The 115,343-nt window shown below is 60.4% G+C and carries 97 protein-coding genes and 9 pseudogenes (1 of these 106 running past the window's edge); 33 read left to right on the forward strand and 73 right to left on the reverse strand.

The window, feature by feature from the left end:
- From X760_RS76460 to X760_RS60315, 4 genes and pseudogenes are all read left to right on the forward strand, one after another.
- Nucleotides 1–291: pseudogene (locus tag X760_RS76460) on the forward strand (sensor histidine kinase); the annotation flags it as partial.
- A gap of 1 nt (nucleotide 292) precedes the next feature.
- Nucleotides 293–697 (forward strand): annotated as a pseudogene (locus tag X760_RS76465) (ATP-binding protein); the annotation flags it as partial.
- Nucleotides 698–1,153: 456 nt separating this feature from the next.
- A complete protein-coding gene (locus tag X760_RS60310; protein WP_023720309.1) occupies nucleotides 1,154–2,260 on the forward strand; it encodes an OmpA family protein in 1,107 nt (368 codons plus the stop codon).
- 11 nt (nucleotides 2,261–2,271) lie between these two features.
- Nucleotides 2,272–3,525 carry a caspase domain-containing protein gene (locus tag X760_RS60315; RefSeq protein ID WP_023720310.1) on the forward strand — a complete coding sequence of 418 codons (1,254 nt, stop codon included), beginning with the start codon at nucleotides 2,272–2,274 and terminating at the stop codon, nucleotides 3,523–3,525.
- A 372-nt stretch (nucleotides 3,526–3,897) separates the two neighbouring features.
- Here X760_RS60315 and X760_RS76470 read toward each other — a convergent pair whose 3' ends face one another.
- Nucleotides 3,898–4,173: a hypothetical protein gene (locus X760_RS76470; RefSeq protein ID WP_156948118.1), complete on the reverse strand. Its 276-nt coding sequence runs from the start codon at nucleotides 4,171–4,173 to the stop codon at nucleotides 3,898–3,900.
- 1,477 nt (nucleotides 4,174–5,650) lie between these two features.
- Nucleotides 5,651–6,244 carry a hypothetical protein gene (locus tag X760_RS60340; protein WP_031194381.1) on the reverse strand — a complete coding sequence of 198 codons (594 nt, stop codon included), beginning with the start codon at nucleotides 6,242–6,244 and terminating at the stop codon, nucleotides 5,651–5,653.
- A gap of 221 nt (nucleotides 6,245–6,465) precedes the next feature.
- Here X760_RS60340 and X760_RS60345 point away from each other — a divergent pair, with 221 nt between their 5' ends.
- Nucleotides 6,466–6,966 carry an OmpA family protein gene (locus X760_RS60345; RefSeq protein WP_023720317.1) on the forward strand — a complete coding sequence of 167 codons (501 nt, stop codon included), beginning with the start codon at nucleotides 6,466–6,468 and terminating at the stop codon, nucleotides 6,964–6,966.
- A 224-nt stretch (nucleotides 6,967–7,190) separates the two neighbouring features.
- Here the strand turns inward: X760_RS60345 and X760_RS60350 are convergent, their stop codons facing one another.
- The 7 genes and pseudogenes from X760_RS60350 to tssL all read right to left on the reverse strand — a co-directional run bounded on the left by X760_RS60350 (nucleotide 7,191) and on the right by tssL (nucleotide 19,125).
- Nucleotides 7,191–9,524: a M23 family metallopeptidase gene (locus X760_RS60350; protein WP_023720318.1), complete on the reverse strand. Its 2,334-nt coding sequence runs from the start codon at nucleotides 9,522–9,524 to the stop codon at nucleotides 7,191–7,193.
- On the reverse strand, nucleotides 9,521–9,931 hold the full coding sequence (locus X760_RS60355; protein WP_023720319.1) for a DUF1036 domain-containing protein: 411 nt from the start codon (nucleotides 9,929–9,931) through the stop codon (nucleotides 9,521–9,523). Before X760_RS60355 ends, X760_RS60350 begins: the two co-directional genes overlap by 4 nt.
- Before the next feature lie 108 nt (nucleotides 9,932–10,039).
- Nucleotides 10,040–12,625, reverse strand: coding sequence for a serine/threonine-protein kinase (locus X760_RS60360; protein WP_023720320.1), 2,586 nt, complete (start codon nucleotides 12,623–12,625; stop codon nucleotides 10,040–10,042).
- Between the two features lie 4 nt (nucleotides 12,626–12,629).
- Entirely contained in the window at nucleotides 12,630–13,403 is a 774-nt protein-coding gene (locus X760_RS60365) for a PP2C family serine/threonine-protein phosphatase (protein WP_023720321.1), read from the reverse strand.
- A 256-nt stretch (nucleotides 13,404–13,659) separates the two neighbouring features.
- Nucleotides 13,660–13,824: pseudogene (locus X760_RS76475) on the reverse strand (hypothetical protein); the annotation flags it as partial.
- A gap of 374 nt (nucleotides 13,825–14,198) precedes the next feature.
- Nucleotides 14,199–17,762 (reverse strand): type VI secretion system membrane subunit TssM, encoded by a 3,564-nt coding sequence (tssM, locus tag X760_RS60370; RefSeq protein ID WP_031194385.1) that lies wholly within the window; start codon nucleotides 17,760–17,762, stop codon nucleotides 14,199–14,201.
- Between the two features lie 22 nt (nucleotides 17,763–17,784).
- Nucleotides 17,785–19,125, reverse strand: coding sequence for a type VI secretion system protein TssL, long form (gene tssL, locus X760_RS60375; RefSeq protein WP_348633234.1), 1,341 nt, complete (start codon nucleotides 19,123–19,125; stop codon nucleotides 17,785–17,787).
- 124 nt (nucleotides 19,126–19,249) lie between these two features.
- Between tssL and X760_RS77270 the strand changes: the two genes are divergently transcribed.
- Nucleotides 19,250–19,555: a hypothetical protein gene (locus X760_RS77270; RefSeq protein WP_198030519.1), complete on the forward strand. Its 306-nt coding sequence runs from the start codon at nucleotides 19,250–19,252 to the stop codon at nucleotides 19,553–19,555.
- 24 nt (nucleotides 19,556–19,579) lie between these two features.
- On the opposite strand, the gene tagH (X760_RS60380) is transcribed toward X760_RS77270, so the two are convergent.
- Nucleotides 19,580–20,620: a type VI secretion system-associated FHA domain protein TagH gene (tagH, locus tag X760_RS60380; protein ID WP_023720325.1), complete on the reverse strand. Its 1,041-nt coding sequence runs from the start codon at nucleotides 20,618–20,620 to the stop codon at nucleotides 19,580–19,582.
- A 305-nt stretch (nucleotides 20,621–20,925) separates the two neighbouring features.
- Here tagH (X760_RS60380) and tssI point away from each other — a divergent pair, with 305 nt between their 5' ends.
- Genes tssI through X760_RS60395 form a run of 3 tightly spaced genes read left to right on the forward strand, consistent with a single transcriptional unit; the run spans nucleotide 20,926 to nucleotide 24,030 of the window.
- Complete coding sequence (tssI, locus tag X760_RS60385; RefSeq protein ID WP_023720326.1) at nucleotides 20,926–23,253, forward strand: type VI secretion system tip protein TssI/VgrG; 2,328 nt, start codon at nucleotides 20,926–20,928, stop codon at nucleotides 23,251–23,253.
- 10 nt (nucleotides 23,254–23,263) lie between these two features.
- Entirely contained in the window at nucleotides 23,264–23,689 is a 426-nt protein-coding gene (locus X760_RS60390; RefSeq protein ID WP_023720327.1) for a DUF6484 domain-containing protein, read from the forward strand.
- A complete protein-coding gene (locus X760_RS60395; RefSeq protein WP_023720328.1) occupies nucleotides 23,689–24,030 on the forward strand; it encodes a hypothetical protein in 342 nt (113 codons plus the stop codon). Before X760_RS60390 ends, X760_RS60395 begins: the two co-directional genes overlap by 1 nt.
- A 21-nt stretch (nucleotides 24,031–24,051) precedes the next feature.
- Here the strand turns inward: X760_RS60395 and X760_RS60400 are convergent, their stop codons facing one another.
- The 17 genes from X760_RS60400 to tssA are packed head-to-tail and all read right to left on the reverse strand — an operon-like array spanning nucleotide 24,052 to nucleotide 44,229.
- Nucleotides 24,052–24,948, reverse strand: a complete 897-nt coding sequence (locus X760_RS60400) for a hypothetical protein (RefSeq protein WP_023720329.1) — start codon at nucleotides 24,946–24,948, stop codon at nucleotides 24,052–24,054.
- 18 nt (nucleotides 24,949–24,966) lie between these two features.
- The gene (locus X760_RS78025; protein ID WP_023720330.1) at nucleotides 24,967–26,040 is read right to left on the reverse strand and encodes a PAAR-like domain-containing protein; all 1,074 of its coding nucleotides are present in this window, start codon (nucleotides 26,038–26,040) and stop codon (nucleotides 24,967–24,969) included.
- Nucleotides 26,037–27,062 carry a beta-ketoacyl synthase N-terminal-like domain-containing protein gene (locus X760_RS60405; RefSeq protein ID WP_031194389.1) on the reverse strand — a complete coding sequence of 342 codons (1,026 nt, stop codon included), beginning with the start codon at nucleotides 27,060–27,062 and terminating at the stop codon, nucleotides 26,037–26,039. Before X760_RS60405 ends, X760_RS78025 begins: the two co-directional genes overlap by 4 nt.
- A complete protein-coding gene (locus X760_RS60410; protein ID WP_023720332.1) occupies nucleotides 27,059–28,168 on the reverse strand; it encodes a DUF2169 domain-containing protein in 1,110 nt (369 codons plus the stop codon). Before X760_RS60410 ends, X760_RS60405 begins: the two co-directional genes overlap by 4 nt.
- Nucleotides 28,168–28,710, reverse strand: a complete 543-nt coding sequence (gene tagF / locus X760_RS60415) for a type VI secretion system-associated protein TagF (protein WP_023720333.1) — start codon at nucleotides 28,708–28,710, stop codon at nucleotides 28,168–28,170. The genes X760_RS60410 and tagF overlap by 1 nt, the downstream gene beginning before the upstream one ends.
- Nucleotides 28,692–32,225, reverse strand: a complete 3,534-nt coding sequence (gene tssM, locus X760_RS60420) for a type VI secretion system membrane subunit TssM (protein ID WP_023720334.1) — start codon at nucleotides 32,223–32,225, stop codon at nucleotides 28,692–28,694. The genes tagF and tssM (X760_RS60420) overlap by 19 nt, the downstream gene beginning before the upstream one ends.
- A 1-nt stretch (nucleotide 32,226) precedes the next feature.
- The gene (gene icmH, locus X760_RS60425; protein WP_023720335.1) at nucleotides 32,227–33,549 is read right to left on the reverse strand and encodes a type IVB secretion system protein IcmH/DotU; all 1,323 of its coding nucleotides are present in this window, start codon (nucleotides 33,547–33,549) and stop codon (nucleotides 32,227–32,229) included.
- A gap of 4 nt (nucleotides 33,550–33,553) precedes the next feature.
- On the reverse strand, nucleotides 33,554–34,888 hold the full coding sequence (gene tssK / locus X760_RS60430; protein WP_023720336.1) for a type VI secretion system baseplate subunit TssK: 1,335 nt from the start codon (nucleotides 34,886–34,888) through the stop codon (nucleotides 33,554–33,556).
- Nucleotides 34,889–34,927: 39 nt separating this feature from the next.
- Nucleotides 34,928–35,383: a type VI secretion system lipoprotein TssJ gene (gene tssJ / locus X760_RS60435; protein WP_023720337.1), complete on the reverse strand. Its 456-nt coding sequence runs from the start codon at nucleotides 35,381–35,383 to the stop codon at nucleotides 34,928–34,930.
- 3 nt (nucleotides 35,384–35,386) lie between these two features.
- The gene (tagH, locus tag X760_RS60440) at nucleotides 35,387–36,856 is read right to left on the reverse strand and encodes a type VI secretion system-associated FHA domain protein TagH (protein ID WP_023720338.1); all 1,470 of its coding nucleotides are present in this window, start codon (nucleotides 36,854–36,856) and stop codon (nucleotides 35,387–35,389) included.
- Nucleotides 36,853–37,914 carry a type VI secretion system baseplate subunit TssG gene (tssG, locus tag X760_RS60445; protein WP_023720339.1) on the reverse strand — a complete coding sequence of 354 codons (1,062 nt, stop codon included), beginning with the start codon at nucleotides 37,912–37,914 and terminating at the stop codon, nucleotides 36,853–36,855. Before tssG ends, tagH (X760_RS60440) begins: the two co-directional genes overlap by 4 nt.
- Complete coding sequence (gene tssF / locus X760_RS60450) at nucleotides 37,878–39,752, reverse strand: type VI secretion system baseplate subunit TssF (RefSeq protein ID WP_023720340.1); 1,875 nt, start codon at nucleotides 39,750–39,752, stop codon at nucleotides 37,878–37,880. Before tssF ends, tssG begins: the two co-directional genes overlap by 37 nt.
- Before the next feature lies 1 nt (nucleotide 39,753).
- Complete coding sequence (tssE, locus tag X760_RS60455) at nucleotides 39,754–40,509, reverse strand: type VI secretion system baseplate subunit TssE (protein ID WP_023720341.1); 756 nt, start codon at nucleotides 40,507–40,509, stop codon at nucleotides 39,754–39,756.
- Complete coding sequence (gene tssD, locus X760_RS60460; protein WP_023678576.1) at nucleotides 40,496–40,957, reverse strand: type VI secretion system tube protein TssD; 462 nt, start codon at nucleotides 40,955–40,957, stop codon at nucleotides 40,496–40,498. Before tssD ends, tssE begins: the two co-directional genes overlap by 14 nt.
- A gap of 45 nt (nucleotides 40,958–41,002) precedes the next feature.
- The gene (gene tssC / locus X760_RS60465; RefSeq protein WP_023720342.1) at nucleotides 41,003–42,505 is read right to left on the reverse strand and encodes a type VI secretion system contractile sheath large subunit; all 1,503 of its coding nucleotides are present in this window, start codon (nucleotides 42,503–42,505) and stop codon (nucleotides 41,003–41,005) included.
- Between the two features lie 2 nt (nucleotides 42,506–42,507).
- Entirely contained in the window at nucleotides 42,508–43,044 is a 537-nt protein-coding gene (tssB, locus tag X760_RS60470; protein WP_023720343.1) for a type VI secretion system contractile sheath small subunit, read from the reverse strand.
- Nucleotides 43,045–43,050: 6 nt separating this feature from the next.
- Entirely contained in the window at nucleotides 43,051–44,229 is a 1,179-nt protein-coding gene (tssA, locus tag X760_RS60475; RefSeq protein WP_023720344.1) for a type VI secretion system protein TssA, read from the reverse strand.
- Nucleotides 44,230–44,566: 337 nt separating this feature from the next.
- On the opposite strand from tssA, the gene tssH reads away from it, so the two are divergent.
- Both tssH and X760_RS78030 read left to right on the forward strand, forming a co-directional pair.
- Nucleotides 44,567–47,317, forward strand: coding sequence for a type VI secretion system ATPase TssH (gene tssH, locus X760_RS60480; RefSeq protein WP_023720345.1), 2,751 nt, complete (start codon nucleotides 44,567–44,569; stop codon nucleotides 47,315–47,317).
- 246 nt (nucleotides 47,318–47,563) lie between these two features.
- A complete protein-coding gene (locus tag X760_RS78030; protein ID WP_023720346.1) occupies nucleotides 47,564–47,716 on the forward strand; it encodes a hypothetical protein in 153 nt (50 codons plus the stop codon).
- A gap of 345 nt (nucleotides 47,717–48,061) precedes the next feature.
- Here the strand turns inward: X760_RS78030 and X760_RS60490 are convergent, their stop codons facing one another.
- The 6 genes from X760_RS60490 to X760_RS60515 form a co-directional block, all read right to left on the reverse strand.
- Nucleotides 48,062–48,595, reverse strand: coding sequence for a MucR family transcriptional regulator (locus X760_RS60490; RefSeq protein ID WP_023720348.1), 534 nt, complete (start codon nucleotides 48,593–48,595; stop codon nucleotides 48,062–48,064).
- Nucleotides 48,596–48,852: 257 nt separating this feature from the next.
- The gene (locus X760_RS60495; RefSeq protein ID WP_023720349.1) at nucleotides 48,853–49,791 is read right to left on the reverse strand and encodes an ABC transporter permease; all 939 of its coding nucleotides are present in this window, start codon (nucleotides 49,789–49,791) and stop codon (nucleotides 48,853–48,855) included.
- Nucleotides 49,784–50,866, reverse strand: coding sequence for an ABC transporter permease (locus X760_RS60500; RefSeq protein WP_023720350.1), 1,083 nt, complete (start codon nucleotides 50,864–50,866; stop codon nucleotides 49,784–49,786). Before X760_RS60500 ends, X760_RS60495 begins: the two co-directional genes overlap by 8 nt.
- Nucleotides 50,863–52,380, reverse strand: a complete 1,518-nt coding sequence (locus tag X760_RS60505; protein WP_023720351.1) for an ABC transporter ATP-binding protein — start codon at nucleotides 52,378–52,380, stop codon at nucleotides 50,863–50,865. Before X760_RS60505 ends, X760_RS60500 begins: the two co-directional genes overlap by 4 nt.
- 22 nt (nucleotides 52,381–52,402) lie before the next feature.
- Complete coding sequence (locus X760_RS60510) at nucleotides 52,403–53,416, reverse strand: BMP family ABC transporter substrate-binding protein (protein ID WP_023720352.1); 1,014 nt, start codon at nucleotides 53,414–53,416, stop codon at nucleotides 52,403–52,405.
- 30 nt (nucleotides 53,417–53,446) lie between these two features.
- The gene (locus tag X760_RS60515; RefSeq protein WP_031194392.1) at nucleotides 53,447–55,216 is read right to left on the reverse strand and encodes an adenine deaminase; all 1,770 of its coding nucleotides are present in this window, start codon (nucleotides 55,214–55,216) and stop codon (nucleotides 53,447–53,449) included.
- A 159-nt stretch (nucleotides 55,217–55,375) separates the two neighbouring features.
- On the opposite strand from X760_RS60515, the gene X760_RS60520 reads away from it, so the two are divergent.
- From X760_RS60520 to X760_RS60540, 5 genes are all read left to right on the forward strand, one after another.
- Nucleotides 55,376–56,350 carry a LysR family transcriptional regulator gene (locus X760_RS60520; protein ID WP_023720354.1) on the forward strand — a complete coding sequence of 325 codons (975 nt, stop codon included), beginning with the start codon at nucleotides 55,376–55,378 and terminating at the stop codon, nucleotides 56,348–56,350.
- A 423-nt stretch (nucleotides 56,351–56,773) separates the two neighbouring features.
- Nucleotides 56,774–56,974, forward strand: a complete 201-nt coding sequence (locus X760_RS60525) for a hypothetical protein (protein ID WP_023720356.1) — start codon at nucleotides 56,774–56,776, stop codon at nucleotides 56,972–56,974.
- A gap of 591 nt (nucleotides 56,975–57,565) precedes the next feature.
- The gene (locus tag X760_RS60530; RefSeq protein WP_023720357.1) at nucleotides 57,566–57,751 is read left to right on the forward strand and encodes a hypothetical protein; all 186 of its coding nucleotides are present in this window, start codon (nucleotides 57,566–57,568) and stop codon (nucleotides 57,749–57,751) included.
- Between the two features lie 2 nt (nucleotides 57,752–57,753).
- Nucleotides 57,754–58,626 (forward strand): SDR family oxidoreductase, encoded by an 873-nt coding sequence (locus X760_RS60535; protein WP_031194395.1) that lies wholly within the window; start codon nucleotides 57,754–57,756, stop codon nucleotides 58,624–58,626.
- 232 nt (nucleotides 58,627–58,858) lie between these two features.
- The gene (locus X760_RS60540; RefSeq protein ID WP_023720359.1) at nucleotides 58,859–59,047 is read left to right on the forward strand and encodes a DUF3008 family protein; all 189 of its coding nucleotides are present in this window, start codon (nucleotides 58,859–58,861) and stop codon (nucleotides 59,045–59,047) included.
- Nucleotides 59,048–59,298: 251 nt separating this feature from the next.
- Here X760_RS60540 and X760_RS60545 read toward each other — a convergent pair whose 3' ends face one another.
- The 9 genes and pseudogenes from X760_RS60545 to X760_RS0138515 form a co-directional block, all read right to left on the reverse strand.
- A complete protein-coding gene (locus X760_RS60545; RefSeq protein WP_023720360.1) occupies nucleotides 59,299–59,505 on the reverse strand; it encodes a hypothetical protein in 207 nt (68 codons plus the stop codon).
- A 1,293-nt stretch (nucleotides 59,506–60,798) separates the two neighbouring features.
- Entirely contained in the window at nucleotides 60,799–61,389 is a 591-nt protein-coding gene (locus X760_RS60555) for a DNA ligase (RefSeq protein ID WP_023720362.1), read from the reverse strand.
- Between the two features lie 314 nt (nucleotides 61,390–61,703).
- Nucleotides 61,704–62,042, reverse strand: a complete 339-nt coding sequence (locus tag X760_RS60565) for a hypothetical protein (RefSeq protein WP_023720364.1) — start codon at nucleotides 62,040–62,042, stop codon at nucleotides 61,704–61,706.
- An 18-nt stretch (nucleotides 62,043–62,060) separates the two neighbouring features.
- A complete protein-coding gene (locus X760_RS60570; RefSeq protein ID WP_031194400.1) occupies nucleotides 62,061–62,621 on the reverse strand; it encodes an ATP-binding protein in 561 nt (186 codons plus the stop codon).
- A 2-nt stretch (nucleotides 62,622–62,623) separates the two neighbouring features.
- Nucleotides 62,624–65,084 (reverse strand): annotated as a pseudogene (locus X760_RS60575) (SpoIIE family protein phosphatase).
- The gene (locus tag X760_RS60580; RefSeq protein WP_023720367.1) at nucleotides 65,081–66,259 is read right to left on the reverse strand and encodes a class I SAM-dependent methyltransferase; all 1,179 of its coding nucleotides are present in this window, start codon (nucleotides 66,257–66,259) and stop codon (nucleotides 65,081–65,083) included. Before X760_RS60580 ends, X760_RS60575 begins: the two are co-directional and overlap by 4 nt.
- Nucleotides 66,256–66,777 (reverse strand): hypothetical protein, encoded by a 522-nt coding sequence (locus X760_RS60585; protein WP_031194402.1) that lies wholly within the window; start codon nucleotides 66,775–66,777, stop codon nucleotides 66,256–66,258. Before X760_RS60585 ends, X760_RS60580 begins: the two co-directional genes overlap by 4 nt.
- A gap of 177 nt (nucleotides 66,778–66,954) precedes the next feature.
- On the reverse strand, nucleotides 66,955–68,604 hold the full coding sequence (locus X760_RS60590) for an EAL domain-containing protein (RefSeq protein WP_036245155.1): 1,650 nt from the start codon (nucleotides 68,602–68,604) through the stop codon (nucleotides 66,955–66,957).
- Between the two features lie 409 nt (nucleotides 68,605–69,013).
- Complete coding sequence (locus X760_RS0138515; RefSeq protein WP_031194403.1) at nucleotides 69,014–70,156, reverse strand: helix-turn-helix domain-containing protein; 1,143 nt, start codon at nucleotides 70,154–70,156, stop codon at nucleotides 69,014–69,016.
- A 374-nt stretch (nucleotides 70,157–70,530) separates the two neighbouring features.
- On the opposite strand from X760_RS0138515, the gene X760_RS60595 reads away from it, so the two are divergent.
- Nucleotides 70,531–70,653: a transcriptional regulator gene (locus X760_RS60595; protein ID WP_245278639.1), complete on the forward strand. Its 123-nt coding sequence runs from the start codon at nucleotides 70,531–70,533 to the stop codon at nucleotides 70,651–70,653.
- Nucleotides 70,654–71,283: 630 nt separating this feature from the next.
- On the opposite strand, the gene X760_RS60600 is transcribed toward X760_RS60595, so the two are convergent.
- Nucleotides 71,284–71,808 carry a helix-turn-helix transcriptional regulator gene (locus tag X760_RS60600; RefSeq protein WP_348633235.1) on the reverse strand — a complete coding sequence of 175 codons (525 nt, stop codon included), beginning with the start codon at nucleotides 71,806–71,808 and terminating at the stop codon, nucleotides 71,284–71,286.
- Nucleotides 71,809–72,834: 1,026 nt separating this feature from the next.
- On the opposite strand from X760_RS60600, the gene X760_RS79140 reads away from it, so the two are divergent.
- On the forward strand, nucleotides 72,835–72,936 hold the full coding sequence (locus tag X760_RS79140; RefSeq protein ID WP_348633238.1) for a DUF3072 domain-containing protein: 102 nt from the start codon (nucleotides 72,835–72,837) through the stop codon (nucleotides 72,934–72,936).
- A 99-nt stretch (nucleotides 72,937–73,035) separates the two neighbouring features.
- On the opposite strand, the gene X760_RS60610 is transcribed toward X760_RS79140, so the two are convergent.
- Genes X760_RS60610 through X760_RS60620 form a run of 3 tightly spaced genes read right to left on the reverse strand, consistent with a single transcriptional unit; the run spans nucleotide 73,036 to nucleotide 75,114 of the window.
- Complete coding sequence (locus tag X760_RS60610; RefSeq protein WP_023720377.1) at nucleotides 73,036–73,389, reverse strand: TadE/TadG family type IV pilus assembly protein; 354 nt, start codon at nucleotides 73,387–73,389, stop codon at nucleotides 73,036–73,038.
- A 40-nt stretch (nucleotides 73,390–73,429) separates the two neighbouring features.
- Complete coding sequence (locus tag X760_RS60615) at nucleotides 73,430–73,819, reverse strand: TadE/TadG family type IV pilus assembly protein (protein WP_023720378.1); 390 nt, start codon at nucleotides 73,817–73,819, stop codon at nucleotides 73,430–73,432.
- A gap of 56 nt (nucleotides 73,820–73,875) precedes the next feature.
- Entirely contained in the window at nucleotides 73,876–75,114 is a 1,239-nt protein-coding gene (locus X760_RS60620) for a pilus assembly protein TadG-related protein (RefSeq protein WP_023720379.1), read from the reverse strand.
- A gap of 485 nt (nucleotides 75,115–75,599) precedes the next feature.
- Here X760_RS60620 and X760_RS60625 point away from each other — a divergent pair, with 485 nt between their 5' ends.
- A complete protein-coding gene (locus X760_RS60625; RefSeq protein WP_023720380.1) occupies nucleotides 75,600–75,911 on the forward strand; it encodes a PilZ domain-containing protein in 312 nt (103 codons plus the stop codon).
- A gap of 848 nt (nucleotides 75,912–76,759) precedes the next feature.
- Here X760_RS60625 and X760_RS60630 read toward each other — a convergent pair.
- A pseudogene (locus X760_RS60630) lies at nucleotides 76,760–77,786 on the reverse strand (IS110 family transposase).
- A gap of 382 nt (nucleotides 77,787–78,168) precedes the next feature.
- Between X760_RS60630 and X760_RS78045 the strand changes: the two are divergent.
- Nucleotides 78,169–78,375, forward strand: coding sequence for a hypothetical protein (locus tag X760_RS78045; RefSeq protein ID WP_023720383.1), 207 nt, complete (start codon nucleotides 78,169–78,171; stop codon nucleotides 78,373–78,375).
- Nucleotides 78,376–78,637: 262 nt separating this feature from the next.
- Here the strand turns inward: X760_RS78045 and X760_RS60640 are convergent.
- The 3 genes and pseudogenes from X760_RS60640 to X760_RS60645 all read right to left on the reverse strand — a co-directional run bounded on the left by X760_RS60640 (nucleotide 78,638) and on the right by X760_RS60645 (nucleotide 80,722).
- Nucleotides 78,638–79,269: pseudogene (locus X760_RS60640) on the reverse strand (exopolysaccharide biosynthesis protein).
- A gap of 11 nt (nucleotides 79,270–79,280) precedes the next feature.
- Nucleotides 79,281–79,583, reverse strand: a complete 303-nt coding sequence (locus X760_RS0138535; protein ID WP_031194409.1) for a hypothetical protein — start codon at nucleotides 79,581–79,583, stop codon at nucleotides 79,281–79,283.
- 158 nt (nucleotides 79,584–79,741) lie between these two features.
- A complete protein-coding gene (locus tag X760_RS60645; protein WP_348633236.1) occupies nucleotides 79,742–80,722 on the reverse strand; it encodes a TerC/Alx family metal homeostasis membrane protein in 981 nt (326 codons plus the stop codon).
- A gap of 458 nt (nucleotides 80,723–81,180) precedes the next feature.
- On the opposite strand from X760_RS60645, the gene X760_RS60650 reads away from it, so the two are divergent.
- The 3 genes and pseudogenes from X760_RS60650 (at nucleotide 81,181) to X760_RS60660 (ending at nucleotide 82,413) form a co-directional block, all read left to right on the forward strand.
- On the forward strand, nucleotides 81,181–81,576 hold the full coding sequence (locus X760_RS60650) for a hypothetical protein (protein ID WP_023720388.1): 396 nt from the start codon (nucleotides 81,181–81,183) through the stop codon (nucleotides 81,574–81,576).
- A gap of 56 nt (nucleotides 81,577–81,632) precedes the next feature.
- Nucleotides 81,633–82,137, forward strand: a pseudogene (locus X760_RS60655) (RNA polymerase sigma factor).
- A 15-nt stretch (nucleotides 82,138–82,152) separates the two neighbouring features.
- Nucleotides 82,153–82,413, forward strand: a complete 261-nt coding sequence (locus tag X760_RS60660) for a periplasmic heavy metal sensor (RefSeq protein WP_023720391.1) — start codon at nucleotides 82,153–82,155, stop codon at nucleotides 82,411–82,413.
- A gap of 1,741 nt (nucleotides 82,414–84,154) precedes the next feature.
- Here X760_RS60660 and X760_RS60670 read toward each other — a convergent pair.
- The 4 genes from X760_RS60670 to X760_RS60690 all read right to left on the reverse strand — a co-directional run bounded on the left by X760_RS60670 (nucleotide 84,155) and on the right by X760_RS60690 (nucleotide 87,994).
- Nucleotides 84,155–84,802, reverse strand: a complete 648-nt coding sequence (locus tag X760_RS60670) for a helix-turn-helix domain-containing protein (RefSeq protein ID WP_023720393.1) — start codon at nucleotides 84,800–84,802, stop codon at nucleotides 84,155–84,157.
- A 136-nt stretch (nucleotides 84,803–84,938) separates the two neighbouring features.
- Nucleotides 84,939–85,385: a pyridoxamine 5'-phosphate oxidase family protein gene (locus tag X760_RS60675; RefSeq protein ID WP_023720394.1), complete on the reverse strand. Its 447-nt coding sequence runs from the start codon at nucleotides 85,383–85,385 to the stop codon at nucleotides 84,939–84,941.
- A gap of 517 nt (nucleotides 85,386–85,902) precedes the next feature.
- Nucleotides 85,903–86,517: a response regulator FixJ gene (gene fixJ, locus X760_RS60685; protein ID WP_023720396.1), complete on the reverse strand. Its 615-nt coding sequence runs from the start codon at nucleotides 86,515–86,517 to the stop codon at nucleotides 85,903–85,905.
- Nucleotides 86,507–87,994, reverse strand: a complete 1,488-nt coding sequence (locus tag X760_RS60690) for a PAS domain S-box protein (protein ID WP_245278640.1) — start codon at nucleotides 87,992–87,994, stop codon at nucleotides 86,507–86,509. The genes fixJ and X760_RS60690 overlap by 11 nt, the downstream gene beginning before the upstream one ends.
- Nucleotides 87,995–88,387: 393 nt before the next feature.
- On the opposite strand from X760_RS60690, the gene X760_RS0138550 reads away from it, so the two are divergent.
- From X760_RS0138550 to X760_RS60695, 5 genes are all read left to right on the forward strand, one after another.
- A complete protein-coding gene (locus X760_RS0138550; RefSeq protein ID WP_031194415.1) occupies nucleotides 88,388–88,657 on the forward strand; it encodes a DUF6455 family protein in 270 nt (89 codons plus the stop codon).
- A 571-nt stretch (nucleotides 88,658–89,228) separates the two neighbouring features.
- Nucleotides 89,229–89,354 carry a hypothetical protein gene (locus tag X760_RS79145; protein WP_023720399.1) on the forward strand — a complete coding sequence of 42 codons (126 nt, stop codon included), beginning with the start codon at nucleotides 89,229–89,231 and terminating at the stop codon, nucleotides 89,352–89,354.
- A gap of 38 nt (nucleotides 89,355–89,392) precedes the next feature.
- Nucleotides 89,393–89,518, forward strand: coding sequence for a hypothetical protein (locus tag X760_RS78890; protein ID WP_023720400.1), 126 nt, complete (start codon nucleotides 89,393–89,395; stop codon nucleotides 89,516–89,518).
- A 66-nt stretch (nucleotides 89,519–89,584) separates the two neighbouring features.
- Nucleotides 89,585–89,719: a hypothetical protein gene (locus X760_RS78895; protein WP_280940425.1), complete on the forward strand. Its 135-nt coding sequence runs from the start codon at nucleotides 89,585–89,587 to the stop codon at nucleotides 89,717–89,719.
- Between the two features lie 107 nt (nucleotides 89,720–89,826).
- Entirely contained in the window at nucleotides 89,827–90,042 is a 216-nt protein-coding gene (locus tag X760_RS60695; RefSeq protein ID WP_031194416.1) for a DUF1858 domain-containing protein, read from the forward strand.
- A gap of 3 nt (nucleotides 90,043–90,045) precedes the next feature.
- Here the strand turns inward: X760_RS60695 and X760_RS60700 are convergent, their stop codons facing one another.
- Nucleotides 90,046–90,747 (reverse strand): Crp/Fnr family transcriptional regulator, encoded by a 702-nt coding sequence (locus tag X760_RS60700; RefSeq protein ID WP_031194417.1) that lies wholly within the window; start codon nucleotides 90,745–90,747, stop codon nucleotides 90,046–90,048.
- Nucleotides 90,748–90,898: 151 nt separating this feature from the next.
- On the opposite strand from X760_RS60700, the gene X760_RS60705 reads away from it, so the two are divergent.
- A complete protein-coding gene (locus X760_RS60705; RefSeq protein WP_023720404.1) occupies nucleotides 90,899–91,336 on the forward strand; it encodes a pseudoazurin in 438 nt (145 codons plus the stop codon).
- 102 nt (nucleotides 91,337–91,438) lie between these two features.
- Complete coding sequence (locus X760_RS60710; protein WP_031194418.1) at nucleotides 91,439–92,614, forward strand: NnrS family protein; 1,176 nt, start codon at nucleotides 91,439–91,441, stop codon at nucleotides 92,612–92,614.
- Between the two features lie 66 nt (nucleotides 92,615–92,680).
- Here the strand turns inward: X760_RS60710 and X760_RS60715 are convergent, their stop codons facing one another.
- From X760_RS60715 to ccoN, 10 genes and pseudogenes are all read right to left on the reverse strand, one after another.
- Nucleotides 92,681–93,550, reverse strand: a complete 870-nt coding sequence (locus X760_RS60715; RefSeq protein WP_031194420.1) for an SUMF1/EgtB/PvdO family nonheme iron enzyme — start codon at nucleotides 93,548–93,550, stop codon at nucleotides 92,681–92,683.
- Nucleotides 93,551–93,602: 52 nt separating this feature from the next.
- On the reverse strand, nucleotides 93,603–94,709 hold the full coding sequence (gene nirK, locus X760_RS60720; RefSeq protein ID WP_023720407.1) for a copper-containing nitrite reductase: 1,107 nt from the start codon (nucleotides 94,707–94,709) through the stop codon (nucleotides 93,603–93,605).
- A 185-nt stretch (nucleotides 94,710–94,894) separates the two neighbouring features.
- Complete coding sequence (ccoS, locus tag X760_RS60725; RefSeq protein WP_023720408.1) at nucleotides 94,895–95,050, reverse strand: cbb3-type cytochrome oxidase assembly protein CcoS; 156 nt, start codon at nucleotides 95,048–95,050, stop codon at nucleotides 94,895–94,897.
- A gap of 50 nt (nucleotides 95,051–95,100) precedes the next feature.
- Entirely contained in the window at nucleotides 95,101–97,335 is a 2,235-nt protein-coding gene (locus tag X760_RS60730; RefSeq protein ID WP_031194422.1) for a cation-translocating P-type ATPase, read from the reverse strand.
- On the reverse strand, nucleotides 97,332–97,829 hold the full coding sequence (locus X760_RS60735; RefSeq protein WP_023720410.1) for a FixH family protein: 498 nt from the start codon (nucleotides 97,827–97,829) through the stop codon (nucleotides 97,332–97,334). The genes X760_RS60730 and X760_RS60735 overlap by 4 nt, the downstream gene beginning before the upstream one ends.
- Nucleotides 97,826–99,303 (reverse strand): annotated as a pseudogene (gene ccoG / locus X760_RS60740) (cytochrome c oxidase accessory protein CcoG). The gene X760_RS60735 and the pseudogene ccoG overlap by 4 nt, the downstream one beginning before the upstream one ends.
- A gap of 217 nt (nucleotides 99,304–99,520) precedes the next feature.
- Nucleotides 99,521–100,384 carry a cytochrome-c oxidase, cbb3-type subunit III gene (ccoP, locus tag X760_RS60745; RefSeq protein WP_031194423.1) on the reverse strand — a complete coding sequence of 288 codons (864 nt, stop codon included), beginning with the start codon at nucleotides 100,382–100,384 and terminating at the stop codon, nucleotides 99,521–99,523.
- A 2-nt stretch (nucleotides 100,385–100,386) separates the two neighbouring features.
- The gene (locus tag X760_RS60750) at nucleotides 100,387–100,536 is read right to left on the reverse strand and encodes a CcoQ/FixQ family Cbb3-type cytochrome c oxidase assembly chaperone (protein WP_023720414.1); all 150 of its coding nucleotides are present in this window, start codon (nucleotides 100,534–100,536) and stop codon (nucleotides 100,387–100,389) included.
- A 14-nt stretch (nucleotides 100,537–100,550) separates the two neighbouring features.
- Complete coding sequence (gene ccoO / locus X760_RS60755; protein WP_023720415.1) at nucleotides 100,551–101,282, reverse strand: cytochrome-c oxidase, cbb3-type subunit II; 732 nt, start codon at nucleotides 101,280–101,282, stop codon at nucleotides 100,551–100,553.
- Nucleotides 101,283–101,293: 11 nt separating this feature from the next.
- Complete coding sequence (ccoN, locus tag X760_RS60760) at nucleotides 101,294–102,904, reverse strand: cytochrome-c oxidase, cbb3-type subunit I (protein ID WP_023720416.1); 1,611 nt, start codon at nucleotides 102,902–102,904, stop codon at nucleotides 101,294–101,296.
- A 253-nt stretch (nucleotides 102,905–103,157) separates the two neighbouring features.
- Between ccoN and X760_RS60765 the strand changes: the two genes are divergently transcribed.
- Nucleotides 103,158–103,568, forward strand: coding sequence for a hemerythrin domain-containing protein (locus X760_RS60765; protein WP_023720417.1), 411 nt, complete (start codon nucleotides 103,158–103,160; stop codon nucleotides 103,566–103,568).
- A 2-nt stretch (nucleotides 103,569–103,570) separates the two neighbouring features.
- On the opposite strand, the gene X760_RS60770 is transcribed toward X760_RS60765, so the two are convergent.
- Nucleotides 103,571–104,299, reverse strand: a complete 729-nt coding sequence (locus tag X760_RS60770) for a Crp/Fnr family transcriptional regulator (RefSeq protein WP_031194425.1) — start codon at nucleotides 104,297–104,299, stop codon at nucleotides 103,571–103,573.
- Between the two features lie 156 nt (nucleotides 104,300–104,455).
- On the opposite strand from X760_RS60770, the gene hemN reads away from it, so the two are divergent.
- Entirely contained in the window at nucleotides 104,456–105,805 is a 1,350-nt protein-coding gene (gene hemN / locus X760_RS60775) for an oxygen-independent coproporphyrinogen III oxidase (protein WP_023720419.1), read from the forward strand.
- A gap of 13 nt (nucleotides 105,806–105,818) precedes the next feature.
- Here hemN and X760_RS60780 read toward each other — a convergent pair whose 3' ends face one another.
- The 7 genes and pseudogenes from X760_RS60780 to X760_RS60810 all read right to left on the reverse strand — a co-directional run bounded on the left by X760_RS60780 (nucleotide 105,819) and on the right by X760_RS60810 (nucleotide 114,917).
- Complete coding sequence (locus X760_RS60780; RefSeq protein ID WP_023720420.1) at nucleotides 105,819–106,250, reverse strand: potassium channel family protein; 432 nt, start codon at nucleotides 106,248–106,250, stop codon at nucleotides 105,819–105,821.
- A 63-nt stretch (nucleotides 106,251–106,313) separates the two neighbouring features.
- Complete coding sequence (locus X760_RS60785) at nucleotides 106,314–106,646, reverse strand: DUF779 domain-containing protein (RefSeq protein WP_023720421.1); 333 nt, start codon at nucleotides 106,644–106,646, stop codon at nucleotides 106,314–106,316.
- 68 nt (nucleotides 106,647–106,714) lie between these two features.
- Nucleotides 106,715–108,232 (reverse strand): aldehyde dehydrogenase, encoded by a 1,518-nt coding sequence (gene adh, locus X760_RS60790; RefSeq protein ID WP_023720422.1) that lies wholly within the window; start codon nucleotides 108,230–108,232, stop codon nucleotides 106,715–106,717.
- A gap of 145 nt (nucleotides 108,233–108,377) precedes the next feature.
- A pseudogene (locus X760_RS60795) lies at nucleotides 108,378–109,345 on the reverse strand (helix-turn-helix domain-containing protein).
- Between the two features lie 1,274 nt (nucleotides 109,346–110,619).
- The gene (locus X760_RS60800) at nucleotides 110,620–111,837 is read right to left on the reverse strand and encodes an HlyD family efflux transporter periplasmic adaptor subunit (RefSeq protein WP_023720425.1); all 1,218 of its coding nucleotides are present in this window, start codon (nucleotides 111,835–111,837) and stop codon (nucleotides 110,620–110,622) included.
- Between the two features lie 3 nt (nucleotides 111,838–111,840).
- Entirely contained in the window at nucleotides 111,841–114,204 is a 2,364-nt protein-coding gene (locus X760_RS60805; protein WP_023720426.1) for an ABC transporter permease, read from the reverse strand.
- Between the two features lie 5 nt (nucleotides 114,205–114,209).
- A complete protein-coding gene (locus X760_RS60810) occupies nucleotides 114,210–114,917 on the reverse strand; it encodes an ABC transporter ATP-binding protein (RefSeq protein ID WP_023720427.1) in 708 nt (235 codons plus the stop codon).
- A 276-nt stretch (nucleotides 114,918–115,193) separates the two neighbouring features.
- Between X760_RS60810 and X760_RS60815 the strand changes: the two genes are divergently transcribed.
- Nucleotides 115,194–115,343, forward strand: partial view of a CBS domain-containing protein gene (locus X760_RS60815; RefSeq protein ID WP_031194426.1) — the beginning only. Its footprint extends 486 nt past the window's final position; only the first 150 of its 636 coding nucleotides appear in the window; its start codon is at nucleotides 115,194–115,196; its stop codon lies off the right edge, out of view.

Genomic DNA, 115,343 nt, shown 5'->3' on the forward strand with positions numbered 1-115,343 from the left:
CGGGTCAGCGAGAAAGACACACTGCTTCGCGAACTGCAGCACAGGGTGAAGAACAACCTGCAGATGATCACCGCACTGATCCGGCTGGAAAGCCGCAACGCTACCGAGGCCGACCGGAGACGGTTTGAGCGCCTCGCCGGTCGCGTCGACGCTTTGGCGATCCTCTACCAGACGCTAACGGCCGACGAGCCGAAGGAAGAGGTCGACCTTGGTGTGTATCTCAGCCAGATCGCGTCCGCGGTGATGAGCTCGCATGCAGTCGAGGGAATCCGGCTGGATTTGAAGGTGGATNTATCTCAGCCAGATCGCGTCCGCGGTGATGAGCTCGCATGCAGTCGAGGGAATCCGGCTGGATTTGAAGGTGGATACATATCCGGTGTCAATAAACGTCGCGATGCCGGCGGGACTGGTCGTGAACGAATTGCTGACCAATTCACTAAAACATGCCTTCCGGGGGCGCGACGGCGGCACGATAATGCTGCACAGCATCGTCGATGGCGACGGCTGCCGGGTTATAGTGGCGGACGACGGAATCGGCCTGCCGGAAGGCGAGATGTGGCCCAAGCCAGGCAAGCTTGGAGCGCTGATCGCGCGATCGCTGACCGAGAACGCCAAGGCGCAGCTAGCTGTCGAGTCCAGCGCCAACAAAGGGACGAAGGTGACCATCGTTTTCAAACGGTCGGCGGCAGCAAGCTGAACGATTGCTGTCGAACATAGCAGGCTGGCGGCTGGCTTCATGTCGCGGGTTTGAGCAGGTGCCTGCAAATAGGCTAGGCGCCCTTCACGGCCTGCTTCACATGGTCGAAATTCCGTCGAAGAGCGGGCAGCTGCATTCCGCGGGAGAAGCAGGATGGAGTAAGCGGGGCGTTTCCCTCGCTTGGGCTGGTCCAGCGTGACCGGCTTCAAGACAGCGGCAGGTGGCGCAGCGAATATTCTCCAATCAGCTCCATTGTCCGCCAACAAGACTGCTGCGTAGCCTGTGTTCGCGCAACGCCATTTTGCCGGACTTCAGCAGCCCGGGACCTGAGCGGAATTTACACCCATGCGGTCGATTGGCCGATGCTCGCCAAGCCTCGACAATTGCTCTATGCTCTCCTTGGCACGGCATGGTCGTGATTGCGACACGGAAGGCTGTTGTCCTGTGGGGGGGTTCATGTTCGAAGTCGTCGGAGACTGGAAAACGGGCTCGAGAAGCTGGTTCGCCCTAAACACCCTTGGCTTGATCGTCGCGATATCGGTGCTGTTGTTGCCTGGGCTGGAAAGCGCGAATGCACAGACGAATTGGACACTCGACCCGACGGCCTCCGTGCTCACCTACCAGTCGGTCAAGAAGAACACGATCGTCGAAACCAACAAGATCAGGAACATAGCCGGCACTCTTTCTTCGACGGGTGAGGCCAAGATCACCTTTGACCTCAACTCCGTCGACACGGGTGTCGACCTTCGCAATGTCCGCATGCGGTTCCTTTTCTTTGAGACATTCAAGTATCCGTCCGCCGAACTGACCGCAAAAGTGGACCCTGCCGCATTGGCCGACCTTGGGACCAAGCGGAGGGTGAAGGCAGTGCTGCCGTTCCGCCTCAACCTGCACGGGGTCGACAAGGATCTCGAGGCCAATATCGTCGTGACCATGATCAGCGACAGCATGGTCTCCGTCGCTTCGGAGACACCTGTTGCCGTGCATGTCGAGGACTTCGGACTGCTGCCGAATGTCGACAAACTGCAGCAGGCCGCCAATGTGACCAACATTGTTCCGACCGCTTCGGTATCATTCGATTTCGTGTTCAACGCCGACGGCAGCAAGCCCGCTGCCGTGCAGACAGTCGCGGCAAGTACCGCCGACGTCGGACCCGTCCCCACCGATGCCGCGAAAGCGAACTTCAGCGACGAGGAGTGCCTCAACCGGTTCGCGGTGCTCTCCCGCACCGGGGCCATCTACTTTCGGTCGGCGAGCGCGCGGCTCGACAACCAAAGCCGTCCGCTGCTGGCGGAGGTGGTTGGCGTGGTGGGCAAGTGCCCCGGCCTGAAGGTAGAGGTTTCCGGCCACACCGATTCCGATGGTTCGCCTGCCACCAACAAGCTGCTGTCGGAGCGCAGGGCCCAGGCCGTTGCCGATGCCATCGTTGCCGCGGGTATTGCACGAACGCAGATTACGGCAACCGGTTATGGCGAGGAGCGGCCCGTTGCGGCCAACGATACGCCGAAGAACAAGGCGCTCAACCGGCGGATCGAGTTTTCCGCCACCAAGCTCGTCAACTGAGGAAGGACCTCTTGTTCCGGTGGGGCTTCGATCTGATTGCCTGTTTTGGCAGTGCCCTGCGCGCGATTGGGCTGGTGACACTCTCGCTGCTATTGACATTGACGGCAGCCGATGCCGAACGCCGTGTTGCTCTGGTCCTTGGCAACTCCCAGTACCAGCATGCGCCGGCGCTGACCAACCCAGTCCGCGACGCGCAGGCTGTTGCCGACCGCCTTGCCAAGTTGGACTTTGAAGTCGTCTCCGGTTTCGATCTGACCAAATTGCAGACCCAGACCACGATTGCGCAGTTCGCAAAGCAGGTGCGCGGCGCCGACATTGCCCTTTTCTTTTACGCCGGCCACGGTTTGCAGGTCTCAGGCAGCAACTACCTGCTTCCGGTCGATGCTGCCTTGGAAGACGAGACCTCGCTTGATTTCGAGGCGGTGCCTGTCGAGTTCGTTTTGCGGCAAATGTCGCGCGAGACCAGCATAAGACTGATTTTCCTCGACGCCTGTCGAGACAATCCTCTGGCCGAAGTGCTGGCAAAGGCCGCCGGCGTCAAGGGAGCGAGAAGCGGGCTTGCCGAAATCCCGATCGAGAATGGCGGCGCGGGCACGCTGGTCGCGTTTTCCACGAGTCCCAATCAGGTCGCCTATGACGGATCGAGCGAACATTCGCCGTTCACGTCCGCGTTGCTTGCCCATATTGGGGCTTCGAACGTCTCCATCACCGACGCGATGAACATGGTCACCGCCGATGTCTTCAAAGCAACCGCCGGCAAGCAGCGCCCGTGGATCAATGTTTCGCTGACCACCGAGGTCGTTTTGCACAGGGTCGATCTCAACGCGCCGCTGATCGTCGGCGAAGCGACCGCTCCGCAACAAGCGGAAGACAGCTCGGATGGGCGAAACGCCACCGCAAATTCGTCAGGCGAGGATGAGGCACAGCTTGCACTTAATGTCCTGCGTCAGAAAATCCCGAGACTGGCTTCGGACGATCCGATCTTTTTCGACCGACCTGTCGATTTTGGAGATCCAAAGATCGACGGCAAGAGTATCGCCGAGCTGATCACGGGCAAGCCGCTCTTCACTCCCGTGGAAGGGCTCGACAAAGCGGTTTGGCAGCGCAAGCACTGCAATGGCTGCCATGAGTGGGATGAGGTTCGGCTGTGCGAACAGGCGAAGAATTTCGCCGCCAACGATGTCTCCGTGCTGCGCCTGCAACATCCGCTCGGGACGCGCTTCAAGGTGGCGCTGGCGAAGTGGGCGCAAGGCGGCTGCAAGTAAGATCTGGACCTTCGGTTCGAAAATTCCTGGTCAAATAGGCGAGGACCAATCCCCATCTAGACATTCGTCGTGTGCGGAAATCAGGAAATGGCGCGCTCGAGTGCCACGGATGAGCTCCACAACAGCGTGTCGGCGTGCACCATGATGATGGAGATGAACAAGATTCCTTTCTGCACGAAGCCTTCTAAGGAGGCTTATATGCGGCAGATGTTGAACGGCGCGCTACGCTCGACGGTCGGCAAGTCAAACGCCCTTAACGATGCCGGTTACGGCGCCGCGCCGGCAAGAATTGCCATTCCGTTGTAAGACTTCTGAGCGAGCCAGATGAGAATAGCAGCGAACTCAAAGGCTCCACCAACGCAACGTACCCGACTACGCGCGTTCTAGTGAAAGGGCGCCATAGCCGATCTGGGGGTGGCCTGATGACAAATCGGAGCAACAGGGATGGCAAAGTTTAAAGAAGCCCTTGAGCGCGGGAAGGAAGCTCGCCGCCAGCAGGAGGAGCCTGTCGTCGAGGTTGGAGGTGGCAAAACGAGATGCCCCCATGGCGGACTTCAGCGAGCAAGCAAAGGCTTGGTTAGACCACGTCGTGATTGCAGGGCTGGAGGCGGCCAGGGCTGACGTGGCGGGCGAGGTGACTATTGACATAGACACTGCGCCACCGGGCACGTCAAAGCCTTAACACCGTCCATTCGTTTCCAAATCTACAGGAAAGGAGAATTTGAGAAGGCGCCCCGAAGAACCTTTACGGTCAACGTTAAGGTGAGCGGGGCGGCGTCCGTCTTCGCCAGTGATGGTGAGGGTACAAGCTGGTCACCGCGCGAGCATTTCTGCCACATATTTCCGACCTCCCATTCCACACGAAATCGTTTGTTGACCTCTCCTAAGTTCCCGGCAAGATGACCCTAGGGCACCGAGGGGTCGGGTACCATGGATACAGCGCCGGGAGGCATTACGCCTGAAGCTATTGCCAGAGCCGTTAAGGCCGCGTCGGACGGCAACGTGGTGTCCCTTAGAACGGCCGTAGCGGCCCTCCGGGCCCTGTGCCCACACGCAGACGAGACGGACCTCGAACTGTGTGAAATTCTGATCGATCTGGCGACACATGATGGAAGGGCCGTCCTGCTCGACACCAAAGAATAGCTAAGGAACAAATCGGTTCGCCCGGAGGTTCGGACCTATTCGCATGTAGGGCCGGCCATGGCTCAGGCCGACGAGAGGAAGCAGAAGCTTATCGCCGACCTCATACGACGGTGGATCACGTCAGAAGCCGTCCGCGACTACCTTCGCAAGGCGCTAAATCTTCCGGTAGAACAGGGGCTTCCGGGTGAGCACAAGTCTTTGCTGATGAAATTGATCGAGCCGACAAAGAGTGACCGCATGATTGGGTTTCTTCGGTCCTCGTCGGGGCGGAAGTAAGCCGTCTAGCGTACCACCTCTGCAACGCATAGGCAGCAGCAACAACTGATGAAGTGGACCAAACGTGGGCCGTCAGTGGGACCTCGTGGTGCGCCTTTGCGTCATTAATGGCAGATGGCAAGAAGGAGGGGGCTCTGCGCTCATTCGATCAGGACGGGGGCTGACGTGACCAACTCCGCTCTAGCTGATGCCGCCATCACGAAGAGCACGGACAGCCTTCCGACGATTGATCAGTTCAGAAGGCAATCGTCAGGTGTTGCGCAAGCGGCCAGGTTGGAAGTCGATCAAGAAATGCCGGAGCACTTTGCCGTATTGCTAGCCGCGCTTGACCCAGCGAGAGCAGGAACTGGCTGACGAGCCTTCGGCGAGCCTGCGTACATCGAATTGATTTCAATGTGGCCCGTTGTGGCAACGCCACACCAAGATCGCGGCGACCCAGGGGCAGCAGCATATTGCGAGACCTCATCTTCGAGGGCTGAGGCTGGTGGCCCGCACAATCCACCCGATGCCCGCCCTCTAGACCGAGGAAAGCACCGAGACGAAGGGACGGAAGACGGTAGCCAACCCGCGGATGAGAATCTGATCAACCGTCATCTCTGAGTTCCACTCTCGGCCCTGTGCAGTTCCAGCCTATCCGACCCCTTTGGACATTCGCGCCAAGCAGTTGTTCCCTCTCGCCTACAGCCCAGACAGAAAAGATGCGAGGCTAGTATGCGTCCGCTGATTGGCGCAGCGCCTCGATCTCGGCCATCTGTAAGCCCATTTCGACAAAGGCAGATAGAACGGCAAAACGGTCCGCCAGTGCAACACGCGCGAGCCCTGCCAGAACTCCGGCATTGACGGCATGGGCGGCAGGAAGCGGCTGTAAGGCCGGTGGCAAGGTTGTGCGGCCGACGGATCCGCCAGTACCTAGGCCATTGTCACGCCATCGCGCAGCCAAGGCAATCCAGGCGCCCGGGGTTGTAGGTGGCACTGCCGCTGCCTGGCCCAGCGCCGCACGATGGTGGGCGCTGCTCGGTTCGCTCACCCAGTTGCTGACGAGTGCGAGCAGTTTTTGATCGGTTTCATCCAGCAACTCGCTCAAATGCCCAAGGCATTCATGAGCCCACCAGACCGCAGCCCGATCCGGCAGCAGGTAGGCACAAAAGGTGATTGCCTCTTCGGGAACGCGCCCGGCGAGGAGATCGCGGCAAAAATCGATCGAACGCTGGTCGGTTGGAAGGGTTTGCATGTCTCGGGCAGCGGCGGGACAAGCCATGAAAAGATCTCGTGCCGTTTTGAATCGGAGCCCGTTGCCCATGACGCCACGCTTTCATCGAGAGCCTGTCGGCACTCAAGCCCGCAGCGCGGCGCGGGTCAAGTCTCAACTTGCGGCGGGGTGATGACCGGCGACACAGCCGCGGCACGGTATTTCCCGCAGACAATTGCTTCGGAATTTGGTATGTTCACGGTTGGTAATATCGGATGCTCAACAGGAGTACCGCTATGCGGTGGGCCAGTTCACCTTTGGTGTTGGCGGTCATGGTTTTCTCGACCCATGTTTGCGCCGACCCTGTCCAGAAATCAGAAGACATCGTCAAGTTTTTTGCCGGCGCGGCCGATCTCGGCAAGTCGCGTGGAATTTGTGTCGGCACCGAGGAGCAGTGCAAGAGCAGGACCAAAGCAAAAGACGGACTCGCCGAGAAACCCAGTCTCGACATGCTGATCAATTTCGGGCTCGATTCGGCCGAACTCGACGCAACCGCGCGCGCCGAGCTCGCGGAGTTTGCCAAGGCCCTGAAGGACAATCGGCTGAGCAGTTTCCACTTCGTCGTCGAAGGCTATACCGACGCTTCCGGACCGGCAAACTACAATGAGCGGCTCTCACAGCGACGCGCGCAATCTGTGACGTCCTTCCTGACATCAAGCGGCATTGAGGCTGCCCGCATCAACCCGATCGGCCTGGGCGAAGCGCATCCGCGCAGCCCCAACCCGTACGATGCTGTCAATCGCCGGGTGGAAATGCGCATAAAGACCGAGTAGCGAAACTCTGGCCCATGCTGCCGGAAAACTGTGCGGCAGTTTCGAGCCACAACTGCTTTGCCGCGAGCAGGCAGCCGTTTGAATGCTGCTGTCAGTCCTCCAGCACGCCGCCCATCACCACACTGGCGCCGAATTACAGAGCCTTGGTCGGGAAATCGCTGACCCCGCGGACCAATCGGTCTGCGCCTGCGAAGCGGCTGCGACTTGCGACGCCATGCCCTGGCTCAAAGCGCATTCTGAACGGTGCTCAGCATCGCCGTGATGACCTGTTTGTACTTTGCGAACTCGGGCGATGTCTGCCGGACCTCAGTGGTGGTCGTCGTCTGCTGGCTCGCCGCGGTCGTGGCTGGGCTGAGCTTTCGACCCATCTTCCTTTCGGCCCAGTCCACGACATAGCTGGCGGTCTTGCCGGTGAGAAAGGGATTGGCCTGGATGACGGCTGATCCGAGCACGGCGCTCAGTTGCGCCGAACCCGACGCCGACAGCACCTGATGCGCGCCCTCCATGCCGAGGAAATGGCACAGATAGAGCCGGCCGGCTGTGATCTGGTGGCCGCGCGCCCGAAGATAGGCTTCGCCCTCTCGCGCCAGATTGCGAACCATCTCGCGCGAGATCGTGGCGTCGTAACGCAGGGCAAGCAGGTCGGCGGTCGAGAGCGTGCGTGCAAGTTCAGGGCGGTATGTATTCATCATACGGATCCAGGTCTTGGTGATGAATTGGCCGGCACCGGTCGCTGAAGAATTCGGGTTCTTGGCACGGGCACTGCCGCCACTTTCGACATGGACGATGCGGTCGGTGAGCGTTTCCACGGCGGAAAAGTCCGAAGCGACCGCAGTAACTGTGCCCAGCGGGTCGATCGCCGCGCCATTCTGGTAGAGTTCGAAATGCAGGTGCGGTCCGGTCGACAGTCCGGTGGTGCCGATGTAGCCGATGATGTCACCTGCCTTGACCTTGGTGCCGACGCCGCCCACGATTGCGAATTTCTGCATATGCGCATAGCGCGTCTCGCGCCCGTTTCCGTGCGAAATCTTGACCAGATTGCCATAGCCGCCCCCATCGCCCTGGAAGCTGATTTCGCCATCGAAGGCGGCTGCGATCGGCGTGCCGACCGGCGCCGCCCAATCGACGCCCTTGTGGATGCGAACGGTGCCCAGAATTGGGTGCTTGCGGGGCCCGAAGGTCGAGGTCAACACCCCGTTGACCGGTGTGACCATGCCGTTGGTGACCGTCAGCGAGCGGACCTGATCGTCGCCTGTCACGCATGCAAACTGGCCATCGCTCTGCTGGAAAACGAAACAGTCGAGAGTTTTTGTCGTGCCCTGGACACCCACATACAGCACCCGCCCAACGCCTTCGTCCTTGCCGCGCGGCGTCTGCGAATAGATCAGCACAAGACGCTGGTCCTCGCTTGCGAAGGCGTCCAGATCCTGGCCTCTCGACAGATACATGATGGCTTCGCCGATCACGCCGGTCGGAACGCTGTTGCGTGCCGCTGTCGAGTAGATCGCGTCGAGCAGACGATATTGCCGTTTGTGGGCGCCTTCCGCCGGCGCGCCCGAGTAGTTGAAAAGATCTTCCCGTACCCAAGGATCAACGCCCGAAACGAACACGCCCGCGGCATTGCGCGTCAGCGTACCGACAAAGACGTTCTTGGCGTAGATCGACACCTGCATGAGGGACATCGTTGTCGTCTCGCGGTTGGGTCGGTATCCACGCATGGCCACGACATAGCCCGGTTCCAGGCCGTCCCGGCCGAAGAGCGCCTTCAGCGCCTCGCCTGCCTGCTTGGCGTCGTCGGCGGAGAAATGTGCATCGAGCGCAACGCTATCCAGACTGCGATCGTTGAGGATCTTCACGAACGTGTCTTCCGTAGCCTCGAACCGCTGAAATTCGTTCGTGACAGTTGCGACGCTGGTGTTGTTTTCGATCTGGGTCTTGTGGAACGCGGGAAGAGCTGCATCGCCTGCTTCGATTGTTTCACCCCAGCCGGCCTCCGGGTCATCGGCTTCGGCCAGTTGATCGGCGGCAGGGGCGGGTTCATCCGCGGCAGGAGATGGCTCAAGATCGTTCTGCAGATCGCTGGAGGCTGCGGGGGCCGTCTTTCGTTGCGCCTGGAAGAACGCAAAATCCTCCTGCGTCGACGGTATGGTCGTCATAAATTTCTCGCTGGCGCTAAGCATGACGTCGGACAAGATCTCGATCTGTGGCGAAACCCCGGCCTGGTCGAGTTCGGCCGGACGCGGAACAACGCGGCCTTTCGTTGCGGCGTCGGAATCGGGGGCGAGCGTGATCCACATCGGATCCCCCGCCAGGCCGATAATGGCAGGCACATAAACAGAGGCATCGGCCGGCACATCGTCGGCTCCTTCGACCGCATGCAGATCCTCGTCTTCGTCGCCAAACGACCAATAGTCCGCGGTGAGGTAGAAGCCGGCGGCAATCGAACACAGGAAAACTGTGGCGAAGCCGGCAAGAAGCCTGCGCCAAAAGGTGCGCCGGCGGAGGGCAGCGCGTGCTTGCTTTTTCTCCTTGAAGCTGGTGTCGATAGCGTGCGTCACGGACTGCTTCCGGTCAGGAAAAACGTCCACCGCACCTGTTCAAGCGTATCGACTTCAACGAATCGCGCAGCAATATGGCCAAGCTGCCAGCATTCGTCGATGCCGCGTATCGAGAAACGTCGCCGCTCAATGCACATTTCGGTCGATCCCGTCAGGATGGCGTGGCCGAAAACGTCAGTGGCGTAGAGGTAGATGTAGCGGTTCGTCAGTTCCTCGCGGATGACGTTCACGCACTGATTTGCGCCGATGGTCCACCACCCATCGGTCTGATCGGCATTGTCGACCTCCTGGCCGACGGCGAGGTTGACGACGTCGAGCGTCTGATTGCACACCGTGAATTCGGCGCGCGCTTCGTTGCATGAGAGCACGCCCAGCAACGCGGCGGCCGAAACGACCGCGAGCCTCATCCGGGCCCTCGAGGCAAGCAAGGTTAGAAGCCGACCACGCTGCTTTAAGGGCAGGTCGGAAGACGAGCGGGGCAAACGCGAGCTACGGAGTTCCATCGGACGCCCATGCTACCCGCCGAGCCGGAAATACTTGGCGCTGGCCGAGAACTTGGATCCGTTGGCCTCGATTTCCTCGAGAATTTTGGGCAACAGCTGCGAGGCTGGCATTGGCGTGGAGAACGCAGCCGCCTGGATATCCTGGGGGCCGGTGATCACCATGATGATCTGCGGCACGGCCTTGCCTGCAGCCCTGTCGGCGGCGCCGAGACCGATCGGGATGCTGAAGGTAGCCTTGTCCGATTGTACGACCATGCGGTCATCGAGGTTGAACATCATGCCTTTGTGGTCGATCAGCAGCACGCTGGAAATGAGCCCGCCACGCGTCACCAACGTACCGCTGATCGGTGTGCCGTTCGGCACCGATGTTCGATCGAGAACGAGCTGCGGCTTTTCGCCAGCAGCCTGCCCCAGAAAACGCAGGAAGTTGGTGACTTCGCACTGGCTCGGCTCAATGAGGCGCACGTTGATGTCGGGCTCAACGTGGAACTTTGCCTGGAAATCAGCCAGCATCTGCTCGAATGGCTGGACCGCGGTTCCAAATCCTTCGATGGCAGCGGTCTTATCGGTTATGGAGGTCACGGCGGCGTAGAAACAGTCGCCACCGCTGAAGTCGCGAACCCACGAAACACGCTGCGCTATATCGTCGATCACAGGGGCAACTTCCGGCTTAGGCAGGTTCAGGGCAACCATGGCCTGGTCTGGTTCTCTGGCCGCCGGCAGGTCGGCCTGCTGCTCCTTTGCCCTCGTCGCATCCGCCTGGCGTGCAGCCGGCTCTGGAACGGGCGCTGCTGGTATGGCCTTCGCCGGCCGGCTCGCCTGGTGTTTGGGCGGCGGCAGGTCGGCCTGCTGCTCCTTTGCGCTCGTCGCATCCGCCTGGCCTGCAGCCGGCTTGGGAGCTGGCGCGGCCGGTTTCGCCTCCGCCTGGCTTGCCTGCTGTTCAGGCTTTTGGCTCGCCGCGGCGTCTGGCTGCGCCGCGGGCGGCGTGGGAGCCTTTTCGACCGGCGGGAGGGCTGGAGCAAGCTTGGCAGGCGGCGAGGGCGTATCGGGCTGAATTGACGGCGCTGCGTTTTCGGCCGGCGGTTGCGCCCCACTTGCCGACAGCTTCGACGTTTCCTGTATTTGCGGGAGCATCTTTGGCGACGCTGCCGGCGGCGGCGTTCGAGCCGCGGGGGCCTCCGCCTGACTTTCAGCTGGTGCTAATGTAGCCTCTGTTTGCGGCTTTGGGGCTGGAACCGCCTGTGGCGGCTCAGGGGAGTCCGTATCCTGGTCCGTCGCCAGCGGCTTTGACGCCTCTGCCTCAGGAATTGATGCTTCGGGGACAGGCCTTGTTGCTTGTGGTGCAGGTTGTGGTGGCTCTGGCGCGGAAAGCGAGGGTTTGCCGGCGGTTGGCGCGGTGGGTGTCGTAAAGCCGCTGAAATAAAGGCCGGCAAGTGAGGCGAGAGCCAATGTCGCGAAGGCAGAGATGGCGATGGCTCGGCGCTTTGTAGATTTTCCGCGAACAGCGCCAACGAGCGCACGTGGCGGCGCGGCGACCGGTGAGGCCCGCGGTTCGGACAACAGCGCTGGCCGGACATGCTGGACAAAGCGCTGCCCGCCCGAGCCTGCCAAAGGCGCGTCATGGCCCAAGACATTGGATGGCGGGGACGAGGCCTTCGGATCGGGCGCAAGGGTTTGCCCCGCTCGTGGCAAACCCGGCCTGCCGCGGTTTGGGACGAACGTCGGCGGCGTTGTCCCTTCGTCCTCGTCGCGCGTCATCCTGGCGATTTCCGCCATGCTCACCGGGCGGTCTCGCGGATCCGGCTGCAGCATGGCTTCAACAATGTCACGAAAGCCGTCGTCGATGTCGGACAGGTCGGGCACGGTCCGACGCTTTTCGATGATCTCGAATTGGGACCCGCTCATGTCGATCGGCTTGCCGCGCAGGGCGGCAACCAGCACCAGCCCCAGGCTGTAGATGTCCGACTGCTCGCTGACATCGCCGCTGTATAGCCCAAGCTGTTCGGGGGAAACGTAGTTGTACTTTCCCGCGAATTTTCCGCCGATCAGGGTCTCACCGCCGACGGTCGCCGATCGCGCGATTCCGAAATCGATGATCTTGGCCCGATCGACCCGACCTCCTGGCAAGATGATGTTGTCCGGGGAGAGGTCGCGGTGAATTGCTCCCGCCTGATGCACGGCGCTGAGACCCGACGTGAGCCGATGGCAGAGCCTGCGCACCTCCTCAGTCGGCATTGGGCCACGTCGCATGATGTCGTGTAGCGACTCGCCGTCGACGAATTCCATCGCAAGGTAGGGACGACCGATCCCTGGATCGATCGTGAAGACGTGATATCTCACGACCGCATCATGCGAGAGGTGATTGAGGATCGACGCTTCCTTGCGGAACAAGGACAAGATCGTCGGGTCGCGGGCAAATTCGGGCAGGACGATCTTGATCGCGACATGGTCGCCAGTCTGGATGTTGTGGCCGCGGTAGACCTCGCCCATGCCGCCGAATGCGATCCGCTCGTCAAGTTCGTAGATGCCGCTGAGCTGCGTGCCGACGGCGGTGTTGGCCAGCTGCGGCGATATTCGCGTCTTGTCGTCGGCGCTCATCAGCTCAACCCTCCGCTCTGGACAGATCAGGGTAGGGGGGGTGTCCATTGCTTCTGTTTGCGAATTTTACCAGCACAATCGTAACATTGTCTGTGCCGCCTCGCTCCAGCACCGTTCTCAGCAGAGCCTCACAGGCCGCCTGAGGTGTCGCAGACACGACCGCGGCGCCGATTTCGGCGTCGGTCAAATGCGCGGTCAGCCCATCGGTGCACAACACAAAGATGTCTCCCGGCATGATTTCCCCTTGCTGGAAATCGATGACGATTTCGTCGCTGACGCCTACCGCATGCGTGATGACATTGCGACGCGGCCAGGTGAGCGCCTCGGCTGCGCTGATCATGCCGCGGTCGAGAAGTTCCTGAACTTCGGTGTGGTCCTTCGAGATCTGCGAGATCGAGCCGTTGCGGATCAGATAGACCCGGCTGTCGCCCGCCCACAGGCATGCAAATCGCCCATCCATCGCCAACAAGGCGGCAACGGTGGAGCCGATGGTTATGCCGCGGGATTCGGAGATCCTGCGGATCTCGGCGTTGGCGCGGCTCAGCCTATCCTCGAAGCGCGCACGAAGGTCCGGGGCGGAACTGGCAATGCCGATCGTGGCCAGATGGTCGACGATGCTGGCTGAAGCAACCTCTCCTGCTTCATGCCCACCCATTCCGTCGGCCACCACCCACAGGCCGGTTCGCGGCTCGACCAAATAGTTGTCTTCATTGTGCTCGCGGACACAGCCATTGTGGCTTACGCCGAAGCTCTCAAAGGAAAGGGCGACATCGCTCAACTTGCCACCAGCGCTTCTCGAAGCGTCCTCTGCAGCGCACTCTCAGGCGCTCGCTGGCGCCACTTTGCCACAGGCTCGAATATTAAAATATCGAAATCTAGCGTTGAGCGCGTGACCCTTATGGGGAGGTCCCACTAGAAAGAGCTCAAGTGATGATTTGAGGGCGCGACAGCGCTCCGTTGCCTGGTCAACTGCGCATGCTGCGATCTCCCCGTCTGTCTCACAACATGCCGGTGCCTAAGTGTTCCAGCTCATCTCACAAACATCCAGGCAGCCGGTCAGGTACTCCGGATTGTGCGGAATGATGTCGTGTAATCTCGCCATCATCGGTGCCCCAGAAGGCCACCTGGATGCCACTGCCGAGTACCCCGGCTTCTTTCAGGATCCGAGTGAGCGGCGTGCCCACCCAGCGCGCATTGCCGACGCCGCCGTTGAAACAGGAGGGTCGGTACTAGCCAAATATCGATCGTCACCCGTGACGTCCGGATGTTCGACGAAGTTGCAGCAGTGCTCGAGATTTATGGGAGATCCGTTTCGCTGCCCGCCAAACAGGACATCAGCCAGCGCCGGCAGCGACACGCCCGTTCTCAATACTGTTCCTTGGACGAACGCTGCTCGTCCGGCTCCGGCCGCGGCGGTTGCTTGCCCCGGATCGGTAAGGCATCGTTTGACAAGGCGACGGTTTGGATATGCGAACCAACCAAGCGTTCGCTGATGCCGCTCGTTGATGCAAGACAAACCTCTGATCGACTAGATTTGGCGATCTTACTTGCCCTCGGCGAGGCTCAATCCACCTCAAAACGCCTTCGGACAGCTGAATGCGGAAAGTGCCGGTAGGAAGAAAGGGCTGGGACCGGAACCGGTCTGGATCGTATAGGCCACGTCGCGTCCGCCGACTACGAAGCGCGCCTCAACAGTGCCGTCCTTGCTGGTGATCGTCGCCTTGTCCAACAACCGCTTCAGCGACCACGGCCCTTCGAAGCTGATAACGGATTTGCGGCCCGGCATTTCCGGCATCAGTCTCAGACTGGCGGACGCCGAGGCCGCGCCGCTCGGCCAGGACATCGTGCTTGGCGTGTTACCCGCCTGGTTGCTCTGGACGATCTGGCCGTCGACGTCGAGCACCGCAGCGTCTGCATCGCCATTCAGCGAGAACGGGGTAAAGGTCAGGTTGACCGAGGGCATTGATCCGCCCGAGGGGAAAAAGGCGTTGCGGATTTCCGCAGCCAGCTGAAAGTTTTTCAGCGTCGACTTCGACAGGTCGCGCCCAAAGCGCGCATTCTGTTTCCAGCTCCAGTCCTTGCCGCTCATGTCGATCAAGGAAGCAAGGTTTTGTGCGAAGAACCGGTCCATCAGGCCGCCCGGAGAGAACAACTTGGCGAAGTCCGCCATCGCAATATCCTGGGTACCATCGCGGGCGAAGGGGTAGCGGCCGTTGACCGCCTCCTCGCACGGCTGCGTGACGGCCTGGTCGAGCATCTCGTTCAAATTCGTCAACGAAATTTCAGCCGCGTTGCCCTCAAATTCGTCTGCAGTTGCGTTGGCCATTCTGCCGAGTTGCTTGGGCAGGCGCGATGCATTGGCGCGAAGGGTGGCTACCTGCAGCTGCAGGTTGGCGTTGACACGTTCCGTCTGCGAAGCGACCTCGGTTGCCAGTTGCAGGCTCTGATGGATGTCGCGAAAATTCTGGGTCAGCGCATCGATCGGTCGGTGTCCAAAAGGACCGCTTACCAGAGCTTGGAAGGACCTGAACTGCGCTTCGATACTTGCCCCGGGGTTTTGGCTTTGAAATTTTGCAGACCCCGTACCGGCACGGCTTTGCGATTTTGAGGAGCTAATTTGAATGCCGATGCGAGCCAGGCCCTTGGCCATGTCTGCGGCGTCTTGGGACTGGCGCATAACGGTGCCGGCTTGCATCCGAGTGCCCGAGTCTTCGCCGGAGACAGGGTCGCGCGCTAGGGCTGTTTCGTCGGCAATCGCGGTAAAAAGCTGTTCGATCGGCGAGCTTGGTGAGGCAACGGCGGAAAGCGCGACATAGTGCGGCTTGTCGTTCAGCATGGCTTTGAATTTCAAAGCATCGAGAACGCTGTTCCACGCGGCTGCGAACTCCTTGCCGTAGCGATCGAGAAGTTCGGGGCCGAGCTTGAGCAACTCCTGATCGATGCCGCCTTGCTCGCCGCCACCGCCCAGTACCCACTGGTCCTCGACGAGTGTCTGCGCAATGCGCGAAAGCTGTCCGAGATAAAAGTTGTTGAATCCGGCATGGGTGTAGAGACCGGGAACACGGAGCTTCGACAAATCGCCGCCATCGACGCGCTCGAACACAAGCTGCGCTTCCGGGCCGCCTTTTTGCGAAACAGAAAAATCGTCCAGCGCAGCCGCGTACACCGCCGACTTGATCAATGCGGACGCACGATCGGCAAGGCTCATACGCCCGAGCGAACGCTGGGCGGCTTCCACAAGCGGCTGGTTGAGTTCGAAAACCGGATCATAGGCATCGTCCAGCGCAAGCATGGCGCGTAAGTGCTTTTCGAGCTGCGCGCGTCCTGACCGGTTGCTCTCGCCGGGATACCGGTTTTGTTCCCAATCCTGCTTCATCCAGGAGATGACCAACGCGTCATCGACCTTGGGTGCCTTGCCGCCAAGCATCAGGTAGATCTTGAGCGGTTCGTAAAGCGCGGCGGGTTCAGCCATCGTCGCCTGAACTTTCCGCTCAGCCTGAATAAGCAGACGCGAGCGCAACATTCGTTCCAGTGCTTGCCGGTAGGCCGTTGTCGATGCCGAAAGAAGCCTTTCCCGCTGGCTAAGGCCGACCGTTTCGTCGATCGGTGCGGGTAAGTCACTGGTTTCGAAACCGGCCGGCATGTTGCGCAACTGGTCGAGCGGCCCGATGGCGTTTTCAAGGTCGACATCGGTGACCGTCGTGCTTTTGAGCAGGGCGTCCGCTGTCTCGCGATATTGGCTCATCGCCTGCGTCGTGGAGGCGATCAGCGAGCGGTTGGCCATGAAGCTCATCCCGAGCGCGCCAAGGGCCGCTGCAGTGATCAAGGCTATGATGCCAAAGCCGCCATATCTGAGGGCCGCTGCCCGCCTTTCAGTGGCCCGGTCATAGGAAACCCATCCGGATTCGGCGAAAATGACATCGGTCAGGAGGTCGTGCAAAAAGAAGCTCTTGCCGGTCCCGGACAGATGGGGGCGGGAATTGTTGCCGAAACTGCGACCGATTGCGCCCAACACCTGATCGATCGGCGTTCCCTCTTGGGTCCCCGACGAGAAGTAGAGCCCACGCAAGCTGACGTTCACCTGGCTGCGGACCGGATCGAACAGGCTGGTCACGAAACCGGCAATTCGGCCCTTGAGCGCGTAAAACTGGGCCGGAAAGCCAAACATCGATATGCGCAAGGCCGGATCAGGCTGTTCCTGCAGGCGGTCAGGCATCTCGTCCGCCAAGCGGTTCGCCAGTGCATCGAATTCGGCCGGAGCCTCACCGGCCATGTTCTTGTTGCGGTCTGTGGTCTGGAATGTCGCGCCCCAGACCTTGCGCCTGCGCGGCTCCTCGAAACTGCCGAAATAATCCATGAAGCCGGCAACAAGATCGGCCTTGGTAAAAAGCAGGTACACCGGAAACTGGATTTTCAGCGTCTCGTGGATCTCCCTCAGGCGACCGCGTATTTCAACGACATGGGCGTCGAGCTGCTGGTCATCGAAGCTGATAAGATCGGCAAGGCTGATGGCCAGGATAACCCCGTTGATCGGTTGTCTGGTGCGGTATTTCTTGAGCAGCGCTAAAAACGCAAGCCAGCTCTTGGTGTCTCTTCCTGCATTAGAATCCTGGGTGGTGTAGCGTCCCGCCGTGTCAATCAGCACGGCCTCTTCGGTAAACCACCACTCGCAGGAGCGGGTGCCGCCAACCCCGGCCACCGGCTGGGCGTCTCCTGAACCGGCAAGCGGAAAGTTCAGACCCGAATTGACCAGTGCGGTCGTCTTGCCGGCGCCCGGCGGGCCAATGACGATGTACCAGGGAACCTCGTAGAGGAAATTGCGCTTGCGGCTCGAGCGCTTGAGTGCTGCGATGGCCTCACTCATGCGCGCCTCGAGCACCGGTGAGTCGTCATTGCTCCCGTCGTTGCGGGCAACGACGGTCTCGAGCGCTTTTTGCGCCTTTCTCACCTTCCAGACGCGCACTCCGTAACCGAGGGCCGCGGTCGCTACGATCGTGCCGATGATTGTCGCGCGCAACCAGACCGGTCCCAGCGGCCGGATATCGGCGAAGCGGATCAAAGGTCCAGCAAACCAGATCGCTGCCGCAAAACCGGCCAACGCGGCCGTGCTGAATATCCGCGGCAGCCAACGCATCATTGGCGCTTCCCACCGGCGGTCTTCACAGCGTTTCTTCCTTGGGGATCATCACGTCGACACGGCGGTTCTTGGCGCGGCCCTCGGACGTCGCATTGTCGGCAATTGGCTCATCTGCGCCCTTGCCATCGGCGGTCACTCGTGAGGGATCGCTAAGTTTCGCGGCGATCATTGTTTCAACAGCCTTCGCCCGGGCGACCGAAAGGTCAAAGTTGGATTTGAACGCGCTCGATTTCCGTGGTTTCACATTGTCCGTGTGGCCAACGATCCTGATTGGCCCCGGCTCGTGCTCAAGGGCTGCGGCAATCTGTGCGGCCAGTGACTGAGACTCAGGCTTCATTTCGGTCTTGCCAGGCTGAAACAACAATTGATTGTTGATCTCCACTACGATGAAGTCGCCTTTTGTGCCGATGGTCATCCCGCCTCGCTCGACTTGCGTGGACAGTGCCGAGCGGATGCGGTCGATCTGCTCGGTTGCGGCAGGCGAGGCAACTGTCACCGGTTCGGCAAGTGGGGGTACCACACTGGCGCGCTCGATCGTCACAGGCGTCGAGGGATTGAGCGCCAGCAACTGTTTGGCTGCAGCATCGCCTTCATCGGTCACGAACGCCCGCAACGTGAAGAACGCGGCCGTCAGCAGGGCTGATGCCGCGGCGCCAACACCCCAGAGCGGCAGGCGGGTCGAAGACGGCACCATCGTCGCCGCCATGCTTTGCCAGCGGGGGGAGATGTCCTCTCCGGCGCGGGCCCTGAAGTGGCGAAGCGTCTCGTAGACGTCGCGCCGCACACGTTCCAGACTGGTATCGTCGCGCGCCAGATCCCGATACTGGCCCTCAAATCCCACGGACAGGCAGACGTGCATCAGCTCCAGCAGGTCTAAGTGTGGCTCCGGATTGGCCAGCACCTTGTTCAGCGCTTCGAAAAAGCCGGCGCCCGTGGCTTCAACGTGAAAGAACCGCGACAACATACTGTGCTGTGCCCAGGTGTCCTTGCCGGTCCAGGGCAGGTTGCCAACAAGATCGTCGGCGGTTTCGCAAAGGGCGAACTTCGCGATCCGCGCATCCTCTTCGGCAACGCCCGACTTCTCCAGCGTCCGGTCGAACCTCTCGATCGCTTCGGCGATATGCTGGGCCAATGGCGCCGCCTGTCTTTCAACCGGCGCGAGCCTGAGATGCCCGAACAGGACGAGCAATGGTGCTGACGCAGCGAGGATCGGATTTGCCGTCGAATATTTGACCGTGTCTGCGGCTTCGAGCAGCACCTCCTGCTGAATGATCGGCCTTGACTCGGCTGCCCCGGCTTTGGCCGCTGCACCTGACGATGCTCCCTGATAAAGAATGGTTCCGGATGTCCAGTCCGGCGGCATATGCCGACCTATGTCAGGTTCGAAAACTGTCGACTCCTTGACGTCCGAGGGTCCGGCAGTCTTCGCAATCGGTTCGTTTGCGGCTGGTTTTGCATTCTGCCCGCGCCGTGGGCGGATGACGGTCTTGCCCACCGGGCCGAAAGGATCGTCCTTCGAGCTCATCGCCGATGTGCCGCTGCCATGCGGTGCCCGCGTTCGCGTGCGAGAGGCGCCAGATCTTTCCTGGCCGGATAGCGCAGGCAAGTATCATACCGGCACGGTCGCGGTCCGGAGCTACAAGAAACTATGGCGCCGCAATATGACATCTGCCGCAGACCCCAGGTCAATCAGGCTTACCCGCTTGGCGAACTTGTCGTATGTGATCGTAATCGCAGATGTTCTCGATTGGAACATGATGCGGCGCGCCGATGCGTTTTTCTTTGTCAGCTAAAGCGCCACAGTCTGTTGCGCCGGTCTATTTTTGCTCAGCTTTTGCATACGCCTCGCTAAAATAGGCCAAGAATATATCCAGCATGCCGTTTTCGTGTGCTTCCTCCATGCTCCTCCACGTCCCGACAAAAGCGTCCCATGCTTGGGCCTTCTTCGAGGTAAAAGATGTCGGCGGGAGCTTTTTGCCGATCGCTTCCGGCGAAAGGTCGTCAAGCAGTCGCGACAGCGCAGCTTGCATGGCGGCATAGGTGGCAAATTCGTGCGCCTTGAGATCGCGGAATGCGTCTTCAACGCTGTGCCTGGCATCGAGATAGCCGGCCCTACGCCGTGCGAACATGATTTCGAGGATGTCGTCGATTCCCGGCACGAACTTAAGCGGGTTGTTGTCGGCGGAGCTTATCATTGTCCGGTGCGTGCTCTTGGCCAGCGTTTTGGCGGCCGCACGTGCCTTCAGCAGCATGGCCAGTTGCTCGACCACCACCCGCAGGACCGAGCCAATTTCGGCCGCGACTTCATGCGGGTCCCGCGACTGCAGCAGTTCCGGGGAAATACCCGCTCCAATCGCGATTTCCCGCAGCACCTCGTCTCTCGTCGAAAGGACCGACGCGGGCAGCGACGGTGCTTGTTGCTCGGGCCATGGCTGTGCCGAATTCAAGAAAGGCTCGCCTCCAGAGCCAAGCAGTCGATCGGCCGCGACGGGCATGTGTCGTTGTGTCGAACCTTCGTCGCCTTGCGGATGGGTCGGCGAGGCGCGCTCGTCAATCGATACAAAGATGACGTAGCGGCCGACCAGGAGCCTGTCGCCGTGCGCCAGCCGGTGCGGACCGGTGATGCGTTGGCTCGACCCGTTGATGAAAGTGCCATTGCGCGAGATGTCATGCAGCCAAAACGCGCCTGCCTCGTATCGAATCTGGCAATGCCGGCCGGAAATGAACTTGTCCGGGTCGGGTAAGATCCAGTCGCAATTTTCGCGACCGATTTTGAAGGTGCGATCACGCGATCTGTAGCCGGGGGATACGCCAGCGGGCAGGGCATCGACATTGCTGATCTGCAGACTGATTAACATGCACAATCGCCTGTGTGATCGCTGGCGGCCTTCTCGGCACGATACTCCATGTTTTTAACGTGGCTAATCCAATTTCGCATCACATTGGCGCAAGGCAGCGGGCGAACTCTGGATCTTGCTGATTCGCCCAGCTCTGCTGGCATGCCTCTTTGGCCCGCGCAACAACATGTGGTACGCTCAACACGGACCAGCAAAGAGAATTGTTGTGAGCTTTCAGTTCCTGAACCTGTCGTCGTTAGTATAGCAGGACAGTATAGCAGGACCTTCAAATCCACTGACTACCGGGTCCAGGAGGGGCACGACCAATGCCAAATGAACGTGCCACGGTTGTGGAGACGCCGATTGGCGCCGAGCTGTTGACCTTCACGCACCTTGTCGGGCGCGATGAGATAAGCCGTTGTTTTGGCTACACGGTTGGGTTCGTAAGTACCGACCACGACATCGATCCGCTGAAGATGCTGGGTGGGGCCGTCTCGATCGAAGGTGAATCCGATCCAAAACGTTGGTTCAGCGGCCTGGTGTCCGAGTTTAGACTTACCCGGATCGAGGACCAGCTGGCCTACTACGAAACGGTCGTCAGACCATGGCTCTGGTTTCTCGGCAATACGACCGACTGCCGCATTTTCCAGAACATGAGCGTCATCGAAATCGTCGAGGAGGTTTTCTCGAAATACAGCACGGCAAAATTCGAGAAACGCCTGCAAGGTTCCTATCCGCCGCGCGAATATTGCGTGCAATATGATGAGACCGATCTGGACTTCGTGCAGCGGCTGCTCGAGCACGAGGGCATTTTGTATTTCTTCGAGCATGGCGAGGGCAAGCACACGCTTGTGCTCGCCGACGCGATGAGCAAGCTGAAGCCGGCGCCGGGCTATGAAAAAGTGCCTTACCACTTCGAGGGGCAGGGCTCCCGGCGCGATGTCGAATACATCACCGAATGGATCCCGGGCAGCTCGGTGCGGCCGGGCGCCTATGTCCATACCGACTATGATTTCAAGAAACCGGGTGCCGACCTGATGGCCAAATCGGCCCAGCCGTTCAGTCACAAGCTGGCTGCGGGCGAGAATTACCGTCAGCCCGGCGCCCATCTGGAAGTGGGCCGCGGCGATAGCCTGGCGGCGATCCGGCGCGAGGAAATCCAGGCGGTGCACCAGCGCGTCGCCGCGGTCGGAACCCTGCGCGGCCTCTATTCCGGCTGCACGTTCAAGCTGGATGGCTTTCCGCGCGAGGACCAGAACCAGGAGTATCTGGTGGTCAGCGCTGAATACAGGCTGTTCGACCCGGGCTACAGAGCCCATGCGGATGTCGACAGCGAGAACTTCAAGGTGATCCTTGGTGTGGCACCTACGGCTTTGCCCTATCGTCCGCCGCGGGTCACGACACGACCGATCATGCGCGGGCCGCAGACGGCGACCGTGGTCGGACCTTCCGGCGAGGAAATATTCACCGACAAATATGCACGGGTGAAGGTCCAGTTTCACTGGGACCGTCTGGGCAAGAAGGACCAGAACAGCTCCTGCTTCGTGCGGGTCTCGCAGACATGGGCCGGCAGCGGCTGGGGGTTCATCCAAATACCGCGTATCGGTCAGGAGGTGATCGTCGATTTCATCGAAGGCGACCCGGATCTGCCGATCATCACCGGCCGCGTCTACAATGCCTCCCAAATGCCGCCCTACGGACTGCCGGGCAGCGCTACGCAATCGGGCTGGAAGTCGGACTCCTCGAAAGGCGGCGGTGGCTACAACGAGCTGATGTTCGAGGACAAGGCCGGCTCCGAGCTGGTCAATTTCCAGGCTCAGAAGGACCATAACCTTCTGATCAAGAATGACCGCACCAAGCTGGTGCAGCACGACCAGTCCGACCGCATCGACCACGACGCCAAGCACTCCGTCGGCCACAACCTTGATGAGGACGTCGGCAACAACAAGACGGTCAAGATCGGCGTCGACCAGACGACGAATATCGGCTCCAACGATACGGAAACGGTGGGGTCAAACCGCTCGTTGAAGGTAGGGTCCAACGAGACCATCAGCATCGGCTCAAACTCGACCGAGACCATCGGCGCCAATCACGCGCAGACCGTGGCCATAGCCCAGGCGATCACCGTGGGGGCAGCGCGCGTGGACAGCGTCGGCGCGACCGAGACTCGCACGGTAGGGTCCGCGCAGACCAACACGATCGGGTCAAAACGCTCTGTCACCGTAGGTGCCGCTCAGAGCCATCAGATAGGTGCCGACGACAGCTGGAACATCGCGTCAAATCAGGACGTGACGATCGGCGGCACCCAGAAGTTTAGTATCGCCAAAGATCAGAATAGCCAGATTGGCGCGGGGAGGCGCACGGAAATTGCCAAGGACGACGGCACCAAGGTCGGTGGCGCCTTCCAGTTGGAGATAGCCAAGGCCAGCATGGTACAGATCGGCGAGGACGGCAAAATCACCGTCGCCAAGACATTCCTGATCGAAGCAGGCGACGCTATCGCCCTGAAATGCGGTTCATCGTCCATTACGATGAAGAAGGACGGCACCATCACCATAGAAGGCAAGGACATCATGATAAAGGGGTCCGGCACGATCAATGTGAAGGCGTCTAGCGACATCACCATGAAGGGCAGCAAGATAAATCAGAACTAGGGATTCCGGCATGACCGAGGTTCAAGAACGCATAGAAGGTGTGGTGATCGGCCTGTTTCTCGGCTTCAATTCTGATTCGCCATTGGTCGTGTTTCCCGGCAATCCAGGTGATGCGGCAGTTCCCGCACGCAGCCTGACTGAACTCACCTCGGCGATGATCGGGGCGGAAGTCGCATTGCTCTTCCAAGAGGGTGACCCGGCGCGGCCCTTGATCGTGGGTCGAATCGTCGAACCTGCCCGCAAATCTCCGACGCCGCAGGTCATTCGCGATGGTGAGCTGGTGACCATAGTCGGCGACGAGCGGATCGAGCTTCGCTGTGGCAAGGCAACGATTATCATGGAAAAGGATGGCCACATCACCATCCGCGGCACCTATGTGACGAGCCATGCCAGCGCCACGAACAGGGTCCGTGGCGGGTCAGTGAATCTGAACTGATGCCAAAGATCGTCTTGCGCGAGATCGTTCGCCAGCATGCCGAAATGGCAGCGTTTCTATGGACGGTCTACGACCATTATCTGCTGTATCCGGACGAGAATCCTGACATGGACGAGGAGCGGCTGGCGCGTCTTGTGGAACGGCTTGACTCGCATCTAGACGGTCTGCGTATCGCAGGAGAGGTCGGGCAGGAGATCGCTGAAACGCTCTATGCCGAGTATCCCGAAGCGGGCGAGTTGTTTGTTTTGCGCATGCTAATCAAGGGCGCACCATCGAGGATCGCGGAACTCGACCTGCCCAAGGTGAGGGCGTATCTGTCGAGCAATGGCGGCCAGAAGTAGACGAACACGACGTTCAGGCCGTCACTCCAGTCGGAATCCATTGTCATAGACAAGCGTCAGCTTCTTCCACGTTTTGCCATCGAAGCGCCAGGCAGCGTCGATGCCGGCGACATAGAGATAGTCGCCATCGCTGCGCAGGTCCGAGCCGATGCCGGTATCCTCGAAGGGCTGTAGCGCGTCCCCCGCTTCCACGCTTACGCCCACCTCGTCGCCCCAATAGGCGCGGCCCTTGAAACTACGCACGGCAAAAAAGGCATGTTCGGGCGCCTGAAGCTCCGTCGCTTCCTCGTTGGCCACTCGGAGGCAGGCGCCGCCGTCTCCGGCAAGTCGGATCGTGCCATCGGGAGCGACGTCGATGCCGCGGAACTGGTCGTGGCGATGAAGTTCCACCGCTAGCCAGCCCGAATCCGCCAACCGGTGAAGGCTGCCCTGGTTGCCGCAGGCGAACCGGCCGTGCTGAGGTGAGCCGTGAACGTCGAAATATTGTGTCGGGACAATGGGTGGTATGGGACGCCACGCAGCCCCTTGGAACCTGAGAGCCACCCCTTTGCTTCCGACGGCAATGGGCCCATCCGGGTCCTTCGCCCAGATACGCCGGAGGCTGATCTCCGAGATCTTTTCGCTCGACCAGTTCGCGCCTGCAAAACGCCAAACCCGGGTGGTTGCCTCGAGAGCAAGGAGTTCGTCCGACGGCGTCGCGGAAAGAGACATCAGCCACGCATCCGACAGAAGTATTCGCTTGGCGGTAGCCGGGTTAAAATCATCGACAACGAAGACGACCGACACGGTATTCACAAAGTCGGGATCACTGACCAGGAAGAGGATTGCGGCGCGGCCGTCGCGCATCGGCGCGACCTGTATGCATTGGTATGCCGTGTCGCTATCCTGTGCAAAAATGTCCAGCAGTTCACGGTCCATTCTCATCTTTGAACCCCTTCAAGTGCCGGCGCGTCGCTTGCACCCGACCGTCGGGCGTTGCTTCATCGCCTTCTCAACCTGTCGTGCAGATACGGTTAGTTTTTTGAGCTTTTTCTTTGCTCCAGCCACTCGCTCTTCTTCCGCGTAGGCGCGCGTGCAAGTCGTGTGGCACACCTGCTTGTCCTTTACGTCTTGCTCACTCTTGTTCATGCTCTTCTTCAAATAGTTCATATTTGCGACTTCAAGGCATTCTGTCGCGAGTGCGACCTGCGCTGGCGGGATGTCTAGGTTGTCGACGGTTGCGGCAACGCAAGTGTTCACGAAGTCGCCCAGCTTTCCCTGCGGGTTGTTGGCGATCCAGTTTCTTGCCTCAGCCGATTTGTAATAGTGGGGCGTGTTGGTCGTCCTGCCTAGAACGGAACGTCCCTCAACGCCTGCCGAACGCGCTGTTGCGCCTTCGCCAGCGACCCATTTCGCCTTCATGCAGATGCATGGTGCCTCCCTGTCGTCGTATTTCTCGCAGCATTTCAGCACGAGGTCGCGCACGCCGCCCGCTGTAAAGAACTGAACCTCGACCGTGTGTTCCTTCTGCTCGCCCGGATCGCATTTCAGCTTGTTGTATGGCTTGATGCCGAGGAACGCGCATCTGGGATCGGATTCGTCGAGGATGCCGACCTTGGGCAAGGGAGGGCCACCGGCAATGGGCGACGCGTGGTCGTTCGACGAAATGTCGGAGAAACGGCTGATCGGCTCGCCATCCATGAACACGTTGCCGGACCAGGCGTGGGCGTACTCCTTGCCCGTGTTCACAGACGTAATGACGTTCTTTTTCGGCGCGCAACCCGCTTCGTTGCCGGTGCATTTGGTGTAGTAGGACTTGTTCTTCTGGGTAACCGTCTTGCCGCCGATCTTGACGGTGCTGGTGCCGTTATCGGTGTCGCTATCGGAGCCGAAGGTCGGGTAGGGCACCGGCACGCCCGGTGGTGTCGCTGGTGTCTGTGGCGGCGTGAAACAGACATAGGGGAACGCCGCTATGACCTGGTTTGCCTGTGCTTTGCAGGCAATCTCCAGCCCGTTGGCGAAGACAGTCATGCTGCGTTCCTCGAGCCGAACAGGGCGGCGCCGCAAGCTCCAGCGTCCGAAGAAGCTTCAATGAGGACTGGATTGCCGGCAGCGTAGCCTTTTCGAGCGGCGGTCCAGGCCATACCAACCATCAACGGCACAACGGCAGCTCCAATGTTGCCAAGAGATTCAGCTGGTGACCAAAGATCCTGAAATTCGTGCCGGCCACGCAGTAGGCGTAGCGTCACGAGCGCGGCCTGCTTGAACCAGTATTGCTCGCCGACGAGATCGGAGATGCGATAGCCGAGCCGGCTCATCTCGATGCCCGTTTCACGAAAGGCCGCGTCATAGGCTGATGTCATGCCGTACGCGCGCAGGGGCAGATCCTCCTTGTTGTAGATCGATGCCGCTTCGCGCGCGAGGCCAAGTCCGAAAAGCTGAAAGGCCCCGCCGTTCGAGCGTGTGCACAACACGGCCCCGGCTGCCTCTCCTGGGATAAAACCGTCGGAATTGTCGGCCGTCAGCAGGCGGCCTCCCATGAGATAGTGGGAGATCGTCGGCGCGGTCAGGTAGCTGTCCACGCCGGCGATCATCACATAGGACACCTCACCGGAAGCCAGCAGCCGCCGGGCATGGTCGAAGGCGGCGTGTCCAGACGGACGTCCATGCGCCACGATACGGGAGTGGTCGTGGGGGGCGAGTTGGATGATGTCGCCGATCCGCCGCAACAAGGCCGAATTGTCGCGCACCGGTCGGCCGGGCCGGTCTTCTTCCGGCAGGCAAAGAATGAGCGCGGTTTGGCCACGTGCCTGTGGCACTGCTTCGAAGGCCTCGGAGATCGCACCGGCAGCAAGATGAGCCATACGTTTCTCGCCAATCCAGTTGCGCGGAAGCGGCACCGGCGCGCCGGTCAAACGAGCCTCTGGCGACTGGTGAAAATGCGTCTCCTGAAAACCATTCAACCGCGCCCGCATCGCGGCACAACTTGACGGCCCGTCGAGGCCAACGGCCGTCACCATGCCTATTGAAACGATATCGAGGCTGGCACTCATGCCGCCTCCGCGCCGTCGTCTTCGTGCAACGGAGTATCGAACTTGCGGATGTAGCGTTTGCCGGTCGCTCGAGCCAACAACATGCCGGGCGTAGGCAACCCTATCCAGCATTCGGAAAAATCAAGGATCGTGCGCTGCAGCCGCTGGGACAGACGCCAGACCAGCGAGAACTTCCGGCGCTCCGGATCAAACAGGATTGTGTCGGCCAGAACCAGCGTGTCGACCACCTTAGCTCCGTCCTTGAACAGCGCCATGGGCAGTGCCGTGTTCGGCAAGCGGAAACTCATGCGCCCCTCCGGCGTCAGGTTCACCAGTTGCACCTCTTCGCCGCCGCGCGGGCGGTCTATTTGCTGGTCTGGTGGCGCCATCTGGAAGTAGCGCTCGTCGAAGTCCGGCGGCAGGAACGGAAAGATGTTCTTGGTCCAGTTGTCGTCGTAGGTGCCGCCATACTCGATGCGCCCGGGCCAGCCGCGCCCCATCGGTCCAAAGCTCATGGGCGTGTAGTCGCCGAAAGGCGAACGGATTTCCTCGCCGACTTTTTGTGTGTTGGGTAGCCGCAAACCCGGAATGAAGCGCTGGTTCTTTGTGCGTGACCAGCCGGTGCCGACCGGGTTGGTGGAATAGACCCCCGGCAATTTGTCATCGGGGTCGAGCTTGTCGACGCCGCCCCAGGCATTGTCATAGCTGATCGGCAGTTTCAGGAACGGCTGCGGTGAGGTCGCGGTGAAGACCGGACCAATCGCGCGCCATTCGCGATTGCCCAGCACCTCGAAGAGTTTCGACCAGTTGCCGATCTTGATGCCGACAGGCACACGCTCGGCCGGCCGGCCGCCAGGCGCGTAGGCACAGCCATTGGCAATCACGTCGCAGCGAGGTTTGCGGAACGCAAAATCGGTTTCCCAGAGTGTGGCGGAATAACCCGGTTTGCCAGTTTGGGTGTCGGCGAAAACCAGAGGAACTTGTTCCGCCGATTTGCGCACGTCTCCGCCAGGTGTCTCCGGAAAATCGAAGGTCCCCTTCACCACGACGACGAGCCAATCGTGCCCTCCAACATCCGTTGCTGCCGTGAACTGGTGCGGGTAGCCCATCTGGTTCCAGATCTGCATCACCTGGTCTCCCAATTAGCGGCAAAGATTTGCTCCAGAGTCGCTTGCGGTGACAGTGGATCAATGTCGAAAATGTCCGAACCGGCTGTCCACATCACCATATCGCTGATGAGCTCGTCGCCCGGCTCGACAGGCGGCACCGGCAGTCCGGCCAAAGCGGCGTCCAGTTCGTCGGGCGTCAGTTCGCCGCGTTGGGCAGCGATGGCTGTTCGTTCGATCCCGGAAAACCAGGCTTCGGCGTGAGCCAGCTGAACGGGAGCCTCGGAAAGCTGCGCGACGACGCTCAACGGGAATTGCCTGCCAACTCTGTCGGCGCTCTGCACGATGACGCCTGCCGATGCGCCGAGAAAATCCGGACCGCTCAGGAACCGCAGCGCCGTGCCGCGCGGCCAGGGTTCCCAGCCGATGAGCGGGACGACATGCTGCGCAAGCCAGCGGTCCCAGGGACGAACAAAATCCCCCGGCAGCCGCCGCGTCACAAAATCGCCGGTCGCGGGCATCTTGCCGTAAAAGCCGGGCAGGATCAGATCTGCGGCGGACATGAAAATTTCTTGAACATTTGCAGGTTGTAAGGGTTTTCGACGCTGGCGGCCTTGAGTTGGAAATCGGCGTACATGCCTTTGGTGCCCAGGCGCAGGCTGTAGACGTCCGACAGCGAGGTGCCGGTGAAGCGACCGCTGCGCAACATTCTCAGCCACGCCCAGCTGCCGGTCTCGTTGAGCAAAATTTCGGGCGAGCCATCGATCGGCTGGAAGGCAAGCGAGATGACCCCTGTGCCGTCCTTGCCGGGCCATGTCATCGGCTGCGGCCTCGTTGCATTGTTATAGTAGACGAGGTTCTGGCCATCGAGGTTGAGCGTCACGCGCGCAACATTGGGCGACAGGTCCTTCGGTTCGAGCGTGAAGCTCATCAGCGGGCCTGTACCGCCGGGAAAGAGATCATCGCGGATCCGTCTTGCCTGTTCGAACGCGGCCAGTGCCGAAGGATCGAGGCCGAAATCGGCGCGCCATTTCCATGGCTGCGCCGACGTGTCGACATAGCTGATCAGGTGGTCGTTTATGAAGTTGTCGATCAGCCCTGCCGGTCCGAACAGGCGGGCGAAGTCGCGAATATTGACGTCTACGGCGCTGTCAGGGCTGAAAGGATAGCGGTTGTTGAGTGCTGCCTGGCAGAACGGCAGGATGTCGGCTCGCCAGATCGCGTTGAGCTCCGAGGTGACCGCCTTCTGCGTCAGACCGCTGGTATCGCCGGCAATGCCGCCCAACCAATCGTCGATCGGGTCGGGCAGGATCTGCGCCTGCCTGGCAACCGCTCCAGTCAGTTCTGCGAGGCCGCCCTGCTTCTTGATGGCGTCCTGAGGATCGGGATTGGCCGTTACCGTCTGCAGCACGTTGGACAGTGCGGTGAGCGCGACAATGGCGGCGTCGAGCGCCGGCGGCTGGCCGTCGACCTCGGCGATGGCACCCTTGAGCGGCTTGAAATGCTCGGCCACCAGACTGCCGGTAAGATCCACTTCGTCGGCGGAGCCCGCACGCGGCAAAAGCTTTGCTCCGGTTTTTACGATCTTGCCAAGCTTGCCCAGCTTGCCAAGCAGTTTCGAGCCACCTGCCGCCGCCTTATCGTTTGCCGGCGCTTCATCGGATCGCGTAAGCTCGGTCTCCTGGACCACCGCGGTGACCAGGCGCTTCAGCGCGGAGTCGGCGCTTGAAAGATCCTTGAGGTTTTCACTGGCGACGTTTAGGTCGGTCAGTGGCGCAAGCCTCATGTCGCGCAGGAAGCTGTCCCATTGCGCGATATAGTCGTCGTAATAAAGTTTCAGAATATCCTCTGACAGCGCCGACACCGAGGTTTCGGAATTCTCCGAGCAACCGCCGGCGAACACCGCCCGGTCGAGTGCTGCCTGGGCGGCGACATCCTCGACCCGGTCGAGAATGGCGTCATGGAAGCCGGCATAGGTGAACGCTCCCGAAATGCCGACCCGCAGCGTCTTGTCCGAACGCCGCGCAAAGACCTTGGCGCCGTTTGGGCCGGCGAAGTTTGCAGGGATCCATTCCTTGAGCGCAGCCACCGCCGGGTCGGCCAGCAACTGCTTGTAGGCACGAGCCGGCAAGGAAATCGTGCAGACGGTTTTCAGTGCCTCTGCAACCAGTGCCTGGTCCGGGGTGATATAACTGGCGTCAACCGCCATGCGACGGATCGCGGCAAGCTGGTGCTCTTCCGCGTCAGCTGTCGGGAAGGGGGCCGCTGCCGCGAATTCGGGCAGACTATTTACCCACCAGTTCTGGGCGAAATCCGGATCCATCTGGGAGAGGCCGGTCATCATGCGATAGGTCTTCAGCGCGCCAAGCATGAAGTCCGGATCGCGGATCTGCCGCCACATCGTCGCCTCGAGCAGCGCCACCATGTGCGGCTCGAGAACGTTACGCAAAGCATGGTCGTAAGTGTCGGTCTGTGCCCGCACCAGTTCCGCCGAGGCTGATGGCCCCAGCAAATCCTGTGCTGCGCCAGGAGGCGGGGTGCGGGCATTTGCGACCTCTTCCATTGCACCGAGGGCGATATCGATCGCAGGCTGTTCTACCGATGCCGGGTTTGCCGCGGCCGAGGTCAATGGCGTTTGCAGCGCCTCGAACTGGCTTGCCTGGGCCGTGATCGCGTTGCGGTTGTCGTAATAGGACCAGGTGAACAGCCCGCTGACCAGCAGGGCGGCTGCGGCACATGCGGCAGCCGCGCCACGCCAGACCCAGGCGCGGCGGCGTTGCGCCAGCGGATCGAAGGTGCCGAGGCCGGCTTCCTTGAAGATGACTTCGGTAAGCAGATTCTTTAGGAAGAAGCTGCGTTTTTCGACACGCAGCGCGGCCAACGCCCGGCGCGGCGGAAGGCCGAAGGAGGCAGATAGCGCTGCGGTCAACCGGTCGATCGGCGCCCCTTCCTGGGTCGCCGATGTCAGATAAAGGCCACGCAGCCAGGGGGCCTCCTCATACCGGCTTTCCCCGAACATCGCCTCGACCAGTACCTGGATCGGCTCGGACAGGCTGGCGAGTTGGGCGGGAAACCTGAAGATTTCGGCGCGGGCGGCAAGCTTGTCCTCATCCTCCAGCCGGGGCACCAGCCGCCGCTCGAGCTCGGTTGCTAACGTCGCGATTTCCCGCTCGATGGTCCTTGCATCGACATGCGCGTCGAGTGCAAACGTGGTCCCCCAGACCTGCTCGCGCGCAGCCGTCGACAAACCGCCGAAGAAAGCCTCAAATCCCTTGATCAGGTCGGCTTTGGTCAGCATCAGATAGACCGGAAGGCGGATCTCGAGGCGATCGTTGAGCTCGGCCAGCCGACGGCGGATCTTGCGGCCATGCGCCTTGATGGCGTCGTCGCCCTCCGAAAGCACATCGATCGAAAGCGCGACGATCACACCGTTGAGCGCGCGACGGCCCCGGTGCTTCTTCAAAAGGTCGAGGAAGCCCAGCCACTCCACCGCGTCGACGTCGGGTTGGCTCTCCTGTTGGACATAGCGGCCTGCAGTGTCGATCAGAACCGCGCTCTCCGAAAAGAACCAGTCGCAATTGCGCGTGCCGCCGACCCCTTGCAGGTCGTCGGTCAGGTCGATCGGAAAGTTCAACCCCGACTGCCGCAAGGCTGTGGTCTTGCCGGTGGCCGGCGGCCCGACGATAACGTACCACGGCATCTCGCGCAGGAACTTGCGACCGCCCAGTTTGCGGCGCTTCAACTCGGCCATGACCTCGGCGAACTTGGCACCGACGGCAGCGACATTCTCTTCGCCGGGGCTGAGTGGCTTCTCCACCGCCGGCGCGGCGATTTCGGCGACGAACATCCGGTTGGCACGGATCGCCCGACGCTGGGCAACGATCAACCAGATCAGCCAGAAGATGACCAGCAGCGCGATGATGACGATGCGCACATTGTCCGAGGCGAAAGGGTCGTAGGGTCCGACCCTGACGATCGGCCCGAATACCCAGATCACCAACGAAAGCAGCGTGATGCCAATCAGTGTCCACAGCCAGCGCGATGTCAGGACCGCCCAGAGGAAGCGCAGGATGAACATCTCACAGCCTCTTTTCGACCAGCACCTCAACGCGCCGGTTCAGGGCCCGGCCCTCGCGCGTGCCGTCGTCGGCCACTGGATCCGTGGCTGCCCGGCCCTCGGAATGGACGCGTTCCTGCGGCACTCCGTTTTGTACCAGCATGTCGGCAATGGTCTGGGCGCGAGCCTCAGACAGTCGCTGGTTGGTCGACAGCGGATTGGTTCTTTGCAGAGGAACCCCGTCCGTATGTCCGACCACAGTGATGTTGCCGATCAGGTCACGATTGGCGAGGATCACCTTGGCGATCGAGCCGATCAGCGGCTCGAATCCTTCCGTCAGTGTTGGCCGCGACGACTGGAACAGTTCGGGGTTGGATGCCTGGATGACCAGCTTGGCCAGCGAAACGCTCTCCGTGCCGCTGAGAGCCGATCTGAGATTGCCCGGCGCCTCGGCCTCAAATTCGGGCAGCAGTGCAAAATCCACAGTCTCCGGCGGCGGGGCATCGACTGTTGGCGATATGCGCCTGATGTCGCCACGGGTCGGCGGCGGCAGGGCTCGGACCAGTGCTGAAAGCTCCACCGCCTGGCTGCTTAGGCCCATCGAGAGCCCGACATAGGTCGCGGTAGCGATGACCGCCACGGCCAGGGCCATTACCCAGATCGGAACGATGAAGCGCTGCGGCTCGTCGGATGCGATGACGCCCTTCCAGTTTGGTGACAGCGGGGCATTCTCGGCGTCGGAATCGCGCAGGAAACGTGCCGCGGCCACACGAACGGCATTGAGCGAGCGATCGCCCGACCGGCCGGGCACGCGATACTTGCCGCGAAAACCGAGTGCCAGGCAGTCATACTGGAGTTCGAGCAATTCGCGATCTCGGTTCGGATGACGTTCCAGTTCGTCGAGCCGTGTAAAGAACTGCGTGCCGGCGTCGACATCGCCCCGCAACATGACCACAAGCGGCTGACGCGGCCACGCGCTGGCCCCGCCCCAGGGCGTGTTCAGTGCCAGATCGTCGAGCAAAGCCGCCACAACCCAGGCTGCCTGATCGGCCCGTTCCATCGACGACCCCCCCGCCATTGCCGTGTCGCGTGCCCGAACCAGTTCTTCGAGCAGCCGGGTGCGTAACACTTCCGGATTCTCCGGTGGCAGCGCGCTCTCAAGCTCCGGCGCAAACTCGAGCAGGGGCGCGAAGGCGTTGACAAGGCCGTTCGGGTGGGTGCGCGAGCGTTTTACCGGCCCGCCCGGCAAGGATGCCGCCATCGGCCGCGGCATCGGCGTGCCGGTCAGCCTGATGCGAGTGCGTTCGCGATCCTCCGACAGTCCGAAAGGATCATCCCGGCTCATGGTTTCACCTGTTCACCGAATAGCAGTCCACCTGCGGTTCGCTCGGCAGTACACCCGAAACGCCAATGACGAAGCCTGGGGCACCGAGCAGCGATGCCCAGTGCTCGCTTTTCTGGTCGAGCTCAAGGCACAGCCGATCGCCGTCGTAAGGAATCTCGCGCGGTTGCGAATGAAGCGGTTTCAGCGGGATGCCGGGCAGGCGGGACTTCCACAGGCCCTCGAACTCATCCGCCGAGCCCACGGTCGCCTGGTTGACGAATATCTTGCGTAGCGCGTCCTCCGACAGTTCCGAACCGACCCGGATGACGATCCGGCTGGCTACCAGCAGCTTCGGATTGTCGATGCGGATTTTCCAAACATTGGTCGAATGGCGCATGACGGGCAGCGCGCGCGATTTCGGCTCGATGTAACGCAGGCTCAGGATCAGTGAGCGCAATGCATCCGCCAGCGCCGAAAACGGTGGGCCGGGCGCCATGTGATCGTAAGCCGGCAGCTCGCCCAGTCGCCGCGCGCTCGAGCCGTAGGTCGCCATCGAACCGGCAAGCCCGGCCAGTTCCAGATAGAGTTCGGCCGGATGGAAAACATCCTGCGCCAGCATATGGGCCAGGCGCGGACGCGCCGCGTTGGCGAGGTTGAGCATCAACAGGTCTTCGACGCTGCGCCCTGGCCCGCCCATGACCATCTTGCCATGCGCCTCGGCGATCTGGTCAAGGCCTGTGACGACTTCCAGAAGCAATTGCCGGTACCAGGCCACTGCACCAGTAACCAGGGCCGGTGGCAGGAATGTCTCGTCCAGCGAAACGCCGCCATCGGCGCGAACCCCCTTGATGTCGGCTATCGGCAGGGCGGTATAGCCGCCGACCGATTTGCCGGGTGCAAGCAACAGCGATTGCGGTCGGGCGATTTCGATTTCTTCGGGGTCTGAACCGCCCTGGACGGCATCGCGCACCGAAACGATCCGTCCATGATAGCGCGCGCCGCTGGGTGGCGCATGCGCGGGATCGAAGCCAACGCCGCCGGCCGGCTCGAGCGGCAGGGCGACCAGCACTGGGCCGGCGCCTGTATCCGGGGTGACCGGCAGCGGACGCGGCGCGTCCATCAGATCCGGAATGGAGAAGGGGGTTCCGTCAGGGAAAATGCCTCGTGCAGACAGGATCGAGATCTGGCCGGCATCGAGCAATGCCTTATCCAGGGTCAATTGCTGAAAGCCGAACGTGTGCAGCTGGCCGGCCTGCAACGCGCCGCGCACAGTCGCCTCGAAGAAACGGTCCTGCTGCTGGAAATGCTGGGTCCGCAGAAAAAGGCCCTCGGACCACAGCACCCTGTTTGCATCGCTCATCCGGCTACTCTCTGCATCGAGCTCCCCTTGCCTTGGCCGTCAGGCGGAAATGCCGCCGCTGCCGAGTGTGACATTGATCGTAAAGTTTGATCCGGGCGAAACCGATTTGGTCGTCCGCCAGTTTCGCCCGCCAGGCTCACGGATAAGTGCAACGAAGCCCAGGGCCGTCGCATCCGGTTCAACCGTAATGGTCTTGGTCGCGGTTTTTCCAGGCGCGACGGCAATCTGGTCGGATCCGATGAGATCACCTGCCAGTGCCGAGCCGGCATCCCCCTGCAAGGCAAAGTAGTCGGCGGAATTGAACTTACCGGTGCTGCGCAGCCGCATGACCAGCACCGTCACTGGCCGGTCGCCGCCGCCTGGTCCAGGGTTCATACCGGCCGCCCCTGTCAGCTTGACCGTGATGACCGACGGTTTTGGCGGCCCGGCGCTTTGACAGGCCGTAAGCAGCCCCGTCGCACCCAAGGCAACGATAAATTCGCGTCGATCGATCATGTGTTACTCCTCCTCATATGCATCCCGAAAATCGGCGCCGATTTCGCCGAGAAAGCTCTTTTCCGCGCTCTCGGCGATTTCACGATGGCGTTTCTGATAAAGCTCCCACAGCTTGGCGCCGCGCCCGCCCGACAACAGCGTGCCGATCGCGGAACTCGATTTCAGCTCTTCTTCGATGGCTGCCGGCTCAAAACGGTCGACCATCCGCCGCAAGGCGGCCTGCACGCCGCGCCAGGCGCGTACGTGATGTTGTGCGAGGTCGCGAACCGCATCCGCGATAGCCGCTTCGCCGGCCAGAAATCCGGGGCTGCGTTCGGCGATAAGCGTCACGATAGCGTCGTCGACCGTCGGCAGAAACTTGAGTGGATTGACCTCGGAGGCTCCGACCATTGTCTGCGCAACGCGAGCATTTCCCTTTTCTTCGGCACGCTTGCGTAGCAGCTGCATCAATCCTTCCATCATAAGCCGATATTCGCGGCCGAACTTCTCCATCTCGGCGACGGCATCGCGTCCGGGAAAATCGGCTTCCGCGATGCCCATGCCGCGCAGGAATGCGGTGCGAAGCGCCATTTCGGCGTGCTGCCTCGCAGGCGGCTGGCGGGCGGGGCTGGCGGCTGGGCCTGCTCGCATTGGGGGAGGGGCATCTGCCGCTCGCACGGGCACGTCCCAGGGATTGGCCGCTTGCAGTGGTTGGGCGTCGCGCTCGCGCTGACCGGTCGAGCCCGCATCGCGTCCCGTGCTGGGGGCCACGGCTGGCCCAAAACCGAAGTCGTCATTGAATTCCGGCAGCTTTGCCGTCGGGGGCTCCGTTGAGCCGTTGGGGAACGATCCCGAGTCGAGGCCGGATGGGTCTGTCTGGTTGGGCGCGCGGGCTGGTCCTGCGGTGCCTTTGGATACGGGTGTTGCGATCGGATCGAGGCTGAACGGGTCATCGAAAGCAGGCGAGCTGCGCTGTCTGGAATTGGCCCGTTCGAACGCACCCGGGATCGGCTGCTCGAACGGGTTCGGCAGCCCGGCTGGACGTGGCCGCTGCGGCTCTTCTTCCACGGTGGCTGAAAAGAAATCGTCACGGCCGATGCTGACCGGCGCCCGAGACGCCGGCGGGGAGCGCTCCGGAACTGGCCCTGCGGCTGCTGCTGCTGTGGCTTGGGCACTCGGCGTCTGCAGATCGACATATACGACGTAATCGCCCAGTCTCAGCCGCATGCCATTGCGAAGACGCGTCGACTTGCCGGCACCGAGCGGGCTGTCCGAGTCGTCTATGAACAATCCGCTGCTTGACGTATCAGTGACGAAATATCCGTCGCGCCCACCAGTGATCCTGCAATGGGCGCGCGAAACGAACATGTCGGGATCGTCGATCTGCCAGCCGGCGTCCGCGCTGCGGCCGATCACCAGTTCCCCCTCGTCAAGCCGGGTCTGCCGTACCGCCTGGGTGCGTGGCCCTTGCTCCAGCGTCAGCAGCAGACTCATGCCGCGACCTCCGCCCCTTCCTGCCGCCAGCCGACTAATGTCCGCAGCCGCATGTCGTCAGCATCGCCCCTTTCATCGGGCCGCGCAAGCCACGCGGTCCGGGCGAGTTGGACGGTTCCAATACGCGGCGGCGGAACGGCATCGCGCGCCAGCACGATGCGCAGATCGACGTCGAGCGATTCGCCGACCATGTCGCTAACGGCCTGCTTGAACAATTTGAGGCGCTGACCGCCCGGCAGGAACGCCTTGAACTCCTCGTAGCCCAGTGGGCCGACACGGAGCTCGATCCTGCTTTGACGGTTGAAGACACGCGGACCGATCGTTGCTCCCCGGCCGAGCGCTACGTAGGCTTTGCCTAGGCGTGTCTGGAGCGCGGCTGGTATGGTCATCCAGGCAGCGATGAACTCCCTGATCTGGACCGGCACCTTGAACGCCTCCGCCAGGAACAGCGTCAGCCGCTCGGGGCCGTCGACCTGATTGGCAAGCGAAGCTGCCTGGCGCAGCTTCACGGCGTCCAGTTCGGGATTGTGGGTGCCGGGAAGCCCTATCCCCGCCATGGCTTCGAGCATGGCGCGAACGCGCCCGCCTGCCGCGCGCTCGACCTGAACCGCCGGATGCGCATCCGCCCAAGCCCTGTAATACAGCGCGATCATCCGGTTCTGAAGAATGTTGACGAAGTCCATGAAGGTTGTGTCGCTGGTCTGCTGCGCATCGGCGCCTGTGAACCAGCGTTGCGACAGGCGATCTAGCACCCAGCGCGTCAAATGCAGGGGCATCGGACCTTCAGGTCCCATCAGACCAATGTTTGCGACCGTAACCCGGGCGGGCGCTTTGTCAGTCGCTTCGCGGAATTCTGCCAAGTCCTTGGCGGAAAAGCTGAGACGGACATGCTGCCCGAGCCGCGAGGGTTCGCGCTCCGGCGGGCCGGAATAGCCGAACAGCCCGCCTCTCCGTTCGAGTCGCCGCAACAGCTCGAAGAAGTCGAACGCATCCGACAGCTCTTCGGACCGGCCAGGCTTGTCTAGATCAGGTAGCGATTGCCGGGCGTCATCGGCCATGGCACATCCTCCTGCTTCTGCAGCAGCCATGTGCGGGTTCGCACAAAGCCGTTTATCCCGGCATGACGGGCAAAGAGCCGTGCCAGCAGGGCCGAAAGCAGCAAGGTGCTTTGCCCCGCCAGGACCGATTGATCGACATGCAATGTCACCTCCGTGCCTCGTCCGAAGCACATCGGCCCATCGATCTGCAGCCGCTCGATGACCGACCGGGAGTCGATGCGTACGATCGAGTGCACATTGCGGGCGAGGCTCGGGTCTCCCCTGTCGGCGTAAAGCTCAAGCAGCGCATGCAGCGGCTCGACGCCGCGACCTTCCTTTGCAAGGCTTAGAAAGTTGAGCGCTAGCTGCGCTACAAGCCGCCAGGCGAGATTGTCGGCTCGCGATTCACCCGCCGCGCCCGCCGGCAGCGCTGCGGGGATGGCTGGGCGAGGCGGGCGCAATGCGCCGAGAAGCCGGATCGTTTCGACCGGATCGCCGGCTTCCAGCGTCAAGGTAGGGTTGTCGTCAAGGATCGGCAGATCGCGGTTGGTGCAGAGCGCCACGATGTCGACGCGCTTCAGCGGCCGGTTCGGTGGACTTTCCGCTGGGCGTGAAATCGCCAGGAAAACGTCATCGCCCGTGTATGAGGTGCGGGTGAGGCCATCGCGCCGTTCCTCCTCCGTCGGGCGGCGTGGGCGCCGTTCGGTGGAATAAACCCAGCCGCTGCCGCGGTTCTGTCCCAGGCTGAAGAGCTCCGGGATTGTGGCGTCGCTGCCCTCGCTGTCGGCGTCCTCGACGCGGATAACCCGATAGATTTCGAAGTCCCGCGCTCGCGTGCGGTCGGCATGCAGCACCTGCCGCGTTTTGCGCGGATCGAGCTCGACGACGTTGCACTCGCGTTCGAACAGATTGATGATCGGGGTTGCGAAAAGTTCAAAATCGGCCGCCATCAGATCGGCAAGTTCAGGCGCCGGACGCCTGAAGATGAAGATGATCTCGAGCTCGGCTGTGCATCTGCGCACGATGGGCTGCAACCCCGAAACCCGAGCATAGTGAAAGCGCTCCGGCATCATGAAATGTTCGCGCAGAAGACGATATCCTTCGAAGGTCGGACGTGTACGAGGCATCAGAGCCTCGTCGTCGCTGATGCCGACCATTTCGGGTGCCGGCAACGCCGATATTGGGTTGGTCTTGCCTCCCGGTCGTGCACCAACGGCTGAGCAGGCGCCGAAAATCGCATCGAAAAGCAGCGGTGCCTTGGTGCGCGCGGCAAAGTAGAGATCAAGCCGGTCGAGCGACAGTTCGTCGAGCTTGCCTTTTCCAGTACGGGCCAGCGTGATGCGAAGCGCCGCCTCGCCATCGACACCGCCGATCCGCGTGATGCCGGCTGCCGCCAAGGCGCTGCGATCCTGAAAATACCCGACCGAGGTGATGGCTATCGGCCACAGCGTTATGTCCTGGGCAGTCGTGAACGTGCAACGCGTCGACAGGCCAGGCTGGAGGCTGGAGACCAGCCGCGTATTGCGCTTGACGACATGGCCCGCAATCATCGTCTGGACTTGCTGGCCGGGTTTGAGCACCACCATGGCCGTTGCCGGCGCCGGCGTGACAAGATCGGGATAGAGAACATCAAGGACGGCGCGCGAGAAACGCGAGCGTTCCGCATCAACCTTGAGCCGGGTCCGCGCGGCCAAGAAGGCAACACCGTCAAGCAGCCGCTCGACATAGGGGTCCGGACAGGGGACCGTATCTAGTGAAAGGTTGCGCGCCACCGCCGGATGCAGGTCGGCAAATTCTGCCGCGAGCGCACGGATATGGGTCAGTTCCTCCTCGTAATATTCTACGAAGACCCGATCCATCTCAGGCTTCCCTAAATTCGGTCCGAGCCAAGCCGTTATCGAGGTTGATCGTGGTGCGCAGGCGCATGCGTTCGGGCGTCGGCGTCATGATCAACACCGCATCTATCTCGATCTTCAGGCCCACGGTTTTGTCGCCAAGGGTTACCGTAACCTTTGTTGCACTGTCCTTGAGACGCGGCTCGAAGGTGGCAAGCACCGAGCGGATCTCGCGCGCCAGGGCCTCGCGATCAAAGTCGCGGGAGGAACGGCCCGAGAAGGAAGGCACGCCGTAATTGACGACGCTGCGACGCACCTCCGGAAAATCGGCGAGCGACGGCGGGTTGTCCGCGGCCTGTTCGCTTTCAAGGTCGGAAAGAAGCGGAACGGCCTCGAAGCGCTCGGTGTTAAACAAAGCCTCGACATCGCGCCGAACGGCTTCCTTGAGCACACGAGCCGACACAACCACGCCGCGGCTTTCGATTTCAGCGCGGTGCTGGCTCTGAAAGGCCAAGCGATGCAGACGCCGCTTCTGGTCGGCCGTCAACTCCGCGTCGGCGTCGATGAGCCGCGCACTGGCAGCAACCAGATTGTCCAGCCGCTCCGCGCCAAGCTCGTCCTGCAGTGCCTGGCGCAGTCCGTCTATCTCGGAGGTCACGCCCGGCAGATCGTTTATGAGGCGGTCCCACAGAGAGGGCTGGACCGCTTCGCGCTTTGCTCGCGAACTGCCGCTACCCAGCGACTTGTCCGCGCCGGGCCGCCGGGCCTCACTTGCCGACATAGACATCCATTTCGATTTCGTCGTTGTCGTCGTAGACGAACTTTATCTTCTTGTATGCGAAGCTGACCTCTTCCTCGATCAGGTCTTCCTCATCCTCGGCCTGCGACATGTCGTATTCCATGATCGAGGCGTCGGTGAGTGTGACGACCAGGTAATCCTTGGTCTCACCATCAATGGTCCGCCGTGCCGAAAACACGACTTCGTCCAGCGCCTTGTTCTCGAACAGCGCCTTTTTCAGGTAGGGCGAAGACTTGTCATAGTGCTTGGTGAACTTGATCATACCCAAGGACACACGACCTCGGCGCGAGAGCGAATTTGGATCATAGGGTGCGATCATCTTGTAATCGACGCCATGGATTTCGATTTCGTCTTCATGACCATCTCGAGTGCTTGGACCCTTGATATCCGGAACCTTTAGAAAGCCATCAATCTTCGTATTTGTGGGCATTGTCTTTCTCCACCGCTTTCAAAACCAAGATGTTGTTGCTGCAGATCAAGTCTTTACGGACGGAAGTTCCGAAACCAGTCGGAGCGAGGCATTGATACCCTCCAGCTGATAATGCGGGCGCAGATAGAAGCGGGCATTGTAGTAGCCGGGGCGCCCCTCCACGCTGTCCACCTGAACCTCGGCGGCGGCGAGCGGGCGCTTGGCGCGCGCCTTGTCGTCGGCAAAGGCCGGGTTGGCCAGCACATACCGGTTGATCCATTCGGTCAGCCAGATCTGCATGTCGGAGCGCTCCTTGAACGAACCGACCTTGTCGCGCGCGATCGCCTTGAGGTAGTGGGCAAAGCGCGAGACCGGGAAAAGGTAGGGAAGGTTGGCGCTCAGCCGCTCGTTGGCCTGCGCATCGGGGTCGACCAGTCGTCCCGCCCTTGTCTCGTCGTCCTGCAGCGAATGGGCGCCAATAAAGGCGGCGAGATCGGTGTTCTTTCTATGCAGGATGGGCATCAGGCCGAGCTTGGCCAGCTCCGCCTCGCGCCGGTCGTCGATGGCGACCTCCGTCGGACACTTCATCGCTATCGAGCCATCATCGGTTGGGAAGCTGTGCACTGGCAGGTTGAGGACGGTGCCGCCATTTTCGACGCCGCGGATCTGCGTGCCCCAGCCATAGAGCTTGTGGCTGCGGTTTATGTTCACGCCCATCGGGAAGGCGGCATTCATCCAAACATATTTGTTATGGTCGCCATGTACCTCCTCCTCGAAGGTGAAGCCCTTCACCGGAACGGTATCGGTGCCATACGGCAGCCGTGCCAAAACGCGAGGCATGGTCAGGCCGATGTAGCGTGCATCCTCGCTCTCGCGCAGCGACTGCCAGGAGGCATAGGCTGGGTTGGAGACGATCTGCTGCAGGTCCTGCGGGTTCGGCAATTCCTGCCAGCTGTCCATACGGAACAGGCGCGGAGAGGCGGCTGCGATAAAGGGCGTGTGCGCTGAGGCGCAGATGCCGGAGATGTTGCGCAGCAGACCGACGTCGCGCGGGTGGTTGGAAAATTCGTAGGCACCAATCACACAGCCGATCGGCTCGCCGCCAAGCATCGAATACTCGTCCGTGTAGACTTTCTTGAAGATCGGGCTCTGATCCCACATCTGGCCCTCATAATCCTCAAGCGTATCGGCCAGCTGCTCCTTGGAAATGTTCATCACCCGGATCTTCAGCTTCTGATCGGTCTCGGTATTGTTGACGAGATACCACAGGCCACGCCATGTGCCCTCCATTTCGCGCACTTCCGGCGCGTGCAGGATCTCGTTGACCTGTTCGGAAAGCATCTTGTCGATACCGGCGATCAACGACTTGATCGACTTGATCGCATTCGATGAGATGGTCGTGGTATCGGAACGCGTCTGCGCTGCAAGTGCGAGATTGCGCACCAATTGCTGCAGCTTTTCGCTGTCGTCCTTCTTGACCTTGAAATCCTTCTCGAGGAGCCCGCTGAATTCTCCGAGATCGATGGTTTCCGCCTCGGCGACGGCGGCGGTTTTTTGCTGTTCGGCCATGGTCATTCCCCTGCCTTGTCGTCCGCCAGTGCCTGGCTGGCGATCTTGCCAAGAAGCGGTTCATTGTTCAGCAGTTGCGCAATGCGCTTTTCGGCATCCACACGCCCGTCCATGAAGCCGAGAAGTTCCTCGAGCTGGCGGCGCATCTTGAGAATTTCGGCCAACTGTGGGACCTGCTCGGCAATCTTGTCCGGCGCGAAATCGCCCATCTTGGTGAAGGTAAGGTCGAGCGCCAGCTCCCCGTCCCGCTCGGCGCCTTCGGCCTGGGGCAGCGTATTCTTCACGCGGGCTTTCACGCGTGGTCCAAGTGCCTCCATGAAACGCGGGAAACGGTTAGCATCGGTCTCGACAAAGGAGCGGTCCAGTATCGACTTCGACGCTTCCTTGGTCTGCGAAGCGCCTGAAAGGTCCGCCATGACGGCCATGACAAACGGCAGCTCGATTGTCGTTGGACTGCCATAGGTTTCCACGTCATAGGCGATCTGCACCCGCGGCGCGCGATTTCGTTCGATGACCTTGGCTTTGCTTTCGGCTGGCATTGCTTGCTACCTTTCATCCTTCTGAGCCGTCTTCTTGGTATCGGGAACGCCGGCAAGAAGTCGGAACTCCTTCAATCCCGACGGGGCGAGATCTTCCATCAGTTCAACAAAATCCATATGCACCATCCGGCGCACACGGCGGGCGAGGTGGGGAATCGGGCTCGACGGTTCGGTGCGGTCATAAAACGCGACGACGAGGTCCAGGCATTTTACCACGTCGTCGCGCGAAGAAATCCTGTCAGGGAGTCCGGTGCTCGAGTCCGCGCAGCTAGCCATACTTGCCATTGCATCGGCTCCATGACCGTTTCGGGCAGGCATTACGGGTTCTGCAAGCGAAGGGGACGGCTTTGCCGAGCCATTCGCCATCGCGCCGGCAGCCGAGTTGCGCTCGAGGGTTGTCAGCAAACGCTGCAGGAACCGTTTTAATTCCGGAATGGTGGTCCCGCCGCTGCCTTCAAGGCGAGCGTTGAGGGCTGTCTCGACGGCTTCCAATGCCGCGACCGCCGCGCTCGCATTGGCGATGAGCGACTGCATTTCCTCATTGGCTTGATCCGCCTGTGCCGCGCACCCGGCACGGACCCGATTCAACAGTTGTCCGTGCGCACTGACAAGCGCTGCCTTTTCGGCCGCATTCAATCCTGACGCTGCTTCTTGCAGCATGACGCGGTCGTCGAGCGCAGCGTGTTCCAGGTCGCGTCCGCTGATCGGCCCGATCGAGCGTGGCGCAAAGAAAGTCATTTGCCGTAGGTTGGCCAGCAACCCGTCCTGACCATTTTGAAGATCGAGCAGCGCGTTGATGCGGCGCAAGGCGGCCTCGCGAGGCGACGTGTTGGGGCGCAGCGCCGGGTGCATGGTTTCCCAATGCTGGTCGAATGTCCGCCCAATAAGTGTCAGACCCTGCGCCAAGCCGGCCAGTCCCTGCTCGTTGGCCAGTGCGCGTGTGACAACTACAATCAGGCGCAAGTCGCGGCCACGCGCGCGCAATTCCTCGGCCTTGGTGAGCACTGCTGGCCAGTCGACGGGAATGGTGCTTTGCGAGACCGGCCTGTTGTTGCCGTCATGGACAACCTTGACCTGAGGCTCCGTCAGACGCTCCAGTTCGTGAAACGCCGGATCGTTACGCAAATCCTCTCCCGACGGATTTTCACCATCGAGCGGAGCAAGCCAGAGTGCGACGTCGATCACACCGATCCCCCAGTCACCGGCCCTGAGGCCGACCTGCCCCTACGTTATCACACGGTTGCGCTTTTCCACAATTCAGCGAGTGCGGAAAAAATTAACAAAAGCTAATGCAGCCTTGTCTTGATTGTGGAATCCGAGGGGCGAGATTGCCTAGGCCTGGGCCGGAAATGTCGTGCCTGGGATGTCAGGCTCGTGATTGTTTGCAGCCGGCGATGCAGGATCTTCCACCAATGATGGGAGCCCGCATAATCGGGGATCGAAACCTTTGTTCATCCCGCACTTTGTCAAGCGGCTGCTTATGTGGCAGGTTATCCACTTGCAGAGTGCAGGAGCACGTTCGATGGAACAGCGCCGGTCATCGCAGAGTTTCAAACGCAAGGAACTGGTCGGCAAGCTCAATCCTCTAGGGTTGCGCGCCTTCAAGGCAGCGGCCGACACTGCCAAGCTGCGTGGCAATCCTTACGTCGAACTCGTCCACTTCGTTGAGCAGCTGGTGCTCTCCGACCGCTCGGATGTGCAAATGATGATCGCCGATGCGGGACTGGATGCGAGCCGACTTACGGCCGATATGACGCGCGCGGTGGACAAGCTGCCTTATGGCGCAACCTCGATCGAGGAGTTTTCCGACCATATCTTCCACGCCATCCAGGAGGCATGGAATCTGGCAACACTGGAATTCGGCGTGGAGGAGGTCCGCAGCGCATATGTTCTGCTTGCTTGCCTGAAGACACCGGTGCTGGAAGGCCTGCTGTCGAAGATCAGCGGCGAGTTCGACAAAATTGACGCCGACGCCGTCGTGGCGCGCTTCGCCGATGTCACGGAGGGCTCACTCGAAGCCGGCGCTTCTCCTGCGGTAACCGCGGCAGAGGCGCCGCGGCGGATTCCGGGCGGGGATTCGGCACTGGCCAAATATGCCACCGACCTGACTCAGCGCGCCCGCGACGGAAAGATTGATCCGGTCGTCGGCCGCGATCCGGAGATCAGGCAGATTGTCGACATACTGATGCGGCGCCGCCAGAACAACCCGATCCTGACCGGGGAGGCGGGTGTCGGCAAGACCGCAGTCGTGGAGGGTTTTGCTCTGCGCATCGCCAAAGGCGATGTGCCGCCCCCACTGCAGGGAGTGAGCGTGCGCATGCTCGACGTTGGATTGATGCAGGCAGGCGCTAGCGTAAAGGGTGAATTCGAAAAACGACTGAAGGCCGTAATCGACGAAGTTCAATCCTCTGAAGCGCCGGTCATCCTCTTCATCGACGAAGCCCATACGCTGATCGGTGCCGGTGGTGCTGCCGGAACCGGCGACGCTGCCAATCTGCTCAAGCCGGCGCTGGCGCGCGGCGAACTTCGCACGATAGCGGCAACGACCTGGTCGGAATACAAGCAGCACATCGAGAAAGACCCGGCACTGACCCGCCGCTTCCAGGTGATAAAGATCGACGAGCCTTCGGAATCGGTTGCCATCCTCATGTTGCGCGGCGTAGCCGGCGTTCTCGAACAGCACCACGAAGTGCAGATATTGGACGAGGCGATCGACGCGGCGGTCGCCCTGTCGCATCGCTACATCCCGGCGCGGCAGTTGCCGGACAAGGCGGTCAGCCTTCTCGACACCGCCTGCGCGCGTGTCGCCGTATCGCAGCACGCCACGCCGGCCGAGGTCGAGGACATCATGCGCCGTCGTCAGGCGCTGGAGGTCGAGCGCGGCATTATCGGCCGCGAGGCTGCAATCGGCATCGAAGTGGCCGAGCGGCAGGCACGGGTCGAAGCCGGACTTGCCGAGACAGAACGCACGCTCGCAGCCGCGCAGCAGCGCTGGGAGAGCGAAAAGGCGCTGGTGGCCGAGATACTTGAATTGCGTGCCAGGCTGCGCGGCGACGGCCTGCCGCTCGATGCCGTGGAAGGGCAGGAGGCCGCCACCGAGACAGAGATTGGGGAGGTGCCGGAGACCGAACAGTCCAATGCCGGGACGAAGGCTCCGGCGGCAGGTGGTACTCCGCCTCCCGATCCGGTTGCCGATCTCGCTCGGCTGCGCGAACTGATGAGCGAACTAGCCGAGGCGCAAGGCGAAACACCGCTCATCCTACCATCGGTCGACCGCAACGCCGTGGCGGCCGTGGTTCAGGACTGGACGGGCATACCGACGGGGCGGATGCTGTCGAGTCAGACCGAGAAGGCGCTGCGGCTCGCGTCCACTCTGTCCGAGCGGGTTGTCGGACAGGATCACGCCATGGAGATGATTGCCAAGCGCGTACAGACCAGCCGCGCCGGTCTCGGCGCTCCGGAAAAGCCGGTGGGTGTGTTCCTGCTTTGCGGCCCCTCGGGCGTAGGCAAGACCGAAACCGCCTTGGCACTGGCCGAAACGCTCTACGGCGGAGAGCAGAACCTGATCTCGATCAACATGTCTGAATTCCAGGAGGCGCATACGGTCTCTACCTTGAAGGGCGCGCCGCCCGGCTATGTCGGCTACGGCAAGGGCGGAATTCTCACCGAGGCGGTGCGACGCAAGCCCTATTCGGTGATCCTGCTCGACGAAGTCGAGAAGGCGCATCCGGACGTGCACGAAATCTTCTTCCAGGTCTTTGATAAAGGGATGATGGACGACAGTGAAGGCCGACGGATCGACTTCAAGAACACGCTGATCCTTCTCACGTCGAATGTCGGCTCCGAAGTGATCATGGACCGGACGAGGAATGGCGCGGTCCGGGCAGGGCTCGACGATCTGGACACCGCGTTACGCAGCCCATTGCTGAAAGTCTTCCCTGCGGCCTTTCTCGGCCGGGTGGTGACCATCCCCTACTTTCCGCTTTCGGATTCGATGATCGAAGCGATCACCCGTCATCAATTCGCCAAGATTGCTCGCCGGCTGCGTGCGACCAACGATGCGGAGTTGGTAATCGGCGACGGTGTAATGGATCTGGTCAAGACCCGCTGCACGGAGATCGAATCCGGCGGCAGAATGATTGATGCCATCCTAACCAACACGCTTCTTCCGGAACTGAGCCGCGGCGTGCTGAACCGGTCGCTCACTGGCGAAAAGATGACGAAGGTCACGGTTGGCGCCTCAGGCCAAGGGTTTACCTATTCCTTCGAATAGGCCAGGCGAAATATGGCGGCCCCTTTCGGCCGCCTCCTGCATTGATCAGATATCCGCTAATTGATACCTGCGGCTTGCCCCGCGCAGCTCACTATCCGAGGACAATTACCACTGCATCGCCTACAGTTCTGAAATCTCTCGAGGCGAAACGATCTCACATCGTGCTGACGGAGCGGAAAGACCACCTCGATTCTCTTCAGAAGAGATTCTCGCTATTCGTGAAAACCTTGTAGTCCGCGCGGCGGCATGTCGGCGAAGGATCGCAAGGCCGCCAGCATGGCACTCAATGTCTCAGATGACGATGAGCGTCTAATCCTCGAGACAAGCCGCTACATCGGCGAAGGCTTCGATGATTTCCGACTCGACACGCTGTTCCTGATCGCCTGGAGGGGACACTGAGTATGTCGGCCGGCTGCATCGCGAACATGACGGAAAAAGGGATGTTCTGGTCGTGGACTATGTCGATCAGACGGGTCCGGTTTTCGCCCGGATGGCCGCAAAACGACGCGCTGGCTATCGTGCGCTCGGCTACATGATCGAGTAGCGGCGCCCCACTGTGAGCGGAGCGCCCTTGTTCGGTCACCGCGACCAGATGAGCTTGTGCTCGCCCTTTTCGCCCTCGACGAGCACAAGCTCATCTGGTCCCGCGACGCCGCTGAGTGATCACGGAGCCCCGTCCCAAAAGGCGGGGCTTCTCGATGTCAGGTACGCCACTGCATAGACGCTCTTATCAGGTGCAGCACTCTATGCTTTGACGGGTGCCTTGCGCGCCTTCTTCAGCGGCGCCTTGATTGCGGTTGCGACTGTCGTCGCTGCTGCCGCGCGAGCAGCTCGTTTTGGTTTTTCTGCCGCAGTCGTTGAAGGCGTTGCCGCCTTGCGCCCCAGGCCCATTGATTTCGCCAGGGCCGAGCGGGTGGCCGCGTAGTTCGGCGCCACCATCGGATAATCCGAGGGCAGGTTCCATTTCTGGCGGTATTGGTCAGGGCTCAGATTGTAATGCGTTCCGATATGCCGCTTCAAGGATTTGAATTTCTTCCCGTCCTCCAGGCAGATAATGAAATCTGGCGAGACTGATTTCTTGATCGACACCGCCGGCTCCAGCTTGGCCGTGGCCGGAGCCACAGCTGTGCCGATCCCTTGCAAAGCGACATAGGTATCGCCGATCAGCTTCGACAACTCGCTGACCGGCAGGGGATTATTCGAAACAAAGGCGGAAACGATGTCGGCGGTAATTGATACGAGATCAGCCTGGTCGCGTTGGTCTGGAGAAACGTTCATCGAGTTTTCCTCTTGTCTAATGGGCGCGTGGACGGATGAGCTGTTTATTGCGGAATCACGCAAACAATTCGTTATTTCCGTCAACAAACCTCATTCCTTGCAAATATCAAGCCGGCACGCTTCGCATTCTGAGCTCCAGACAAGGTTGAGAGGCGCTCGATTTCGACTGCCTGCTCGATGAAGCAATGCAACGGCAGCTTATTCGGCTGACGCGAGCGGCCGACAGGCTGGACGCAATCGGCGGTGACAGCGCTGTCCTATTCCCGTGTGTACGGCACGCCCAGCATGGCCGGAGCACTGGCTCGCGAGCGACGGATCATCAGCGCCACGATCGCCGCAACATAGGGCATCATCAACATATATTGGTAAGGAATGGCGATGCCGATGCCTTGGATTTGCAATTGCAGCGCGTCGAGGAAGGAAAACACCAGCGCCGCTACCAAAATCGGGTAGGGCCGCCACAGACCGGCGATAACGATGATGATCGCCAGCCAGCCGCGTCCGTTGGTCATGTCCGGCACGAAACGCGCCGCTTGGCCGACAGACAGGAACGCGCCGGCGAAGCCTGCCATCACGCCACCGAAGACCACAGCAGCATACTGGACCGAGGCCACCTTCACCCCCTTAACATCGAGGGCCTTAGGATTGTCGCCAGCGCAACGTACGATCAGCCCATAGCGCGTTCGGAACAGAAAGAGCCATACCGGCGGCACCATTAGGAAGGCGATGTAGGTCAGCACCCGCTGGTCGAACAGGATTGGGCCGAGCACCGGGATATCGCTCAGGCCCGGTATCGGCACGTCGGCGAAGAAGGGGATGGTCGGCGTATTGTCGTGGCCGGCGAACGCGGAACGCAGCCAATAGGTGGAAAGGCCGGCGCCGAGCAGGTTGACGGCAAGCCCCGTGACGATCTGCTCCACTTTCAACGTGATCACCAGCACGGCGAACACGAGCGCCATCAGCGCGCCGGTGAACCCGGCTGCAAGGACACCCAGCCAGAGAGAGCCGCTTTCGTATGCGGCGAGATAGCCGGTGAACGCGCCCATAAGCATCATGCCTTCGAGACCCATATTGTATACGCCGCTGCGCTCGGCGACGAGCTCGCCAATTGCGGCGAGCAGGAGCGGGGTGGCGATGCGGATGGTCGCCGCCGCCACGCTGATCAGGATTGACGCTTGGAAGAGAGCGTCAAGCACGGCCGACCCTCCGTAGGCGGAAATTGCACGCCGCCCAGCCGGCTAGGTAGAACAAAAGGAGGATCGCCTGGATGGCATAGATCAGCGCTGAGGGTACGCCGGTCTTGATCTGCATGAGCGTGGCGCCGTTGAGCAGCGCGCCGAACAGCACCGCGGCGACGACGACGCCAAGCGGATGCAACTGGCCGAGGATGGCGACGATGATGCCGCTATAGCCGTAGCCTGCTATGACGCCCGCCTTCAGGCGGTAGTGCACGCCATAGACTTCCGTGATGCCTGCGAGCCCGGCAAGCGCGCCGGAAACCATAAGCACCACGAGGATCAGCCGTCGTGTATTGGTACCCTGTACGTCGAGCGCGCGCATGTTGGACCCGGCAGCCTTGATCTCGTAGCCGAGCGGTGTGCGCGTCAACAGCATGTGGACCAGGGCAGCCGCTGCGATCGCCAGCAGGAAACCGGCATGCAGTCGCGAACCGGAAAACAGCACGGGAAGCACCGAGCCCGGATCGACCTTCGGCGTCTGCTCGAAGAAGGCGCCGGCCTCGCTCCACGGGCCGCGCAGCAGCAGCAGCGAAATGACATAGACGATGATGTAGTTGAGCATAACGGTCGAAATCACCTCATCGACCGAAAAGCGGGTCTTCAGCACGCCCGCCAGGCCGGCATAGAGTGCTCCGCCGACAATGCCGCCGACTATGACCACAGGAATTTGGATGAAAGGTGAAAAGCCAATGAGGTTGTGCTGCAACCAGTAGGCAAACATGGCGCCGGCGAAGACCTGGCCTTCGGCGCCGATGTTCCAGATGCGCGCGCGGAAGGCGACGCAAGCGGCAAGTCCGGTAAAGATCAGAGGCGTGGCCTTGACCAGCGTTTCGCCGGCGGCGCGCGACGACCCAAAGCCGCCCTTCAGGAGAGCCTCGAAAGCCGCCCGTGGACTGGCGCCCGCGGCGGCAAAAAGCAGGCTGCACACCAGAACCGCCGCTGCTCCTGCCGCGGCAAGCGCAACGACGAGCGCGGTCGGCCGCCTCTCCAGTCGACGCTCGAGGCGCCATTCCACGAGGTTGAAATCGGTCATGCCGCAGCCTCGCTCTCGTGGCCCGCCATCAAGCTGCCGATTTCGTCATAGGTGGTTTTATCGGTATCGAGCACCGCAAGGATGCGGCCGCGAAACATCACGCATATGCGACGACTTAGAGCGAAAAGATCCTCAAGTTCCTCGCTCGCGAGCAGGATGGCGCAGCCTTCGTCGCGTTTGCGCCGGAGTTCGCGATGGACGAACTCGATGGCGCCGACGTCGAGCCCGCGCGTCGGCTGGTTGCACAGCAAAAGCCGGTTCGCCTTGGCGAACTCGCGGGCGAGGATGACCTTCTGCGCGTTGCCGCCCGACAACTTACGGGAGAGTGCCGACGGACCGGTTGCTGCAATGGAATAGGCGTCGATCGCCGCGCGCGCATTGGCTTCGAGCGCCGCGGCGTCGATGAACGGCCCTTTGCGCCAGCGCGCCTGCCATTGCTGGCCGAGGACGAGGTTCTCGCCGATGTCGAGGTCGGCAACGAGGCCGTCGCGGAAACGGTCGCTCGGCACGTAGCCGACGCCTTTGGCCGCTACCGTCGCCGGGGAGTTCGCTTGCAGCGCTTCGCCATCGAGAGAGATCGTGCCGCCATCGGGCGAGATGAGGCCTGCGAGGCACTCGAACAGCTCGTCCTGGCCGTTGCCGGAAACTCCGGCGATGCCGAAGATCTCGCCGCCGGCGATGTCGAAAGACGCATTGTCCAGCACCGCCCTTTGCTCGCGCAGGTATGTGAGCCCGCGCACCGAAAGCACCGTCTCGCCGGGCGCTTTCGCATCTCGCGCGCGCGCCGGTGAGGCAACGGGGCGGCCGACCATCATGGTGGTGAGCTGGTCGCGGCTGACGTCCGAGGTTGAAACTGTTCCGACCAGTCTCCCCTTGCGCAGCACGCTGACCTGGTCGGACTGCATCACTTCCGCCATTTTGTGGCTGATCAGCACGACCGACAGGCTTTCGGTGGTGAGCCGCCGGACCGTCGCAAACAGCCGGCGCGATTCTTCAGGCGTGAGCACCGCCGTCGGTTCGTCCAGGATGAGCAGCCTGGCGCCGGTGTAGAGTGCCTTGACGATCTCCAGCCATTGCTGCTCGCCGACGGAAAGATCGGCGACAGGCCGGTGCGGATCGAGCGAGATGCCGTAGGTGGAACAGATCGCCTCGATCCTTGAGAGAGCGTCGGCCCGGCCGAGCCGCCAGCCGGAGCCGGTGCCGACCGCCACATTCTCCAGCACAGTGAAGCCGGGAACGAGAACGAAATGCTGGTGCACCATGCCGATGCCGGCGCGGATGGCTTCGCCCGGCGAGCGCAGGTGGACGGTCTTGCCGTCCACCCGAATTTCGCCGGCGTCGGGCTGATAGAGCCCGTAAAGGCAGGACGACAGCGTCGACTTGCCGGCGCCATTCTCGCCCAGCAGGCAATGCAATTCGCCGGGCATCACGTCGAGCGAGACGTCGTCGTTGGCGAGAAGCGTAGCGAAACGCTTCGTCAGGTGCCGGACCGATAGGCGCGGTATTTGGCTCATCTCGGATCGGCGATCTCCCGCTTCAGTCCGATTTCGGCTCGTCCAATTTGAGCCCGATCTTCTTGTCGCCGCTCTGGATAGCTTTGGCCGTTTCAGCAGTAAGCGCCTTGACGTCGTCGGGCATCTTGGCTTCCCATGCCGGATTGAGGGCAAGGTCGCCGGAGCCTTCCTGCCAAGTGAACCACTTCGCTTCCTTCGGGGCGTCGAACTTGGCGCCAGTGGTCTTTGCCTTCCACCACTCGTCGATGATCCAGTTGATGTGCGGATCCCATTTGACGATGGTCGAGGCGATGATCGACTTCGGTGCGACCTTCGACATGTCGACATAATTGCCGAAGCAGCCGATACTGCGCTGCTCGCACACCTCGAAGGCGCCCGACATCTGGTAGATCATGTCCGCACCGGCGGCGATCTGCGCCGAGGTGGCTTCGTTCGATTTGGCCGGATCGAACCAGGACTGGATAAAGCTAATCTTTTGCTTCACCTTCGGGTTCACTTCCTTGGCACCGGCGAAGAAGGCGTTGATCTGGTCATTGGTGTCTTCGGCCGGGAAGGTGGAGACAGCGCTGACGACATTTGACTTGGTCAGTTTGCCGGCCAGCTGTCCCATCACATAGGCAGGCTCGTGCGCATGGATGAATATCCAATAAGCGTTGCCACCGAGGCCGCGATTGCCCGAACCGCTCATGACGAACATCGTGTCGGGGAACTCGTCTTTCAGCTTTTCGATCGCATCGACATAGGCGGTGTCGCCGAACAATATGTCGTATTCGCCCGTCTCCGCATAGGTGCGGAACACCTGCTCGGCATTGTCGTAGACGTTCTCGGTGTAGTTGATCTCGATGTCGAGGCCGTGCGGCTTGGCGGCGATGATCCGGTCCATGGAGCTCACGAAGGAGGATTCCCACGGTGCTTCCTTGCCGGCAGAAAGAATGCCGGCGATCCTGAGCTTTGTCGGCTCCTCGGCCTGCGCGCGGCCGCCCACCAACAATGTCGCGGCGACGAACGAAACCGCTACGAGAAATGTCTTCAGCATGGTTTCCTCCCTTTGTGTCGTGTTCCCAGCTTATGAGGCTTGTTTCAACGGATTGACTACCTTCAGGTTGACGCAATCGATCAAGCCGAGATCGGTTATCGCGAAATCGGGAATCGCGGTGATCTGCAGTACGAACATGTACATGAAGGGCCATGGCAGCGTACAGCCAAGCGCGCGTGCCGCATCGTCGAGTTCCAGTTCCTTCTTCGCCATGTCTGAAGGCTCGAGGTCCGAGACGATGCCGCCGATCGGCAACGGCAGGAACGACACGATGCGACCGCCGTCCGTCACCACCTGGCCGCCATTGTTCTCGACGATGTGGTTGATCGCCAATGCCATGTCGTCGGGGTTGGTACCGAGACAGACAATATTGTTGTCGTCGGGCGCCGCCGAGGTGGCGAGCGCGCCGGAGCGCAGCCCGAAGCCGGAGGCGAAGGCGACCGGCCGGTTGGAGGTGCGGCCATAGCGCTCGACGACGGTGAGATACTGCACGTCCTGCGACGGATCGGCCTCGACATAGCCGTCGCGCACCGGCAGCACGACATCGCGCTGCCTGCGTACGAAAATCTGTTCGGGCGTGACAGCGATCGTCAGCACTGGCGCCTTGTCGACCGCCTCGGGCGCGCGCACCAAAAGGTCCTCGCGTGAAACGGGCGCAAGTTTGAACGTGTCGGTGACAAGAGTGCTGCGCGCCGGCGGCGTGAGATCGTCCACGAGCCTGCCATCGCGCGCGGCAAGCCTTCCCTTGGCGATGACGGCCGAGACGCGGAAATCCCCGATATCCTTGACCAGCAGGATGTCGGCGGCGAGCCCGGGCGAGATCGAACCGACCTTCTGGCCGATACGCAGCGCTTCGGCGCCGTTGATGGTGGCCATCTGGATGGCTGTGAGTGGCGGAACTCCCATCGTGACCGCCATGCGGATCATGTTGTCGAGATGGCCGCGGCCAAGGATGTCCGATGCGACCACGTCGTCGGTGCAGAAGCTGATGCGGTTTGTGGCCCCTATCCCCATCTCGGTGACGATGCGCAGGTTCTCCTCGAGAAAATGCGAGATGGAGGACTCGCGAATGACAACATGCATGCCCTTGCGCAGCTTTTCCAGCATCTCGTCCGCGGTGTAACTCTCGTGGTCGGAGCGCACGCCGGCCTGCAGGTAACTGTTCAATCGATTGCCGCGACACATCGGCGAGCAGCCGAGGATCGGCAGTCGGCTCTTTTCGGCGATCTCCACCGCCTGCAGGACGTGTTCGTCCATCGTGTCGACGAACTCTCGCACCGTCTCCCATATGCCGACGCATTCGGGCCAGGAATGGGTTGCGCGGTGATCGTCCGGTCCGAAATAGTAGCCGACATTGGAGCGCGGCAGCGTATAGGGCGTTTTGCAGGGCGCGCCCCAGAAGATCTTGAGGGGAGTTCCTTTCGCTTCGTCGAGGAATTCGCGCGCGCCTTCGAGGCCGGACACCACGAGGATCTGGTCCAAGCCAGACACGATCGAAGTGGTGCCGAGCGGCACCACCGCCTTGGCGAAGCTGGTGACCGACATTTTGGAGCATTCAACGTGGAGGTGGCCATCGATCAGGCCGGGGCAGAGGAAATGGCCGGTCGCATCGATCATCTCGGTCTCGGGCCCGCGATACTCCGAGACATGTCCGACAGCGACGATACGGTCCTTGTAGACGGCGACGTCGGCGGGATAGATCTCGCCCGACGCGACATTGACCAGCGTGCCGCCGCTGACGATGAGCGTTGCCTTGTACTCCGCGCGACCGGCGCGGATGAATTCGCGTAGATCGGACAACTTCATCTCCCGTTCATGCAATCTCGCGCGGCCGGGATCTAGCCTCGTCCTGCGCCAAAGCCCAGCTTGCGCGCTGTGATCCTGTCGTATTAGGGTCGTCCATGCAAACCTCAGCCTCTAGTCATTTCTGGACATAACGTTCAAATTCTTGGACGACCGATGGATTTTGAAGCAATTGACTATTTCATTAAGGTGGCTGAGGCGCAGTCGCTCTCGCACGCCGCGAAACTGTATGGGCTGCCCAAGTCTAGCCTCAGCCATAAGGTCCGCGCGTTGGAGGATTCGCTTGGTGTCGCGCTGTTTGTGCGCGACGGGCGGGAACTGCATCTGAGCGATGCCGGAGTCGAGTTCCTCGACCATGCCCAGCGTATCAAGGAAACCTGCGAAGGAGCGAAGGCGGCGATCGCCGAGGCGGGTCACGATATCGCCGGCACGCTGACGATAGGCTCGACCGGCGAGTTCGGCACCTCCTTCACCTCGGAGCTGCTGTTCGCCTTCCGCCAGCAGTATCCGCAGGTACATGTCGACGTGATCTTCCTTTCGCTCGGCTATTTCCTTGCGCCGGAGAAGCACCAGCCCTTCGACGGCATATTCCATTGGGGCGAGCCGGCGAATTCCGACTACATTGCGCGCAAGCTCGGCGAGGCGTCGTTCTGCCTGTATGCCAGCCCGCGCTACATTGAAAACTTCGGGGAACCGGCGATGCCCGCGGACCTGGCCGGTCACGGCGCCGTCGCCTTCCGCCAACCAAGGGGCGTTCAATCCTGGCATCTCGAGCGCGGCGGGGAAACGGTCGACTTCATACCCACCGCCCAGTGCATGGCGAACGACTACTGGATGCTGAAATACTTCGCCGTCGCCGGCGAGGGTATCGTTTATCTGCCAGCCTTCTTTACCGAGATCGAGTGCATGAACGGCGACCTGGTGCCAGTACTGCCGGAGTGGCACTCGCCCCTGGTCCCGATAAACCTGCTTTATATGCGACGCCGTTATGTGTCGCGCAAGTTCGCCGCCTTTCTGGATTTCTGCCTGGACTATTATCGGCAGCGCGCCGCTTACAGTTCACCTAGGTATTGCGTCGAGGTCGTGCGCCCCTTTGGGGGCCAGCGCCCCGGAGGAGAAAGTAACAGATGATCAAGGCGTGGGTCCGAAATGCGCGCCGCAGTTGGTTGATGTCGCCATGGGCGCACCGCCCGCTGGTATGGTGATCCGGAACGTGCGCTGGGCGAATGTTCATTCGGGTGAGATCATCCTCGCAAAAACCACGACCAGCCGGTTGGGAGGGCGCGAAATCGCCGCCGCCTAGCGGAGGCAGGGAAGGGCGTATTGTCTTGCTCCAAAAATGCCCTCGCGGGAATTTGCTCCGGTCACCGCAATGACAAAGATCAGCCAATTGACTTTTGCTCGCGGGGCCGCATCAAGACGCAATATTTTTGCGCGAAATATTCCGGACTGACGGCAAAGCAACGATGACCAACCGTACGTTTCTTATATCCAATTGACGCCAACCAAGAATAAATTAATATCCGGCTGGGGCGTGTCTTTGGGGAGGGTTGGATGAGCAATGTGCAAAGGGTAACTCCAGTTCTAGAACAAGCAATCGCTGCACTTCTAAACAGGGCCGAGTATGACGACACCGTTTCGATCAAAGCGGCACTGAAGGATATTAGGCGGGCTGCGCCTTATTTGGCCGCATCCGACGAAGAGCTAACCGAGGCGATTATCGAAGTATCTGCTGTCATGGGCCTGTCTCAATGAGTGGCATTGCGTATCCTGGCGATTTGGCTTTGTTGAAGCAGGTCTTGATCGTGTCTGCGCCGAGGCAGGTATCTCCGTTAGTAGCATGCAGGCGGAGCGCCTGAGCGTGAGCGCAATGGCACTCTTCTAGGCTAGGACGGCGAGTTCGACGAGGCGCCTTCTCGGCGTGCGATTCCGCGACCGGGCCGAGGCTGGCCGTCAGCTCGCCGCCGCGCTCGAACCTTTAGCTGTTGACAATTCTCTGGTGCTGGCGTTCCCGCGCGGCGGGTTCCCGTCGCGTACCATGCCGTCGGGCCCACTATGACGATTTCGATCAGGTCACGGACGGTGAAGTCATTCGTCTTTCTAGCGGCGCAGGAAAATCCCCCTAAAAGGATGTACTGACCAGGATCGGCACGGGCTTCTCCCTGTGTCCGCAGGTGCCGAGGTCTCGAGCCTCATTCGGCCTGGTGACTTCGAGCCCGTCACATGAGTTCTGAAGGCTGAACCACCGGGAGTGGAACACTCCGCTTTCAAACCGGTTAGGGCAAATCACTAACGTGTGGGGATGGCGAAGGTCGCCCATGTGCAACTGCCGGAGGAAATTGGTCGATGGACACGAAGAACGAGAAAGACCTGAACAAAGCCGAAAGTGGTACCGCAAAGCGCAGTTCGCCCGAGCAAAAAGGCGGCGATCAGGCGCGAAAGGCTCAGGAATGGGGCGGCGGTTCGAAGGCCGCCAAGGGACCTATCACGCACTCCAATCATCGAAACCCAAACTCGAGCCAGCGGAGCTGAGCATGCAGAATAATCCCACGCAGAAATATCCTCAGCCGCCCTTGCCTGAACAACAGCAGGATATGCCCGGCTACACCGACGAGATGAATCCCCGCCCTGACCATGGCGAGCAGAGCTATCGCGGTAGCGGCAAACTGATGGACCGCGTTGCGCTGATCACTGGCGCGGACTCGGGCATCGGACGCGCGGTCGCAATCGCCTTCGCGCGCGAGGGCGCGGATGTGATCATCTCCTATCTCGAGGAGGATGAGGACGCGAAGGAAACGGCCCGCTGCGTCGAGGATGCCGGTCGCAAGCCTGTGATCGCGCGCGGGGACATCAGCGACGAAGGTTTTGCACGCTCGCTCATCAAACGAGCCATGGATGAATGCGGCCGGCTGGACATCCTGGTCAACAACGCCGCGCATCAGGCGACATTCGAAAAACTGGAGGATATCACGGCCGAAGAGTGGGATCTCACCTTCAGGACGAACATCTATGCGATGTTCTATCTCTCACAGGAGGCGGTGAAGGTGATGAGACCCGGCTCCGCCATTATCAACACGTCGTCGATCAATGCCACCAGCCCCTCACCTACGTTGCTCGCCTACGCCACCACCAAGGGGGCGATAGCAAATTTTACCGCCGGGCTGGCCGGACTGGTCGCGGAGCGCGGCATTCGGGTCAATGCCGTCGCGCCGGGGCCGATCTGGACGCCGTTGATCCCTTCGACGATGCCGACCGAAAAGGTGAAGGAGTTCGGCAAGAACACACCGCTGAAGCGCCCTGGCCAGCCTGCCGAGCTCGCGGCCACCTACGTGCTTCTGGCCTCGGACGGCGCCAGCTATACGACCGGCGCCCTCTACGAGGTCACTGGCGGAAGGCCGATGCTTTAATGAATTTGTCCCGGGGGAGAGCGGAAGGTCGCTTATCGGGATCGCGCTCTGGTCGCTCGCGCAGCCGTTGCGACGATAGCTTCGCCTACGTTGCTTTCCTGACTTGAAGGGTCATTCCGCCGCTCGGGCGATCAACGCGACAAGCCAAGTTCTTTGCGGCCGTTGCCCAGCAACGGAACGCGGAGCAGGTCAACCGCGTTTCACGACAAGGCGGTGATATTGGAGGTATTAAATGCCAGCCAAATCCAAGGCCCAGCAGATGGCGGCAGGCGCCGCCCTTGCGGCCAAACGCGGTGAAAAGAAGAAGAGCGAGTTGAAGGGCGCGTCCAAGTCGATGGTCAGGTCGATGAGCGAGAAGGAACTTCACAAAATGGCGTCGACCAAGCGCAAGGGCAAAGCCGAACATGCGTCCAAATCGTGAGTAGATGGCCGGATGGGCGGCACGGCAAGCGTCCTCGTCGTCTTCCATCTCCGTTCCGATCAGATCATTTGCCTCCTGCTCGTTCGGCGTAGCGCCGCAGAAGCATCACAAAGCCCATGCTCCGCGAACGGATCCGGAAAATCTGCTTTCGTGCCGAAACTCCTTCCTTTGCGAGACTGGTCGTGCGCTAAGAGAACCCACCAAGACCGCCGATCTCGTATGACCCGACGGGCAGCGGCAATCTCCGGCTTTTACCAACGGATCACGACGACCTTCTCGGTCCCGTTGCCGAGTTCGACAGCTTCGGTGCCCTCTGGCTTGCGGCCTTGGATCTTGGCATCGTCGATGGATTCAACGACGGCAACGTTGACCCCGAAGGCCTCATCGATTTCGGCGACACAGACCAAGGTATCCGGTGGCAGGTCTTTCACTCGGTCCAACAACTCGCGAAGCTTCATGGCGGACCTCCTTGGCGACATCTGGATAACAGGAGCGTTATCCTTTTCGGCCGTGCATTCGGAACCCTCTCGCTTGAGAAAGGTTCCCCGGTCGCACTGCGCACGTCCCTTGTTTGCAACGCTGCCAGCGCAATTTCCTATTGATCATTCATCCACCCGCCGCCGAGCAGATTCTGGGGCAAGCCAGGTCTGTCGACCTAGCCGAACGCCGCAGGACATATGAGGCAGGCGGCTGGACCGGCTTTGATCTGGACGCTGTCGACTATGTCTCCGACGAGATCGAGCGTGATAACGCTCCTAGAGGCAATCGGCCCTGATTAGCTGCCCTATCCCGGGCGGCGGGCACTGCCCGGCAGGGTTTCGGGATCGGGGCTGCAGGAACAGAGTGACTTTGGCCGGTTCTGTCTTCCAGCGACGTTTTCGACCTGCTGAGCGACGACAGGGCAGACGTGGACCGGGCGTTGGAGGCGCCGGAGTGGATCGCCAGCCACAAGCTGTTCCGTTCCTGGCTCGTTTGCATCGCTCGCCGTGGGCATCCGTTGCTGCGTGCAAGGGGCGTACGAACTGGCGAGACCATCCCCACCGACATTTTCTGCGCGATCCCACAGGCGTTGCGTTCGGCTGACGGGAGCAAGACTGGAACCATAGATCCCGCGCTCGACCCATAGATGCCGTAGTCAGTTCCATGGCCGTATTGTTGCAGAAGACAAGACCGTCGACCCTTGGGACAGATTGGACCAGCCTGTCGCTGCCCAGAAGCCGCCATAAAAGCGACTGCAGGCCGGGCCCAATTCGGCGGTCATTTCACCCTGATCGAAATTTGGCTCCCGCGACTCGACGCTCGGCGGGTAGTGAGTGCGCGGGCGGTTGAGGCTGAATGGCTCGACTCTGACCTCAACCAAGGTGACACAGGATTTTGGGAAGCCCGGGCGTCCAGCGAGTTAGGTCGCGCGCCCACTTTGCACGTACCATATGATATGAGCCTATCGCGGTCATTGTCGCGTTGCAGTGGTGTTTACTGGCCAGTTGATCTGGACTGCTTCGGCGGGCGTTTGACCGGCTCTGCAAGGAGGGCCGCCTAGCCAAGAAAGACAGAGAACAGCGGGAATACCTGGCTGCGGAAGTCTTCCAAGTTTTCGACGATCGGACGAGGGACGAAGCGGACCCGTTGCGTGCGACACCAGAGCATCGTCGCTACTCTAAAATTTAGAACTGACCTGGCACCGCTCTATCAAAAGCAGAGTTGCTGGTGCCGAGCTGAGGTCGCGGTTGTGGCAGAAGCGTCGTCGATGCTCAGAAATCGGCTTCCTCGAAGTATTTGGCCTTCAGCCATGTGTTCGACGATCCGCTCCTGTAGCCGCTGTCGGCGCGCTTCGAGATGATGCTCTCGAGCCCCACCTTCTCGATGGCCCGAAAGATCGCTAGCGCACTGCTCTCGAAATGCTCTCTGTACTGGATCTTGCCGAGGCCGTGCTCAACGAGTTGCCACAGCGCCTGCTTGCGCTGCAGCAGGGGCAAGGAGGCTAGATCGCGACCGTCGAGATGGAGGATATCGAACGCGACGAACACCAGCCGGCTCGGTTCGTGCCAGATCGCGGCTTCCAGCGCAGGGCAATGGGGAGCGCCCTGCTCGCCTGGAACAATGACCTCGCCGTCGATAATGGCAGCCCGGCATGGCAGCTCGGCAGCCAGCGCGATGGGCCAGTATTTCGTGGTCCAGTCACGGCCGTTCTTGCTGTACAGGCGCACGCCGCCTTTATCGATGATGATCTGCGTTCGGTAGCCGTCAAGGTTGACCTCGTGAACCCATCCGTCATCTTCGGGCGGCTCCGTGACCCGAGTCGGGATCTGCGGCGGAATGAACTCCAGCTGGCCGCCGTTCACCTTGGCACGCTTACTCAATGACGCCACCTTTGATCGCGCGGCGGCTGATCGGCACAGGCCCGACATCCCCCCAACTTGGACGCCTGCCGCCTGTGCCGAGCCCCCGCCGAGCCATTGCGAGCATCTGCGCACGAGGCCGGATTGTCGTTAGCTTGGCGTCCAAATACTTGTCCTGGTGTACATATTGGCTGTAGGCGCCGCGCTCCTGCACCTTCTCACTATCGGTGCGGGGCTCACGCATCGTCCCCGGCTGACCTATACTATCTCGGGTTGCCGCAAGCCTACGCAGTCCCCTGGCAAATTTCGGGACCTGGTTAGTCCATCAAAAGCACCAGAGCGGGATGCAGCTTCTTCAGATTCGGCAATGATTTCGATTGCCAGGGTATGTCGGGCGTTCCACGCACGACGAGTCGAACATCGGGATGCTTGCGCACCTCGATAGTAAATTTCGCCAGCAGGTTGATGCCGGAAGAGTTGAGAAAGTGAAGGTCCTTCAGATTGAGCGTAATGGAAGCGGGATTCGAGGCAAGCACACTGGTCGCCAACGCCGTGATAGGCGCACCGGCGTCGGAACTGGCAAGCCGCATTGCACCGTCGAAGAAAATTTCGCTTCCTTCAGTCCATACGCGGTAGTCGTCTGTCTTGATTTCCATAGCCTGGCTTCGTTTCCTCTAATTGTGAATTTGCGAGATCGGAATGGAGGCATATGTCTCCACGCAAATCCGATCGCTTTCGTTGGCGGCGCTGAATATCCAAGCCAGACGCGCGCCGTAGTCGCTCATCAACGTCAGTAATCCAAGTCCGGAGCCTCCTACGTCGGGGTTCGCGGCATTGGCTTCAATTCGCTGTATCAGCAGGTCCATGGGGTCGCCAACCGTGATGTCCTCCAGGAGACTTTGGAACTCGGACGCATCTTCACCATCGAGGTCATTCGACACCTTGAGCTTGAAGCATTCCGAATCCATCGACGCCTCGATCAAGATCTCACCCGGTGCGCGAAACTTGACGGCATTTTCGATCAGTTCGTTGACCAGATATCCAATGCTGTGCCGCACTTCCATGTAGTCATTGCGGGACGACCGGAAGCGCAATGCGAAAAGATCGGCGATGAAGTCCGAGGTCGTGGCACAATGACGCCAACTCAAGTCGAGAGGTCCGTCGAACAGCCGCACGCGACTGACGCTCTCCTTCATCCCGATTGCAACGTCAGGGGTCCCGAACAGCGTTGTCATGGCTATGTGTGCCTTATGATCACGAGGGTGATGTCGTCGTGGATCTTCTGGATCCCGATATGGGCCATGAGATCCTCGATGATCCCGGTTTTGATTTCCTCGGCGCTCCCGCCTTGACGTTTTCGTGCGCTCTGGCAGAGGCGCTCGAACCCGAACAGCCTTCTGTCTTGGTCTTCCGCCTCGGTCACACCGTCGGTGTGCAGCACGATCACGTCGCCACTGCCGAACAGGATGTCGCGCGTAGCAATGAACTTCGAGATGTCATTCTCCAGGCCAACCGGCAGACCCAGATCCATCGTGTCGATGCGTTCGACGTCCCCGTCCGCACGCACGACGAGAACGTCCTCATGCTGGCCGGATAGCGTTACCCGCTCATCCTCGAAGTCAAGGAAGGCCAGCGAGAGATGCTTGCCGGTGTTCGTCCGCTCGATGTTCTTGTAGATCGCTCTGTTCAGCCGATCCAGAAACTGGTGCGGATCCGCCTCGTTGGTCTCCTGCAGCGCACGTGCAACGGATTGGACCATCAGCATCAGCACGCCGCTCTCGAGACCATGACCAGTCACGTCGCCGATGCCGATCTTGACCCGTGACCCGTTCTGCAGGACGTCATAATAGTCACCGCCGACCTCGTCGGCCGGCCGCATGTAGGCCGCGATCTCCAGCCCCGGAATCGCTTCGAGTTCGAATTGTTTCGGCAGGACCATCATCTGTATCTGCCTGGCGACCGCGAGTTCGGCGCCAAGGCGGATGTTCTCATCCTGCAACTTTTCGTTGAGTGCGGAAATCTCCTGATTGGCGTCCCCGAGTTCCCTGGTTCGTTCGTCGACGAGTTGCTCGAGGTTTTCCGTGTGAAAGCTGATCTGCTCGGCCATCCGGTTGAAAGCGACCCCCACCGCTCCAACCTCGTCGCGCGTCGGAATGCTTACCCGGACTGAATAGTCTTTCGCCTGCAACCGCTTGGCGGCCCCGGCAAGCGCACTGAGGCCTGCAGTGATCCGCTTTGAAATTCCGAAGACAGCCGCAAAGACGATCAGGAGCGAAACGATAACTGCGATGACCTGGGTGATCAGGATCCGGTTGGTTGCGCTTGAAATGCTCTGCTGCGCTGCAAAGAGGGAAGCATAAATTTCCCGTTCGGGGACGACGAAGCCAAGCATCAGGGTTTCGGCCGTGATGGACCCCGTACTATTCCAGAGATTGACTGGGTTTAGTCGGCGAAGTGCGACGATGTACGGTTGGGCTTTGCCGTTTTCCTCAATCGAAATATGCTTAATGACTGTCTTGTCGTCGGCGGGAAGTTCGAGCGCTGCGACGGTCGCGTGCGTACTCTTTTTGAGCGAGCGATCGAGGCCGGTAACGCCTTGACCTGCCGCACCACTTGCGATCTTGAGCCCGAGCATTTTCTCGCCTTCAGGCTTGATCGCGAGCACATTGCCGTTCGACATGGTGAGAAAACCGAAGCCCGTATCGGCGACCTTCACGCTTTCGACGATGTCAGCGAGTTGATCGAGCGTAACGTCGGCAGCGACCATGCCGGCGACATTACTGCGGTCTTTCGTCCAGAGTGGGTGGAAGAAGCTCACTATGAGCTTGCCGGTAATCGCGTCAATATAAGGAGCAGTCGCAGTGATGTCATCGCCCTTTACGGGGCGCGAATCGGGCTCCCTGATCCAGCCTTCCCAGCCTTCATAGACGCCAGGAAAGAAGAAATCCCAGAAATTCGCTTTGTCGTGGCCTGGATAAAGCTTGTCGAAGGTCTGCGCCTGATCGGAATAAGGAATCGTGCGCATGATCGGCCCTGCCTTCGGCCCTACGTAGTAGACCTGCAGCTTCTTGGCTCCAGTTGCCATCTGGCTTGTGCCAAAAATATCGAAGATCGCACTCTCCTGAATGTCGCGGAGAATTTCGGGCTTCGGCTGGTGATCAGCGGAGAGGAGATATCCCCAGACACTCATGACCGAAGGTGACCCTTGCCGGGTCTGTACCCAGTTTCCCGTGGCGTCATATGCAAGCGGCGCATTAAAATAGGGGTTCTTCGCCAACGCCTTGCCGATCGCATCTTTTGCTTCCGGGTAATCTATTAATCTCTGCATGGAGGCTGCAAGTGCGGTCACCTCGGAGTGCATGCGGCCGAACAGGAGATCGGCGCGCAGCGCCGTCGTCTCGATATAGTTCTGGAGGTATTCCTGGCTTGCCTTGGTGAGGCCGCTCTCGATCTGGTGCGTCGCGTCCCGGGAAAGCCGGTTCACATTCCACAGCGCGACGCCGCCGCCGACGAGGAGGTCGAACAGCACNGTGCGTCGCGTCCCGGGAAAGCCGGTTCACATTCCACAGCGCGACGCCGCCGCCGACGAGGAGGTCGAACAGCACCGCCCCACCCACAACGATCAAGAATTTAGCGCGGAAGCTGTTAAGCCGGAGAACAGGCCAGGGTCTGGGCGGTGTTGCATCCAACTCGGTCATAGCGGCTTGCGTCCCGATGCAACCCAGATCGGCCAGCCGGCATAGCCCTTGGAGTGGAGCGCAGCGAAGATGTGGTCCTGGAAGCCCTGTCGGAACCGCCTGATAAATGCCGGTGTGTCACCTCGCTTGGTAGCCATCTCGCCTGCATAAACATCCTCCCATGCCGCTATGACGTCCGCGAAGTCCTGTGGATCGCCGTCGTGGTTGGTGACCATGAAGGACTCGACCCGAATGTCTTCGAGCCCCGCTTCGGTCAGGTAGCGTTTGCTCTTCGGGCCGAGCTCAATATCCATCTGGAAGTGGGCCCACAGCTTGGCGACCTCGTTATAGGTCCACTGGATGCTGTCGGCGCGTGGTTCGCCCAGGCAGTGCGAATTTTTTTCGTTGGTGATGTAGACACGTCCGCCCGGCTTGCAGATGCGAAACAGTTCCCTGAGGATCAGTTCGGGCTTGTGGAACACCTGCAGCGAATGGCGGCACGTGACGAGGTCGAACTGATTTTCCTCGAGCAGCATTTCTGATGCATCGCCATAAGTGTACTCGATGCCCTTGATATCGAACTCCGCAGCCACGTTTCGCGCATAGGCGAGGCTCGACCTGGAGTGGTCGAGGGCGACGATCCGCGATGGCTGGAACTCCTTCTGCGCGAGCACAGCGAAATCGCCGATCCCGCAACAGATGTCGGCCATGACGATCCCGGGCCTCATACCGTGTCGCGGCAAGATTGCGCGCTCGTGGCGCCATGTCATCTTTGTCTGAGTACGCAGGATCGGTACGAACCCGCCTTCCTCAAGGAAGCCCTGCCCCGGATAGAATTCGGTGTCATACTCCTCGACCGTGATGTTCGGTTCAATTCCGCTCAGGCGACCGAATTTTCGCGAGGTCCATCCGACGACGCTTGACGTGATGACGACGAATTTGAGATCTGGTCGAGCGCGACAGGCGTCAATAATGATCCTCGAAAAGGTGTGAAATGCAGCGTTATTCATCTGCGTCAGGCGTCGGACATTGACGTAGAGAACGCCCCGCACACGGTCGATCGCATCGCGAAGCAATGCTATGCTGGACCCAAGCTCATCGATCGCCTGAGGCCGGACCACCCCCGATATGGAGAACTCCTGATTGTTCGCGTCGTATTGCGCCTTGAAGCGGGGGAGAAGGTCGTAAGGGCTCAATTTTGCAGGCCTTCAAGCGGAAGATCCACGACAAGCTTGATTGCATCACCATCGGCTTCCTCGACCCTGAGTGTCGCGTTGTAGTCGACAGCCAGTTCCAAGAGTACGATTTCCCGGCTGGGCGCGAGATCCCCAGACACAGAATTAAGATATCGCTCCCTGGCCTCGAACCCTGCGACTTGCGACACGGCTTCTTCGTAGAACTGGCGCTCTTCTGGCAGGCAAGGAAACGTCAACTCGATCCTGTCCGTGGCGCCGTGGCGAGACACCCTGCATGCCAGTTCGCCGTCGGCATGGCGCGTACGAAAGGCGACTTCCAGCAATTCGTTGAAGGCAGAGGAAAAGAGATTTGAATGCCGGACCGAGTCTGACCTGTTTTGACTGATCATCCGGGCCATGTATGTCGAGAGATAATCGCAGTGTCTCCAAGCGGAGACGAAAGCTTTGATTTCCATGTCGATCTGGATCATGGGCTCAAAAGTCGGCCCGCCAGCCAGATCATGATGAACAGGTCCCATCGGCATCCTCCCTTGTTCTATCAGTATTGACCCCTGGCGGCGCGATGACCTCCGAGGCGGAAAATTTCACCGCGCTCCGTTATGACTCAGTCTCGCACCGACTCCAAAAATTGCGCGGTGTCTGCCTCGATCGTTTCTACAAATCTCCACTTCGCCGTTGACAAAGGGTGCAAGGCGCTAGACCGCCCGATTTGATTGCTCCATCGCTCGTACCACCCTCAGCGGGGACCGCCTGATGAAATCGCTGGTTGCCTCGGCTCCGAGCGGGCGTCCCAGGAAATTCCCTTGCAGGCAATCGCAGTTCTCCTTGATCAGCCACCGTGCCTGTGCCGACGTCTCGACCCCCTCGGCGGTGACGCTTATTCCCAGGCCGTGCGCCAGACTCATGATCGATCGCACGATGGTCTGGCTTTTGAGATCGGTCTCCAGGTCCGCGATAAAGTACTGATCGATCTTCAAGGTGTCGAAGGGAAAGTTCTTAAGGTAGCTCAACGATGAATAGTATGTTCCAAAATCGTCTAGCGATATTCGTATCCCCAAGACGCTCAGAGTATTTAAGGTGTCGATATTGTCGATCGTCTTCTCAAGAAGAACCTGCTCGGTTATCTCGAGTTCAAGTCGGTCGGCCCGGATTCCAACTGAGTCGATGATTTGAGCAACCGTATCCGTTAGCGAACCGCTAAGGAACTGAGCCGGCGACACGTTCACTGCGACCGTCAGCGAGGAAGGCCACGTCAATGCCTGGCGACAGGCTTCCTCGAGCACCCATCGTCCAATCTCGTCCATCAGACCGTCGGCTTCGGCGATCGGTATGAAAACGTTGGGAGGAATGATTCCGATCTCGGGGTGCCGCCACCGCAGTAGCGCTTCGAAACCGATCACCGACGAGGGAGGCCGATTGAGCGGCTGATACTCCAGATAAAGTTCGCCCCGCTCCAGCGCGGTTCGAAGGCTGCGCCTCAGATTCTCGCGTTGCTCGAGCAAGAGCAGCATCGAACGGTTGAATGTTCGAGCGCAGCCGCGTCCATCTGTCTTGGCCGCGTAAAGAGCAATGTCAGCGGCTTTCATCAGCTGCTCGCCATCCGTCCCGTGCTCCGGGCTGAAGGCAATTCCGATACTCGAGCCGACGAAGATGGGAATGCCGTTGATGACGAACGGCTCCTTAAACGCGTCGACCAGCGATTCGGCGAGGCGCTCAGCCTCTGCTGGCTGCCCCCTTCCCAATTGGATGACAGCGAACTCATCGCCGGCATACCGATACGCAGATTCTCCGTCCTGCAGCGCGTCGCGGATACGACCCGCTGCGAGCTGAAGAAGCGTGTCGCCTGCTCCATGGCCGAGCGTGTCGTTGACCGCTTTGAAACCGTCAAGGTCGATTTGCAACAGGGCGGCTTCCGGCTTTGGTCTGCCGGGGGCCGCCAGTGCTTGCTGCAGCCGCTCGCCGAATCGCCGCCGATTCTGCAGTCCGGTCAGCACGTCGTGTGTCGCCTGATGAAGCAGAATTACATGCTCTTCCTCCTCCGCTGCGCTCCGCCCGCCGTGCTCCCTTGATTCGATGATTCCCACACCATTTGCAGTGGGGAAGACGAAAACGGACCGGGGCGCTTCGCCTGATGACGACGGCAAGTCGATGCTTGCCGGAGAGCCGCCCTGGAACACACGAAGGAAATCGTCGCGATACCTCGCATTGAGAAAGCTCGGGTAGATCTCCCAGACGGCGGCGCCCAGCGCCACCGCGCCTCCGTACACGCCCTTGAGCTTGGTTGCGTAGTGCGTCAGGCGGAAGTCGCGGTCATAGATTGACAAAAGTTCGGTCGTGTTCGCCAAAAGGTCAGCGAGTATCCCATCGCCGGCACGTGGAGCATCGCTCGAGGAAGGCCCCTCACTCTCTGTGCCGACGCCTGATGCCTGTGGGCGCAAGAGCCACCTCCATAGGCGGTGCAAATTCGCGCCCCCAATCTAGGAATAGCATAACTATCAACCTTAGCAAACTTTCAACTCGCAGTCTTAACAAGTGCCGCATGCAGCGCAGTTGCAATGCATGCTCCGCCGTGACTGGTGACAAATTATCGGTAACGTCGAACAGTCACAGTTCGTTAATAAATCGCGAATTGGCGGGAATCAGCTATGTGATTGATGGCGCGGTGGACGCGACACGAAGATATTGTGCGGCGTGGTCTTCCCCGCCCGGCAAGCCTGTTTTGAGCCCGCCCCATCAGCATCGCCGATCCTGTACTCAGCTTCCGAGCGCTTTGAGCCAACCTTCAAAGGAAGAGGCTTTCTCCTGTCCGGCAAGCGAAACAGAGTTGGCGGGGCGCGGCAACACCACCGTGCTGCGGCCTTCGCGAGGGCTGTAACCGAATTCCTTGCTGAATGCCCGGCTGAAATTAGCCGCTGAACTAAACCCGAAGGCTTCAGCAATTTCAACAATGCGCCGGCTGTCCGCCGGATCGCTTAGCGCAACATGGGCTGCCAGAAGGCGGCGACTTTGTACGTAATGGAGAACACCACCGCTTGGTTCGAACAACTGATACAGACGAGAGCGCGAGACGCCGAGCGCCCGGCACATTGAATCCGGTGTCAAATGAGCCGCATCCAGATTGTGGTGGACGTATCGACGCGCTCGCTCCATTAGCGCGACACCCGTCAATTGTTCGACGGCCGCAGCTTGTTCCGCCGGAGGCCCGAGGCAGGCAATAATCATGCTGCGTGTTGCGTGCACGATGCGGGGCAGATCGTCAGCCGTTAGGCTGCGCAGTCTTGCTTCTATGCTGTTGACGTAGTCGACCAAGAGGTTGGCAAAGTTGCCGGACAGAATTGAATTGTTCTTTGCGTCGAGGGTTGACGCCGCATCAGAGAACAAATCACGCGGCATATACAGAAAGAGACTTTCCGAGTCCGTTACCCTCCCGCGAAACGGGTAGCCAAGCGATCTGATCTCCAATTTGCCCGACTGGTTTTCCGCAACGCGGCGATCGACCTCCGTCCACGACCGGCCAGTTCGTGGCAAGACGATGTACCAGTGATCGATCGAACTGGATCGGAGCTTAGCGGCGGAACGCAAGTAGCTATGTGCCGGCGCGCGCTGTTGAACGATCAGCATGCCACCGAGATTCCAAGCCATGTGATCGGCGGGAAAGCCATCGTTCAGCGATTTGCCATCCGGCAACCTGACCTCGACAAGCGGCGCCATATGCTCTTGCCAAGCGGCGAATTGACCTTCTGGCGCCAGTTCAAGCGTTGAAAAGGGCAGAGGTTCGAGCGCCGGCTCGAGTGATGGAGCGTCCCCATTGTGGGGTTGACCTTCGCGCGGCCAACGACGTCGGTCACGGTCTCGCGGCTGCCTTGCAGGGGCCTCGTCTTGCCTCTTAGTGTCCATCGCGTGGTGCCATATCCGAATCGGGTATGCCCGTGCCCCTCTCAATCATGTGGTGTACTTTCAGGCATCTGGCAAGACTGGCGGAACTCGAGCCGACCGAAACGGCGATCACGCTGGATTATGGCAAGAAATGCATTCCGAGATAAGTTTCTGGATGCCAAGATAACGACACGTGCGGCCCGTTGGTCGCCTGCAGGATGGCCGGGCCAGCATCCCGCCGCTCCCATGTGGACGGTGACGAAACCTCCCATCTCTTTCAATCAGCAGTTGAACCGCGTCCGAATCTGTTGGCTGCGAGGAGGAACCAAGAACGATAATTCGCCTGCACTTGAGTCCTTGATGACGCCGCGAAGATGACGGGCATGAGCCGTACGATGGTCAACAGATATCGCGTCGAAAGCCGGTTTCCGGTTGCGGTTTCACTCGGCGACCGCCGCGTCCTTCACTCAGAGGTCTCCGATTGGATTGCAGCGAAGATCGCGGCGAGGGCGGCTTAACCCGTTGCCTTCAAAAACCACCGCGGATCCAACCGCGGCAACTTCAAAAAGGGGACCACCAACCTGCACATATTGTCAATTAGACTGAAGCCGCCTGGCGCGCCAGGAGCGTCATCGCGCGCTTTGATATTTCGCTAACCGATGACTGTCGATTGCACGGCATGAAGCTTGTTGAGAAGCCCGACGACCGACGCATGACGTACGGGCCACAATCAGGCGCCCTGCACGTCGCGACCTTGGCACCAGCATTCGCAGAAGAAATCACGTGCGCCGATGGCGTGGCCCTTGGAGGCTTGAACGCCCATGAGGATCTCAGACACCATACGCTCATCACGACGAGATCCCGATCACTTGGGCGACTTGGCTATCGAATGCCGGCATTGTTGTGGCGTGACGTTCGACTCCGCAACTTTCGCCGTCGAGCCCGCCGTTCGAGGTGAGGGCGTCGTTTTGGGTCGAACCATGCTGGTCCCGGCTGACCTTGCCGCCGGCACACTTGTACGTCCCTTGAACTCGCCCTCGAGGCCTCGTCAAAATACTTCATCGTCTACCCGCCCTGCGCCATTGCCCAGCGGAAAGTCAAAGCGTTTCGGGATTGGCTGTTTGCTGGGATGCATCCAAACGACGGCCTTATGGCAAGACTGAGATGCGTCCAAGAAGAGCCACCAGTTCCGCCTGACGTTTCGTTTCAGTCTTGGCGAACAGCGAGGCAAGGTGAGAGCGGATCGTGGTGCGGCTGAGGCGCCAACTGCGCGCGATCTCCAAAGGCGCATCGCCCTGAGCCAAGCGCAACGCGAGGTGCGTTTCCGCGCCCGTCAAGCCAAACATCTTTTGCAGTGTCTGAGGATTTGGCCCCGACCTGTTCTCGCGGTCCAGTAACGCCACAATGCTCGTTCCGTCAGGAGCGATAAACCCGTTCTCGTTCAATATCACCGGCGTGTCGGCGCTGCTGCGGATCACCACCCATGATAGTGAGCCCGGCAGGAAATGGGCCGGAACATTCGCGATCAGCCGCCTCAAGGCCACTGAAAGGCCGCTGGCCGTATCGGCTACTTGGCCCTGGCGCTCCAGCGTGGTTTGAGCGGCCGCGTTCCATTCGACCACTTTCCTCTCTCGGTTCAGCACGAGATAGCCGCAGCCGATGCGATCAAGCATGCCGGTTATGGATTCCAGGCTACGTGCTCTTGGCTCCCCGACCCCTGCGCCCAGTCGATCAGATGCACGATCTGAATAGGCATAAGAGGGCCGCTTCGTATCGGCCTCACGGTCATACTTGGTCCTCATCGGAATGTATCGGTTGCCCGCCGCAGCTTCAGTGTGTCTATCGATCAGAGTCATTTTCTACCCCTACCCACAATTTCACCAGCATGAAGCAAGTTGTTCTGGATTTACAGAAAGTTCTTCAACGTGATTCGTTCAGATGGTGTTGTAATAAGTTACTCGTTCCTGATGATTGTACCGTTCAGAGTTCAAAAGTGTGCGTGCAATCGCGACAGTTATAATATCCATATATCATTAACTTGTGATTATGTTCCGGATGTGAAATTCACGCCGAAATTTGGCCCGCCTCCTTCGGTTTTTACTGATTCTTAGTCCGATCGTGGTCGCAATATGTTTCGACGGTTCGTTATTAACGTATCCATCAAGAATTATCTTGCGACCGGCTTCGCTTTTGCGCTTTACGTTATTTCTAGAACCTCCTCAACTGCGCGTTCACAATGCACGATTCTATACGCACCAAGTTGAAGATTGTCGTTAGCTTCGCATCCAGAAACTTGTCTCGGGATGCATTTCTTAAGATCTCTTCATACCGCCAAGCCGCCGATAGTATTCCTGCTCACCTGTTTCCGACACCACACAGTCCGGTATGAAGATCGGATTGGAAACCGTTGACAGCGCGCTGAGCGCTATTCGGACGGCCATGGGATATTCTATCAGGATCGTGCTCAGGGAGGGCGCCGGTCACTCCCCTCGCGCAATTTCCTTCGCGAGATCGCCCTTTTCGCGAAGCCAGGAACAAATCGTGATCAGCCTCATTGTGCTAGTCAGCAAGGGAGATGAGCTGTGAGTGGCCCGCAATAAGCCAAAAACCGGGGCATCAGCAAACGTCGAAAAAGACGCAGAAGATTGGGTTAGCGGAGATGATCCAATGACCCCGCACAAGCTTCGTATTGGAAAACTCTGGCCGAACAGGCCGACGACCCTGACGCTTATGCTGACGGCTTCAGCAAGGCGGAAGCTTCTAAACGCATTGATGCACTCCGGGAGAAGCTAGGCCTGTAGCGTCCGCTTGTGGAGCATCTAGTTTAATCGTGAGGAAGAGCTTCGCTGCAGGTATTTCTGGGACAGAGCGTTAGCCGCGGTGTCCGACGTGAACAAGCCTTACGTCCCAATCAAAGGAACTGTGACTGTCGTTGCGTAATTTATCGGATACTGGTCGAAATATGGGAACTCGATGACGAAAGCATAGGTGGCGGTCAGATGCGCCATGCGGAAACCGCCGCTAGGGGGATCGATCCCAATCGTAACCTCGACGTCTTTCAATCCCAAATCCAGTAATTTTTCCGTGGCTATGGCTTGGATCTGAGCCTGCGTCAGCGAGTTCTTCATCTGCAGCGCACGCGAGGACGTTTCCAGCGTATATCGAACGCTCGACATGGCGTTCAGTGCCCAGCCGAACGCGAAAATGCCGAACAAAAGCATCATGAGAAAAGGCGCGAGCAGTGCGAACTCCAATCCGGCTCCGCCTGATGCATCCCCCGTGAAAGCTCTACCTTTAGCGAACACGAATCACCTGTTGATGATTGAGCTCGCGCGAGAAGGAGGAATCGCCAAAAATGAAGGGCGGTGACCAGATGGCTGTCGCCTGTATTACGACGAAGACCGAGGGGGCTTTCAAAGTGTCGCACAGGATCGATGGATCGACCGCGATGTTCCCGCACATATATTTCCGGCTCAGTGTCACCTGCGCGCCAGCGGGGTGGTTTTCCCAGCTTGAAAGAGCGACAGCTTGGATAGTCGCATCCTCGACTGCTCCTTGCATCACGAGGTTCGCCGCCGTTTTTACGCCTGCACGCATCGACAGCGCGCTTGATACGAAAGTCCAGCCGTTAATGACGCCAAGAAGTACCAGACAAAGGATCGGCACAATCAGCGCAAACTCCACCGCAGCAACACCTGAATCGCACCGGAAATTCCGGACGTACCGCCGTTCCACGAAGATTACTCGACAAGCCGAACAGACTGCGTCGCCGGAATGTCTCGCATTCCGAGGCTGGTGCAATCCTGGCTGATGCTCGTGTTGCCGGACCACTGCAAGGTACTGGCGACGACCTGCGTGCAACCACCCTTGCCAGAAAAATTGCCGAGATAATTGACGTCCTGGGTTGGAAAATACAGAGCGCCGGTCAAAAGCGAATCCGCCGTGCCATTGAACGTGTTCGACCCCGTCAGGTTACCTTTGTTGCCATAAAACAGAACGCCGGAATACGTGCCCGACGTCGGTGCGCTAAGCTTGATTGTGGCGTTGCCGTTCATGCTGACGCCCGAGCTGCCTGCGAGATAGATGATGACCCCGTCGCCGGAGATGTTGGCGTTCGAGTTCGCTTTGAAATCACCGCCTTGGATGACGTACACGCCGGGCGAGAGGGCAACGTTGCCGCTCAGGCTCAGCCCGCTGCAGTACGTCCCGGGGCTAAGGGTCGACAGCCTCGAGTTTTGACAGGGGATTGTGGCTGGTGGCGTCGGCAGGTCGGCAAAGGGATCACCGGCGGGTAGGGCCTGGGTTATCGGGCTGGCGCACACCGTCGTCACAGGGTTGTTCAACGAAACACCGCCGGCCGATATCAGGCAGTCGGCCTGAAGGTTTGCTGATCCTTGAAGCTTGATGGCGTCCGCAGCTATCGAATTCGACATGACGGAACAGCCCGTCATTTTTATGATCGAACTGCCCGAAAAAAGCGCCGCTTTCGGGGCGGACGGATTGAGCGACAAAGCGCAGGCTTTTGAGACGTCAGTGATAAGGGCCACCGCTCTTGCTTGTGCGCCGACCGCGTTCTGCGTGAATATCGATGTAAAAAACCGATCGAGGGTCTGATGAAGGATAACCTCGACGGCCTTTTGGGCGACATTCGGGCCGGAGGACGGGGGCGTGAAGACTTCGATCGTGCCTGCCGACGCTGCAAAACCGTTCGAGGCTGCTGACAGCGCCACGGCGGAGACAATCGCGGACTTGTCTGATCCCGAAACCTTTTCTAAAGCGCCAGCATAGGCTGCCGCGTCTGCGACCGCCTGCAATTTCAAGCTGCTGTAGTACCAATAGGACGTTTCGACACCGAAGCCCGCACCGCCGACAATCACTGGCAAGGACAGGGCGAAAACAACGGCTACGTTGCCGTTATTCCCGAGGCGTCGTCGTAGACTGCTGCCGGACCAGCCGAAGATATGGGCGCCCCATTCCATTGAGGTTTGTAGGCGCAAATACATGAAAGAAGGAATAAGAAATTCCCTCCACTTGCACCCTCCTGGGCGGCCGGAACTCAGAGATCCAGTCCATCGCCGAATCTGGGGTGGGCGAACGCGAACGAGAGAGAGCCTCCTGGTCGCAGGCTGCGACGCGCGCGGTGTCGACAATCTCATGTACAAAATGCGTTCGTTGGTCTTGATGGGGAAGAAAGTGACGCGATCGGCGGCGCCTTCAAGATCTTCGGCAGCAGATATTCGGCCATTCAGAGGGCCCGCGCCTGCATAAGTCCACATCACGACGTGCGGAAGTCTCTTCGCGCCGCGAGCTTGCTAGATCACTACGTGTTTCTGCGCGACCCATAGATTCACCGAGTATGCGCTGTGATGTCATGTAACACGCAACATGACGCACCCCTTGCCGTGCTCCTGTCTTAGGTATTTTATACCCAGGGGATGACTTCAGCTGATTTGGCACTGTATCGATGGCAAACACTGCGAACCCGCTTGATGAGAATTCCGGCGAGCATCGGCGCGAGCGCCGCCAACGTGTGCTAAAGGGCGGCACGATCATCACCGGGATCCAGAATTCCGAAATCAGCTGCACCTTGCGTAATCAACATGAGGGGGGTGCCGAGCTGAAGGTCGCGCCCGAAGCCCGGGTTCCCGATCGCTTCTTGCTCTACGTCTCGGTTGATGGACTTGCCTATCGATCGGAGGTTTGCTGGCGCCGCAACGACCGTATCGGCGTTAAATTCACCGGCACCGAGCCCAAACCGAAACTTCACTACGGCTGACCGACGGCAAGATGAAGATCACCGGCGCCGTCATCTGCGCCTTGCACCATCATCAGCTTTATCTCCGGACTCCTATGAGCGCATGACGAGGCACTCCGTCACCGCTCCGTACAGCTATGGCCGCCAGAGGCACACCTAGGGGCAGCGCTCTCGGGTCGCCTATTTTGGCGACGGGTGGCAGCCTGTGGCGAACCGACCGGCCGCGAGGTATTGAAACGAGGGGCAAGCGAGCCAGCCATCCGATCAGTCGCGTCAGAACCTATTCCGCCGCTGCATCAGACGGCGAGGTGCTTTCTCTTAAAGGTACCTTCGCAGCACGTCGCGCCCTCCACCCGTACGTAAGCGAGACCGACGTTGGCTTCGCCGAAGGCTCGCTGACGCGTCCGGGGGGCGCGCGGTCCTGCTCGATCTCCGCGGTAGCTAATGAGGAACAAACCCCCTCGCGAGAGAGTTCGGTCCCTTTTAGACACGTGGGCCCGACGTGGTTGAACTCGACCCAGCAAAGCGGAAGGTTATTGCCCGACGTCGTACGGCGGTGGATCAGCTCGGACCTCATCGGTGATGTGATCGGTACTGCGGACATTGCGAACTCACCTCATCCATCGTCCCGCGAAGGACACTTTTCCACCGGCAAGTGGAAGCTTATGGGGGGCGATCCTTGTCACGCTCGTTTCATACCCGTCTCCCCTTGTTCGAGGTCTGGTGAGCATCTTCTCGTCCCGACCCGGGGTTCCGCTCTGCCGCCCGCGCGCCGTCGCCGGTCAGGGGTGGCCGACAGGCCATCGCCCAGCGACTTGCCCTTGACGGGCCAGCGCACGGCGGCAGGCTGCAATAGTCGGGGCCTGCGATCAGGCGGCCGCCGGCAGGATATCTTGTCGCGTCCAGCGGAACCGCGTGCCGTCACTCCAGATGCGATGCATGATCACCGCCAGCCGGCGCGCCAGCGCGACAATGGCCTTTTGTCGGCCACGCCGCTTGGCGACGTTCATCGCCCAGGCCTTCAGCCACGACCATTTCGTCACGTGCGTCAGCAGCACCTGCGCGGTCTCGTAGAGCAGCGTTCGCAGCATGCCGTCGCCACAGCAGGATATCCGGCCGATGCGCCGGCTTTCGCCCGACTCGTGGAGCACCGGCGTCAGGCCAAAAGCCAGCCCGACCGCCTTCGCGCTCTTGAACCGCTGCGGGATGTCGATCGTCGCGGTTAGGCCAGCGCCACCACCGGACCGACGCTAGGTATCGTCATCAGCCGCCGACAGACCGCATCCTCGCGGACAAGGGTCAGAAGCTTGCGGTGGAGCGTGGCAAAGTTCTGCCGCAGCTTGCTGGGTGCCTCGAGCAGCGGTTCAACGAGTCAGGCATGCCTTCGGTGAGTTCGCGGATGCGCACCTCGAATTTGACGGCACCAACAGGGCCGACCTTGAGCCCGAAGTTGCGCAGCAAGCCGCGGAGGTCGTTCTCAACGGCAATGGCCTTTTCCTGCAAGAGTTTGCGGGCGGTCAGCAGCGCCCGGCGCTTCTGGTTCGTCAGGGTTTTCACATGCACCGGGCGAAACAGGTTAACCCGCATCATCTGCGCAATGCCGCGGGCGTCATTGCGGTCGGTCTTGTTCACCTGCGCCTTAAGGAATGCCTTGGTGTGGCGGGTCTCGATGCAGATCACCGGCAGGCCGGCCCTGGCCAGGCCTTCTAACAACCACTGCGACAGGGGCCCGGCTTCAAGCCCAACGCGCTCAAGCCGCCAGTTGGGATCCTTGAGCACCCGTGCCAGATCCTCCGGATGGCTCGCCACCTTTATCTCGCGGCAAATCTGGCCTGTTTCGTCGATGATGCACACTGCGGTCTCTTTCACCGAATCCAATCCGGCATAATATTTCATGCTGCGCTTCTCCCTCTGATGATGCTTGTGGCTGCTCCATGCAGACCACGTTTATCATCAGCTCGAAGCGCAGCACCTTCAACATATCCACCATCCACGCTCACCCGAAGATGAGGCTCAAGCCGAATACCCCATCTTTTGAAGGTCCTGGGTCCGAAGCTGCCAATCCGCTTCGGCCCAAAGGTTCACTCGATCGTTCGTTTCTCTTCCAGCCAATGCGGCCGACGGAGAAATGCAATGGGACTTTCACGGTATGATCTTGAAAAGCAGGACCGAAGGGCTTGGAATGCAGGCAAGGAGGTTGGCGCGAGCGCTGAAGCCTCGGCCGATATAGGCCGTCCGGTTTTTCCTCGATCGAGAAGGTCGCCTGCGTGATCGAGCGTTGTTCGACCTTGCAATCGACAGCAAATTGCGGTTGCGATTAATCTCGACCGCGCCGATGCAGAGGTCCATCAAGCTGCGCTTGAAGCTCGAGTCGCTTTATCGGGTGACGATTGTCAGCTTTGGTTGCAGCGGCGAACTCGCTATGGAAAAGGTTCTCGCGCGCCCTTTGGCGTCGCTCTCCCTGAGAGAGGGCAACCGGACGTAGACGGCCTGGCCGGCGGCGAACTCAAACCGTCGGGCTTCTTCAACCGAAAGGCCACGGTGCCCTTTGCGTTCTCGTCTCGGGCAACGAAGTTGTCGAGAAAGCCCGCGCAGGTTTGAGAAAACTGGTCCGCCTCCACCGTGTAGCATTCAGGCCATCGCGCATGCTCATAGCCAGCAACACGAGGTTCTTCGCGCCAGCCGCCAGTTCGACTACCTGGACGATATAGAAGACCGACGCGCCCGTAATCTCGCAAATCCGGCGCTTAGGACGTCGAGAGCGCTGAGGCCACAACAACAAGCAGAGCCGCGGTCGCGACAAACGACGCCGAGGCGAGCAGCAGTCCAATCAGGGTGACGAGACCGTCGCGTTCCATCAAGGCGACGGCCAAGACCACAAGTGAGAGCACCGGCAGGATATTGCCGAAGGGAATTGGCAGGGCGATAACGACGGCGAGCAGGAAGATCGGTACGCCGAGCAGGGTCTGCACCGTCGGGCCCGTCAGGATCTCCAGCCGACCGGCGCGCACCATTTTCTCCACCCGGCCGATCATCGGCATCGAATGACGGACGACAAGATCGAGCGCCGCAGGCGAAAACTGGCGCTCGCTGATGATGGCGGGAACCAGACCCTCCGGTTGCCCGCGACGATCTGGAGCGAGACCAGCGCGAGTCCGCTGCCGAAAACCATGCCGAACGGCCCCGGGATCGGCGTCAGCGCCGGAATGGCCAGAAACAGGATTGAGAAGCCGATGCCAGTTTGGCCCATCGCCTCCAGAGCCTCCCCAATCGAGAGGCCGCCTTTCGCGCGAGCGAGTTCCAGCATCTCGTTCAACCGCGCGGAGGCCGCACCCTGCGGCGGTCTTCTGTTCGCATCCTGATCGGACGTCTCGCGCACGCAGCCGGTCCTTACGTATCCTCGCCAGCTCTGTTCAGAGCCCGGACAAGGGCTGCGCATTGCGGGTCCTGGCTATCTAGAAGCTCCACCGGCGCGGTACGGCCAATCGCTATGTTGATGGCGGTGACCGCCGCCCAGCCGTAGTCGCCGGCGGCGCGCTCAATCAGTTGCGGGCCTTGAGACGTCAGGCAGTTCTGGGACTGGCGAACGATTTCCACCGGAAGCCTCGCGCGCTCAGCTTGTTCCTGTATCTGGGTTTGCAGGGGGCCGATGACGAGCATGGCAAAAATCCAGGTGATGAATTCCGCAATCATATCTTCTTCCTTCTGTTCCTTAGCTAACGGTCTTCGTCTTTGCAGAGCCCGGTCACACAGGCTGCCGCTGCTGATCCCGCGTCTTGAGAAGACTCCAGACCACGCCGGCGCCAATGATCGCAAAGGTAATGCCGAGCGAGAGGGCGGCCGGGAACTTTTCAAGGCCCAGGAGATCGGCGACGAAGATCTTCGAGCCGATGAAGATCAGAACGATAGCGAGCGCGGGCTTCAGGTAACGGAAGCGGTGGATCATCGCCGCAAGCGCGAAATAAAGGGCGCGAAGGCCGAGGATCGCAAAGATGTTCGAGGTGTAGACGATGAACGGATCGGTTGTGATCGCGAATCGCAGGGACGGAATCCACGGCGAAGATGACGTCGGCCACCTCGACCATCACCAGCGCCATGAAGAGCGGCGTGATGAACCAGCTCGTCCGGCGCGTGCCGAGATTTCTCTTTTTGACGAAAAACCGCTCGCCGTGGTGCTCGTCGGTGACGTTAAGGCGATTGCGCATGAAGCGGACGAGGACGTTCTTCGATACGTCAGGTTCTGCCTCCTTGATGATCAGCATCTTGATGCCAGTGACAATCAGGAACGCGGCGAAGATATAAAGGACCCAAGCGAACTCGACGACCAGCGTCGCGCCGACACCGATCATGATGGCACGCAGCACGAGGACGCCGAGGATGCCCCAGAAGAGCACCCGGTGTTGGTAAATGCGCGGCACGGCAAAGAATGAGAATATCAGGGCAATGACGAAGACGTTGTCGAGCGCCAGCGTCTTTTCGACGACGAAGCCTGTCAGATAGGCGAGGCCGGCGTCGGAGCCGAGATACCACCATACCCAGCCACCGAAGGCGAGCCCGAGCGCGATATAGAGGGCAGAAAGCATTACGCTTTCACGGACGCCGATTTCCTTGTCCTGCCTGTGAAGAATTCCAAGGTCGAACGACAAAATGGCGATAACGCGGGCAAAAAAGCTCGACCACATCCAGAGCGGCGTTCCCAGCCACTCGACGAACAAAAATGAGAGGTTCAAGGGCAATCCCCTGTCGGCACGGGTTGTCAGAAAATCGGTCCGACATCGCAAGAGTGCCGAGGCTCTCACCAGAGGGGCCCGGACCAGCGGGTTGGTGCCCACTTGGGGATTCATTTTCTGGCGATCAAGGGTCCGGCGGGACTTTTATTGGGCCTGAAAATTTGCCTCTCGGAGTCTCGCTTAGGTCGTACACGTGAAGCACACCCCATCTGGCGCGACATGAGATGATGGGCGAGAGGTGAAGACAATAAGAACAAGGAAAGCGCTATCTGCCTTGATGACGACCTTGCCCTTGGCAGGGGGCGGACCGCCTGCCAGGGATAAGCTGCATTTGGTCACGGCCGTGAATTGACCCGGAGCGAGCGAGCTTCCGCTTGGGGGCGACTCCGGCCGCTGGTGATGTCGTCACGACCATCATGCGGCCACGCCATTCCACGTCCTATTGAATTTCACAGGTGATCAAAGTGCTCCAGCCAAAGAAAGCGGTCCAACCGGCGACGGATATCGTTTTTGCCGGCGTTTAACGATCGAGCCTGAACCTCGACCGAAAGGACCACGCAATGAAGACCTTCCTCAAGCGCAGCATATCCATGCCCGCAATCATCCTGCTTTGCACGGGGGCGGGCGCGGCCGCGCCGCTCGGTGACAAGAATGGCGACGGCAAGCTGGCCTTGGCCGAATTTCAGTCGGCGTTCGAAATACGGATAATGCGTGCCGACACCAACACCGACGGCAGAATCTCACTGGACGAATGGAAAGCGCGTCCGGCCGCGGGCAAGGGCGAGCGTGACCCCTCAAAAGTGTTTGCAACACTGGACAAGAACAATGACGGCTTTCTCGAAAAGGCCGAGATTGATCCGATGGCAAGACGGCGTTTCGATCTTATCGATACAAACGCAGACGGCATGATTTCGGCTGAGGAGCTTTCAGCGCGAAAGGCATTGGCCAAGAAGTGAAGGCAAAGATTTGCGGGCACATTATCCTTGAGTGGCCGGGAGACAGACGAGGACCTCTGGCCCGGATCGCGCGAAGCGATCAGGCGGCGGTTCGCAGCATGATCTCCCGGAAGCTGCCCCGCGTGCTCGGACTTGCGGCACGCATGCTGGGTGATCGTAGCGAGGCAGAGGATGTCGCACAGGAAGTGTTCCTCCGGATATGGCGCCAGTCACCGGACTGGGAGGCGGGGAACGCACGCTTCGACACATGGCTGCATCGCGTGGGCGCTCAATCTTTGCCATGACCGCCTCCGCAGGCGCCGTGAAATATATATCGCAGAGCCGCCCGACCGGGCCGACCCGGGGCCTGGCCCCGACCAGAGATTGCGCGATCGCGGCGAAAGGCAATCGATCGCAACAGCGCTGGCGATACTTCCCGATCGGCAGCGCCAGTACTATCAGGAACTTTCCAATATCGACGCCGCCGATGTCATGGGCATCAGCGTCGAAGCCTTGGAAAGCCTTCTCGCGCGCGCCCGCCGCAATCTGCGCAATCATCTTGAGGCCGAGCGTGACGATTAGCCTGGAGCGGACACAATGAGCCCCGAACGGTTCGAAGCCGCACGCGCCGGCCGCGCCGAACTGGCGCGACTTATCGCGCAGGACCCGCTGGACCGGACGGCCGTCGAAGCGCAGCTGTCGGCAGTCCGGACGGCTGACATTGCCTTGCGCACGCGTCTTGAAAAGGCCGTCATCGATTTCGCCCAAACGCTTACGCAGGCTGAGCGCCAGATCTTAGTCGAGGGCTTGAGAGGCCGCGGCGCCATGCTGCGGCGCCTTAATTCCGGCAACAACTAATTCGCCGCGACGTCAACGACGCGTCCGTCGTTCCGCGCCAGGACAGGATGGCCGCGGGCTGGCACTAGACGCGCACGCGCGACAGAATCCAGCCAGGTGGGGCGGATGCAGACGGGCCGCGGGTCGCGATGATCGCGACCGGTGGATGGGACACGCATAGCGGCCAGATCAGCCGCCTCGCCAACCAGTTGCGGGCGCTTGACACGTTGAACGGCGCATTCGCGCGGGGCTTGGCGAGGTCTGGCGCCAGACCGCAGTACTCGTCGCCACCGAATTCGGGCGCACGGCTGCAGTAAACGGCACAGGCGGCACAGATCACGGCACGGCCTCCGCAGCCAATGGTGCTAGGAGGCGCAGTGCTTGGTGGCCGCGTACTGGCGGATTGGCCCGGATTTAGCCAAAGCGCGCTTTAAGAGGGGAGGGACCTGGCGCCGACGCTGGATCTGGACGCGCTTATCGCGACTGTGGCCGCCGAAGGGCCTAGGCTTGAAACCGAGCTGACGATGCGACGCTTGTTTCCCGACAGAACATTCAAAACGGCGCTCAGCGGCCTGATTGAAACCTGATCGCTGGTACGCAGCAGATTGGCCCAGTGCCGCTGGTCTTGACGCAGACCTGTTGTCCGGGCGCAGTTCGGAATGCCTGTCGAGTTCGCAGCCATTTCAGCGCTCGCCAGAGGCTCTCGCCAATTTTTCAAATGGCCGAAAGAGGCGACCGGAGGATCGCCGATTCAAAAGATCACTGCCAGCGACGGATCGAGATTTCTGCGGCGTTTAACGGGCGTGAGTATCTTTTGAAGGAGATTCCGACGATGGTTGTGAAATGTCTGGTGACAGCGTTTATAGGTGCCGGATCGCTGTTAATGCTCAGTGGTCCATCTCCTGCCGTCCCGTTGAGCGCGACAAACCCGCCTGTCACATCGTCTCCGATCGAAAACGTCCGTTACGGTTGCGGCTGGGGCTGGCATCCAAATCGCTGGGGGCGCTGTGTGCCCAATCGACGTGTTGTTGTCCGTCCCGTGGTGCGGGGCCCCGTGATAATCTATCGTCCGGGTTGGCACCACCGCCATTGGTATTATTGGCACTAACGCCGGAGTTGATCGGAGTTTGGCCTTGATGGTAAGCTCTGAGCGCCGAACCGAACACGCCCGGCATGCTCCGGATAGGATGCCGTATCCAGAGTCGATGCTCCAAGCGAAGGCACGGCGACATGCTATCCGCCGTTGCGGAGGATTATCGGTCCGTGCCGCGCCTGACCACAGTCGCCCAGCCAACCGAGGAGCTCGGCACAACGCGACCAGGCATCTCTTGGCCTGGTCGAAGCAAGATCGAAGTCAAGTTCGGAATGGTATTATCCATGTAGCGCCTTTGCGCAAGACGGCTGCCGAAGTGATCTTGACCGACTTGGCGCACGGCGTCACGCGGCAAGGCGGCAAGGCGGCATGAGTGTCCGCAGCCGGGGCCGTAAGGCTTGCGGCAAAGTTCGGCATTGCAGCACCCGCAAAACGCGCTTCGCGCTTAGCTCCACGAAATCGCCCGGCGAACTGGGGTGCAAGCTCGATCACCTTCAGATAGTTGCCTTCAATATCCTTCTTGGGCCTCGAATTCGGCAAGGGCCATCCGGTGACGACGAAGGTCAGGCCACCATGCGTCCGCGCCGTGGCGAATCCGCGGTTCGGGCGGATACAGGTTTCTAACCGATAGAGGGAGGCCGTATTCCGCTTGGACGTAGCATGTGCCATTCACTCGCTCATATTCTGAAGCGCGTCATGCTTGGCGATTTCGATGCTGCGCAGGCTAATCAAACGAATGACGCCTTTCTTCTTAAGCCTGGTGAAGACCCGCGAGACCGTCTCGATGGTGAGTCCTAGGTAGTCGCCGATATCCATGCGCGACATCGGCAACTCAATCTTACGCAGACCGCCTTGGCGCTCCGCCATGTCGACGAGGAACGCTGCGACGCGTTCAATGGCGTTCTGACGACCTAGGACCAGAAGGTGTTCCTGCGCCCTTGTCAGGCCCTTGAGCGCCAGCGGCAGCAACTGATGCGACATGTCGGCTCCGGCAGCGATGCGGAAGACGCGGATGCCGGTGGCATTGATAGCTTCGGCGAAGAAATGATGCGTTGCACCGCCTTCGAAGCCGAATGTCTCTCCAGCCAGGTGAAAGGCACTTATCTGCCGGCGCCCGTCAGCAAGCAGGCGGTAGATGCGCACGGCGCCAAACTCGACCTGGTAGAAGACCCCGGCCTTTTCGCCCTGGGCATAGATTCCCGCACCGGCGGGAAAGAAGTTGAGCGGCTGCAGCAGCGCGGGATGGAATGTCTCCGGCGGGTTCGGCTGAGGCGACCGCGACTGCGCTTCGATTCGCGAGGTTGTGTAGGCGTGCATGGCTGTTTTCCCGGTTGGTCCGTGTCACAGCAATCGCGCGAATCCTTATGTCGCGAAATTCGGTTATGTCCCTACGGGGAATTACCTATAACCACCGCTTGCGCTGGCCCGAACGTCTTTTTCGGCGATCGTTTAGCTATTCACTTGCTTCGCGGCCCGACACCTGCTCGATGAGGATGCGAAAGAAAACGTGCGGCGTGCTGTCCGAAACGGCGGGCGTAACTGGCTTGAGGGCACCTGGCTCCCACCAGTTGGTGTGCCTGCTCAACACCGACCATGCATGGTCGCGCTGAACCTTGCAGCCGATCTGGTCAGTCAGTTCTTCATAGCGGCCGTCGACAACCACGCTTCTCCATCCCCGCCCTTGGCCGCGTTCGTCGACCTGGAAGGACACCAGCGGATTGGCCCGCATCCAGTCGATCTTCTTACCCAACATGGAAAATGCGTAAAGGTGATTGTCCGCATGGGCATAATGCAGCGGGACGACGTAGGGCTGCCCGTCTTTCGCGCATGCCAAGCGGCCGACACGATTGGTCGTGAGCAATTTCGTACATTCCAAGGCGGAAAGCGTACGGATCAACATCAACGCGATCTCCTGTTTTTCGTCACTGCACGGGTGTCACCGTGCTTTATTGGGTTTTATATCCGGCATCGCGGATCTTGTTTGAATCTCGATTATAGTCCTGCTGCCAGGGCGATGATTGATCACGATCAAGGAGTCGGTCATGCGACATACGACCAAACGACCATGTGTGGCCGGTCTCGTCATTCACATGGAGGCCAGGCCGCGCTGTCACCGGCGATGCGGGAGTGGCCGATCTCGGAAATATGATCGAGATCAATGCGGGGGCCTGCCGCTTCTACGCATCATAGGGAATGATGTGGAAGCCAATCTCAAGCGCTCCGTTCGGTCGTGAGCTCGAACTCGCCGTCTTTGACGAGGACGGCGAACATACCCTTGTCTTCCCTTGCATAAAGGAGCGGGAAGGCTGGAGGAACGCTGCCAGCCGATCGCGCGTTGACATCCACCCGACCCACTGGCGCGACTGGATTCCGGATGGCATCCCGGCAAACAGCGGGAAGTTTCTTGGGGACTCGCCCTAACGTTCGGATTCCACAACCAATGCCATGCGCACGAGATGCGACAGGCTGCTCGCGGCCATTTTGCTCATGACATTGGCGCGATGGATCTCGACCGTGCGCGGGCTGATGCCAAGATCGTAGGCAATCGCCTTGTTTGGCAGGCCGGACACAAGACCGTCCAGCACCTGTCGTTCTCGCTCCGACAGGGCGGCCAGACGCCCGCGGATTTCCACGCTTTGTGGGTGTGTCGCATCCGCCTGGTTACGATTGCCCAACGCGGAGCGGATCGCATCGATCAGCACCTCGTCGTCAAACGGCTTTTCGATGAAATCGGCGGCACCTTCCTTCATCGCCTGAACAGCGAGCGCCACGTCGGCATGACCCGTCATGACAATAACTGGAATGGCATGCCCGCGGGTCCGGAGCTGCCGCAGGAACTCGATGCCGTCAATGCCGGGCATGCGCACATCGGTCACGATGCAGCCGTCAAGACTGCTCGTGGCCGTGGCCAGAAAAGCTGTCGCCGATTCGTGCAGGCGCACAGCGAAGTCAGCCGTCGCCAACAGAAAACCAAGCGATTTGCGAACGTCGACGTCGTCATCGACTACATGCACAAGATGGCTATCGGCCACTGGCGACCTCTTCCTTTTCCACGATGCGCAAGGTGAACCGGAAGGCGGTTCCTCCGGACGGCATTGCCTCGGCCCAGATGTGACCGCCGTGCGACTCAACGATCGTACGGCAAATAGAGAGGCCGACGCCCATGCCCTGCTTTTTAGTGGTGACAAATGGCTGGAAAAGCTGGGCGGAGACTTCCGGCGCAAGACCGGTGCCCGTGTCGATCACGCTTACCTCAGCCATGCCGTCATCACGGGCCACAGTTATGATTTGCAACTCACGGCGTGGTACGCCTTGCATGGCATCTATCGCATTGCGCATCAGGTTCAGCAGGACCTGCTGAATCTGGATGCGGTCCGTCAAGACCAGTTCGGCGGCGGGATCGAGCTTATAGCTGACACGCACGTCTATTTCTCTTGAGCCGACCAGTGCCAGTGACGAGGCTTCCTCGATAATCGCCGGCAGGCGTTCGACTTGACGCTCACTCTCGCCTCTTGCGACGAAGTCCCGCAGGTGGCGAATGACGTCTCCGGCCCTTAATGCCTGTTCCGCTGCCTTTTCGACGGCTTCCCTCAGCATCGGCGCATTCTCTTCCGTGCTTTTTTCGAGAAGCCGGCGACTGCCTTTCAGGTAGTTCGTGATTGCCGTGAGGGGCTGGTTGATTTCATGGGCAAGTGTCGAAGCCATTTCGCCTAGCGCGGTAAACCGCGCCATGTGGAGAAGCTCCTGCTGCTGCTCCTGTATCCTTGCCTCTGCTCTGTGGCGCTCCGTCAAGTCGCGGCAGAAGCCGGTAAAGAAGCGGCCGGTTCCAGGATGCATTTCACCGACAGAAAGTTCCATCGGAAAAGTTGAGCCATCCTTGCGCATTCCAGTGACGGTGCGGCCGAGCCCGATTATCCGGCGCTCACCGGTTGATAGATACCGGTGCAGATAAGCATCATGCTCTTCGCGGTAGGGTGACGGCATCAGCAGATTGACGTTCTGACCGATGACTTCGCTCGACTGGTAACCGAACAGCGTTTCGGCAGCCGCGCTGAAGGATTGAATACTGCCCTGTTCGTCGATGACGACCATTGCGTCGGGCACCGTCGCCAGGATCGAGCGCAAATGATCTTCACGCAAACGAAGTGCGGCGTTCGCAAAGGAGAGCTCGCTGACGTCGGTGCCTTGGACAAAGATGGCCGTGATGCGACCATCGTCGGCTTTGATGGGCTGATAGACGAAATCGAGGATGCGCTCTTCGACCGGCTCCTCATCCTTGTTGCGAAGAGCGACCTTCACGCCCTGACCGCTGTAGGGCTCGCCCGTTTCGTACACCTGGTCCAGCAGCTCGTAGAAACCCTGGCCTGCAAGCTCGGGCAGGGCCTCGCGTACCGACCTTCCTATCACTTGCCTCTGGCCAATCAGGCGTTGATAGGCGGCGTTGGTCAGCTCGAAGACGTGGCCCGGCTCACGCATCAACGCGATGAAACCAGGGGCCTGCTCGAACATCTGGGAGAGCCGGTCGTGTTCGGCCGTGCCCCGCCCTTCGGCGCAAACACCAGTCGACAAGTTACGTGTTTGTTTGTCGTCCAAATCAAGTCCTATGATCGGGGAACCCGCAGCGCAGTCTTGTTACCATCCATTGCTCGTTCTGCACACGGAAAACCCATGAAGCCAAACAGTTGCGGTCGAGCCTGCTGGACCTTTCGGAGCTCACCCCATCGGCCTGCCGGCTGCACCCTCATGTCGTATAGCCGCCGGTCACATAGGAATTTCAAAGTTGTCACCTTGCGGCATTCACGCCAGCCCCAATCGCCACGAGAGGGAGTCGACTGTTGACCGAGATCAATGCAGCGGTCGCCGACATGGCGATGATCTGCCGGGAAACGGGAGTAAAACGACATGAGTTTTCTCGACTACCTGATTTCAGTCGACGCCAGGACCGCCTTGATGGGAAGCATGATGCAGAAGCTCGGCGTCGACAAACAATTGAAGGTCGTTCCGGACCATGTTGGCGTAACCAATCGGGCGGTGGACCGGTGTCGCTCCTGCGGGCACCAGGATGAATGCTCGACTTGGCTTGATGAACACCAGCAAGCTGATGATCCGCCAGACTATTGCCGCAACCGCGACCTGATCGCACAGCTGCGGCACGCAGCCGTTGGCCAATGATAGAGCGTTACGCAGGCATACCGCAGTTCGCGTCACCAAGGCCGCCGCGAATGCCTGCAACTCCACTTTCATGTAAACAGCCGACTGGCCCCACGGGCTGCCCGCTTGTTATCAAGGCCACCATGACAGGAACCTGCAGCGATGCCCCGCAACGGCGCGCCGCTAACTAACGACACTGCGAGGCGCCGGCAGTTGTTGCTCGGGTGATACGTGCGGATTTGCAGACACAGTAAGATTGGATAAAAAACATATTTACGTATTTCTTTCAGGTCCGATCCGATCCATGCCGACGAAGGCCCCATCGTAGACGCGACTTCACTCGGCGCGTCGCAGGCCTGTTTGAGTGCGGGGATCACCTTGAGGTCCCTCGAAAACCAAGGACATGCACATGACTGCGAATGGTCGGAGCAAGAGAACGATCATCATCGATGGTACTCCGTTGCCATACGTGCTTGACGAGGCCATGATCCGTCGGCGAACGCCTGATCGCGATCGAGGAGGTGGCACGGACGTTTAACGTATCCGAAACGCACCTCAACAAGATCGCCAATTCCCTGACGCGCAGCGTTACTTGAAGGCGGTCCGCGGTCGCTCCGGTGGGCTTGCCCTGGGGCGGAGCCGCGAGAAGTTCCGGATCGGCGACGTGGTACGGCTGACGGAGCCAGATTTCGCGCTTGTGGAGTGCTTCGCGACCTGAAATGAGTGCGTGCTTACCGGCTGCTGCAACTTTCAGGCATGTTCGGCGAGGCGATGGCCTCCTTCCAGAACACCCTTGACCGTTACACGCTGGCCGACGTCGCGTTGACGCCCAGGACTTTGTCGGCGGGCTACCTGCATCCGATGCTCCGCCATACCAATTAGCGTGGGTAAACCCACAATCAGCCGCAACGCCGCGCGATGCGTATCTGCCTGCCCGTGGAGACAAGCATGACTGACTCAAACAAAAACGACACACCGATGGCCAAGCAATTCGAGTCCGGCGTCGACCTGAACAACACACTGCTCCCTATGCTGATCGGCGGGCTTGTTCTGATCGTCGTCGGTGCAAGATCGTGGTCATGACGTTGGTCTAGTTTTCCTGGCAGACGCTCATCAAAGTTGCGAAAGCGCAACGAAGGCAGCCCGCGCGCGATTTATGAAGAGACCTCGCATATCGCGGAGACTTCATCGTGAAGCAGCGCAGTTCAATCAACCCCGACATGGTCGTTGACGAGATCATGAGAAAATGGCCGGCAACGGTGGCCGTGATGCTGGCCTACAGGATGCTTTGCGTGGGTTGCCCGATCGGCGCTTTCCATACCGTGGCCGAAGCATGCCGCGAGCATGGGATCGACGAGACCCGCTTCATTTTGGATCTGGAATCGGCTGTTCGAGAAGAACGGTGACGGTCACCCCTTATCGCGGTTCTCGGCCAGAACCACCAAGCGATGTGCATCCTTGACCGTGACTTTCTGGCGACCGCTGACGATTATTCCATTTTCCTCCCACCTGCTGAGCAGCCGGCTCACCGTGTGCAGTGTCGTTCCCGTCATCTCGGCAATGTCCTGCCTCGAAATCGGGAAGTCGATTTCGATGCCGCTGTCTGTCTTTCGGCCGGTCTGGTTCGCCAGGCGCAGCAGCGCATGCGCAACCCGCTGCTCAACCTGCTCCGTGGACATCTCCACCACCCGCGTCTGGGTCTCCTGCAGCCTGGTTCCAATCGTCCTGTAGGTGCTTGCCCCAAACAGGGGAAACCGTCGCGCCAGGTCCGGCCAGAGAGCGTTGGGCCAGGCTAGAACCACGCAGTCCACCGCGGCGACCGCACTGGCAGGGTAGGTCGTTCGCCCTAGTGCTGCAGCGACACCAAAAATTTCGCCTTCGCTGATGTATCTGGCGATGACCTGCTGCCCGTCAGGCGTGGTGCGGACAACGCGTATGTGCCCGGCGACCAGCACGAAAAACGAATGGGCCTCGGCTTCCTGCTCAAAGATCGCCGTGTCCTTGGCATACCGAGACGACCGCGCATTTTGTACGATCTCGCTCTGCTCGTCGGGCGTAAGCCCCTGGAAGAGAGGCAGTCCAGAAATCACCGATCGATCCAACGCAGCCAAGCGGATCCCTCACAGCCCTACGGTTCCGCATCAGTCGTGCGGGAGACCTTTCTTATCCCGAGTTTGCGCCAGCGCAAATTATCCCCGGCCGCATCAAGCTAAATCGCATGGAACGGCGCAATGCCGCGAAGACGAAACAAAGGACAAATCGATGAAACTCTCCATCCTCGCTGCCGCAATCTCCATCCTCGCGCTCGCCAGCGGCGCAAGCGGGGAAGAGCACGTGGTGCAAATGCTCAATAAGGGCGAAAAAGGCGCCATGGTTTTCCAGCCGGCCTTTGTCAAGGCGGCACCCGGCGACACAGTCAAGTTCGTGCCGACCGATAAGGGCCACGATGCGGAGTCGATCAAGGGTATGATCCCGGATGGCGCCGAACCTTTCAAGGGGAAGCCCAACGAGGAGATCACCGTCACACTGACCCAGGAAGGTGTGTACGGCGTCAAATGCGCGCCTCACTACGGCATGGGCATGGTCGCCCTGATCGTTGTCGGCAAGGCGGTCAACCTCGACATAGCCAAGACGGTGAAACATGCGGGGAAGGCAAAGACGGTGTTTGCCGACCTGTTCAGCCAGGTCCCGGCCAACTGACCGGGAATCGATACAGCCATGCCTGCCGCATGAAGGGCAGGCAGGGCCGGACGGACCGAGGGCGGCGGTTCATCCGGCCCTGTTCATTTGGAGACGCAGATCATGGGGATTCCACGCCCGCGGGCTTACACCGGGCCAGCATTTCTTTCCTACGGATTCAGGCCCTTCTTCTTCCTCGGGTCGCTGTATGCCGCGCTCTCCATTCTGCTTTGGCTGCCCATGTATGCCGGCGAGCTCGATGCTCACAGTGCGTTCGTTGCCGTCGACCGGCACATTCACGAGATGCTGTTCGGCTATCTGCCGGCGATCGTTACCGGGTTCTTGCTGACCGCCATCCCAAACTGGACCGGCCGGCTGCCCGTGCAAGGCCTGCCGCTGCTGGCGCTGGTGGTCCTGTGGCTTGCCGGCCGTGCCGCAGTCTTCTTCTCGGCGGATATCGGCTGGGAAGCGGCAGCCGTGATCGATGGTTCATTTCTGCTTACTGTTGCGGCCGCGGCGGCACGCGAAATCATCGCGGGGCGGAACTGGCGCAATCTCAAGGTGCTGCTACCGCTCGCCGTCCTGGCGTGTGCCAACGGCGTGTTCCATATCGAGGCGCATCTTCAAGGCACATCCGACATCAGCCGCAGGCTCGGTATGGCCGCGGCGATCGTGCTCATCTCGCTGATCGGTGGGCGCATCATTCCGAGCTTCACCCGCAACTGGCTCGTTCGGGAAAATCCAGGCAAGCTGCCCGCGCCGTTCGGCCGTTTTGACATCATATCGATAGCCATCTCAGCTATCGCGCTGGGAGCATGGACGTTCGCCCCCGACAACCGCGCCTCGGGAATGCTTATGGCAGTCGCTGCAATCTGCCAGGCGTGGCGTCTGTCGCGCTGGGCTGGCGAACGCACAGTGCGGGATCCGCTCGTGCTCATCCTCCATCTTGCATATGCCTTCGTGCCGGTCGGCCTTGCCTTCGTTTCGGCATCGATCTTCGTTCCTGCCATCGTGCCGGCCGCCGCAGGGCTCCACGCGCTCGGAGCGGGTGCGGTCGGTGCGATGACGCTTGCCGTGATGACCCGCGCAACGCTCGGGCACACAGGGCGGGAGCTCAAGGCCGGGAAAGGGACCTCGTTCATCTTCGTAGCCGTCCTTCTCGCGGGATCATTGCGAATCCTGGCCGCCTTCGTCCCCTCAGACGCGGTGATCGATATGGCCGGCGCCGCATGGATGGCGGCATTCGCCGGCTTCCTCCTGATCCACGGAACCGCGTTGACGACACCCAAGGCACGGTGAGGCGAGGGAAGAGCGGCGGGCGGGCTCGCGACGGGTCGGGAAGACGTGGCCCGCTATTCCTGCTTTTCAGACGATACCAAGCCAGCCAAGGATCCGGCTTGCCCATCCCGAATGGTCCCGGACCAATCTGAATCCCAGATTGTCGGGAGGCGTACCAACGGCACAGCCTCCGCTTTTTCCGTCACTAACGAAGTTCGACATGTAGGCTCTGTGAAGCCCTTCAAGGACGTGGACGCCGCAATTGTCGACCGAACTCGCAACACCGCTTCCATCCGCAGCCAACGTGGTGCGGACATAGCAGGTCGAGGTCCACTCCCAGACATTGCCGGAAAAGTCGGCGAGGCCGAGGGAATTGAATCCAAAAGAGCCACGGCTCTTGGGCAACGGGTCCGGTTTGCGATTAAGGTCCACCTCGGCCTTGTAGCTGGTGAGCCAACGTCTGGCGGGATTGCTGGCGTCGTTTTCGACCCCCTCGAATTCGCCGGCGAACCGCTCCGCGGCGGCAAAGGCCCATTCTTCATCGGATGGCAGCCGCCATTGGTCGCCGGTCACTTGCGAATACCACCGGGCGTAGGCATTGGCATCGAGATAGCTCACCCCTGTCACCGGAGCATTGCTCGGGATCGCGCGCGTCTCCTGTGCCGGCTGACAGCCGCCAGCCGATACGCAGTCCGCGTAGTCGGCCGCGCCGACCTGATAGGCCATGATTTCGAGAGGTCTGTCGAGTTGCCGCTCGAGGCGGGGATTGCCTTGCGGGCGTCCCTCTTTCAGGAACTCGCCCGGAGTCGGATAGGTGATCGAACCAGGGGGCAAGGTGACCGTCATGGCGATGGGATGGCGTTGTGTATCCCCGAAGACCGCCTGTTGCGAGAGCCCTACCGGAACAGCAGCGGCGGCCAGGGCGACCGGGAGAACCTTCAAGGTGAAAGGAGACATGGCTTTCGTCCATGCCCGGACAGCGTCGCTGCCCGGGCAAATTGGAGTGCCGTCAGTTGGTGACGATGGGTTTAGGAGCCTCGACCTGCGTCATCAGGTCGTCATCCCACTCGCCCTCGACCATGAAGTGAGCAGTCGCTCCGAGTTCCACAGCTTCGATCAGATTGTGATTGACGTAAGCGTAGATGCCCGGTTGCAGGAACGTGTAGAGCGCCGAGCCCGCCGAACCGCCGCGGATGAACCAGGTTTCCAGGTCCTTGGACGGCGGGTTGGCGAATTTGCCCTGTTCCCAGACATAATCACCGTGACCACCAATCAGATGCGGCCGGGTATCGCGGTTGGCCTGCGAATGGACGATCAACACGGTCTCGCCGACCTTCGCCTTCATTGCGTTGTCGCCGGTCAGGGATCCGACCTTGCCGTTGAACACGACATGCGTCGGGATCAGCCCGCGCATGACCTTGACGATGTCGTCGTAACCGTCACCGGCCGATTCGTAGCTCTTGAAGTTGCCCTTCTCGTCGCGCGGAATATAGAAGTCGGTCTCGCCGATGTAGAAGATCTTGTCGTATTTGACCGGCTCGCCCTTGTCGTTCCTGAGCCCATCGCGCGGCAGGACCATGATTGCGCCGCTCATGCCGGAAACGACATGCCAAGGGATCATCGCGCCCCCAGGCGCGCAGTGATAGACGAACGTTCCCGTTCGCGTCGCCTTGAAGCGCAAGGTCACCTGTTCGCCGGGATTGATCAAGGTGAGGACGCCGCCGCCCAGAGCGCCGGTCGCGGCGTGGAAGTCGATGTTGTGGGCGAGGGAGTTGGTATCGGGATTGATGAGCGTCAGTTCGACGTAGTCGTCCTGATGCACGACCATCAGTGGGCCGGGAATCGAGCCGTTGTAGGTCATCGCATTCAGTGTCGTGCCGTCGGCATCGATGACAACGGGCTTTTCCTCGATCGTCATGGTGAACTCGACGACTTTCGGTCCGCCTTTGGCGACTTGATCGTGCGGATGCACGAACGGCGGTGCGACGAGCTTGATCTTTCCGCGAGGGAGCCCGCGAATGTCTGCCTTTGTCACCGTTGCCGAAAATGCGGGCAGCGCCGCTGCGCCGGCAGCGCCAATCGCTGCTCCGAAGAGGGCTTCGCGTCGCGTGATCATGTCAGTCTCCTATCTCTCAACCATTGCAGATGAGTAGAAGCTATCTGACGTGACGCGGCGTTTCTTTGCGCTGGCGCAAATTGCTGGAGTTCAGTCTTGGCAGGCAAGAACCTCGGATACAGCGATCTTGCGCGTCATGATCGAGGTGGAGAAGGTCGTGGCCCCGGTTATTGCATCAGCTTTGGCTAGCGGCCGGGTTTGTCTTCCCGTTCGATAAGGATCCGCTCGGCGGCGCCGTCGAGATCTTCGTACTGGCCACTCCTCAAAGCCCACAGGAAGCTCCCCAGTCCAAGCGCACCAAGGAAGAGGGCCACAGGTATCAGGTAGGCAAGGGTTGTCATGAGGATCGGGCCAATGTGTTGATGTCGAAACGTCTGTCGCGCCGAACATTTTACGCCGGCGAATTCGGCGTGGAACTTTGCAGCCGCAGCGCATTTCCTATCACAAGCAGCGACGAAGCGGACATGGCGATCGCTGCGATAAGAGGCGTGACATGTCCCAGGATGGCGATCGGCACGGCAACAGCATTATAGACGATCGCGATCGCGATGTTCTGGCGGATCAGGCTTCCCGCCTTGCGTGAGACGTCCAGCGCGAGAGGCACTGCCAGAAGGCTTTCCCGCAGGAATACGAAGTCCGCTGCGTTGCGGCCAATGTCGGCGGCGGTGGCTGGAGCAATCGAGACGTGCGCCGCACTCAGTGCAGGCGTGTCGTTGAGGCCGTCACCAACCATCAGAACCTTGTGTCCGTCTTTCGCCAGGGTCTCGATACGTTCGACCTTGCCGGACGGCATTAGGCACGGAACGAAGTCGTCGACTCCCAGCATTTTCGCAACACCGGCGCAGGCTGCCGCAGTGTCGCCCGACAGCATTTCCACCGATACCCCCGCATCGTTCAACTGTTGGATGGCCGCTCCAGCGTCGGCACGCAGCGCATCCTCGAAATCGAATGTGGCGCCAATGATCCCGTCTTTCGTCAGGACCGTCCCGCCAAAGCCATGCTTGCCTTCGCCGCCGGTTCGGGCCTTCCATCCAGCCCATCCGCGCCGGCCCAGCCGCCAGATATTTCCGGCGACAGTGGCTTCGATTCCGAACCCCGGATGCTCGGTGACGGCATCGAATTTGTGTTGTCCTCCAGGAGCGGCAAAGCCGGCAATGGCCTTTGAAAACGGATGGCGGGAATGCGCGGCCATGTCTGCGGCGATTGCCAGCATTGCCGGATCGATCGACGACGCATTGATGAGCCGGGGCTGTCCGAGCGTGAGCGTTCCGGTTTTGTCGAACACTGCAGTATCAATTGTTGCCAGGCGCTCCATGGCCGAACCATCCTTGACCATGATGCCGTTTTCGAACAGGCGCCGCGCAGCGACCACCTGGACGATCGGCACCGCGAGGCCGAGCGCGCAGGGGCATGTGATAATCAAAACGGCGATAGCGATGGTTATGGCCCGGTGCCAGTCGCCAGTTGCCGCCATCCAGCCAAGGAATGTCACGAGGGCGGTGAGGTGAACAACTGGAGCATAGAGCGCTGAAACGCGGTCGGCGATGCGGCGGTACTGTGCGCGACCGCCCTCGGCGGCTTCCATCAGCCGAACCATTTCCGCCAGGAACGAATCCTTCGCGGCGGCTGTCGCCTCGATGGTCAGCGGGCCGGTAAGGTTGAGCACGCCGGCCTGGACGGCGTCGTTTGGCGCCACGCTTCTGGGCGTGCTCTCGCCCGAAACCAGCGAGCAATCGACGTCCGATGTCCCACGCGTGATCTTGCCGTCGACGGGAATCCTTTCGCCCGCCGCGATCAGCAACAGCATGCCCGGTTCGATCTCGCCAACCGGCAGATAGTCGCGTGCGCCATCGTCGCGCAGCACCATGGCGCCACGCGCGGCCAGTTGTGACAGGCCTTTCACGGCGGTGCGGGCGCGTTCGCGCATCAGGTGATCCAGCGTGCGGCCGATCAACAGGAAAAACAGCAGAGACACCGACGCGTCGAAATAGGCGTGGTCACCATGGGTGATCGTCTCATAGAGGCTCATCGCGTAGGCCAACGACACGCCGACCGCGATCGGCACGTCCATGTTCGTGCGGCCGTGACGCAAGGCATTCCAGGCCGACTTGAAGAAGATGCCGCCGGCGAAGGCGAGTGCGGGGATGGCGATCAGTGCCGAGACCCAGTGGAACAGGTCGCGGGTCGCGCCCTCGGCACCGGACCAGACCGAAACCGACAGCAGCATGATGTTGCCCGCCGCAAATCCGGCAACAGCGACGGCGCGGATCAACTCCGAAAGCGTCCTGTCCTTTTCGTCGGCCTCGGGGGCGAAGAGATGCGCCTGGTAGCCCAGCCGCCTTAGCGCGACGACGAACGGTGGAACCTCGTCCCCATGCCACCGGACCGAGACCCGTTTCGTTGACAGGTTGACGCGGGCGCTCTCGACGCGATCGAGCTTTCCCAACGCCGTCTCGATCGTCTGGATACAAGTTGCGCAATGAACGCTCGGCACCGAAAGCTCGGTCTGGCGAAGATCATCGTCAAGCGATCGGCTGGCCAATTTGATTTCCTGGCTAGACGGCACGACCGATGTGATGCTGCCCATATCCAGCGCCATTTCAGCGCCCGGTGCACAACAGCTCATTGCAGCGCTCCGTGGGAAATCATGATCCGGCGGACATCGCGGTAGGATTTATCCAGACCGGCATCGGCGTCGACTTCGACAATCCAGACGCCATCGCTCGGCATGTGTTGCGCGGCGAATTCCTGGCCGGAGGCGAGGGCGAGCGTGACGGACTTGTCCTCTTTCTCGTAAGCGGGATGGCGAAACAGCACCTTCACGCCATGCAAGGGAACCGACTTGCCGGCGGCGTCGGTGAGGCCGTAGCGGACCTCGCCCCATGCGATGGTCAGCTTGCCGGTCCAGCCAAGTGCTGCCTGCGCCCGTCCTTCCTCGGCCTTCTTGTTGAATTGCTGACTTGCCACATAGGTGTTTTCGACGACAAGCCCGGTCCAGCTCGTGTTGGCAAGCGTCGCCATCGTCAGATTGACCGCGATGACCACACCGAAGAAGGCAAGGATGGTGAACAGCATGTGCCTGCCGGTGAATTCGCGGGTTTTTTGTGTTCTGGCAGTCATCTGGCAGTCTCCGGCGCGTTGAAGGTGGCGGTGTATTCGTCCGACTCGAAGCTCGCCTTGTCCTCGACACGGAACGTGAAGGTCCGCGCTGTGCCCTGAATTTGATCCGCCGGCTGGCGCACGAAGACCTTCAGCATTTTCAGGCGGTCGGGTTCGACTGGAACGGCGAAAGAACGGCCTGCCGGGATGTCGCCGCCGACCACGCTCATCTCGGCGCCATGCAAGCCCTGCATCGTGACGACGATCGTCCTTGGCTCCGGGATCATGTTGAGCAGCTTGACGGTGTAGCCGTTGCGGATCGAGCCGTCGGACAGCGTGACGAATTGCGGATTGCGGTCATGCAGCACGTTCACTTCGAGCCGGTCGCGCGTCATCAGCGAATAGAGCAGGCCCAGGCCGATCAGCGACCACATAGCCATGTACACGTAGGTGCGCGGACGAAAGATCTTGCGAATGTGGAAATGAGCCACCCTGTCCGAAAACAGGCCGTCATCCGTCCTGACCAGNGTCCTCGCTCCTTGCCGAGTTTATCCATGACGCCGTCGCAGGCATCGATGCAGAGCGCGCAGGTGATGCATTCGAGCTGCTGGCCGTCGCGAATGTCGATGCCCATCGGGCAGACAGCGACACAGGCATTGCAGTCGACGCAGTCGCCGACGGGCTGCCCTGCGGCGAGAACCTTCTTGGCGTGACGCGAGCGCGGTTCGCCGCGCCAGTCATTGTAGGTGACCGTGAGCGAACTTTCATCGAGCATGGCTGCCTGGATGCGCGGCCACGGGCACATGTAGGTACAGACCTGCTCGCGCATCAGCCCGCCGAACGTATAGGTCGTCGCCGTCAGTACGGCGACGGTGATATAGGCGACAGGTGCCGCCGTGCCGGCGAAGAGTTCGCCGAGCAGCGTCGGCGCGTCAGCGAAATAGAAGATCCAGGCGCCGCCCGTCAATGCGCCTATGACCAGCCAGATGGCGTGTTTGGACAGCCGCAGCACGAGTTTGCGGCTGGTCCAGGGACCGGCGTCGAGCTTCATGCGCGCATTGCGGTCACCCTCGATGGTCCGCTCGACAACCAGGAACAGATCTACCCACACGGTCTGCGGGCATGTGTAGCCACACCAGGCACGGCCGACAGTCGACGTGATTAGGAAAAGACCGACGCCGGCCATGACCAGAAGGCCGGCGACATAGTAGAATTCCTGCGGCCATATCTCGATGAAGAAGAAATAGAAACGCCGGTTGGCGACATCGAGCAGCACGGCCTGGTCCGGGGCAAACGGGCCACGGTCCCAGCGCAGCCACGGCGTCAGATAGTAGATGCCGAGCGTCACCGCCATTACCAGCCATTTGAACTGGCGAAAATTCCCGGAGGCCCGCTTCGGGAAGATCTTCTTGCGCGCGGCATACATCGGCTGTCGTACCTTAGCGGAGTTGACCGCCTCGGCTTCGAGCCGTTCTACCTGCGTATTGTCCAGCACTGATCTCTCCCGTCGCGGAGCTTGTGATTTCGCCGGGCACGTGACCTGGCTGGGTGCAGACAGGTGCGCGAAATACAGCGTCGAGCGGATTGTGCCGCCGACTGGATTGCGCCGCGTTGATGCAGGTCAATCGCCGGGTACACGCAAACAAATCGAGGCCCGGCAGAGCCGGGCCTCGTCGCTTGGGCGGTGAGGGCCGGAGAATAGACCCCCGTTCCTATTCTCCACCGCCAAGCGAATGGATGTAGACCGCCAGTTCCTTCACCCTGGTTTCGCCCAGACGCGCGCCCCAGGCCGGCATCACGCCCTGTTTCGGCGCGGTGACCTGGGCGGCGATGGCCGCTTCGCCCGATCCGTAGAGCCAGATGGCATCGGTCAGATCAGGAGCGCCGAGCTCCTTGTTGCCCTTTGCATTGTCGCCGTGACAGGCCACGCAGTTTTCGGCAAAAACCTTGGCACCGGGCGCCACCAAAGATTGGTCGCTGACGGTTTGGGACAGGCTGGCAATATAGGCGCTGACCTGTTTGATTTGATCGGCAGTGATGATGTCGCCAAAGGCCGGCATTTCCGACAGGCGCGTATCCGGATCGGAGGCGAAGCGGATTCCATGCGTAATCGTCTGCTGGATCTGGTCCGCCTTGCCGCCCCACAGCCAGTCATCGTCATTGAGGTTCGGGAAGCCCTTTGTGCCCTGGGCGCCGGAACCATGGCACTGCACGCAATTGACCTTGAACGCGGCGCCGCCGGCAGCGACCGCGAATTCGCGCAAACCATCGTCTGCGGCAATCTCCGAGACGTTTTTCGATTCTATTGCCGTGACGTATTTGCCCTTGGCCACCTCGGCCGCCATCAACTCGTAACCGACCTCGTTGCGGCTCGAATAGCCGAGCACGCCCTTGGTTGCCGAATGCAGCAGAGGCCATGCCGGATAGGCGATGGTGTAGCCGATCGCCCAGACAATGGTGATGTAGAAGGTAATGACCCACCAGCGCGGGAGCGGGTTGTTCAGCTCGCGAATACCATCCCATTCATGACCAGTGGTCGAAACGCCAGAGATCTCATCGATATGCTCGTCGCTCATGATCACTCGTCCTCAAGGGGAATCCGGGCAGCTTCGTCGGCAAGCTTGCGGCTGCCGGGGCGCAGGGCAAAGGCGATCGCGCCGACAAAGAACAGAGCCATGGCGGCCAGACCCCAGCTGTCGGCGAACTCCCGCATCAAATTGTAATCCATGGGTAAAACTCCTCTCAGCGGTAGCCGGCGGCTTCATCGTAGTTCTTGAAATCGACCAGCGTGCCGAGCATCTGCAGATAGGCGACGAGGGCATCCATTTCGGTGACCTGTTGCGGGTTGCCGTCGAAGTCGCCGATCTTGGTTTTGGGGTAGCGGGCCTCGAGTCCGGATGTGTCGGCCTTGGGATCGGCTTGCGTCATCAAATCGGCATTGGCGTGCGCGATCATGTCGTCGGAGTAGGGGACACCGACACGGCTGTTGGCGACCAGATGCGTCGAGAAATCCTTCACGTCGATCGGCGTGTCTTTCAGAAACGCGTAGCTCGGCATGATCGACTCCGGCACCACCGAACGTGGATCCGTGAGGTGATCGACATGCCATGAATTCGAGTAGCGGTCGCCAACCCGGGCGAGGTCCGGTCCGGTGCGCTTCGATCCCCATTGGAAAGGATGATCGTACATCGACTCGGCCGCCAGGCTGTAGTGACCATAGCGCTCGACTTCGTCGCGGAATGGCCGGATCATCTGGCTGTGGCAGAGGTAGCAGCCCTCGCGCACATAGATGTTGCGCCCCACCAGTTCGAGGGGCGAGTAAGGGCGCATGCCTTCCACCTTCTCGATCGTGTTGTCGAGATAGAAGAGCGGTGCGATCTCGACGATGCCGCCGACCGTCACCACAAGAAGGGAGCCAACGAGAAGAAGTGTAGCGTTCTTCTCGATCAGTGCGTGTTTGTCCATCAAGGCCATTTTCTGGCTCCCTATTCGGCAGGCTGAAGGGCGGGAACAGAGCCGGGCATCGGCTCCTCCTGGCGCTGGTGTCCGAGAATGGTCATGCCGATGTTCCAGGCCATGATCAGGGTGCCGGAGAGGTACATGGCTCCGCCGATGGCGCGCATGACATAATAGGGGTGCATGGCGGCCACGGTTTCAGCGAAGGAGTAGACTAGGAAGCCCTGCTCGTCGTATTCGCGCCACATCAGGCCCTGCATGATGCCGGACACCCACATGACAGCGGCGTAGACAACGATGCCAAGCGTCGCCAGCCAGAAGTGCCAGGTAACGAGGCGCAGTGAGTAGAGCCGTTCACGGTTCCACAGCTTCGGCACCATGAAGTAGATCGCGCCGAACGAGATCATGCCGACCCAGCCGAGCGCACCGGAGTGAACGTGGCCAATGGTCCAGTCGGTATAGTGCGACAGCGAATTGACCGTCTTGATCGACATCATCGGACCTTCGAAGGTCGACATGCCGTAGAAGGCGATGGCCATCACCATCATGCGGATGATCGGATCGGTGCGGAGCTTGTCCCAAGCGCCCGACAGCGTCATCAGGCCGTTGATCATGCCGCCCCATGATGGCATCCAAAGCATGATCGAGAACACCATGCCAAGCGTCTGCGCCCAGTCGGGCAGGGCGGTGTAGTGCAGGTGATGGGGCCCAGCCCAGATGTAGAGAAAGATGATTGCCCAGAAATGGACGATCGACAGACGGTAGGAATAGACTGGCCGGTTTGCCTGCTTGGGCACGAAATAATACATCATGCCGAGAAAGCCGGCGGTCAGGAAGAAGCCCACGGCGTTGTGGCCATACCACCATTGCGTCAGGGCGTCCTGGACGCCGGAAAAGGCGGAGTAACTCTTGGAACCGAGGAAGGAGGCCGGCATCGACAGGTTGTTGATCACATGCAGCATCGCGATGGTCACAATGAAGGAAAGGTAGAACCAGTTCGCGACGTAGATGTGCGGTTCCTTGCGCTTCAGGATCGTGCCGAGGAACAGGATGAGATAGGCGACCCAGACGATGGTCAGCCAGATGTCCACATACCATTCGGGTTCCGCATATTCGCGGCTCTCGGTGATGCCGAGCAGATAGCCTGTCGCGGCCATGACGATGAAGAGCTGGTAACCCCAGAACACGAACCAGCCGAGATCGCCGCCAAACAGCCGCGCGCGGCAGGTGCGTTGGACGACATACAAGGACGTGCAAAGCAGCGCATTGCCGCCGAAGGCGAAGACGACGCCCGATGTATGCAGCGGGCGTAAACGGCCGAAATTGAACCAGGGCTGGATGTTGAGATCGGGATAGGCAAGCTGCAGCGCGATGACCACACCCACCAGCATGCCAACCACGCCCCAGAATATTGTGGCAATGGCGCCGTAGCGGATTGGACCATCCATGTAGGCGGACGGATCGATCGGAGCAGCCACTTCGAAATTCGTGTTGCGGATGAGGATGCCGACAAAACCGAGCAGGACAAAAAACAGCACCCACATGTGCTGCCGGAAAGGCTCGTCCACCCCGAAGCCAGCGGCCACAAGGGCTGCAAACGTGAACAGGCCCAAAGCGAAGATTTGCGTGCCGAACTTCATGACTTGTCCCCGACGTCGGATTCCGGTGCGCGGACGCCAATCCGCCGGGACAGCAATTCAGCAGTCGCCTCATCGCCGCATTGATCCATGTCAAAGCCATCTGCTTTTGGATTGGGCAGCGTCGATCCGGCAAACGGTCAGGAGGCAGTCATTGAACGGGGAGAGGGAGCTGGGATCGTCGCTGTTCGACACGCGCCGCGACAGTTCGATACCGACAGTCCGATCTGGCAGAGAAGCGGTCCCGGCGGCGCTGATGAGACGTGCGCATCTGGAAAAGCTGCAGCTCTGCGATGCCTTGGAAAGAATAGCCGACACCCTGCCCAGGGTGGATTGCCTGGCATGCCTTGCTGCAGCAAACGCGATCGTTCCGCTGTTGCGCAACATTCATCAATACGAGGAGACGGTTATCTTTCCGGCCTACGAGGCTGCTTTGACCAGCAGCGATGCCAACCTTGCTTCAACCCGCAGATTGCGCGCCGAGCACGTCGAGGACGAATGCTTTGCCGGGGAGGTGACTGAAATCCTGCTGGCGATCGGCCATGGCGAGAAAGTCGACAATGCCGAGGCTGTCGGTTTCATGCTGCGCGGCTTCTTCGAAAGCTTGCGCCGACATATCGCCTTTGAACGCGAGCACGTCTTGCCGATGATAGGGGTCGTCGACTGATTCTAGACGCCAGAGCGTCGCTGCAGCCGGGTCAAGTTGCCGACTGTGACCTCGCGGTTGTTCTCGATCCGGATCACGCCATCCGATCGCAGCCTGGTCAACTGGCGGCTCACCGTCTCGATCGTCAGGCCCAGGAAATCGGCGATGTCGGCGCGCGTCAGCGGCAGGTCAAAGGTCGTCGACTGGGCCGCCGGGTCCAGCGTGGGATCGATATTCCTGGCGATCATCAGGAGAAAGCTCGCCACCTTTTCCGAAGCACTCTTGCGCCCCAGCGTCACCATCCAGTCTCGTGCTTCGTCGAGTTCATTGAGCGTCTGCTTGAAGAGACGATGCTCAAGCTGTGGCGATTCCTTCATCATGCGCTCGATGGCGGCCTTTGGAAACGAACACAGCGAAACGGTAGTTGCGGCTTCGGCGTTGATCGCGCTTTCCGCCTTGAAAGGCCGCCCCAGAAAATCGGGGGCGAACTGCAGGCCGACAATCTGCTGGCGTCCGTCTGAAAGGCTCTTGGTGAGCTTCACCACGCCGGAAAGCACATTGGAATAACTGTCGACGGTCTCGGCGTCGCCAATCAGTTCCACGCCCGGTTCAACGTTGTGCTTCGATGAGGTCTTGGCGAGGCTTACCAATTGGTCGGGATCGAGCGCACCGCAAACGCCGCGGTGCCGCGCATCGCAAGACTGGCAAAGCACTGGAATGCTGGAACTGTGAACGTCTTGGTGCACCGTCATCTTCATCGTCCGAAGGATTCCATGTGTCCGCAAGGTAGCATTGGCGGACAAAAGAACCTTGCGGCAGTTTGTCCGCGGGCGGCCTTGACCGAAATCAAGGCCGCGGGCGCGCAATGTGACCAGTGTCGCGCAATGCAAAGGGGATCGGATAGCGACATGCGGCCAGAATTAGTTGCCAGGCTTGGCGAGAACGTGCCGCGCTATACGAGCTACCCGACAGCGCCGCATTTTAATGCAAGCGTTGACGCTACCGTTTGTCGTGGCTGGCTACAGGGGCTCGACGAGGGCGACGAAATCTCGCTCTATCTGCACATCCCGTACTGCGACAAACTTTGCTGGTTCTGTGCCTGCCATACCAAGCAGACACGCCACTACGAACCGGTGACCACATATCTGCGCTCACTGCATGCCGAGATCGCCACCGTCGCCGATCTTGTCGCAGGCAAAGGCCGCGTCCGTGCCATCCATTTTGGCGGCGGTTCGCCGACGATGCTCAAACCTGGGGATATGGTGGCGCTGGGAACCGCCCTGCGCAACAGCTTCGGCTTTCTTCCCGGCGCCAAGATCAGCGTTGAAATCGAACCCAACGATATGGACGATGCCCGCCTCGATGCGCTTGCCGAAATCGGCATGACAAGGGCGAGCCTCGGCGTTCAGGATTTCGATCCGAAGGTGCAAAAGGCGATCCACCGCGAGCAGAGCTTCCTGCAGACCAAGACGGTCGTCGACGGCGTTCGTTCGCGCGGCGTCGAATCGGTCAATCTGGACCTGCTCTACGGTCTGCCGCACCAGACCAGGGAAAGCGTCGCTTCTACGGTCACGCAGACACTGACCCTGGAACCGGATCGGATCGCACTGTTTGGCTACGCGCATGTACCGTGGTTCAAGAAACATCAGACGATGATCGACGAGGCCTGGTTGCCGGGTCCCGCGGAGCGCTTTGCCCAGTCACAACTGGCTGCGCAGGCGATTGTAGACAATGGATACGAGGCAATCGGGCTCGACCATTTCGCCAAACCGGGCGATGCGCTGGCGATTGCGGCACGCGCCGGGACTTTGCACCGGAACTTTCAGGGCTACACGGACGATTGCTGCGAAACCTTGATCGGGCTCGGCCCGTCATCCATTAGCCAGTTTCGGCAGGGCTATACGCAGAACATGCCTTCAACCAGCGAATATAGACGCATGGTTGATGACGGCGGGCTGGCCGCTGTTCGGGGTATCGCCCTTTCCGCCGACGACCGCGTTCGCGGCTGGATCATCGAGCGGCTGATGTGTGATTTCGCCTTCTCGGCGATCGAGCTGGTGGAGCGCTTTGGCGAAGCCGGCCAAAGTCTTCTCGTCAAAGCGAGTTCCACGGCCCTTCACGATCCTGCGCGGTTGCTTGAACTTGACGGTGACCGCTTCGTCGTGCCGGCGGAAAGTCGGCCCTTTGTCAGGAGCATCGCGGCAAAGTTCGACAAATATTTCGAAACCGGCAAAGCCAGGCATTCGGTGGCGGTCTGAGCATTGGCTCCCGTCAGAAATGTTCGCCGGCCTTGAACGGGCCGATGCGGGTGCCTGCCGCGATCAGATAGGCGGTCGACCAGCCGATCAGCAAGAACCCGTTTACGCCCTCCAGCGCCGCCAGGACACGCCACGCGTGGGCGGGCACGATGTCGCCGTAGCCGACGGTCGAAAAGGTAATGGTCGAAAAATAGAGCGCGGTTTCGAAATCAGCGAAGATATCAAGCAACCGGTACAGGCCCGCCCAGAGCCAGACCTCCGCGGTCATGACGGCAAAGAGGCCCATCACCACGCTGATCATAGCGACGATACGGCTGCGGCGTCCGTGCATGCGAAACCGGGCGACCAGATGTCCCATCATGTGCGTGACGGCGATCAGACCAAACGTGTGGATCAAAACCGTCAGACTGATGACGACGGTGCCGATGAGCAGATTGAGGATCATCTTCGGACGGTAGAGATTGCCGCAGCGCCTTCCTTGCTCGAAATCAAAACCGGCAGGTTTCGCCTATACGGCACAGATCGTCGACCGCGTCAGGAACCGCTTTTCCCTTCCGTTGTCGAGCGAGAACATGCCGCCGCGACCCGGCACAACGTCGATGATAAGATCGGTATGCTTCCAGGCCTCGAACTGCGACGCTCCGATGTAGAACGGCGCGTCACCGATATGGCCGAGCAGAACGTCGTGGTCGCCGACAAGGAAGCCGGCACGCGGATAGCACATGGGCGAAGAGCCATCGCAGCAGCCGCCGGACTGATGGAACAGCACCGGACCGTGATCGGCGACAATCTCCGTGATCAGTTCAAGGGCTGCCGGTGTCGCCGTGACCTTAGCCTGCATTGTGTTTTCCGATTTCCAGCCTGTGGCGCGGCCCCTCGCGGAGCCGCGCCTGTAAGTCAAAGCCGCGATCAGAAGAAGCCCAGCTTCTTCGGGCTATAGCTGACCAGCATGTTCTTGGTCTGCTGATAGTGGTCGAGCATCATCTTGTGCGTCTCACGGCCGATGCCGGACTGCTTGTAGCCGCCGAAGGCCGCATGCGCGGGGTAGGCGTGGTAACAGTTGGTCCAGACGCGGCCGGCCTGGATCGCGCGGCCGAACCGGTAAGCGCGGTTGCTGTCGCGTGTCCAGACACCGGCGCCGAGGCCGTACAGCGTGTCGTTGGCGATTGCCAGCGCTTCGTCGTCATCCTTGAAGGTCGTGACCGAAACCACCGGCCCGAAGATCTCCTCCTGGAAGATGCGCATCTTGTTGTGGCCCTTGAACACCGTCGGCTTGACGTAGTAGCCGCCGGCCAGATCGCCGGGCAGAACATTGCGCTCGCCGCCGGTCAGCAGCTCGGCGCCTTCCTGGCGGCCGATGTCGATGTAGGACAGGATCTTTTCCAGCTGCTCGGACGAGGCCTGGGCACCGATCATCGTTGCCGGGTCGAGCGGATCGCCCTGCACGATCGCCTCGACACGCTTGAGGGCGCGTTCCATGAACCTGTCGTAGATCGCTTCATGGATGAGCGCACGGCTCGGACAGGTGCAGACTTCGCCCTGGTTCAACGCGAACATGACGAAGCCTTCGATCGCCTTGTCGAAGAAATCGTCGTCTTCGGTGACGACGTCCTTGAAGAAGATGTTGGGTGACTTACCGCCCAGTTCCAAGGTGACGGGGATCAGGTTCTGGCTGGCATACTGCATGATCAGCCGGCCGGTCGTGGTTTCGCCGGTGAAGGCGATCTTGGCAATACGCGGCGACGACGCGAGTGGCTTGCCGGCCTCGAGGCCGAAGCCGTTGACGATGTTGAGCACGCCGGGCGGCAACAGATCGCCGACTAGATCGGCCCACAGCATGATGGCTGCCGGGGTCTGCTCGGCAGGCTTCAGGACGACGCAGTTTCCGGCCGCAAGGGCGGGCGCAAGCTTCCAGCAGGCCATCAGCAGCGGGAAGTTCCACGGGATGATCTGGCCGACCACGCCGAGCGGCTCGTGAAAATGGTAGGCGACGGTATCGTCGTCGATCTGCGAAAGGCTGCCTTCCTGGCCACGCACGGCCCCGGCGAAATAGCGGAAATGGTCGATGGCCAAAGGCAGGTCGGCGGCGGTCGTTTCGCGGATCGGTTTGCCGTTGTCCCAGGTTTCGGCGCATGCGAGCAGATCGAGGTTTTCCTCCATGCGGTCGGCGATGCGGTTGAGGATAAGCGAGCGCTCGGCCACGCTGGTGCGACCCCAGGCGTCCTTGGCGGCGTGCGCAGCATCCAAGGCCGCCTCGATGTCCTGGGCATCCGAGCGCGCCACCTCGCACAGCAGCTGACCGTTCACCGGCGAGTAGTTCTCGAAATAACGGCCCGAACGCGGTTCGGCCCATTTGCCGCCGATGAAATTGCCGTAGCGCTTGTCGAAGGGCGCCTTGACCGGGCGTGAGAACTCTACCTTGTTCATGTGTCTTCCTCCCAAAGCTGACGTCGCGGAATGCGACGCTTCGGAAAGACACTTGCGATCTCCCACCGCTATTTCCAATACGCCGGGGACAGTGGGCGGGCAGGATGTGTCGCAGAATTGCGACAGTCATGCGACGTTTCGAAAGTCAGTGGGACCTGTGGACGTCCAGGCGGTTGAGCTTGCGGTGAAGCGTGGCGCGACTGATGCCGAGCGCATGGGCCGCAGCCGAGACATTTCCGTCTGCCCGCGCCAGCGCCCGATGCAGAACGCCGCGCTCCGCCTCGGCCAGGACTTCGGGGCCGCTCTCGGCCCAACCGAGCAGATCGGCCGCAGGCATCGGCTTGTCGAGACACTGTTGCGTAATTCCTAGCGCCAGGCGAGCCGAATGGGTCGCGCCGACCACGAGGTCGTCCGCATCAACCGCGATCAGCGCCCCGGAGCCCTTGTCGGGCACCGGCGCCAGCAGAATGCGCGCCTTGGGGAATGCCATCTTGAAGTTCTCCGCCTCGATCCGACGCGCCGCGTCGACCACGGCCATGAAATAAGATTGGAGAAGACCTCGGTCAGATCAGCCCGACAGGAAGACACGTCAAGAGCAGCCACGAGATCTCCACAGTGATCATAGATCGGAGCCGTGGTGCAGCTCAGCCCGGTGTTGCGCGTGTGAAAATGCTGATCACGGTGGATCGTCAGGACGCGCTGTTCCACCAGACAGGTGCCGATACCATTGGTGCCCTCGCTCTCCTCGTTCCAGACGGAGCCTGTCCATAACCCCCAGGAACGAAACGTCTCGTCGTCCACAGGCGCGCCGCGCCGTTCGACCGGCACGCCGTCGCGATCGGCGAGCAGGACGCAGCATCCGACGCCGCCCACCGCAAGATAGAGCCGGTCCAGGCTTGATTGAGCAACCCGGACGAGCGGCTCGATGCGTTGCCGGGCCTCTCCCAATTCCGCCTCTGTCAGATAGAGTGGGGGGCTGCAATCGGCCGGATCGAGCCGGTGCAGACTGGAAGACCGTCGCCAGGAAGCGACCAGCGCGGACTTCGCCGCCGCGTCCGAAGCGATCGCGGCCTGAACGCGGTCGGCGTGATGACCGGATAGATCCTCACCCATGCATATCCTCCCAGAACCCCAGCTCTTCCTTTCGGCTACTAGACCACGGCTGCTTCAAGACAAGGCAATGCGGGTGTCGTATCAGATTCCGCTTTCTATCAACGCACTGTCAATTCGACGGAGGAACCAGAAAAGTTCCGCGATGTTTGACTGAACCGTTGGTCGTCTAGGCAGCAATTATTTGAATTATCTCGCTCAGCCGCCTTACTCGGTTGATCCCAAACACCCTACCAACCCGAAACCGGATATTCATTGATCGAGAGCAAAGTTCGCGCGGATTCCCCTGGTTCCCTCGATTGGTTGCGGTGCTCATGCCGCGGGCAAGCTAAGGAGCAGTCGTCGGGGCAATATTGAACGCTGCAGGGTGGAGCAGCCGACCAGAGATGGAGGGCGTCGTTCCAAGCGCAGATCGCGTCCAAGACACCGGATGGTGTCGCCTGGTCGTGCTGCCTGCCCCGCTCGCTAAACGGGTCAGTCGACAATTTGGGTTCAGATACTATGTGGCGTCGCCTACTGCCTCGAAACACTGGGCCCACCGCTTTCGTGTGCACTATGTGTGCAACGAGAAATGCGATATGGCCGAATGGCTTTTATTGTCGGCGGCATAGTCGTAAAATAGGCTAGTTTTTGGTGCATGCATCTTGCCAAATTAGTCAGTCTTTCCAACCGGGCATTGGACGTACTGATACAGAAAAAAGATAATAAAATTAGTATGTTAAGACACAAAGTTACCGTGGCACCTATGATGGATGGGGCAGATATCTAAATATAATCAGCTAGTTACGATATGTTGTGTGCAAAAATCGCACACGAAAGTTCTGCTTCTCTTCTTTTTCGTTCCCACGACGGAGCCGCCGACAGCCCTTTTCGGACGCTCTTCTGCCGACGATATCGACCGCTCCAATGCGGATGTTCGCCGGGATATCCGTGAACCTTATCGTCCGCTGCAGCGTGCAGTTGCCTGGGTGTTTTTGGAAGCTTTTCGAAATGCTTTGCGCCTCCAGCCGAATTGCGCGCGCCTATGAAGGAAGTTGGCGGTCTGGATCCGCAGGGGTGCAAAATTCATCGACGCGCTTATTCGGGGGCTCGAGTCGGAAGAGCGCTACCGCCTTTCCCCCCACCCGCTGAACTGCCAGTTCCGGCTTCGCTGCTACGGCTGAGCGAAGCGAGCCTCTCTAACTACGAATCTGGGGGTCGGGAGTTCGAATCTCTTCGGGCGGCGCGCCACAACTGAATGGGCGCCTCCTGCGTCCGGCTAGCCAACGGCATCCTGCTTATTGTAGAGCGCGCTCCGCAACGGTCACTCCGTCCGCGACTCTGTCGCTCGGGTGCAGAACAACACGATCGCCAGTGGCTAGTCCCGACAGAACCTCCGCCGTGCGATTGTTTCGCTGACCCACCTTTATGATCGTCGCCGCTGCACGACCCTCCCTGACCGCGAACACAGCCCATTCGTCCCCCTGCCGGAACAGGGCCGCTACCGGGACGGTCAACACGTCATCGGCCTTCCAGATCGTCACGTGCACGATCGCCCGATAATCGTGTGCCAGCGCCGACCATTTCGCGGGAGGATCTGTGAAGTCGATGGTCGTGCGGACGCGCTGCTCCTCAATTCCAAGTGCCGAAACCTTGGTGAAACCGGCCGGATCGACGCGGGAGACGCGGCCCTGGAGCGGCGGGCCACCCCAGTTGTCGATCATGACGGGTGCGCCAGGCTTGATCCGAACAGCATCGGTCGACAGCAGATCTGCGACGATTTCGAGATCGAGTGGATCGCCGATTTCGATCAGGGGCGCACCGGCCTGGACGGCTCCTTCGCTCTCCTGGATGATCTTCAGCACGCTGCCTGTCACGGGAGCGCGCAACTGTATGCAGCAGGCCGGATCTGGCTCCGGTGCAGCCCCCGACTGTTCGCCAAACCGTGCTGCAACGCTGTCACGCTCGTTTCGGCGGACCTCCAGCAGAGCTTTTGCACTGGCCAGGGCTGCCTCATTGGTTTCGACGTCGAACTTGGCTCCGTCGAGGGCTTTGACAGAGATCGCCTCGGTGCGCGCAAGCGCTTCGGCCCGCCCCAACTCTGTTCGCGAAAATGCTAGCGCAGCCTCAATCCGGCGCATTTCGGCTGCCGCCAGGTTCACAGCCGCATCGGCCGCAGCCAGCGCCGCTCGCAGCTCCTCATGAGTGCGTGCATCGTGAAAGCTCGGCAGCGTTGGCTCCATCACTGCCATGACGGTTTCGTCCTTTGTGACCTGATCCCCGATATGGCGGGGCGGAGAGATCCGCAGGACCTTGCCGGCGATGGGGGCAGACACCGTGTAAACGTGACGCACGCGCGTCTTTGCCTCGTCGTCGATCGTGACTTCCATCGGGCCTCTCGTCAGTTTGGCTAGATCAACTGCAATCGGCCGCGGCCATGCCAACCACACGGCGCCGGCGCCCAAGATGGTCAAGGCTGCAATGCCCAACGTTCGCTTCATCCAGATCGTGTGCATGGTTCAATCCCGTGTCTTGAGAACGGTGACAAGGTCCAGCTCGTTGAGCCTTCGGCGAACGACGAGGGCGGAAAGCACGGCAGCGGCTATCACGATCGCGCTGGCGAAGACGTAGGTGGACTGCTCAACGATCAGGCGCACCCGCATCAATTCGCCGGCCAGGTTCTTCTGCATGATCCAGGCAAGGCCGTAGCCAATGAGCCATCCGGGCGGCTGCGCGATCAATGTCAGCAGGGTGAGTTCAAGGAGGAGGATGCGCAGCACTTCTCCCCGGGTGAAGCCGAGGACGCGCAGGCTGGCCAGCTCTCGCGCCCGTTCGGAAAGCGAGATCCGGGCGCTGTTGTAGACGACGCCAAATGCAATGACGGCAGCCAGCCCGGTGTAAATGCTGGCCATTGTCGTGATCAGCAAGGCGACCAGCTTGCGGAAATTCGCAAGCGACACGCGCTGCAAAGCCAGGCCACCGACAACAGGCATGTCCTTGATGGCAGCATAGAACGACTCCTGACTGTTCTGGTCGAGGCTGACATTGATGCTGTTCACCGACGGCGCTTCGCGCATCAGGCGCGCGAGCGTCTCTGAATCCATCATTCCGCGGATGCCGAAGTAATCTTCGACCAGCGCTGCCACGGGGACGACAACGGTCCGCCGCGTTCCTTCGAGCAAGTCGACCTCGACGGAATCGCCGACCCTCACTCCGAGGATCATGGCAAGCATGTTCGAAATCGCCAGGCCCGCTTCCGGCAGAACGACCGGACGCAGGTCGACATCTATGATGCGGTTGAGATCGGCGTCTCGCGGCCTTCCGCTGATCATGATCCGGCGCTCGACGTTTCCGTTCCTGATGCGGACAGGCACCTCGCGGTAGGGCTCGGCGGCGAGAACGCCCGGCAGCCGTGCGATCTGCAGGGTGATGTCCCGCGTGCGTTTTTCCACGAAACTCACAGTGGCGTCCTGACGGTCGGCCAGGAAATACGTGACGTCGATGAGCTGTTCCATCGCATCGCCAGTGAAAAGTGAAACGATCAGGATGGCTGTCGCCAGTGCAATTCCAAGCGTCGTGAATAATGACCTGAGTGGATGGCGAGTGATGTTGCGCAACATCATGGTGGTCGGTTGCGACATGAACCTGTCGACGCCGAAGCTCGCCGGCAGCAGTCGCCGATAGCGCGGAGGCGCCGGCGCCTGCATCGCAACGGCAGGCGCCAATCGCACGACCTCGCGAAGCGCGCGCACCGCCCCGATGATTGCAGCAACGAGGCTGAGCGCGGCGGCAATGACGTAGAGGTCCGGGCTCTTGGTGAAGACGAGGAACGGAAAATGGAAAAAGTCGCCGAACAGACTGGTGACGCGCATCCCCAGCCAAGTGCCCGCTGCACCGCCGATCACAATGCCGATCATCGCGATGACGACGACGAATTTGAGGTAGTGCACGACGATGCTGGCGTTGTTGTATCCCAGCGCCTTCATCAGCCCGATCTGCTCGCGCTCCAGAGCAACGAGCCGGCTGAGGGTGAGATTGACCAGAAATGCCGACACCAGAAGGAAAATCGGTGGCAGCGTCCGGCTCATGTTGTTGAGCATATCGAGTTCGTGGTTCAGCCAGGCGTGTGAAGTCTGGTCCTTCCGGCCATAGGCCGCTCGGCCACCATAGCGCTCAAGCATCGCGTCGAGGCGCATCATGACCTCACTCTCGGACGCGCCCCGCCGCAACTTCAACGAAACGGACGAGAACGCATCGTCGAGGTCGTAGGCGCTGGCGAGCGCTCTTTCCGACATCCAGATGAGGCCGAAGCGGCGGTCGTCCGGCATGATATCGCCTGGGCCGACCGCATAGATGAACTCAGGAGACAGCGCGATCCCGACAATCGTCAATTCCCGCTTTCGGCCGTTCAATATTGCCGAGAAGCGGGCCCCGGGCTGAAAGCCGTGGGACAAGGCAAAGCCTTCGTTCACGACGATCTCTTCGGCGCGTCCAGGCTCCGGCATGCGGCCAACGCGCATGTAGAGCTGGTTGAGCGAAGCCTCCCCGATCTCGGGCAGGGAGATGACTTCGCCCGTGGCCGGCTCCAGATAGTCTGGTATGTCAAGCAGCACGAGCTTGGCTATTCGCGCGTCGACCGAAGCAACGCCGGGAATCTCGGCAATCTGGTCGACAAGCGTCCTTGGCGCGCGGCTCACCGTGGCAAAGACGTCAGCAAACCGGTAGCGTTCGTAGTATGCGGTGCGCGTCTCGTCGAGGGAACGGTAGGATCCGACCGCGAGAATGAGCGTCGCCACGCCTCCGGCAATGACGAGTGCAATCGCCAGCGCCTGCGCCCAGAGCCGGGCGAAGTCGCGAAGAAGCTTGATGTCCAGCGCACGCATCCGGATCACCAGACAAGCTCGGCGGCAGTCCGGCGCACCTCGTTCTTGCGAATTCTGGAGATCTGGCCATCGGCGAAAAACAGCACGCGGTCGGCGACTTCCTGGATGCTGGCGTTATGCGTGATGATAAGTGTCGTGGTGCCTAGCTGCGCGTTAATGCCGAGCAGTGCCTCGATCACCCGAATGCCCGTCTTGGAGTCGAGAGCTCCGGTTGGCTCGTCGCAGAGCAAGACATCGGGGCGCTTGGCGATCGCGCGGGCAATGGCCACCCGCTGCTGCTCGCCACCAGAGAGCTGAGCTGGGAAATGGTGCATCCTCGGCTCAAGCCCGACCAGCGCCAGGGCCTCCTCCGGGCGCATCGGATGGTCGGAAATCTCCGTAACCAAGGCGACGTTTTCATAGGCCGTCAGGCTGGGGATCAGGTTGTAGAACTGAAAAACGAACCCAACGTGCTGTCGTCGATAGGCAGTCAGCCCCCGATCGTCGAGGTTGGTCAGCTCCAGGTCCCTGAAGAACAACTGGCCGCTCGTGGCATGGTCAAGCCCGCCCATGATATTGAGCAGGGTCGATTTCCCGCTGCCCGATGGGCCAAGCAGGACGACCATCTCTCCCGCGAAGATTTCAAGGTCCAGCTTGCGCAATGCAAGCACTTGCGTCTCACCTGAGGTGTAGGTTTTGGTCAGCGCTTTTGCAGTGAAGACGGTGTCAGCCATGGCCGTTAGGGATTTTGAGGCATCTGTCGCGTCGCGTGCCACAGTCACCCGTCGAGGTGCGCGCGACATTGATGCAAATCAAAACCGGATCCGAGGCGGTCATGTGTTCCGGCATCCGCAGTCGGCAAGTACTGTAAGTGACCATTTCAAGTCGCCCGCGTCGGTTGGTTCGGAGCCGGTATTGATTTGCCTCAAAGGAGGTCGGTGGCAACTACGCTACGATGCCGCCAATTGGTGCTCGGGCGCCTGTTCACTTGAACCGAGGGGATGAGGCGGATGAAAGCAAAGGATGTAATGACGGCAAAGGTTGTGACCGTGTCGCCTGACCACAGCGTACGACACGCAGCACGGATCATGGATCATCGCATCAGCGGCATGCCGGTCCTCGACGACGACGGTCGCCTGGTTGGGATTGTGAGCGAAGGC

This window comes from Mesorhizobium sp. LSHC420B00, from assembly GCF_000503055.1.
In the GTDB taxonomy this organism is placed as follows: Bacteria; Pseudomonadota; Alphaproteobacteria; order Rhizobiales; family Rhizobiaceae; genus Mesorhizobium.

Bases quoted from the DNA above. Each gene is read 5' to 3' on its own strand.
- X760_RS60310 (WP_023720309.1), top strand. From the start codon at position 1,154: ATGTTCGAAGTCGTCGGAGACTGGAAAACGGGCTCGAGAAGCTGGTTC.
- X760_RS76470 (WP_156948118.1), bottom strand. From the start codon at position 4,173: ATGTCAATAGTCACCTCGCCCGCCACGTCAGCCCTGGCCGCCTCCAGC.
- X760_RS60340 (WP_031194381.1), bottom strand. From the start codon at position 6,244: ATGGGCAACGGGCTCCGATTCAAAACGGCACGAGATCTTTTCATGGCT.
- X760_RS60345 (WP_023720317.1), top strand. From the start codon at position 6,466: ATGGTTTTCTCGACCCATGTTTGCGCCGACCCTGTCCAGAAATCAGAA.
- X760_RS60355 (WP_023720319.1), bottom strand. From the start codon at position 9,931: ATGAGGCTCGCGGTCGTTTCGGCCGCCGCGTTGCTGGGCGTGCTCTCA.
- X760_RS60360 (WP_023720320.1), bottom strand. From the start codon at position 12,625: ATGAGCGCCGACGACAAGACGCGAATATCGCCGCAGCTGGCCAACACC.
- tssM (WP_031194385.1), bottom strand. From the start codon at position 17,762: ATGATGCGTTGGCTGCCGCGGATATTCAGCACGGCCGCGTTGGCCGGT.
- tssL (WP_348633234.1), bottom strand. From the start codon at position 19,125: ATGCCGCCGGACTGGACATCCGGAACCATTCTTTATCAGGGAGCATCG.
- tagH (WP_023720325.1), bottom strand. From the start codon at position 20,620: ATGTTAATCAGTCTGCAGATCAGCAATGTCGATGCCCTGCCCGCTGGC.
- tssI (WP_023720326.1), top strand. From the start codon at position 20,926: ATGCCAAATGAACGTGCCACGGTTGTGGAGACGCCGATTGGCGCCGAG.
- X760_RS60390 (WP_023720327.1), top strand. From the start codon at position 23,264: ATGACCGAGGTTCAAGAACGCATAGAAGGTGTGGTGATCGGCCTGTTT.
- X760_RS60395 (WP_023720328.1), top strand. From the start codon at position 23,689: ATGCCAAAGATCGTCTTGCGCGAGATCGTTCGCCAGCATGCCGAAATG.
- X760_RS60400 (WP_023720329.1), bottom strand. From the start codon at position 24,948: ATGGACCGTGAACTGCTGGACATTTTTGCACAGGATAGCGACACGGCA.
- X760_RS78025 (WP_023720330.1), bottom strand. From the start codon at position 26,040: ATGACTGTCTTCGCCAACGGGCTGGAGATTGCCTGCAAAGCACAGGCA.
- X760_RS60405 (WP_031194389.1), bottom strand. From the start codon at position 27,062: ATGAGTGCCAGCCTCGATATCGTTTCAATAGGCATGGTGACGGCCGTT.
- X760_RS60410 (WP_023720332.1), bottom strand. From the start codon at position 28,168: ATGCAGATCTGGAACCAGATGGGCTACCCGCACCAGTTCACGGCAGCA.
- tagF (WP_023720333.1), bottom strand. From the start codon at position 28,710: ATGTCCGCCGCAGATCTGATCCTGCCCGGCTTTTACGGCAAGATGCCC.
- tssM (WP_023720334.1), bottom strand. From the start codon at position 32,225: ATGTTCATCCTGCGCTTCCTCTGGGCGGTCCTGACATCGCGCTGGCTG.
- icmH (WP_023720335.1), bottom strand. From the start codon at position 33,549: ATGAGCCGGGATGATCCTTTCGGACTGTCGGAGGATCGCGAACGCACT.
- tssK (WP_023720336.1), bottom strand. From the start codon at position 34,888: ATGAGCGATGCAAACAGGGTGCTGTGGTCCGAGGGCCTTTTTCTGCGG.
- tssJ (WP_023720337.1), bottom strand. From the start codon at position 35,383: ATGATCGATCGACGCGAATTTATCGTTGCCTTGGGTGCGACGGGGCTG.
- tagH (WP_023720338.1), bottom strand. From the start codon at position 36,856: ATGAGTCTGCTGCTGACGCTGGAGCAAGGGCCACGCACCCAGGCGGTA.
- tssG (WP_023720339.1), bottom strand. From the start codon at position 37,914: ATGGCCGATGACGCCCGGCAATCGCTACCTGATCTAGACAAGCCTGGC.
- tssF (WP_023720340.1), bottom strand. From the start codon at position 39,752: ATGGATCGGGTCTTCGTAGAATATTACGAGGAGGAACTGACCCATATC.
- tssE (WP_023720341.1), bottom strand. From the start codon at position 40,509: ATGTCGGCAAGTGAGGCCCGGCGGCCCGGCGCGGACAAGTCGCTGGGT.
- tssD (WP_023678576.1), bottom strand. From the start codon at position 40,957: ATGCCCACAAATACGAAGATTGATGGCTTTCTAAAGGTTCCGGATATC.
- tssC (WP_023720342.1), bottom strand. From the start codon at position 42,505: ATGGCCGAACAGCAAAAAACCGCCGCCGTCGCCGAGGCGGAAACCATC.
- tssB (WP_023720343.1), bottom strand. From the start codon at position 43,044: ATGCCAGCCGAAAGCAAAGCCAAGGTCATCGAACGAAATCGCGCGCCG.
- tssH (WP_023720345.1), top strand. From the start codon at position 44,567: ATGGAACAGCGCCGGTCATCGCAGAGTTTCAAACGCAAGGAACTGGTC.
- X760_RS78030 (WP_023720346.1), top strand. From the start codon at position 47,564: ATGTCGGCGAAGGATCGCAAGGCCGCCAGCATGGCACTCAATGTCTCA.
- X760_RS60490 (WP_023720348.1), bottom strand. From the start codon at position 48,595: ATGAACGTTTCTCCAGACCAACGCGACCAGGCTGATCTCGTATCAATT.
- X760_RS60500 (WP_023720350.1), bottom strand. From the start codon at position 50,866: ATGACCGATTTCAACCTCGTGGAATGGCGCCTCGAGCGTCGACTGGAG.
- X760_RS60505 (WP_023720351.1), bottom strand. From the start codon at position 52,380: ATGAGCCAAATACCGCGCCTATCGGTCCGGCACCTGACGAAGCGTTTC.
- X760_RS60510 (WP_023720352.1), bottom strand. From the start codon at position 53,416: ATGCTGAAGACATTTCTCGTAGCGGTTTCGTTCGTCGCCGCGACATTG.
- X760_RS60520 (WP_023720354.1), top strand. From the start codon at position 55,376: ATGGATTTTGAAGCAATTGACTATTTCATTAAGGTGGCTGAGGCGCAG.
- X760_RS60525 (WP_023720356.1), top strand. From the start codon at position 56,774: ATGAGCAATGTGCAAAGGGTAACTCCAGTTCTAGAACAAGCAATCGCT.
- X760_RS60530 (WP_023720357.1), top strand. From the start codon at position 57,566: ATGGACACGAAGAACGAGAAAGACCTGAACAAAGCCGAAAGTGGTACC.
- X760_RS60535 (WP_031194395.1), top strand. From the start codon at position 57,754: ATGCAGAATAATCCCACGCAGAAATATCCTCAGCCGCCCTTGCCTGAA.
- X760_RS60540 (WP_023720359.1), top strand. From the start codon at position 58,859: ATGCCAGCCAAATCCAAGGCCCAGCAGATGGCGGCAGGCGCCGCCCTT.
- X760_RS60545 (WP_023720360.1), bottom strand. From the start codon at position 59,505: ATGAAGCTTCGCGAGTTGTTGGACCGAGTGAAAGACCTGCCACCGGAT.
- X760_RS60565 (WP_023720364.1), bottom strand. From the start codon at position 62,042: ATGGAAATCAAGACAGACGACTACCGCGTATGGACTGAAGGAAGCGAA.
- X760_RS60570 (WP_031194400.1), bottom strand. From the start codon at position 62,621: ATGACAACGCTGTTCGGGACCCCTGACGTTGCAATCGGGATGAAGGAG.
- X760_RS60585 (WP_031194402.1), bottom strand. From the start codon at position 66,777: ATGGGACCTGTTCATCATGATCTGGCTGGCGGGCCGACTTTTGAGCCC.
- X760_RS0138515 (WP_031194403.1), bottom strand. From the start codon at position 70,156: ATGGACACTAAGAGGCAAGACGAGGCCCCTGCAAGGCAGCCGCGAGAC.
- X760_RS60595 (WP_245278639.1), top strand. From the start codon at position 70,531: ATGGTCAACAGATATCGCGTCGAAAGCCGGTTTCCGGTTGCGGTTTCA.
- X760_RS60600 (WP_348633235.1), bottom strand. From the start codon at position 71,808: ATGCTTGATCGCATCGGCTGCGGCTATCTCGTGCTGAACCGAGAGAGG.
- X760_RS60620 (WP_023720379.1), bottom strand. From the start codon at position 75,114: ATGGAATGGGGCGCCCATATCTTCGGCTGGTCCGGCAGCAGTCTACGA.
- X760_RS60625 (WP_023720380.1), top strand. From the start codon at position 75,600: ATGGCAAACACTGCGAACCCGCTTGATGAGAATTCCGGCGAGCATCGG.
- X760_RS0138535 (WP_031194409.1), bottom strand. From the start codon at position 79,583: ATGATTGCGGAATTCATCACCTGGATTTTTGCCATGCTCGTCATCGGC.
- X760_RS60650 (WP_023720388.1), top strand. From the start codon at position 81,181: ATGAAGACCTTCCTCAAGCGCAGCATATCCATGCCCGCAATCATCCTG.
- X760_RS60660 (WP_023720391.1), top strand. From the start codon at position 82,153: ATGAGCCCCGAACGGTTCGAAGCCGCACGCGCCGGCCGCGCCGAACTG.
- X760_RS60670 (WP_023720393.1), bottom strand. From the start codon at position 84,802: ATGCACGCCTACACAACCTCGCGAATCGAAGCGCAGTCGCGGTCGCCT.
- X760_RS60675 (WP_023720394.1), bottom strand. From the start codon at position 85,385: ATGTTGATCCGTACGCTTTCCGCCTTGGAATGTACGAAATTGCTCACG.
- X760_RS60690 (WP_245278640.1), bottom strand. From the start codon at position 87,994: ATGTTCGAGCAGGCCCCTGGTTTCATCGCGTTGATGCGTGAGCCGGGC.
- X760_RS0138550 (WP_031194415.1), top strand. From the start codon at position 88,388: ATGAGTTTTCTCGACTACCTGATTTCAGTCGACGCCAGGACCGCCTTG.
- X760_RS78890 (WP_023720400.1), top strand. From the start codon at position 89,393: ATGTTCGGCGAGGCGATGGCCTCCTTCCAGAACACCCTTGACCGTTAC.
- X760_RS78895 (WP_280940425.1), top strand. From the start codon at position 89,585: ATGACTGACTCAAACAAAAACGACACACCGATGGCCAAGCAATTCGAG.
- X760_RS60705 (WP_023720404.1), top strand. From the start codon at position 90,899: ATGAAACTCTCCATCCTCGCTGCCGCAATCTCCATCCTCGCGCTCGCC.
- X760_RS60710 (WP_031194418.1), top strand. From the start codon at position 91,439: ATGGGGATTCCACGCCCGCGGGCTTACACCGGGCCAGCATTTCTTTCC.
- X760_RS60715 (WP_031194420.1), bottom strand. From the start codon at position 93,550: ATGTCTCCTTTCACCTTGAAGGTTCTCCCGGTCGCCCTGGCCGCCGCT.
- nirK (WP_023720407.1), bottom strand. From the start codon at position 94,709: ATGATCACGCGACGCGAAGCCCTCTTCGGAGCAGCGATTGGCGCTGCC.
- ccoS (WP_023720408.1), bottom strand. From the start codon at position 95,050: ATGACAACCCTTGCCTACCTGATACCTGTGGCCCTCTTCCTTGGTGCG.
- X760_RS60730 (WP_031194422.1), bottom strand. From the start codon at position 97,335: ATGAGCTGTTGTGCACCGGGCGCTGAAATGGCGCTGGATATGGGCAGC.
- X760_RS60735 (WP_023720410.1), bottom strand. From the start codon at position 97,829: ATGACTGCCAGAACACAAAAAACCCGCGAATTCACCGGCAGGCACATG.
- ccoP (WP_031194423.1), bottom strand. From the start codon at position 100,384: ATGAGCGACGAGCATATCGATGAGATCTCTGGCGTTTCGACCACTGGT.
- X760_RS60750 (WP_023720414.1), bottom strand. From the start codon at position 100,536: ATGGATTACAATTTGATGCGGGAGTTCGCCGACAGCTGGGGTCTGGCC.
- ccoO (WP_023720415.1), bottom strand. From the start codon at position 101,282: ATGGCCTTGATGGACAAACACGCACTGATCGAGAAGAACGCTACACTT.
- ccoN (WP_023720416.1), bottom strand. From the start codon at position 102,904: ATGAAGTTCGGCACGCAAATCTTCGCTTTGGGCCTGTTCACGTTTGCA.
- X760_RS60765 (WP_023720417.1), top strand. From the start codon at position 103,158: ATGAGACGTGCGCATCTGGAAAAGCTGCAGCTCTGCGATGCCTTGGAA.
- X760_RS60770 (WP_031194425.1), bottom strand. From the start codon at position 104,299: ATGACGGTGCACCAAGACGTTCACAGTTCCAGCATTCCAGTGCTTTGC.
- hemN (WP_023720419.1), top strand. From the start codon at position 104,456: ATGCGGCCAGAATTAGTTGCCAGGCTTGGCGAGAACGTGCCGCGCTAT.
- X760_RS60780 (WP_023720420.1), bottom strand. From the start codon at position 106,250: ATGATCCTCAATCTGCTCATCGGCACCGTCGTCATCAGTCTGACGGTT.
- X760_RS60785 (WP_023720421.1), bottom strand. From the start codon at position 106,646: ATGCAGGCTAAGGTCACGGCGACACCGGCAGCCCTTGAACTGATCACG.
- adh (WP_023720422.1), bottom strand. From the start codon at position 108,232: ATGAACAAGGTAGAGTTCTCACGCCCGGTCAAGGCGCCCTTCGACAAG.
- X760_RS60800 (WP_023720425.1), bottom strand. From the start codon at position 111,837: ATGCACACGATCTGGATGAAGCGAACGTTGGGCATTGCAGCCTTGACC.
- X760_RS60805 (WP_023720426.1), bottom strand. From the start codon at position 114,204: ATGCGTGCGCTGGACATCAAGCTTCTTCGCGACTTCGCCCGGCTCTGG.
- X760_RS60810 (WP_023720427.1), bottom strand. From the start codon at position 114,917: ATGGCTGACACCGTCTTCACTGCAAAAGCGCTGACCAAAACCTACACC.